Origin of the sequence: Halopiger aswanensis, from assembly GCF_003610195.1 — an archaeon.
GTDB lineage: Archaea > Halobacteriota > Halobacteria > Halobacteriales > Natrialbaceae > Halopiger > Halopiger aswanensis.
This window is the reverse complement of sequence record NZ_RAPO01000005.1, coordinates 1-114,221: the sequence shown is the minus strand read 5'-3', so window position 1 is coordinate 114,221 and position 114,221 is coordinate 1. Positions and strand designations below refer to the sequence as shown.

General features: G+C 58.7%; 108 protein-coding genes and 8 pseudogenes (1 of these 116 running past the window's edge). 66 read left to right on the top strand and 50 right to left on the bottom strand.

The window, feature by feature from the left end:
- Positions 1 to 268 carry the 5' end (the start) of a DUF2249 domain-containing protein gene (locus ATJ93_RS20960; protein ID WP_120246620.1) on the bottom strand. 815 nt of this gene lie to the left of the window's left edge, so the window shows 268 of its 1,083 coding nt (coding positions 1–268); its start codon is at positions 266 to 268; its stop codon lies beyond the left edge, outside the window.
- Positions 269 to 427: 159 nt separating this feature from the next.
- On the bottom strand, positions 428 to 1,792 hold the full coding sequence (locus ATJ93_RS20955; protein WP_120246619.1) for a glutamate-1-semialdehyde 2,1-aminomutase: 1,365 nt from the start codon (positions 1,790 to 1,792) through the stop codon (positions 428 to 430).
- Between the two features lie 283 nt (positions 1,793 to 2,075).
- On the opposite strand from ATJ93_RS20955, the gene ATJ93_RS20950 reads away from it, so the two are divergent.
- Positions 2,076 to 3,923 carry a multicopper oxidase family protein gene (locus tag ATJ93_RS20950; RefSeq protein ID WP_120246618.1) on the top strand — a complete coding sequence of 616 codons (1,848 nt, stop codon included), beginning with the start codon at positions 2,076 to 2,078 and terminating at the stop codon, positions 3,921 to 3,923.
- An 80-nt stretch (positions 3,924 to 4,003) separates the two neighbouring features.
- Here the strand turns inward: ATJ93_RS20950 and ATJ93_RS20945 are convergent, their stop codons facing one another.
- A complete protein-coding gene (locus ATJ93_RS20945) occupies positions 4,004 to 5,179 on the bottom strand; it encodes a trans-sulfuration enzyme family protein (protein ID WP_120246617.1) in 1,176 nt (391 codons plus the stop codon).
- Between the two features lie 205 nt (positions 5,180 to 5,384).
- On the opposite strand from ATJ93_RS20945, the gene glpD reads away from it, so the two are divergent.
- The 3 genes from glpD to ATJ93_RS20930 all read left to right on the top strand — a co-directional run bounded on the left by glpD (position 5,385) and on the right by ATJ93_RS20930 (position 9,351).
- Positions 5,385 to 7,010, top strand: a complete 1,626-nt coding sequence (gene glpD / locus ATJ93_RS20940) for a glycerol-3-phosphate dehydrogenase (RefSeq protein ID WP_120246616.1) — start codon at positions 5,385 to 5,387, stop codon at positions 7,008 to 7,010.
- A gap of 140 nt (positions 7,011 to 7,150) precedes the next feature.
- Positions 7,151 to 7,456 (top strand): cupin domain-containing protein, encoded by a 306-nt coding sequence (locus ATJ93_RS20935; protein ID WP_120246615.1) that lies wholly within the window; start codon positions 7,151 to 7,153, stop codon positions 7,454 to 7,456.
- Between the two features lie 101 nt (positions 7,457 to 7,557).
- A complete protein-coding gene (locus ATJ93_RS20930) occupies positions 7,558 to 9,351 on the top strand; it encodes a ribosome biogenesis/translation initiation ATPase RLI (protein WP_120246614.1) in 1,794 nt (597 codons plus the stop codon).
- Here ATJ93_RS20930 and ATJ93_RS20925 read toward each other — a convergent pair.
- Positions 9,339 to 9,689: a hypothetical protein gene (locus ATJ93_RS20925; RefSeq protein ID WP_120246613.1), complete on the bottom strand. Its 351-nt coding sequence runs from the start codon at positions 9,687 to 9,689 to the stop codon at positions 9,339 to 9,341. The genes ATJ93_RS20930 and ATJ93_RS20925 overlap by 13 nt on opposite strands.
- Positions 9,690 to 10,048: 359 nt before the next feature.
- On the opposite strand from ATJ93_RS20925, the gene ATJ93_RS20915 reads away from it, so the two are divergent.
- Positions 10,049 to 10,987, top strand: a complete 939-nt coding sequence (locus tag ATJ93_RS20915; protein ID WP_120246612.1) for a M78 family metallopeptidase domain-containing protein — start codon at positions 10,049 to 10,051, stop codon at positions 10,985 to 10,987.
- A 193-nt stretch (positions 10,988 to 11,180) separates the two neighbouring features.
- On the opposite strand, the pseudogene ATJ93_RS20910 reads toward ATJ93_RS20915, so the two are convergent.
- Positions 11,181 to 11,423: pseudogene (locus tag ATJ93_RS20910) on the bottom strand (hypothetical protein); the annotation flags it as partial.
- Positions 11,410 to 11,496 (bottom strand): annotated as a pseudogene (locus ATJ93_RS24700) (transcriptional regulator TrmB); the annotation flags it as partial. The pseudogenes ATJ93_RS20910 and ATJ93_RS24700, both read right to left, overlap by 14 nt.
- A 157-nt stretch (positions 11,497 to 11,653) precedes the next feature.
- Here ATJ93_RS24700 and ATJ93_RS20905 point away from each other — a divergent pair.
- Positions 11,654 to 11,977 (top strand): hypothetical protein, encoded by a 324-nt coding sequence (locus tag ATJ93_RS20905; RefSeq protein WP_120246611.1) that lies wholly within the window; start codon positions 11,654 to 11,656, stop codon positions 11,975 to 11,977.
- Between the two features lie 567 nt (positions 11,978 to 12,544).
- Positions 12,545 to 13,834: an orc1/cdc6 family replication initiation protein gene (locus ATJ93_RS20900; RefSeq protein WP_211334113.1), complete on the top strand. Its 1,290-nt coding sequence runs from the start codon at positions 12,545 to 12,547 to the stop codon at positions 13,832 to 13,834.
- A gap of 563 nt (positions 13,835 to 14,397) precedes the next feature.
- Here ATJ93_RS20900 and ATJ93_RS24605 read toward each other — a convergent pair.
- Positions 14,398 to 14,952: pseudogene (locus tag ATJ93_RS24605) on the bottom strand (DNA polymerase domain-containing protein); the annotation flags it as partial.
- Between the two features lie 211 nt (positions 14,953 to 15,163).
- Between ATJ93_RS24605 and ATJ93_RS23285 the strand changes: the two are divergent.
- The 4 genes from ATJ93_RS23285 to ATJ93_RS20880 all read left to right on the top strand — a co-directional run bounded on the left by ATJ93_RS23285 (position 15,164) and on the right by ATJ93_RS20880 (position 17,741).
- Complete coding sequence (locus ATJ93_RS23285) at positions 15,164 to 15,346, top strand: hypothetical protein (RefSeq protein ID WP_147376670.1); 183 nt, start codon at positions 15,164 to 15,166, stop codon at positions 15,344 to 15,346.
- A 119-nt stretch (positions 15,347 to 15,465) separates the two neighbouring features.
- Positions 15,466 to 15,840, top strand: a complete 375-nt coding sequence (locus ATJ93_RS20890) for a hypothetical protein (RefSeq protein WP_245977751.1) — start codon at positions 15,466 to 15,468, stop codon at positions 15,838 to 15,840.
- Positions 15,841 to 16,440: 600 nt separating this feature from the next.
- Entirely contained in the window at positions 16,441 to 17,322 is an 882-nt protein-coding gene (locus tag ATJ93_RS20885; protein WP_120246609.1) for a ParA family protein, read from the top strand.
- On the top strand, positions 17,319 to 17,741 hold the full coding sequence (locus ATJ93_RS20880) for a hypothetical protein (protein ID WP_120246608.1): 423 nt from the start codon (positions 17,319 to 17,321) through the stop codon (positions 17,739 to 17,741). Before ATJ93_RS20885 ends, ATJ93_RS20880 begins: the two co-directional genes overlap by 4 nt.
- Before the next feature lie 376 nt (positions 17,742 to 18,117).
- Here the strand turns inward: ATJ93_RS20880 and ATJ93_RS20875 are convergent, their stop codons facing one another.
- Positions 18,118 to 19,137, bottom strand: coding sequence for an NAD(P)/FAD-dependent oxidoreductase (locus tag ATJ93_RS20875; protein ID WP_120246607.1), 1,020 nt, complete (start codon positions 19,135 to 19,137; stop codon positions 18,118 to 18,120).
- A gap of 135 nt (positions 19,138 to 19,272) precedes the next feature.
- Between ATJ93_RS20875 and ATJ93_RS24695 the strand changes: the two are divergent.
- Positions 19,273 to 19,608, top strand: a pseudogene (locus ATJ93_RS24695) (hypothetical protein); the annotation flags it as partial.
- Between the two features lie 135 nt (positions 19,609 to 19,743).
- Positions 19,744 to 21,347: pseudogene (locus tag ATJ93_RS20870) on the top strand (sensor histidine kinase); the annotation flags it as partial.
- A gap of 150 nt (positions 21,348 to 21,497) precedes the next feature.
- Here the strand turns inward: ATJ93_RS20870 and ATJ93_RS20865 are convergent.
- From ATJ93_RS20865 to ATJ93_RS20855, 3 genes are all read right to left on the bottom strand, one after another.
- Positions 21,498 to 22,541, bottom strand: coding sequence for an NAD(P)/FAD-dependent oxidoreductase (locus tag ATJ93_RS20865; protein ID WP_120246606.1), 1,044 nt, complete (start codon positions 22,539 to 22,541; stop codon positions 21,498 to 21,500).
- Positions 22,538 to 22,897, bottom strand: coding sequence for a thioredoxin (gene trxA / locus ATJ93_RS20860; RefSeq protein ID WP_120246605.1), 360 nt, complete (start codon positions 22,895 to 22,897; stop codon positions 22,538 to 22,540). Before trxA (ATJ93_RS20860) ends, ATJ93_RS20865 begins: the two co-directional genes overlap by 4 nt.
- Before the next feature lie 221 nt (positions 22,898 to 23,118).
- Complete coding sequence (locus tag ATJ93_RS20855; RefSeq protein WP_120246604.1) at positions 23,119 to 23,781, bottom strand: class I SAM-dependent methyltransferase; 663 nt, start codon at positions 23,779 to 23,781, stop codon at positions 23,119 to 23,121.
- A 110-nt stretch (positions 23,782 to 23,891) separates the two neighbouring features.
- Here ATJ93_RS20855 and ATJ93_RS20850 point away from each other — a divergent pair, with 110 nt between their 5' ends.
- Positions 23,892 to 24,278: a DUF302 domain-containing protein gene (locus tag ATJ93_RS20850; RefSeq protein ID WP_120246603.1), complete on the top strand. Its 387-nt coding sequence runs from the start codon at positions 23,892 to 23,894 to the stop codon at positions 24,276 to 24,278.
- A gap of 136 nt (positions 24,279 to 24,414) precedes the next feature.
- Here ATJ93_RS20850 and ATJ93_RS20845 read toward each other — a convergent pair whose 3' ends face one another.
- The 4 genes from ATJ93_RS20845 to ATJ93_RS20830 all read right to left on the bottom strand — a co-directional run bounded on the left by ATJ93_RS20845 (position 24,415) and on the right by ATJ93_RS20830 (position 29,285).
- Entirely contained in the window at positions 24,415 to 25,311 is an 897-nt protein-coding gene (locus ATJ93_RS20845; RefSeq protein WP_120246602.1) for a sulfurtransferase, read from the bottom strand.
- A gap of 182 nt (positions 25,312 to 25,493) precedes the next feature.
- Positions 25,494 to 26,642: an MBL fold metallo-hydrolase gene (locus tag ATJ93_RS20840; RefSeq protein WP_120246601.1), complete on the bottom strand. Its 1,149-nt coding sequence runs from the start codon at positions 26,640 to 26,642 to the stop codon at positions 25,494 to 25,496.
- Positions 26,643 to 26,882: 240 nt separating this feature from the next.
- A complete protein-coding gene (locus ATJ93_RS20835; RefSeq protein WP_120246600.1) occupies positions 26,883 to 28,172 on the bottom strand; it encodes an MFS transporter in 1,290 nt (429 codons plus the stop codon).
- A gap of 3 nt (positions 28,173 to 28,175) precedes the next feature.
- Entirely contained in the window at positions 28,176 to 29,285 is a 1,110-nt protein-coding gene (locus ATJ93_RS20830) for an MBL fold metallo-hydrolase (protein ID WP_120246599.1), read from the bottom strand.
- A gap of 86 nt (positions 29,286 to 29,371) precedes the next feature.
- Between ATJ93_RS20830 and ATJ93_RS20825 the strand changes: the two genes are divergently transcribed.
- Positions 29,372 to 30,106 (top strand): helix-turn-helix domain-containing protein, encoded by a 735-nt coding sequence (locus tag ATJ93_RS20825; RefSeq protein WP_120246598.1) that lies wholly within the window; start codon positions 29,372 to 29,374, stop codon positions 30,104 to 30,106.
- Positions 30,107 to 30,371: 265 nt separating this feature from the next.
- Here the strand turns inward: ATJ93_RS20825 and ATJ93_RS20820 are convergent, their stop codons facing one another.
- Complete coding sequence (locus ATJ93_RS20820; RefSeq protein ID WP_120246597.1) at positions 30,372 to 32,234, bottom strand: bacterio-opsin activator domain-containing protein; 1,863 nt, start codon at positions 32,232 to 32,234, stop codon at positions 30,372 to 30,374.
- Positions 32,235 to 32,433: 199 nt separating this feature from the next.
- Here ATJ93_RS20820 and ATJ93_RS20815 point away from each other — a divergent pair, with 199 nt between their 5' ends.
- Complete coding sequence (locus ATJ93_RS20815) at positions 32,434 to 32,760, top strand: DUF7344 domain-containing protein (protein ID WP_120246596.1); 327 nt, start codon at positions 32,434 to 32,436, stop codon at positions 32,758 to 32,760.
- Between the two features lie 21 nt (positions 32,761 to 32,781).
- Here the strand turns inward: ATJ93_RS20815 and ATJ93_RS20810 are convergent, their stop codons facing one another.
- The 6 genes from ATJ93_RS20810 to ATJ93_RS20785 form a co-directional block, all read right to left on the bottom strand.
- Positions 32,782 to 33,915 (bottom strand): aminotransferase class V-fold PLP-dependent enzyme, encoded by a 1,134-nt coding sequence (locus tag ATJ93_RS20810; protein ID WP_120246595.1) that lies wholly within the window; start codon positions 33,913 to 33,915, stop codon positions 32,782 to 32,784.
- A 99-nt stretch (positions 33,916 to 34,014) separates the two neighbouring features.
- Positions 34,015 to 34,644, bottom strand: coding sequence for a class I SAM-dependent methyltransferase (locus ATJ93_RS20805; RefSeq protein ID WP_120246594.1), 630 nt, complete (start codon positions 34,642 to 34,644; stop codon positions 34,015 to 34,017).
- A gap of 7 nt (positions 34,645 to 34,651) precedes the next feature.
- On the bottom strand, positions 34,652 to 34,864 hold the full coding sequence (locus ATJ93_RS20800; RefSeq protein WP_120246593.1) for a YgaP family membrane protein: 213 nt from the start codon (positions 34,862 to 34,864) through the stop codon (positions 34,652 to 34,654).
- Between the two features lie 25 nt (positions 34,865 to 34,889).
- Positions 34,890 to 36,194, bottom strand: a complete 1,305-nt coding sequence (locus ATJ93_RS20795) for a M20 family metallopeptidase (protein ID WP_120246660.1) — start codon at positions 36,192 to 36,194, stop codon at positions 34,890 to 34,892.
- Between the two features lie 16 nt (positions 36,195 to 36,210).
- A complete protein-coding gene (locus tag ATJ93_RS20790; protein ID WP_120246592.1) occupies positions 36,211 to 37,557 on the bottom strand; it encodes an FAD-dependent oxidoreductase in 1,347 nt (448 codons plus the stop codon).
- 188 nt (positions 37,558 to 37,745) lie between these two features.
- The gene (locus ATJ93_RS20785; RefSeq protein ID WP_120246591.1) at positions 37,746 to 37,958 is read right to left on the bottom strand and encodes a hypothetical protein; all 213 of its coding nucleotides are present in this window, start codon (positions 37,956 to 37,958) and stop codon (positions 37,746 to 37,748) included.
- Positions 37,959 to 38,075: 117 nt separating this feature from the next.
- On the opposite strand from ATJ93_RS20785, the gene ATJ93_RS20780 reads away from it, so the two are divergent.
- The 3 genes from ATJ93_RS20780 (at position 38,076) to ATJ93_RS20770 (ending at position 40,866) form a co-directional block, all read left to right on the top strand.
- Positions 38,076 to 38,513, top strand: coding sequence for a DUF302 domain-containing protein (locus ATJ93_RS20780; RefSeq protein WP_013881942.1), 438 nt, complete (start codon positions 38,076 to 38,078; stop codon positions 38,511 to 38,513).
- A gap of 2 nt (positions 38,514 to 38,515) precedes the next feature.
- Entirely contained in the window at positions 38,516 to 39,076 is a 561-nt protein-coding gene (locus ATJ93_RS20775; RefSeq protein WP_120246590.1) for a class I SAM-dependent methyltransferase, read from the top strand.
- A gap of 134 nt (positions 39,077 to 39,210) precedes the next feature.
- Positions 39,211 to 40,866, top strand: coding sequence for a multicopper oxidase family protein (locus ATJ93_RS20770; RefSeq protein ID WP_120246589.1), 1,656 nt, complete (start codon positions 39,211 to 39,213; stop codon positions 40,864 to 40,866).
- 42 nt (positions 40,867 to 40,908) lie between these two features.
- Here the strand turns inward: ATJ93_RS20770 and ATJ93_RS20765 are convergent.
- From ATJ93_RS20765 to ATJ93_RS20755, 3 genes and pseudogenes are all read right to left on the bottom strand, one after another.
- Positions 40,909 to 41,450 (bottom strand): annotated as a pseudogene (locus ATJ93_RS20765) (DUF2243 domain-containing protein).
- Positions 41,451 to 41,606: 156 nt separating this feature from the next.
- A complete protein-coding gene (locus ATJ93_RS20760) occupies positions 41,607 to 42,332 on the bottom strand; it encodes a DsbA family protein (protein ID WP_013881946.1) in 726 nt (241 codons plus the stop codon).
- Between the two features lie 131 nt (positions 42,333 to 42,463).
- Positions 42,464 to 44,251, bottom strand: a complete 1,788-nt coding sequence (locus ATJ93_RS20755) for a bifunctional metallophosphatase/5'-nucleotidase (protein WP_120246588.1) — start codon at positions 44,249 to 44,251, stop codon at positions 42,464 to 42,466.
- A 386-nt stretch (positions 44,252 to 44,637) separates the two neighbouring features.
- On the opposite strand from ATJ93_RS20755, the gene ATJ93_RS20750 reads away from it, so the two are divergent.
- The 7 genes from ATJ93_RS20750 (at position 44,638) to ATJ93_RS20720 (ending at position 49,903) form a co-directional block, all read left to right on the top strand.
- Positions 44,638 to 46,464, top strand: a complete 1,827-nt coding sequence (locus ATJ93_RS20750; RefSeq protein ID WP_120246587.1) for a multicopper oxidase family protein — start codon at positions 44,638 to 44,640, stop codon at positions 46,462 to 46,464.
- A gap of 282 nt (positions 46,465 to 46,746) precedes the next feature.
- On the top strand, positions 46,747 to 47,295 hold the full coding sequence (locus ATJ93_RS20745) for a hypothetical protein (protein WP_120246586.1): 549 nt from the start codon (positions 46,747 to 46,749) through the stop codon (positions 47,293 to 47,295).
- A complete protein-coding gene (locus tag ATJ93_RS20740) occupies positions 47,292 to 47,801 on the top strand; it encodes a hypothetical protein (RefSeq protein WP_120246585.1) in 510 nt (169 codons plus the stop codon). The genes ATJ93_RS20745 and ATJ93_RS20740 overlap by 4 nt, the downstream gene beginning before the upstream one ends.
- Positions 47,802 to 47,892: 91 nt before the next feature.
- Positions 47,893 to 48,357, top strand: coding sequence for a response regulator (locus ATJ93_RS20735; RefSeq protein ID WP_120246584.1), 465 nt, complete (start codon positions 47,893 to 47,895; stop codon positions 48,355 to 48,357).
- Between the two features lie 96 nt (positions 48,358 to 48,453).
- On the top strand, positions 48,454 to 48,813 hold the full coding sequence (locus ATJ93_RS20730; RefSeq protein ID WP_049895717.1) for an ArsR/SmtB family transcription factor: 360 nt from the start codon (positions 48,454 to 48,456) through the stop codon (positions 48,811 to 48,813).
- Positions 48,813 to 49,076, top strand: coding sequence for a DUF7521 family protein (locus ATJ93_RS20725; protein ID WP_013881953.1), 264 nt, complete (start codon positions 48,813 to 48,815; stop codon positions 49,074 to 49,076). Before ATJ93_RS20730 ends, ATJ93_RS20725 begins: the two co-directional genes overlap by 1 nt.
- A 143-nt stretch (positions 49,077 to 49,219) precedes the next feature.
- A complete protein-coding gene (locus ATJ93_RS20720) occupies positions 49,220 to 49,903 on the top strand; it encodes an SCO family protein (RefSeq protein ID WP_120246583.1) in 684 nt (227 codons plus the stop codon).
- A gap of 47 nt (positions 49,904 to 49,950) precedes the next feature.
- On the opposite strand, the gene ATJ93_RS20715 is transcribed toward ATJ93_RS20720, so the two are convergent.
- On the bottom strand, positions 49,951 to 50,874 hold the full coding sequence (locus ATJ93_RS20715; protein WP_120246582.1) for a sulfite exporter TauE/SafE family protein: 924 nt from the start codon (positions 50,872 to 50,874) through the stop codon (positions 49,951 to 49,953).
- A gap of 472 nt (positions 50,875 to 51,346) precedes the next feature.
- Here ATJ93_RS20715 and ATJ93_RS20710 point away from each other — a divergent pair, with 472 nt between their 5' ends.
- On the top strand, positions 51,347 to 51,715 hold the full coding sequence (locus tag ATJ93_RS20710) for a thioredoxin family protein (RefSeq protein ID WP_120246659.1): 369 nt from the start codon (positions 51,347 to 51,349) through the stop codon (positions 51,713 to 51,715).
- An 80-nt stretch (positions 51,716 to 51,795) separates the two neighbouring features.
- Here the strand turns inward: ATJ93_RS20710 and ATJ93_RS20705 are convergent, their stop codons facing one another.
- Both ATJ93_RS20705 and ATJ93_RS20695 read right to left on the bottom strand, forming a co-directional pair.
- The gene (locus tag ATJ93_RS20705) at positions 51,796 to 53,262 is read right to left on the bottom strand and encodes a dihydrolipoyl dehydrogenase (protein ID WP_120246581.1); all 1,467 of its coding nucleotides are present in this window, start codon (positions 53,260 to 53,262) and stop codon (positions 51,796 to 51,798) included.
- A gap of 414 nt (positions 53,263 to 53,676) precedes the next feature.
- Positions 53,677 to 54,609: a ZIP family metal transporter gene (locus ATJ93_RS20695; protein ID WP_120246579.1), complete on the bottom strand. Its 933-nt coding sequence runs from the start codon at positions 54,607 to 54,609 to the stop codon at positions 53,677 to 53,679.
- 412 nt (positions 54,610 to 55,021) lie between these two features.
- Between ATJ93_RS20695 and ATJ93_RS23280 the strand changes: the two genes are divergently transcribed.
- Positions 55,022 to 55,378 (top strand): hypothetical protein, encoded by a 357-nt coding sequence (locus tag ATJ93_RS23280; RefSeq protein ID WP_147376669.1) that lies wholly within the window; start codon positions 55,022 to 55,024, stop codon positions 55,376 to 55,378.
- 500 nt (positions 55,379 to 55,878) lie between these two features.
- Here ATJ93_RS23280 and ATJ93_RS20690 read toward each other — a convergent pair whose 3' ends face one another.
- From ATJ93_RS20690 to ATJ93_RS23830, 3 genes are all read right to left on the bottom strand, one after another.
- Positions 55,879 to 56,283, bottom strand: a complete 405-nt coding sequence (locus tag ATJ93_RS20690; RefSeq protein WP_120246578.1) for a helix-turn-helix domain-containing protein — start codon at positions 56,281 to 56,283, stop codon at positions 55,879 to 55,881.
- A gap of 108 nt (positions 56,284 to 56,391) precedes the next feature.
- Positions 56,392 to 57,429 (bottom strand): sulfite exporter TauE/SafE family protein, encoded by a 1,038-nt coding sequence (locus tag ATJ93_RS20685; protein ID WP_120246577.1) that lies wholly within the window; start codon positions 57,427 to 57,429, stop codon positions 56,392 to 56,394.
- Positions 57,430 to 57,576, bottom strand: coding sequence for a DUF7512 family protein (locus tag ATJ93_RS23830; RefSeq protein ID WP_170155623.1), 147 nt, complete (start codon positions 57,574 to 57,576; stop codon positions 57,430 to 57,432).
- Positions 57,577 to 57,936: 360 nt separating this feature from the next.
- Between ATJ93_RS23830 and ATJ93_RS20680 the strand changes: the two genes are divergently transcribed.
- Positions 57,937 to 58,782, top strand: a complete 846-nt coding sequence (locus ATJ93_RS20680) for a universal stress protein (RefSeq protein WP_120246576.1) — start codon at positions 57,937 to 57,939, stop codon at positions 58,780 to 58,782.
- Between the two features lie 212 nt (positions 58,783 to 58,994).
- Positions 58,995 to 59,768: a sulfite exporter TauE/SafE family protein gene (locus tag ATJ93_RS20675; RefSeq protein ID WP_120246575.1), complete on the top strand. Its 774-nt coding sequence runs from the start codon at positions 58,995 to 58,997 to the stop codon at positions 59,766 to 59,768.
- A 76-nt stretch (positions 59,769 to 59,844) separates the two neighbouring features.
- Here ATJ93_RS20675 and ATJ93_RS20670 read toward each other — a convergent pair whose 3' ends face one another.
- The 4 genes from ATJ93_RS20670 to ATJ93_RS20655 are packed head-to-tail and all read right to left on the bottom strand — an operon-like array spanning position 59,845 to position 62,213.
- On the bottom strand, positions 59,845 to 60,474 hold the full coding sequence (locus tag ATJ93_RS20670) for a DUF1641 domain-containing protein (protein ID WP_120246574.1): 630 nt from the start codon (positions 60,472 to 60,474) through the stop codon (positions 59,845 to 59,847).
- On the bottom strand, positions 60,475 to 61,617 hold the full coding sequence (locus tag ATJ93_RS20665) for an NAD(P)/FAD-dependent oxidoreductase (RefSeq protein ID WP_120246573.1): 1,143 nt from the start codon (positions 61,615 to 61,617) through the stop codon (positions 60,475 to 60,477).
- 1 nt (position 61,618) lies between these two features.
- Positions 61,619 to 61,858, bottom strand: coding sequence for a sulfurtransferase TusA family protein (locus tag ATJ93_RS20660; protein WP_120246572.1), 240 nt, complete (start codon positions 61,856 to 61,858; stop codon positions 61,619 to 61,621).
- A 4-nt stretch (positions 61,859 to 61,862) separates the two neighbouring features.
- Positions 61,863 to 62,213, bottom strand: a complete 351-nt coding sequence (locus ATJ93_RS20655; protein WP_120246571.1) for an SHOCT domain-containing protein — start codon at positions 62,211 to 62,213, stop codon at positions 61,863 to 61,865.
- Between the two features lie 356 nt (positions 62,214 to 62,569).
- On the opposite strand from ATJ93_RS20655, the gene trxA (ATJ93_RS20650) reads away from it, so the two are divergent.
- The 3 genes from trxA (ATJ93_RS20650) (at position 62,570) to ATJ93_RS20640 (ending at position 64,963) form a co-directional block, all read left to right on the top strand.
- Positions 62,570 to 63,010: a thioredoxin gene (gene trxA / locus ATJ93_RS20650; protein ID WP_120246570.1), complete on the top strand. Its 441-nt coding sequence runs from the start codon at positions 62,570 to 62,572 to the stop codon at positions 63,008 to 63,010.
- A 111-nt stretch (positions 63,011 to 63,121) separates the two neighbouring features.
- Complete coding sequence (locus ATJ93_RS20645; protein WP_120246569.1) at positions 63,122 to 63,661, top strand: DUF1684 domain-containing protein; 540 nt, start codon at positions 63,122 to 63,124, stop codon at positions 63,659 to 63,661.
- Positions 63,662 to 63,808: 147 nt separating this feature from the next.
- On the top strand, positions 63,809 to 64,963 hold the full coding sequence (locus ATJ93_RS20640; protein ID WP_120246568.1) for a cobalamin-independent methionine synthase II family protein: 1,155 nt from the start codon (positions 63,809 to 63,811) through the stop codon (positions 64,961 to 64,963).
- Positions 64,964 to 65,020: 57 nt separating this feature from the next.
- Here the strand turns inward: ATJ93_RS20640 and ATJ93_RS20635 are convergent, their stop codons facing one another.
- The 5 genes from ATJ93_RS20635 to ATJ93_RS20620 form a co-directional block, all read right to left on the bottom strand.
- Entirely contained in the window at positions 65,021 to 68,092 is a 3,072-nt protein-coding gene (locus ATJ93_RS20635) for a PAS domain S-box protein (RefSeq protein WP_120246567.1), read from the bottom strand.
- Between the two features lie 154 nt (positions 68,093 to 68,246).
- Positions 68,247 to 68,810, bottom strand: a complete 564-nt coding sequence (locus ATJ93_RS24485) for a hypothetical protein (protein ID WP_342768878.1) — start codon at positions 68,808 to 68,810, stop codon at positions 68,247 to 68,249.
- A gap of 1,631 nt (positions 68,811 to 70,441) precedes the next feature.
- Positions 70,442 to 71,419 carry a deoxyhypusine synthase gene (locus ATJ93_RS20625; RefSeq protein ID WP_120246565.1) on the bottom strand — a complete coding sequence of 326 codons (978 nt, stop codon included), beginning with the start codon at positions 71,417 to 71,419 and terminating at the stop codon, positions 70,442 to 70,444.
- A 183-nt stretch (positions 71,420 to 71,602) separates the two neighbouring features.
- Entirely contained in the window at positions 71,603 to 71,737 is a 135-nt protein-coding gene (locus ATJ93_RS24395) for a hypothetical protein (RefSeq protein ID WP_281271590.1), read from the bottom strand.
- 638 nt (positions 71,738 to 72,375) lie between these two features.
- Positions 72,376 to 73,176 carry an IclR family transcriptional regulator gene (locus ATJ93_RS20620; protein WP_120246564.1) on the bottom strand — a complete coding sequence of 267 codons (801 nt, stop codon included), beginning with the start codon at positions 73,174 to 73,176 and terminating at the stop codon, positions 72,376 to 72,378.
- 609 nt (positions 73,177 to 73,785) lie between these two features.
- Here ATJ93_RS20620 and ATJ93_RS20610 point away from each other — a divergent pair.
- Positions 73,786 to 75,612, top strand: a complete 1,827-nt coding sequence (locus ATJ93_RS20610) for a multicopper oxidase family protein (RefSeq protein ID WP_120246563.1) — start codon at positions 73,786 to 73,788, stop codon at positions 75,610 to 75,612.
- A 155-nt stretch (positions 75,613 to 75,767) separates the two neighbouring features.
- Here ATJ93_RS20610 and ATJ93_RS20605 read toward each other — a convergent pair whose 3' ends face one another.
- A complete protein-coding gene (locus tag ATJ93_RS20605) occupies positions 75,768 to 77,735 on the bottom strand; it encodes an acetate--CoA ligase (RefSeq protein WP_120246562.1) in 1,968 nt (655 codons plus the stop codon).
- 385 nt (positions 77,736 to 78,120) lie between these two features.
- Between ATJ93_RS20605 and ATJ93_RS20600 the strand changes: the two genes are divergently transcribed.
- From ATJ93_RS20600 to ATJ93_RS24600, 7 genes are all read left to right on the top strand, one after another.
- A complete protein-coding gene (locus ATJ93_RS20600; protein WP_120246561.1) occupies positions 78,121 to 79,077 on the top strand; it encodes a transcription initiation factor IIB in 957 nt (318 codons plus the stop codon).
- A 60-nt stretch (positions 79,078 to 79,137) separates the two neighbouring features.
- On the top strand, positions 79,138 to 79,671 hold the full coding sequence (locus tag ATJ93_RS20595) for an Rrf2 family transcriptional regulator (protein WP_120246560.1): 534 nt from the start codon (positions 79,138 to 79,140) through the stop codon (positions 79,669 to 79,671).
- Positions 79,672 to 80,053: 382 nt separating this feature from the next.
- Entirely contained in the window at positions 80,054 to 80,824 is a 771-nt protein-coding gene (locus ATJ93_RS20590) for an AzlC family ABC transporter permease (RefSeq protein ID WP_120246559.1), read from the top strand.
- 1 nt (position 80,825) lies between these two features.
- On the top strand, positions 80,826 to 81,131 hold the full coding sequence (locus tag ATJ93_RS20585; protein ID WP_120246558.1) for an AzlD family protein: 306 nt from the start codon (positions 80,826 to 80,828) through the stop codon (positions 81,129 to 81,131).
- Between the two features lie 75 nt (positions 81,132 to 81,206).
- Positions 81,207 to 81,386: a hypothetical protein gene (locus tag ATJ93_RS23825; RefSeq protein ID WP_170155622.1), complete on the top strand. Its 180-nt coding sequence runs from the start codon at positions 81,207 to 81,209 to the stop codon at positions 81,384 to 81,386.
- 9 nt (positions 81,387 to 81,395) lie between these two features.
- Positions 81,396 to 82,130 carry a uroporphyrinogen-III synthase gene (locus ATJ93_RS20580; protein WP_120246557.1) on the top strand — a complete coding sequence of 245 codons (735 nt, stop codon included), beginning with the start codon at positions 81,396 to 81,398 and terminating at the stop codon, positions 82,128 to 82,130.
- Between the two features lie 281 nt (positions 82,131 to 82,411).
- On the top strand, positions 82,412 to 82,615 hold the full coding sequence (locus tag ATJ93_RS24600) for a DUF6544 family protein (RefSeq protein ID WP_394338803.1): 204 nt from the start codon (positions 82,412 to 82,414) through the stop codon (positions 82,613 to 82,615).
- Positions 82,616 to 82,712: 97 nt separating this feature from the next.
- Here the strand turns inward: ATJ93_RS24600 and ATJ93_RS20575 are convergent, their stop codons facing one another.
- Genes ATJ93_RS20575 through ATJ93_RS20560 form a run of 4 tightly spaced genes read right to left on the bottom strand, consistent with a single transcriptional unit; the run spans position 82,713 to position 86,105 of the window.
- Positions 82,713 to 83,885, bottom strand: coding sequence for an inorganic phosphate transporter (locus ATJ93_RS20575; RefSeq protein ID WP_120246556.1), 1,173 nt, complete (start codon positions 83,883 to 83,885; stop codon positions 82,713 to 82,715).
- Between the two features lie 45 nt (positions 83,886 to 83,930).
- A complete protein-coding gene (locus ATJ93_RS20570; RefSeq protein WP_342768877.1) occupies positions 83,931 to 84,392 on the bottom strand; it encodes a YeeE/YedE family protein in 462 nt (153 codons plus the stop codon).
- A gap of 1 nt (position 84,393) precedes the next feature.
- A complete protein-coding gene (locus tag ATJ93_RS20565) occupies positions 84,394 to 84,891 on the bottom strand; it encodes a YeeE/YedE family protein (RefSeq protein ID WP_120246657.1) in 498 nt (165 codons plus the stop codon).
- Between the two features lie 20 nt (positions 84,892 to 84,911).
- The gene (locus tag ATJ93_RS20560) at positions 84,912 to 86,105 is read right to left on the bottom strand and encodes an MBL fold metallo-hydrolase (protein WP_120246555.1); all 1,194 of its coding nucleotides are present in this window, start codon (positions 86,103 to 86,105) and stop codon (positions 84,912 to 84,914) included.
- Positions 86,106 to 86,348: 243 nt separating this feature from the next.
- Between ATJ93_RS20560 and ATJ93_RS20555 the strand changes: the two genes are divergently transcribed.
- Genes ATJ93_RS20555 through ATJ93_RS20545 form a run of 3 tightly spaced genes read left to right on the top strand, consistent with a single transcriptional unit; the run spans position 86,349 to position 87,433 of the window.
- The gene (locus tag ATJ93_RS20555) at positions 86,349 to 86,594 is read left to right on the top strand and encodes a sulfurtransferase TusA family protein (RefSeq protein ID WP_120246554.1); all 246 of its coding nucleotides are present in this window, start codon (positions 86,349 to 86,351) and stop codon (positions 86,592 to 86,594) included.
- A complete protein-coding gene (locus ATJ93_RS20550) occupies positions 86,594 to 87,184 on the top strand; it encodes a DsrE/DsrF/DrsH-like family protein (protein WP_120246553.1) in 591 nt (196 codons plus the stop codon). The genes ATJ93_RS20555 and ATJ93_RS20550 overlap by 1 nt, the downstream gene beginning before the upstream one ends.
- Positions 87,185 to 87,187: 3 nt before the next feature.
- Positions 87,188 to 87,433: a HalOD1 output domain-containing protein gene (locus ATJ93_RS20545; protein WP_120246552.1), complete on the top strand. Its 246-nt coding sequence runs from the start codon at positions 87,188 to 87,190 to the stop codon at positions 87,431 to 87,433.
- A 159-nt stretch (positions 87,434 to 87,592) separates the two neighbouring features.
- On the opposite strand, the gene ATJ93_RS20540 is transcribed toward ATJ93_RS20545, so the two are convergent.
- The 3 genes from ATJ93_RS20540 to ATJ93_RS20530 form a co-directional block, all read right to left on the bottom strand.
- Complete coding sequence (locus ATJ93_RS20540; RefSeq protein WP_120246655.1) at positions 87,593 to 88,018, bottom strand: EamA family transporter; 426 nt, start codon at positions 88,016 to 88,018, stop codon at positions 87,593 to 87,595.
- A gap of 578 nt (positions 88,019 to 88,596) precedes the next feature.
- On the bottom strand, positions 88,597 to 88,896 hold the full coding sequence (locus ATJ93_RS20535) for a HalOD1 output domain-containing protein (protein WP_120246551.1): 300 nt from the start codon (positions 88,894 to 88,896) through the stop codon (positions 88,597 to 88,599).
- A 112-nt stretch (positions 88,897 to 89,008) separates the two neighbouring features.
- Complete coding sequence (locus ATJ93_RS20530; protein WP_120246550.1) at positions 89,009 to 89,365, bottom strand: DUF7344 domain-containing protein; 357 nt, start codon at positions 89,363 to 89,365, stop codon at positions 89,009 to 89,011.
- 416 nt (positions 89,366 to 89,781) lie between these two features.
- On the opposite strand from ATJ93_RS20530, the gene ATJ93_RS20525 reads away from it, so the two are divergent.
- From ATJ93_RS20525 to ATJ93_RS20515, 3 genes are all read left to right on the top strand, one after another.
- Positions 89,782 to 90,873 carry a tyrosine-type recombinase/integrase gene (locus tag ATJ93_RS20525; RefSeq protein ID WP_120246549.1) on the top strand — a complete coding sequence of 364 codons (1,092 nt, stop codon included), beginning with the start codon at positions 89,782 to 89,784 and terminating at the stop codon, positions 90,871 to 90,873.
- A complete protein-coding gene (locus ATJ93_RS20520; RefSeq protein WP_147376668.1) occupies positions 90,866 to 91,411 on the top strand; it encodes a hypothetical protein in 546 nt (181 codons plus the stop codon). Before ATJ93_RS20525 ends, ATJ93_RS20520 begins: the two co-directional genes overlap by 8 nt.
- A gap of 328 nt (positions 91,412 to 91,739) precedes the next feature.
- Positions 91,740 to 92,603 carry a hypothetical protein gene (locus ATJ93_RS20515; RefSeq protein WP_120246547.1) on the top strand — a complete coding sequence of 288 codons (864 nt, stop codon included), beginning with the start codon at positions 91,740 to 91,742 and terminating at the stop codon, positions 92,601 to 92,603.
- 260 nt (positions 92,604 to 92,863) lie between these two features.
- Here ATJ93_RS20515 and ATJ93_RS20510 read toward each other — a convergent pair whose 3' ends face one another.
- The gene (locus ATJ93_RS20510) at positions 92,864 to 93,070 is read right to left on the bottom strand and encodes a helix-hairpin-helix domain-containing protein (RefSeq protein WP_120246546.1); all 207 of its coding nucleotides are present in this window, start codon (positions 93,068 to 93,070) and stop codon (positions 92,864 to 92,866) included.
- A gap of 533 nt (positions 93,071 to 93,603) precedes the next feature.
- On the opposite strand from ATJ93_RS20510, the gene ATJ93_RS23275 reads away from it, so the two are divergent.
- Positions 93,604 to 94,125: a hypothetical protein gene (locus ATJ93_RS23275; RefSeq protein ID WP_170155621.1), complete on the top strand. Its 522-nt coding sequence runs from the start codon at positions 93,604 to 93,606 to the stop codon at positions 94,123 to 94,125.
- Between the two features lie 268 nt (positions 94,126 to 94,393).
- Here the strand turns inward: ATJ93_RS23275 and ATJ93_RS23270 are convergent, their stop codons facing one another.
- Positions 94,394 to 94,963: a hypothetical protein gene (locus ATJ93_RS23270; RefSeq protein ID WP_147376666.1), complete on the bottom strand. Its 570-nt coding sequence runs from the start codon at positions 94,961 to 94,963 to the stop codon at positions 94,394 to 94,396.
- Positions 94,964 to 96,232: 1,269 nt separating this feature from the next.
- On the opposite strand from ATJ93_RS23270, the gene ATJ93_RS20495 reads away from it, so the two are divergent.
- The 18 genes and pseudogenes from ATJ93_RS20495 to ATJ93_RS24590 form a co-directional block, all read left to right on the top strand.
- Positions 96,233 to 96,772, top strand: coding sequence for a DUF7342 family protein (locus ATJ93_RS20495; protein ID WP_120246543.1), 540 nt, complete (start codon positions 96,233 to 96,235; stop codon positions 96,770 to 96,772).
- A 3-nt stretch (positions 96,773 to 96,775) separates the two neighbouring features.
- Complete coding sequence (locus ATJ93_RS20490; RefSeq protein ID WP_120246542.1) at positions 96,776 to 97,234, top strand: hypothetical protein; 459 nt, start codon at positions 96,776 to 96,778, stop codon at positions 97,232 to 97,234.
- A 12-nt stretch (positions 97,235 to 97,246) separates the two neighbouring features.
- Positions 97,247 to 97,553, top strand: a pseudogene (locus ATJ93_RS24595) (site-specific integrase); the annotation flags it as partial.
- A gap of 238 nt (positions 97,554 to 97,791) precedes the next feature.
- Complete coding sequence (locus ATJ93_RS20485; RefSeq protein WP_120246541.1) at positions 97,792 to 98,070, top strand: hypothetical protein; 279 nt, start codon at positions 97,792 to 97,794, stop codon at positions 98,068 to 98,070.
- A gap of 6 nt (positions 98,071 to 98,076) precedes the next feature.
- Positions 98,077 to 98,490 carry a hypothetical protein gene (locus ATJ93_RS20480; protein ID WP_010546890.1) on the top strand — a complete coding sequence of 138 codons (414 nt, stop codon included), beginning with the start codon at positions 98,077 to 98,079 and terminating at the stop codon, positions 98,488 to 98,490.
- 27 nt (positions 98,491 to 98,517) lie between these two features.
- Positions 98,518 to 100,251: a hypothetical protein gene (locus ATJ93_RS20475; RefSeq protein WP_211334112.1), complete on the top strand. Its 1,734-nt coding sequence runs from the start codon at positions 98,518 to 98,520 to the stop codon at positions 100,249 to 100,251.
- Entirely contained in the window at positions 100,248 to 101,108 is an 861-nt protein-coding gene (locus tag ATJ93_RS20470; RefSeq protein WP_120246539.1) for a hypothetical protein, read from the top strand. The genes ATJ93_RS20475 and ATJ93_RS20470 overlap by 4 nt, the downstream gene beginning before the upstream one ends.
- Before the next feature lie 2 nt (positions 101,109 to 101,110).
- On the top strand, positions 101,111 to 102,172 hold the full coding sequence (locus ATJ93_RS20465) for a hypothetical protein (RefSeq protein ID WP_120246538.1): 1,062 nt from the start codon (positions 101,111 to 101,113) through the stop codon (positions 102,170 to 102,172).
- 6 nt (positions 102,173 to 102,178) lie between these two features.
- The gene (locus ATJ93_RS20460) at positions 102,179 to 103,300 is read left to right on the top strand and encodes a hypothetical protein (RefSeq protein ID WP_120246537.1); all 1,122 of its coding nucleotides are present in this window, start codon (positions 102,179 to 102,181) and stop codon (positions 103,298 to 103,300) included.
- Complete coding sequence (locus ATJ93_RS20455; protein ID WP_211334111.1) at positions 103,284 to 105,524, top strand: VirB4 family type IV secretion system protein; 2,241 nt, start codon at positions 103,284 to 103,286, stop codon at positions 105,522 to 105,524. Before ATJ93_RS20460 ends, ATJ93_RS20455 begins: the two co-directional genes overlap by 17 nt.
- Positions 105,517 to 109,326: an ATP-binding protein gene (locus tag ATJ93_RS20450; RefSeq protein ID WP_120246536.1), complete on the top strand. Its 3,810-nt coding sequence runs from the start codon at positions 105,517 to 105,519 to the stop codon at positions 109,324 to 109,326. Before ATJ93_RS20455 ends, ATJ93_RS20450 begins: the two co-directional genes overlap by 8 nt.
- Entirely contained in the window at positions 109,323 to 110,207 is an 885-nt protein-coding gene (locus tag ATJ93_RS20445) for a bifunctional DNA primase/polymerase (protein ID WP_120246535.1), read from the top strand. Before ATJ93_RS20450 ends, ATJ93_RS20445 begins: the two co-directional genes overlap by 4 nt.
- On the top strand, positions 110,204 to 111,715 hold the full coding sequence (locus tag ATJ93_RS20440) for a primase-associated protein (protein ID WP_120246534.1): 1,512 nt from the start codon (positions 110,204 to 110,206) through the stop codon (positions 111,713 to 111,715). Before ATJ93_RS20445 ends, ATJ93_RS20440 begins: the two co-directional genes overlap by 4 nt.
- Positions 111,716 to 112,260: 545 nt before the next feature.
- Positions 112,261 to 112,698: a hypothetical protein gene (locus tag ATJ93_RS20435; RefSeq protein WP_120246533.1), complete on the top strand. Its 438-nt coding sequence runs from the start codon at positions 112,261 to 112,263 to the stop codon at positions 112,696 to 112,698.
- 218 nt (positions 112,699 to 112,916) lie between these two features.
- Complete coding sequence (locus ATJ93_RS20430; protein ID WP_120246532.1) at positions 112,917 to 113,207, top strand: hypothetical protein; 291 nt, start codon at positions 112,917 to 112,919, stop codon at positions 113,205 to 113,207.
- A complete protein-coding gene (locus tag ATJ93_RS20425; RefSeq protein ID WP_120246531.1) occupies positions 113,207 to 113,542 on the top strand; it encodes a DUF7558 family protein in 336 nt (111 codons plus the stop codon). The genes ATJ93_RS20430 and ATJ93_RS20425 overlap by 1 nt, the downstream gene beginning before the upstream one ends.
- A 92-nt stretch (positions 113,543 to 113,634) precedes the next feature.
- Positions 113,635 to 113,994, top strand: coding sequence for a MarR family transcriptional regulator (locus ATJ93_RS20420; protein WP_120246530.1), 360 nt, complete (start codon positions 113,635 to 113,637; stop codon positions 113,992 to 113,994).
- Positions 113,991 to 114,119, top strand: a pseudogene (locus ATJ93_RS24590) (PemK-like protein); the annotation flags it as partial. The gene ATJ93_RS20420 and the pseudogene ATJ93_RS24590, both read left to right, overlap by 4 nt.
- Between the last annotated feature and the right edge of the window lie 102 nt (positions 114,120 to 114,221).

The window sequence follows — 114,221 nt, the reverse complement described above, 5'->3', positions numbered from 1 at the left end:
TTAGATCCCGGACGTCGATCGTTCCAAACTCACCCTCGAGCGGCTCTCCCACCGTCAGCCGGAGTTCTCGCGGTTCTGCGTCCGGATGCTCGTACTCCCACTCGAGGGCGCGATCGTGTTCGATCTGATACCGAACGAGGTATGGATCGATATCCTCCTTGGCGACGATTGCGAAGACATCGCCGGTTTCTGCATCGGTCAACGTCTCAAAAAGTCGGGTCCGGTACTCGTCATTGGGCTGCCCTCGCAGGTTGAGCTCGGTCGTCATCGTCGTAGTGGATACTACTTGGCGGACGGGAAGCCCCCTGTGCCGAATATATTCGTAGCGTGAAGTTATTGGGTTCGGGGTCGTCGACAAGGTCTGTCCGAATCGATCTACAATCGGTGTCCGAACTAGACCGCGATGACAGCCACAACGGCCACGGTCTTAACCAACCTTCGTCGAGAGAACCTCCTGATACGCATCAAGTGTTCGTTCGATGTCGTCCTCGGTGTGAGCGTAGCTGACGAACTGACTCTCGAACTGGTTGGGCGTGAGCAATACGCCGCGATCGGCCAGCGCCGGCCAGAAGGTTCGCTTCCACCGATCGGTCTCGCCGGCGCGGACGTCGGCCCCGGTTTTCGGACACAGCTCGAAGCGCGGGCATTCCGGCCGCTGCTTGCAGCCCGCCCGGCAGTGACCGTCCATCGTGTCGGGTGCGTCTCGAGTGAACAGTATCTTGAACATTGAGTCGATACCGGTAACAGTGTATTCGGGGGTGTGTTCCTCGACGAGATCCTGTAGTCCGGACCGAAGTTGTCTCCCGAGTTCGTTGACGTGCGAATAAACGTCGTGCTCTCTCGCGAACCGAAGCGTCTCGAGGCCGGCGACCATCGTCACCGGGTGGCCGTTGAAGGTCCCTGATTCGAAGACATCGCCCGTTGGAGCGAACGCCTGCATGATTTCGGCGCGGCCGCCGATCGCACCGACTGGGAAACCACCGCCGATGATCTTCGCGAACGTCGTGAGGTCCGGTTCGATGCCGTATTTCCCCTGGGCGCACTGTAGCCCGCCGACCCGGAAGCCGGTGATCACCTCATCGAAGATGAGCAGCGATCCGTGTTCGTCACAGAGGTCCCTGAGGGTCTCGTGATAGCCTTCGACCGGGAGAACGATCCCGCAGTTGCCAAGCAACGGTTCGGTCAGGACGGCTGCGATCTCCGACCCGTGGCGCTCGAAGACATCGCGAATCACGTCCTCGTCGTTGAACGGTACTGGGATCGTCTCCGCGGCGAAAGCGTCCGGAACGCCCGCGCTGCCCGGCTTTCGGTCGTCGACGTTACCGTCGACGAGAAAGGACTCGTGGCCGCCGTGGTAGCCACTCTGCATGACGACGATCTTGTCTCGGCCCGTGTACCCGCGTGCAAGGCGTGCGGCCGCGGCGGTTGCTTCGGTCCCGGAGTTAACGAATCGGAGCCGTTCGACGCTCTCGACGTGGTCGATGATGAATTCTGCGAGTTCGACCTCGACGTCGGTCGGGACGCCGTACATCGGTCCATCGGCGACCGCCTCCGAAACCCCCTCGCGGACGGGTTCGGGGAGATCGTGACCGAACAAGAGCGGACCGTATCCCATAATGTAGTCGCAGTACCGATTTCCGTCAACGTCGACGAGTTCGGCTCCGTCGCCACGGTCGACGAACGATGGCGTCGGCCTCGGTTCGGCCCGTACCGGCGAGTTGACGCCACCGACGAGGGACTCAAGGGCGCGGTCGTAGAGTTTGTACGAGGAACTGTGACACTCTCTTACCATCGAATGAAGTTCACCGATAGCTACAGATTACAACTAGCTGAAGTAATTTATATATTCTGTTATGTAAAGATTTACTCTATCTATATTAAACTAGAATAAAATCCCGGGCAGGAAACAGTTCATCTGGTCTCGGCAGATTTCGAACCAGTGGTGATTGGAGCGATCCTCGGTTCCGATAGCGACCCAAGGACTACGTGAATGCATTGCCAAACATATTCCCTCGGTTCCCGCCAGATAAGAACGAGCGAGACCCGCTATTCGACGGGAATTCATATACCCATTTATGGACGAGCCGATCAGGTCACCCGAAACGGGTATCTCGCGCCGGAAGCTTCTTCTGGCAACCAGTGCGACGGGTATCTCCGCGTTCGCAGGCTGTTCCGCGGATTCCATACCGCCAAATTCCGAATCGGAAACCGGGAATTCGGGAACACCGGAGCCGACGACCGTGGCGGCCCACTCGTCGCCGGACCTCGAGAAGTGGGTCGACGAGGTGCCGCGTTCGGGGGTGGCGGAGCCGACCGGGACGAAAGACGGCCATCCCTATTACGAGATCGAAATGCGCGAGGTTGAGCAGCAACTCCACAGCGATCTGCCGGCGACGACCGTCTTGGGATACGATGGACAGTTCCCCGGTCCGACGATCGAGGCTGAACGGGGCGAGCCGATATACGTGCGGTGGCAGAACGACCTGCCGGACGAACACCTCCTGCCCGTTGATACGACGGTGCACGAGGAAATGATTCCGTACGATATTGACGGAATTCGAACCGTCACGCACCTCCACGGCGGAAACGTCGAAGCCGCGAGCGACGGCCACGCACAGGCGTGGTTCACTCGCGACTTCGCAGAAACGGGCCCGAAGTTCGAGCAAAAGGACTACTACTACGTCAACGATCAGCCACCGGCGACCCTGTGGTATCACGACCACGCAATCGGGATCACCCGGTTGAACGTCTACGCCGGACTCGCCGGCTTCTACCTTCTTCGAGACGACCACGAGCGGGAACTCGGACTGCCCGCCAGCGAATACGAGATTCCGCTTGTACTGCAGGATCGGAGCATCAATGAGGACGGGGCGCTATTCTACCCGTCGGCAGTATCCGGAGACCGAGGCGGGGACGATTCGTATCCTGAACCGAGTATCGTCCCCGAGTTCTACGGGGATATCCCGGTAGTCAACGGGAAAGCCTGGCCCCGGCTCTCCGTCGAGCCCAGACCGTACCGGTTCCGGCTACTAAATGGATCCAATAGTCGGTATTATACCCTCGAGTTGCGCGAGTACGACGAATCTGCGAGCGAGACGGGCGACGATGGCCCGTCGTTCGTTCAGATCGGGAACGACGGCGGTCTCCTCGCGAACCCCGTCGAGATCGATGGCCGCCTCGAACTCGGAGCAGGTCAGCGTGCCGATATCGTCGTCGATTTCTCCGACTACGCCGGCGAGACGTTGCTCCTCCACAACGACGCGCCGTCGCTGTATCGTGGCTCGCAGGAGCACAGCGAGGAGACGAAGCCGCTCTCCGAGATCATGCTCGTTGATGTCGAAAACTCGGACCCCGTCGAGGATGCCGGGGAGATACCCGATGAATTGACAGATGTGCCAGAACTGCCCGTCGACGCGGCCGACCAACACAGACACCTCACGCTGGTCCCAAGCAGCGACGAGTACGGGCGGATGAAACACCTCCTCGGGAATCAGGACCAACCGTTAGGATATGCACTTGACGATCCCGTTACCGAGAAGCCAGAACTTGGAACGACCGAAATCTGGAGCATCGCCAACAATACCGCGATGTCCCACCCGATGCATCTCCACCTCGTCCACTTCCAGGTGGTCGGCCGGGAGCCGATGAGCGACTACGACCCAGAGGCTGACGGCATCGACCCGAACGCGCTCGAGTCGCCCGAGCCGTACGAGCTGGGCTGGAACGACGTCGTCACCGTCGATCCAGCGGAGGTGGTGCACGTAATCGCCCACTTCGGAGAGTACGAGGGGCTGTTCAACGATCAGACGGGCGAGTACATGTGGCACTGCCACATGATCGAGCACGAAGATTACGACATGATGCGTCCGTTCGAGGTGTTACCGAACACCGCCGACGAGACGAGCGACGATACCGACGAATGACGGGACAACCAGTCTGACGCCTCCGCTGAAACGCGGTGGACGGTGGCGACGTCCCCACCAACAATCTAAACCGGTGACCGTCAGAGGTTTGCAAGCGCCTGCTCGAGGTCGGTACGGAGGTCATCGACAGACTCGATACCGACAGGAATCCGAACGAGCGACTCCGAGATCCCGGCCGCCTCCCGCTCGGCGTCGGAGAGGTACGACGCTGACATCGTCGCGGGATGGTCGACGAGCGATTCAGTACCGCCGAGGCTCACGGCGAGCGTGAACACATCGAGTTCCTCGAGGACAGCCCGCGTTTCGGCTTCCGATGCGTCGAGTTCGAACGAGACGATTCCGCCGAACCCGTCCATCTGTGCCTCGGCGAGGGCGTGTTGGGGGTGTAACTCGAGTCCCGGATAACGGACGCGACGGACGACTGGGTGATCGGCGAGGAATTCCGCGATACGGCGTGCATTCGCCTCGTGTCGGTCCATCCGAAGCGGAAGTGTCCGGAGACCGCGAAGCGTGAGATAACAGTCGAACGGCGACAGCGTCCCGCCGAGTTCGTACGCCCGGACGTGATCTATCGCGGTCTCGATCGCGTCGTCGTTCGTGAGGACGACGCCGCCCATCGAGTCGCTGTGACCGTTGATGTACTTCGTCGTACTGTGGACGACGACGTCGGCGCCGAACTCGAGCGGGCGCTGGAAGTACGGCGTCGAAAAGGTGTTATCGACGACAAACGTGGCGTCTTCGGCCGCAGCAATTTCGCCGATCGCAGCGAGGTCGCAGAGCCGTAACAGTGGATTCGTTGGGGACTCCATCCAGACGAGCGCGGTGTCGTCGGTGACGGCGTCGGCGACTGCATCGGTATCCGTCGCGTCCACGTACTCAACGGTCGCCCCGAGTGAATCGACGACCAGATCCTCGAAGAGGAGTCGCGTCCCGCCGTAGATCCCGTCGAACGCCACTACGCGGTCGCCGGGTTCGAGCACCGCGAGACACGTCGCCGCGATCGCCGCGGTGCCGGACGCACAGGCGGTCGCGTGCGCCGCGCCGGCGAGTTTCGCGAGTCGACTCTCGAGGACGTCTCGGGTCGGGTTCCCGAACCGGGTATACTTGTACCCATGGTCGGCGGTACCCGGGCGGTCCATCTCGTGTGTCGACGCGAGGTGGATCGGCGGGACGACGTCGCCGGTTACCGATGCGCCGGAACCGTCCTCGTCGAATCGGGTGACGAGGGTGTCGAATCCATAATCTTCCTCGGACATTTCGGTGGCGTTACGTCACACTACAGTCACAAGGATGGATCGGTCTCGAGTATTGCCTACTGATACCCACTGGTCGAACGACTCCCTTGAAAGGCATGACGCAGTACCGTCAGTGACAGCGAGTACCGTCCTCGAGAAAGGGATAAAGAAGGACCCCGATATCTTCCCCTCAACCCCTATCCGTCTGTACGGCTGAGCGTCGAGTATGAGTGACCGAGAAACAGGGTTCGGACAACGCCGGCCGGACCGGACTTCGATCGCCGGATCGTACGATCTCGTGATCGTCGGGGGCGGTATTGCCGGTGCCGGCGTCGCGCGAGACGCGGCCATGCGCGGCATCGATACCCTCCTCGTCGAACAGGCTGACTTCGGGTCCGGGACGACGGCCGGATCGACCAGGCTGGCCCATGGCGGACTCCGATACTTGGAGCAGTACGACTTCTCGCTCGTCTTTGAGAGCCTGCAGGAGCGGGAGACACTCGCCGAAATCGCGCCACACCTCGTCGATCCACTGACGTTCCTCATTCCCCAATACGACGAGAGCCGCCTCGCTCGGCTGAAGCTCCGCCTCGGGATGATTCTCTACGACGCCCTCTCCTACGGCAAGTCCATGCCGAATCACCGATATCTCTCGCCTGAGGCGCTTCAGGACCTCGAACCGGCGATCCCGACGGACGGACTTCAGGGCGGATTCGCCTACCACGACCGGCAGATCGAGTTCGTCGAACGACTCTGTCTCGAGAACGTCATTGACGCCGCGAACCACGGAGCGACGGTGCTGAACCACGCAGCGGTAACTGATCTGTGCGTCGAGAACGGATCGGTCGTGGGCGTCAGGATCGACGACGAACTTTCCGGGGAATCGATCGACGTCGAGGGCGACGCCATTATTAACGCGGCCGGTCCGTGGATCGACGATGTGCTCGGGGGCTACGCCGACGAACAGTTCGTCTACCCGGCCAAGGGGATCCACCTCGTCGTCCCGAAGCTGACTGACCACGCGCTGACGCTGCCGACGACTGACGACCGCATCGTCTTCGTCGTTCCGTGGAACGGCTTCTCGCTGGTCGGCACGACCGACACGGAGTTCGACGGGGATCCCGCCGACGCGGCTGCGACCGACGCCGACGTCGACTACCTGCTCAAGGAGGTCGGGCGGTACTTCCCCGACCTCTCGAAAGGCGACGTACTGTACTCCTACGCCGGCGTACGACCGCTCTATGATTCCGGCTCGACTGGCCGGGCGTCCGACGTCTCCCGAGAGCACCGCGTCATCGACCACAGGGACGATATCAGCGGACTCTTCTCGCTTGTCGGGGTCAAGATCACGCCGTACCGTCACGCCGCGGAGGAAGCGACCGATATGGTCGCCGAGTACCTCGGCGTCGAACGCTCCTGTCGGACTGCGACGGAGCCGCTTCCAGGCGGATGGGGGCACCGTTCAAGCGGCGGAAGCCTCCCGCAGTCGGTCGTCGAACACCTGCAGAAGCTGTACGGTTCTCGCGCCGATGTGGTCGTCGACCGAGCAGAACACGACGAGCGGCTCGCGGAGCCACTCTGTGAACACACGTACGACGTCCTCGCACAGGTGACCGTCGCGGTCGAGGAGGAGTACGCGCGGCGCCTGACGGATGTCGTGTTCCGCCGGTGTACCGTCGGGTACGAATCGTGTCAGGGTCTCGATGCCGTCGAGACGATCGCTGATCACATGGCCGAACTCCTCGAGTGGGACGACCGGCGGAAAGAGGCCGAACTTGAGTGGTACGAGCGCGTGCTCGAGCGTCGTACAGTCAACGCCGAACAGGGTGGACTGAAGCGATTCGATACTTGACATCCTCCTTCGCGTGAACGTGGAGTCACTTCCACGAGTGATGTCGCCACCTACTGGACGGGAACTTGAGTCGTATTAACACTGGAACAAATGTATTCGACACCTCGCTTTTGAGCGACAACCGCGTACGTGAATCACGTATGCCAACGATCCGATCCCTCTCAGAACTGGAGCAAACACCGCACGCGAACGTCTTCCCGACGTCGGAGCCAAAGACGATCCGACTGGAACTTAAGGCAGACGAGGCAGTCGATCGCCACTCGCACCCGGGCCGCGACATCGTCTTCTGTCTGCTCGAGGGCGAAATCGAACTGAAACTCGACGGTGACACCCACGAAGTCACCGCGGGTGACATCGCCCGCTTCGACGGCGATCAGGACATCGCACCCCGTGCTCTCGAGCCGAGTACGGCACTCATCGTGCTGGCTCAGCAGGAGTCCGCGTAGCTCTCTCGCGTGGGGCAAAACGAGTCGAGGGCGCGGCCTTCGGTCCCCTCGTCGGTCGCATGGAACACCAACTACAACGAGACGCGGCTTCCCACCATACCATGACAGATTCAAGCGACTTTCAGGAAGCGGAGTACGTCGCAATCATCGACCAGGACGAGGTGACCGACGAGGTCAGAGACATTGCGGTCAAGTACGACCCGCTCAACCGTTCGGGACGCGAAGGGTTCCACGTCACCGAGGACGGAGAGTTACACATCGACGACGCTCTCGTCATGGGCGAGCACAAGCTCATCGAGAAGAAGATCCCCAACGACGCGATCCGGATTGTACCGCTTCCCGCCGAAACCGGCCAACTCGTCCACCAGTACGGCGACAACGGGTTCCGGCTCTACGAACTACCGATGCCCGAAGACGGAACCGTAATCGGGCTGCTCGGACGTAACGGGATCGGAAAGAGTACGGCGCTGCGAATCCTCGCCGGGAAGACGGTTCCGAACTTCGGACACGAGGATAACCCTGACTGGGACCGGGCAATCGACGCATTTCGCGGTACAGTGCTCCAGACGCACCTCGAACAGCTCCGCGACGGTGAAGTGACGACGGCGACGAAGCGCCAACGAGTCGAGCGGCTTGCGGACGAAGCGGCTGCGGATGAGACGGTGCGAGAGCGGTTGGCCGCACACCCAAACGAAACCGATGACCTCGCGGCGGATCTCGACCTGACGCCGCTTCTCGATCGTCAGATCGAAACTCTCTCGGGCGGCGAGCGACAGCGCCTCGAGATCGCAACGACGTTGGCGACCGACGCCGACCTCTACCTGTTCGACGAACCTTCGTCGTTTTTAGACGTCGAGCGTCGATTGATGGTTGCCCGGACGATCCGCGACCGAATTACCGAAGCAAGTGCTTCGGCGGTAGTCGTCGAACACGACCTCGCAACCCTCGATCTTATCGCCGACGGAATTCACGTCACCTACGGAGAGCCTGGGAATTTCGGCGTCGTCTCTCAGCGACTCGGCTCACGTGAGGGCATCAACCAGTTCCTCGAGGGACAGCTCCGACAGGAGAACGTCCAAATTCGGAGGAAATCGATCACGTTCCCGGGGCCGCGCGAGCGGTCGATCCCCAAGACGGAGGTGGTCCTCGAATACCCGGACCTCAAGGTTGGCTTCGAGGAGTTTTCGCTGACCGTCGAGGCCGGTGCCATCCACGAGGGTGAGTCGATCGGAATCGTCGGGGCGAACGCCCTCGGAAAAACGACGTTCGCGAAGTTGCTCGCAGGGCAACTCGAGTCCGATATCGGGACCATTCCCGACCACGCAACCGTCTCGTACAAACCGCAGTACGTCGTCCCGGACGGCGACGAGACGGTCAGAGAACGGTTCATTCGGGTTACCGACATCCGGTCGCAGGCCTTCGAGACGCGGGTCGCGGAGCCGTTCGACCTCGAGGAACTGTTCGATCGCCCGCTCTCTGCGCTCTCCGGCGGCGAACTTCAGCGGGTTGCGGTCGCGCTGTGTCTCGCTCGGGAGGCGGATCTCTACCTCCTAGACGAGCCGTCGGCGTTTCTCGACGTCGACCGCCGTGTCGCAGTCGCTGACCAGCTCCGGCGGTTCGCCCGCCAGCGCGACCGACCGCTGCTCGTGATCGACCACGACCTCTTTTTGATCAGTCGAGTGTCGGATCGACTGGTCGTCTTCGACGGTGAATCCGGGACATACGGGGAGGCGACCTCGCCACAGCCCATGCGTACGGGGATGAACGACTTCCTTTCCTCGCTGGGCGTGACGTTCCGCCGCGACGAGCGAACAGACCGGCCTCGAGTCAACAAGCCTGGAAGCCAACTCGACCGAAAGCAAAAGCGCGACGGGGAGTACTATTACACCGTGTGAATTTCGTACCCCTCGTCGACTAACCCAGCCACGTCCGGCGCGTGTTCAGTCCCTTCGATCTCGAACCCCTCGGCTTCGACGGCCTCCGCGACGCCCTTGAACGAGGCGCAATGATCGCAGACGCCCGCGATGAGAGCACGGTCTTTCGCACGGGTGTAGGCGTCCAGCGCGGGCTGGGGCCGCTCCTCGAGACCGTCGAACCAGTACGTGGCTTCCCCGTCGAAGTACACATCAACGTTGTGGCCAGCGTCGTCGAGCTGTATGGCGTAGGTCAGCGGGTTGGCGAACTTGCCGGGATACTCCGGATGGGACAGGAGTATGAATGCATGTTTCGACATGACACTCTAGAGAACGTGCGCCGGGCAGGTACCATGCGCCCCCAAGATGTTCACCGGGTCAGTTATATAGCAGATGCCAGTTGTCGACTGCGCCTAACCGTTGTTACTCTCGAGCGCATCTACCGAGGGTAGAAACTGATCTAGCCTTCTGATGGGCCATCGGGTAGACCCGCCACCTCGCCAACCGATACTTCGAGTGACGTCGAGCAGTTTGACGAGTTCCTCGACTACCTTGTTTCGGTTGGCTTCGCTGACGAGACACGAACTCCGTAACCGTCGACGTGAGTTTTTTGTGCGCCCCAAAGGGGTGCAGCGCGTTCTGAACTGATGCACTCGCTGTGAACTCGAGTCGATGAATTATGATGAGAGCCAGTGACTCGTCGGTCTTGTTTGAGGAAACCGACACGCGACACGAGGAGATGAACAGTACCATCGAAGCATGGATCGATGACCTCGTCGACAGCGTCGACGATGCGCAGGCCAGCGCGGAGTTCCAGGAGTGGCTCGAGGTCCAGAGTCGCTTCCACGACTATTCCCATCGGAATACGCTCCTGATCAAACTCCAGTATCCCGACGCGACTCGCGTTGCGGGCTACCGAACGTGGCAGGAAGAGTTCGACCATCACGTCCAGGAAGGCGAACAGGCTATCTGGATCTGGGCACCGATCATCACCAAGCAGTGCCCGGAATGCGAGAATTCGCCCAGCTACCACGAGGACAGTGACTGCGACTACGACGAGACACCGCCTGAAGAGTGGTCAAGAGGGCTCGTCGGATTCAAGCCTGCTCCCGTATTCGACATCTCCCAAACCAAGGGGGAGCCACTTCCTGACCTCGAGACAGAAGCGACTGGGGACGCCGGCAATCTCGTTCCACAGCTGATCGACGCCGCTGACGAACTCGGCGTGACGGTTCGGATCCTTCCAGAGGAAGAGTGGGCCCACGGTGAGGCGAGGGGTGTCTGCAAGCAGCGCAGCCTCATTGATATGCAACCGCGCGTCGAGATTCGTGACCGAGAGAACAATGCCGATCTCGCCCGAACGCTGATCCATGAGTACGCCCATGCCTTGCTACACTTCGACGTCGACGACGAAACAGAACGGTCGAAACGCGAACTCGAGGCCGAGGCGGTCGCCTACGTCGTCGGGCGGTACTGCGGGCTCGACACCAGCGGGTCAGCGTTCTACCTCGCTGCGTGGGAGTCGGACGATCCCGAGGTCGTCCGCGAGCGCCTCGAACGGATTAGTCGAACGGCGGAGGAGCTCATCGACGTTCTCGAGGACGGATCCTCGTCCTAACTCAGTTAACCAACGAGGTGATGGGTTCCTTCCGATCTGTTGGTTAAGTTTTTCTGCGCCCGTTGAGGGGCCGAGGCACATCTTCGTCGATTGATGACTGACCGCTGTCTCACGACGGTCCTTGAGAAAGCCGAACACGTTGCGGAGCAGCACGACCAGGTCAGTTAACACAGGCAGTCGCGGTCCCCCGCCGTCACGGGAGGTCTTCTGTCACGTTGACGAGGTCCTCCTCGGTCTGCCAGCGATAGAGGCGTCCCTCCCGGTCGAATAGCTCGAAGACGCCGTCCTGCATCCAGTCGAAGGGATGTTCTTCGTCCTCGTGCTCCCGCCTGAGGACGTGGCTCTTCGCGAAGAACTCCGTCGTGCCGACGAGGAGCCCCTGTTCGACGAGGAAGTCACTCGGTTCTTTTTCGGCAACGCCGGCGAGGTAGGTCACTCTCGCTGTGGTCAAGCTTCGTCGCGAGCTTGGAGACCGTGTAACCGCGTTCGACGGCAGCGAGTACCTCGAGTTAGATCCTCCGGAGCACAGTGTAACATAGTACGAAACCTGTCTATAGGTCAGTTTCGAGTGGTGTTACAGATAGCAGAGACTGGATCACCACCACCGACTTAACCAACAAAATTATTGATCGGTGTCCCGTGTTGGTTAACACGAGGCAGTAGCTGATGTCCTACGAACCACCGACCCCGCCGACGGACATCCCGACGGATCTGGTCAACACCCTCAACGAGTCCACTCCCGAACGGCTCCAACATATTGCCCAATACGCCGAAGAGTTGGCTGAGTACAAAGAGCGCGAGACCCGCCTCGAGGAGGAGTCAGACGAGATCGACGTCGAGGAACGATCAGATGATCTCCCTGACGATGTTCCGGCGAAGGCTACGATCACGATCAAGGAAATCAACGACAACCGTTACTACTACTGGCAGTGGCGGGAGGGAAAGAAAATCCGATCCAAGTACAAAGGCCCTGTCAACTCGGACGATTAGAAGGACAGCTACTCTCGGTCCCCCCGTGTTCGAAGTGTAAACTAGTAGCTGGCCGGCAAAGCTTAGAACCCGATGGTCGTTTTCACATCGATGTCGGGGGGAGGGGTCACCCGATTACACTTCGATGGCGGGGTGTCGGCCGTACCGGTTACACTTCGATGAGGGGGAGAGAAAATTACTTATGTAAACTATATAATAAAATCGCAGGAAGGTGCGGAAATTCTCGTTACACATCGATGACGGGGAGACCCTCATTGGATATACTTCGGTGTCGGTTCCAACATGGGAATCAGAGATCAGCCGAATACCGAGTATAGATTGTCTAGACCGCATGGATAAACATCGAAGGAGGTGAATCTTTTTAACGCCTCGGCATACAGCAAGCGTATGGTCGGTAGTGATCAGGATGGGATGGACCAATCTACCCTCGAAGAAGGACCTCCTTCCAGAACTTCCTCGAGTGACGCAGAACACGTAGAAGCTGGTAGAGAAAATGGCGCAGAGGACGCGGTTTCCGGACAAGACCGAGGAGCGTCTAAAGGTAGTACTCAGCGATCGATTCGGGATATGCTGGACGACGAGGGGGAAACATCGGTTTTTGTCAACCGAGATCTCGTCGAGCCAGACACGATTATCGATGAGGAGCGAATCGTCGGCCGTGATGACCAACTCGAAGCTGTTGTCTCGTATCTGAAACCCACACTCCAAGGAAATCGTCCCCCGAATATGCTGCTCTACGGTCCTGCCGGAACGGGGAAATCACTCATCATCGGAGCGGTCACTCAACAGATCGTCGATCTCTGCCAATCCAAGGGCGAACGTTTCGGGGTTGTTGATATTAATTGCCAGCCGATCAACACTCTCGATCAAGCCGTCTTTGAACTCGTCCAAACCGTCGCAAACGACGTCGACGCAGAGGTCGGTGTCCCAGAAACCGGCGTGTCGACGAAGAAAAAATATCGACGCTTATACGAACTCATCAACGAGCACTACGACTCGGTTATTTTCATCCTGGACGAGATTGACCTCTTGGTTGGACGACGGGCAAACGACGAACCTGCCTACTCGAAACTGCTCTATCAGCTGTCGCGAGCGAGTAATACGAACGAAATCGAGGGGCAAGTATCGGTCGCGGCACTAACGAACGATCCCAAATTCATGGAAGATATCGATGGTCGTGCTGAGAGTTCGTTCAATCCCCGGGACGTCTACTTTCCAGATTATGACGCGAACCAGCTCCGTCAGATACTCGAGAACCGTCGCGATGCCTTCCGGCCTGATGCCTTGACTGACGACGTGATACCACTCGTATCGGCATTCGCAGCACAAAGCCACGGAGACGCACGAAAGGCGATCGACCTATTTCGCGGTGCTGGTGATCTCGCGGACGAACGTGGTGACGAGAAAGTCCGCGAAAAGCACGTCCGTGAGTCCCAAGAAGAAATCGACAAGGATCGCTCACTGAAGTTAATAGAGGGGTTGACAACCCAGAAAAAGATCTCCCTGTACGCGACCGCCTCCGTCGCCCACTTCTCCAATAGGTCTGGAAGTTCGGTTCCGAGTCCAGTCGGCTTCAAAGTTTATCAATGGGTTACCGACCAGATCGATGCTGACCAAATGACACGAGAGACCTACGTCAAGTACGTAAAAGAACTCTCCACGTATGGTCTCATCTCGACGGCTCGAAAGAGTCGAGGACGAGGTAGAGGAATGTATATGGAATTTACATTCACGAGTGATCCGGAAGCGATGATGAATCGGATCGTCGACGACACTCGTCTGGAAGCGATAGCTAACCAGGAAGACCTCCTTCAGTCAGTGGTCAGCGCTCAGCTAAGGGAGTTCCACAACCAGTAGGGCCACATCTTCGGAGGACTCTCTTGGAACACACCCCCCGTCATCGATGTGTAAACTCGAGTCCGGTTAGGAAGTGCCTCAATTTCCATTAGTAGCAGAATCGATATTGAGTCTGTACTGGAGACTACCTCTGTTGCCTTGAATGTAAAACTCTCTAAATATAGAACCCCCTCCCCCCGTCATCGAAGTGTAAATAGGCGATGTAGACCCATAGGGAAATATGAAGAGATGCAAATACCGATGTGAAAGTGGGATAAGAGTGCTAATTTCGCGGGGTTCAACGATTTCAAAGCCTGCCTAACCAATCACTCGGTTTGTCGAAGTGAACTACTCCATTCCTCGTGATTAGGTGTAGTACGGATGTGTTTCTCACCCCCTCCACATAAAACTTCGTCAGACAATAGACCATCTTAAGATAAGGTTGGATTCTGGCAACTGAGAATCTCTCCTGCGTATTTACAGCAGTTCTTTCTGTTGCTGCTATTTTCTTGCTCTAATCCCTCTCCTTCCGCAGGGTTTTACACATCGATGACGGGGGGAGGGAGTGGGTCTTCTTTTGCTGTTTATTCGTCGCTGGGCGTAGTGAAGACTGTCACGTCCATCTGTCGTGTCTCACTGAGTTCTTGACGGATCTTTCTTCGGTCCCAACCAAATGGTGATAGCACACTCTCAACAGTTCGGATCAGCTGTGTCTCGTAGTAGCCGTCGTAAGTCTTGATCTCCTTATGGGCGAGGGCAACCCGCTCTCGTGAGGTCTTTTCGTCGTCGACGACCACGTATTCGATATCCTGTCCTGGATGGACAGCGAGATCCTGATCACGAGCACGTTTGAGTGCCGCCACGTTCTGGGTGTTCTGCGTATATTCTTCGAGCAGTTTGGAGACTCGGTTCCGTTCGACGAGTTGATCCACCGCTACTTCCCCGAATGAAGTTTCTCGATTGCGGTCTCGAGACAGCTGAGAACCGCCTCTGGTATTAGGTTACGTCGAGTTTCTCGTGACACTCCCGTTGAGCATCCTCGATGCACGGCGGCGTCGATTGCTGTCGGGCTTCGATACCTCTGATTTAAACTCATCGTCACTGGCGACTTTTCTATAGTATTTTGAAACGGTCGCACTGACATCGTTCATCACCAAACTAGCCTCTTCGGGGGAGGATTCCACGAGAATCGATCTGTGAACAAGTCGGTGTTAACGGTCACCGTTGCACTCGACGACGGCGTGATCCTTGGAGTGTGAATGTAATGGCTGGCCCATCACTGCCTTGAGGATGGGTCCAGAACGCTTATTTGGTCCTGGTGCATTTCTATAACTAACTAGGTGAGCCAGTATGTCAGACGAATCTGCCCGCCGCCTTATGGAAGCTTCTCAATCTAGTATCTCATCCCATGAGGCATGGGAGGCCACTGAGGAACTCTCAGAGCAGACCGAGTGGAACATTGAAGAAATGCTTCCAGATCTATACGAACCAGAGTCTGTTAGTCAGCGGTATGCCGGTCAATTAGACGATTGAGCTTTTCCCTCGAATCTCGAGTCGATATCTACGACAGCAACGTTTGGGTCCACGGTTTAACACGGAAATCTGCCGACGCTGAAGCCCGAATTCAAGAGGTTATAGATAACGAGCGCTGTGTGCTTGTCACTCCGTACATTTACGAAGAGGTTGATCAAGCTATCCAGCGCGATTCTGATAATCAACAAGCAGCCGATGAGCTCCGGGATCGATTTGCGCAAATGATGTCGAACCCTTTTATTTCAGATCCGAACTACCAGGAGGTCAGTGACGTAGATCTCGGTGCAGTACGGTCAGATCCGACGGTACAAGCATTCGCTGAGGTCCTCGAGATTCAGGCCAAAGATGTCCCAATACTTCAGGCAGCCCAACAATGCTCGAATCCAAATCCAACAATATTCACGAACGACGAAGATTTCTATGAACTCTCTGAGCGAAGAGAGCGATACAATCTCGAACGGATTGAGTTTGAGTACGTTGAATATCCAAAGTAGATATCATTTGAATTTCTGTTCCCTGTACGATCTGCTTTAACCAACAGAATCAGGGTGTCTCACCAATTTGTTGGTTAACTTTTGCTGACTCCCGTGAAAACCATTCGGTCTAATTCTCGAGTTTGATGCTGGTGAGATCGCTAATAAGGTCAACCTCCTGCTCGAGATCGATCCTAATGAGGTCTCCCGACGATGAGGTGAGCCGTGCAGCACGCTATCGAGACCAAGCCAGAGGGATAACGCCGAGTAGCTCGTTTTGGTCGAAGATGTGTCCCTTATCGGTGAGTACATAGAGAGCGCTGGGGTGATCCGTGGAGACTTCTTTCTTGACGAAGTTGTGTTCCTCGAGGTATCAAAGTCTTGATCGACACTGCCCTTCTCGAGTCGGGCTTCCTTGCAGACCTCGCGAGCTTCGACTTCCTGATCTAAGACTCTAATCTAAGAACCCTATGACCACGATCTAAGAAACATATCTAAGACTCTAATCTAAGAGGCTTGGCTATGATATAGGTCTAAGAATCTTAGATAACTCTCTCAGATACCATACCTAGATAACTTGTGTGGCAAAGTTACTTATCGGTGAAATTCATCCATGAGAGTATGCTCTCGTATACGGTCTACAGCGAAGCAGGCGGCGTAGGAAAGTCCTCGCTGACGGCGAATCTGGCTGTCGCGCACGCTCGAGCCGGCCTTGACGTCCTGGTCGTTCCGCTGGATCCGCAGGACGGCGACCTCAGTCGACTGTTCGGCGTCGACGACGATCGCGCCAACAGTGACGCTGACAATATCGTGCGCCATATCGTCCGCAGTCCAAAGGGATCGCTCACAGACCTCGCCCGAACGGCGGAGGGTGTTGATATCGTCCCGGAACACAACATGCTCTCTGATCTCTCGAGCCACCTTCAGCGCGAGCAGCGGAAAGCGGAGGACTTGGGGGACTCATACAACATCTATGCCCAGCTGCAACGTGTCCTTCGCGATGCCAATATCGCCGAGGAGTACGACGTCTTAATCTGTGACCCGCCGGCTACCGAGTCCGACCACCTCTACAACGCGATCTACGCAACGCGCAACCTCGTGATCCCAGTTGAACCCTCCGCGAAGGGGCGAGCCTCAGTTGAGGGCCTTGAGCAACTCGCGACGAACTTCGGTGACCAGCTGAACATAGAGATTGGTGTGCTGGCCGCGGTGCCGAACGGGTTCAAGCATACGAACGACCAAGAAGAGTTGATCGACGAGATTGACCTCCCCACACCTGAGGTGATCGGCGACCGGACATCGATGATGGAGGGGTGCTGGAAACAGCAGTGTTCGGCCTTTGAGTACGTTCGTGAACATCGCGCACGTATCCGTGACCACGAAGTTGAGACGCTGGCGCAGTTCGACCAGATCGCTCGTTACCTCGAGAACCAGGTCGGTCTCGAGGCACCGAACCCTCCGGAGCCGGGTAGCTTGGAAGACGATGAGGTGATCGAGGCGTGACGGGCTTCAAGGAAGGCGCGAGCGGCGATAATCCGTTTGGTGCTGGCACCGAGGACGACAAGGCCGGAGAAGACGACGTTGACGAACTCGAGTCAATAGGCTCGTCAGTCGAAGTCGATCCGCAGCCCGATCCCGCGATCGAGCAGCAGGACGGTCGCGACGAGAGCGACTCGAACAGCAGTGGCCTCCCCTGGATCTACGAGCGCGATAGTATCACGGATGGTCGCGCGAAAACTGTGCAGTTACACTTGCAGGATACGACGCTCGATCGTCAGCGCCAAGCCAAGTCCGATATCGAAGGCGAGCTTGGCGAGTCGGTCAAGAAGGCCGATCTCCGAGAGGCAGCGCTGCTCGTCGGCCTCGAACGAATCGACGACGTCGCAGATCAACTTCGGGAGTGGGGTTACGACTTCGAGTAGCAATTAACTCAATATCGCTTGTATGTCCGAGTCTTACTCCCGATTGACGCGCTTCCGCGGGCGATCACTATCTGACCACGACGACGAATGGACGATTACGAACGTCACTCGCCGCACCACGAAACGTACAAGTGTGCTCCACTGGTTCGGTGATCTCACCCTGCAGACAGCCACTACTACGTGACGCTCGGGTATCTTTATTAGAAGTTTATCAAGCCCATGTAATTGCAGTCTTGTTGTTGGTTTAGGTAGTGGTCGAAGACGTGGTAGCCGTCGTCGGTAGAAGACCTGCTATCTGAAGTTGTGCGGATTTTCTATCTGGCTAGTTGGGTTGATGGGGGTCAGGAAGTTCTGAAGAGAGCCTTCTCGGACCACATCAGTTATATGTGTGGAATTCGACTTCCTGTTCAAGGAGTTCGTCTGGAATTCCGGGAACTTCGTCAGATCGGACTGGACCTTGTTCTTCGATAACGTCGAGATCTCGGGGGAAGTCCCGTAAGGCGAAATGCAACGAGATACCAGCCTTTGCTCCTTCACCCAGTGCAATGGGGAGTTGATTGTGGCCAGGCGTTAGGTCTCCAACTGCATAGACACGTTCAACCGACGTCTGACCGTGATCATCGACGACGACTGTTCCATCATCGTTGATATCACAGCCAAGATTGCGGGCTAGGCCGTTGTTGTACTCAGCACCGTACATCGCGAAGCCACCCTTATATTCCCGAACCGTACCGTCTTCAAATTCGAGGGCCGCTAACCAGCCGTCTTTGTCGTTTTGAATGCCAGTGATGTCCGTGTGAATAATGTCGATTGGATGATTTGAGAGCATCGTCGCTGTCTCATCGCTCCATTCGGGGTCATTACCGCGCGTGAGCAGATCGACATCGTCGGTGAAGTTAAGCATGATTCCGGCTACGTGTGCAGCGCTCTCCCCATAACCCATGACGTAGACGGGTTCGTCGACGAACATGTAGGCATCACAGTGCAAGCAGTAGTGGAGTCCACGACCGGTTCGCGGTAGTGGCGGCTCTGGACGGACATCGTTGAATCCCGTCGCTAGGACGACGTATTCTGCGCGGTAGTCAGCATTATTCCCGCAGAGATGGATTGACCCATCCTCATTGGTATCACAGGAGACAAGTAGATCATTGTGGATATCGCACCCGTACTCCCGAAGTTGGTCTCTACCGATTGAGAGAAATTCGCTACCAGATGTATCCTCCGTGACCCCTAGTAGGTTGTGAACATCTTGCATCATCGCTGCCCGACCACCGCCTCGGTCGACGACGGCCGTCCGATGTCCGAGTCGCGTCGTATACAGTGCCGCGGTCATTCCAGCTGGGCCGCCTCCGACGACGAGAACTTCGTAATCGTGAATGGTCGAATCAGTAGCCATCGTCTCCCTGTTCGACACCGACGCACAAAGTAGTGATTTGAAGTTGTCGTTATATTTTGTATAGGTTTGTGAATAATGTGGTATACACACATCTTAGGCACCAACTTGATAAGATCGAGTGAATAAATTTGTCTAATGGCTTGGTTCGAGCAATTCTTTTCTTTCCATAGAGGGAGAAAACTTCTCGTCGCTCTCGGTGGATTGTATATCGTACTGGGTATCGGTTACCCGTTTCTACCGGATATTGATACCCCGCTTGGCATCGATCTGATTATCACTCTCTTGGTTGTTGGATCTGGAGTTCTGCTCTTCTTTGTCGGCTATCGGCTTCCACAAACCGACATTCATCCTGAGACTTTTCCCGTCATTACGAAGTGGTGTGTCGGCGGGATCAGTTCGATGCTCGGTCTTATCGGCTTGATAGCGATGGTTGCGGGACTCCGAGATCCCATCCAGAATATCCTTATCCTCACTGCAATTGGGAGTACTGCGGGACTCGCTGCTGGGACGTACGATGCGCGAGCGAAAACGAGAACGCGAACGCTTGAACAGCGCAACCGTGAACTCAATCGGACGCAGGCGGAACTTGAGGAGACGGTTACCCAACTAGAGGAGTCCGAGCAACGATACCGAACCCTGACGGAAAACTTCCCAAATGGAGCGGTTGCACTTCTGAATACCGAGTTACGACACACGCTCGTCGCTGGACAGGGTTTCGATTCTCTCAATTTTAGTGCTAGTGATCTTCAAGGCGAACGAATACAGGACGTATATCCGGAGGAAATACTGAAAGAGATCGAGCCAAACTATCGTGCCGCTCTCGATGGCGAGCCGACCACATTTGAGCTAGCGGTTCAGGGGCGAATTTTCGAGTTCCGAACACACCCGTTGACTACTGACGAGGGCGAAATATACGCCATTTTGGCGATGTCACAGGACATCACTGAGCACAAGCAACACGAACGAAAACTCACGAAGCGGGCCCGTCAGCAACAAGCTATCGCCGACCTCGGACAACTCGCACTCGAAACCGCCGATCTCGACGAACTCATGAGCGACGCGGCTCGCCAAGTAACGAACGTACTCGGTATCGATTACTGCAAAATCCTTGATCTCCGCGAGGAACGTGAGGAACTTCTCCTACGCCAAGGTATTGGATGGCACAAGGGCCTTGTTGGGGAGGCGACAGTGTCTGCCGTCGAAGCTAATTCACAGGCCGCGTATACCCTGGAACACGCTCAACCGGTCGTCGTTGAGGACCTCGAGACAGATACCCGATTTAGCGGTCCCGACTTACTGACGGACCATGACGTTCGTAGCGGTATTAGTACTATTATCGGTCCGTTCGACGAACCGTGGGGAATTCTGGCTACGCACGATACTTCTCCCCAAACGTTCAGCGATGAAGATATCTCGTTCATCCAGAGTGTTGCCAACGTTATCGCAGAAGCGATCGAGCGTCGGCAGTATCAGACGGAACTCGAACGATTGATCGCAGATCTTGAGGAGTTGAATAAGCGGCTCGAGCAGTTCGCGTATGCCACCTCGCACGATCTGCAAGAACCCTTACGGATGGTATCGTCGTACCTCCAGCTCATCGAACGCCGATACGAGGACGACCTTGATGAAGAAGGACTCGAGTTCCTTGAGTTCGCTGTCAACGGGGCTGACCGGATGCGAGCAATGATCGACGGCTTGCTCAAGTATTCGCGGGTTGAAACGGAAGCAGATCCGTTAGAACCCGTCGATCTAGAGAGCGTGTTGGAAGACGTCTGTCAGGATCTGCAACCCATAATCGAGACCACTGACGCGACAATTACTGCAGAGTCGTTGCCCCGTGTCGAAGGGGACCCACATCAGTTGCGACAGGTGTTTCAGAACCTGCTTCGGAACGCTATCCAGTATAGCGGTCCCGACTCGCCGACCGTATCCGTCTCTGCCCAACGGGATAGCACCGACTGGATCGTGACTGTCCAAGACGAAGGAATTGGTATCGATCCCGAGGATCAAGACCGGATTTCGACATCTTCGAGCGAGTACACAGTCGTCACGAGAGCTCCGGTACCGGAATCGGTCTCGCACTTTGTCAACGGATTCTCGAACGGCACGGCGGTGAGATCTGGGTCGACTCCGAACTCGACAATGGATCCGCGTTTTCGTTTCGACTCCCTGCGGCTGGCGAAGCAAACAAGTCAGCTCCTCACCGCTGAAGCAGTGATCTTATTGATGGATTCTCATCCGCCGATACGTACGTATCAAATATTGCTCAAGACGCGTTACAGTGAACGCTATTTTTCGAGAACTTCTACGTCTACTGGACAGCTAGAGACAAGCTGATTCGATGCTAACGAGGGGTGCGACTATGGGGAAACCTCGAGCGTAGTTTCTTCCGTCCGCTCGAGCGTTTCAAGGTACGCCTCAGCGTCGAGTGCGGCCATGCTACCGGTTCCAGCGGCAGTGATCGCCTGTTGATAGTCCGGATCGGCGACGTCGCCGGCGGCGAAGACGCCCTCGACCGTCGTCTCGGTCGTCGCGCGGCCGGCGTCGTCGGTTCGAGTGTAGAGGTAGCCGCGCTCGTCGCGTTCGACGGCGGTCCCCTCGAGGAACTCCGTGTTCGGCGTGTGACCGATCGCGTAGAACACGCCGCCGACCTCGACGGTCTCCCGATCCACGTCGACGCCGTTCGCGGCTTTCTCGCTGGGGTAACCGTCGGGATGGGAGACGAGCGTCGCGCCGGTGACGCCCTCCTCCTGCGAGCCGCGGAGCGCCTCGAGTTCGGTGTTCCAGCGGAACTCGATATCCTCGTGATCGCGGGCGCGGTCGGCCATGATCTCGGAAGCGCGCAGTTCCTCGCGGCGGTGGACGATCGTCACGCTGTCGGCGAACTTCGCGAGGAAGAGCGCTTCTTCCATCGCCGAATCGCCGCCGCCAATCACGAGGACGTCGTCGCCGCGGTGGAACGCGCCGTCGCAGGTCGCACACGTCGAGAGACCGTAACCCATCAGTTCGTCTTCGTTCTCGGCGCCGACCCAGCGAGCGCTCGCGCCGCTCGCGACGATCAGCGCACGCGTTCGCAGCCGATCGCCGTTCGAGAGCTCGAGTTCGAACGGGCGTTCCTCGAGCGTCGCGTTTTCGACGGTGCCGTGAGTGAACTCGGCGCCGAAACGCTCGGCCTGGTCCTTGCCGTTTTGGATCAGCTCCATCCCGCCGACGCCCTCGGGAAAGCCGAGGTAGTTCTCGACGTCGGTCGTCAGCGTCAGCTGGCCGCCCGGTTCGGGCCCCTCGAGCACCAGCGGCTCGAGGTCGGCTCGCGCGGCGTAGACAGCCGCGGAAAGGCCAGCGATACCGGAGCCGATGATCACCACGTCACGAACGTCTGCGGTCGTATCAGTTTCCTCGTTCATTCAGTGTATCCCTCGATCAGGGTACGAAGTCGGTCTTCCGGCAGCGCGCCGGACTGCTGTTCGACCTGCTCGCCGTCCGCAAAGAGGACGAGCGTCGGCACGCCACGAACGCCGAACGACCCCGCAAGCTGCTGGTGTTCGTCGACGTCGACCTTGGCGATCACGGCCTCAGTCGTGTCCGCAAGCCGCTCGAGGACGGGGTTGAGCATCTGACAGGGGCCACACCAGTCAGCGTAGAAGTCCACGAGGACGACGTCGTGTGCCGCCGTGACCTCCTCGAGGTGACTCCTCCCGTCGATGTAGATCGGTTCGTTGAGCGATCCCGCCGAAACGTCGTCGCGTGCATCAGTTGCCATCACCACTACGTATGGGCTGACAGCGTTTAAAGGTTTTGTGTGTATTGGGCAATACCATACGGGTTCGATCGATCGTCATTACCGTTGCAGGCGTCATGAGATAACCGCAGGAATCCACATGTCCGCTATAATATCTCCTTGGGGTCTGAGAACGAGGGAGAGGACTCCTGCTCTATGTTCGAGGTTCCTGAGACAGTTTTGTACTATCTTCTAACAACCAATCATTCGACGGGATCGATCGATCGGTCCGCGGTCCTCACGTCGAAGCGCGCGAAATACCCAACTCGCGTTCCAACGCGCGCATCAAACGTCAGTCCCCGTTGCTCGATTCGGCGTCGCAACCCTTCAAATCCGACGAAGTGCGGGTCGGGGAGCGATTCGCCGACAATGAGTCGACCGTCTGGTTTCAGAACCCGCTCGAGTTCGTCGAGGGCTCGCTTCTGGTCGGGAATCTCGCCGAGGACTAAGACCAGATACGCGGCGTCGAACGTGTCGTCCGGGTACGGAAGCGATCGTGCGTCGCCGCGAATCGGTTCGACGTTCAGGGTTTCCTCTTGTTGCATTCGCGTTCCGAGGTGTTCGACCATCTCCGACTGGATGTCTACGGCGTGCAGTGTCCCTGACGATTCGATCGTCCGTGCGACCATCCCGGTGTAGTAGCCGGTTCCCGGTCCGACCTCGAGAAGACGCTCACCGGGCTGGGGCTCGAGTATGTCGCGCAGTCGGGAGCGAGTGATGACCGGACGCGGGAGGTCGATCACGTGGCGCTGAGCGTACGGGCACGGTGACGGGTTCGATCGCCACCGGAGGGCGTATGCGAATCCGGCGAGCAGTGTGAGTCCGAACAGAGCGGCGATCGCTCGTATGGTACGACGAGAAACCATAGTAATCTCTTCATCGTGGACGGACTACAGTCTTCCTCGAACTGACGCACGTACCGCGGGCTTGCTGTTGCTACCCCAACGACGACCGTTCTCGCAATCGGTCGTACAGTATGTCCTATACGCTCCGTACACAAGTCGACGGCGAGTTCGGCGACGTCGTCGAGAAAACGATCGACGCCCTCGAGGACGAGGGGTTCGGCGTGCTCTGCGATATCGACGTCCAGGAAACGCTGCAAAAGAAACTCGACGAGGACTTCCGACAGTACAGAATCCTGGGTGCGTGCAATCCGCAGTTAGCCCATCAGGGACTCGAGCACGATCTCGAACTCGGAACGTTGCTTCCGTGCAACGTCGTCGTCTATGACGATGACGACGGCGTGGTCGTCACTGCGGTCGATCCGCAGCGTTTGATTGGCATCGCTGACGACGACGAACTCGACCCGATCGGCGACGACGCGTACGAGCGCTTTGAACGGGTTCTCGAGTTACTATCTTGATTCAGCGAGAGAATCCCGCCCTTCCCGCAAGGACGAGTGTTGCATCCTTTGTCGGAACCGAGAACTGAGCAGGGCGAGCGTGAGTGACATCCTCCGCGCCGTACACGGTGCGGGGAATATCACGAATCCAATTGGACTACCCTTCAGTTGCCAACGTTGCGGGATCGTCAGTCTCTACCTCAACAGGGGAGCGAATGAGGTTCCCCCATTCGGTCCATGAACCGTCGTAATTCCGGACGTCCTCATATCCGAGGAGTTCGTGGAGTGTGAACCATGTAATCGACGAGCGCTCGCCGATTCGACAGTAGGTGATGACTTCGCTATCACCGGTGATACCGTAGTCTGCATAGAGCTCCTCCAATTCCGCTCGACTCTTGAATCGACTATTATCTTTGAGGTTCTCACTCCATGTAATGTTCTGAGCACTTGGAATGTGACCTGCCCGCTGGGCAGTTTCCCGACTTCCTTCTGGAGCAATTTTCTCACCGCGGTACTCCGCAGCGCTACGAACGTCTACAAGCGGGACGTCCACCTCTAGTGCGTCCTCAACGCCTTCCCGATAAATACGGATATTGTCGAATGGGCCGCTGACGTCGTACTCACGTTCGGGCAAATCAGGTTCATCGGTTGTCATTGGATAGTCGTTTTCTTCCCAGTAGACCCGTCCACCGTCCAGTAGATGGACGTCCTCGTGACCGTAGTACTTGAACTGCCAGTAGGTGTACGCGGCCCACTGATTCCACTCGTCGCCATAGAGGACGACTGTTGAGTCCTCTGTAATTCCTGCTTCTCCCATGATCTCCGCGAATTGATTCTTTTTCAGGATATCGCGCTGCGTCGAATCCTGGAGGTGTGTCCCCCAACCGAATCCGATCGCGTTCGGAATGTGTCCTTCGGCGTATGACTCCTCATATTCGATATCGGCCTCAACTAACCGATATTCTGGGTCGTCGTTTCCGAACTCGTCGAGGTGTTCTTCGAGCCAGTCTGGCGAAACGAGTGCGTCGGTCGCGTATTCACTGGTGTCAGCCATACGAGTTCGACTACACGGATAAGCTACTTAGAGCTGTTTCTAATAATTCCAAAATAGTACAATATTATGTGTTTCTATTGTACCGAAGTAGTACTCAGACCTAACAGTAGCTAGCGAACCCGAGTCAACGTTACCTCATAGTGTACTTTGGGCGGGATCCGAAGAAATGAACGTGCAGAGAATTAGGCCGCGCAGTTGTTCGGCCCTAACTCGAGTTCCGTCGCCTCGGACTCGTCCTCGGGCGGCTCCGAACCCGTGTTAATCTCGATCACGCGCTCGTAGTTCGGCGGCTTGTCGGGCGCGTTATCGACCAACCGGTCCACAAACTCGTCCTCGTCCAGTCCCAGCAGCTTGAGATCATCACGGAGATCACCCAGTTGAGCGCCGATCAGATTACCTGGCGAGCCGACTTCGTATCGGTTGTTCTCTGTGACTGACACATGTCCCGGGAGGATCTGCGTCTCGTCCGATAGCTCGAGGATAGTGTCGTGAATCGATTCATAGAGCAGTTCAGCTCCTCGTGCCGCATCTTCGTCACCGAATTGAAGTTCCGTCCGGCCGACGGACTCGACGAACAACGTGTCGCCGGTCAGGAGTGCCTCGCCGTCCACGAGGTAGTTGACCATCTCGGTCGTGTGCCCCGGCGTGTGTAGCGTTACGATCTCGATCTCGCCAAGTTCGATCGTCTCGCCGTCGGCGAGAGGTTCGTAGTCATACTCGACGCCCCGCTCGCTCGCGTGTTCTCCGAGATGGTAGGGAACGTCCAACTCCGCTGCCAGTTTCGATCCACCCGAGATGTGGTCAGCGTGGACGTGTGTGTCGAGGACGCGCTCGATTGTGAGGCCAGCCTCCTCGGCGACGATTTTGAACTGATCCGTCTGTCGCGTCGGATCGACGACGACGGCCGATTCGGCGCGCTTTGATCCGACGACGTAGCCGAGACAGCCCTTCGCCCGTCGCTGCAGTTGAAGAATGACGAGATCATCGTTTTCGGTCTCGACGGGAACGACTTCGTAGACCTTGCTCCAATCCTCCATGCCGCCTTTGACGACGGACACGTCATCGTAGCCATGCTGCTCGAGTTCGAAGCTGAACGGCGTCGAGGTCAGTCCCTTCCCACAGATCGCGACGATCGAATCACCGTCTCTCGCCGCTTCGACGCGCTCGAGTTCTTCGTCCGCGAACTCGTCACCCGGACCGAACGGGATGTTCTCTGCACCGTGAATCCGCCAGCCCTCGTAACTATCCTCGGGACGCGTATCGATGAGCGTGAACGACTCGTCTGCGTCAATTAACTCTGCGAGCCGTTCGGGTGAGATTTGGTTCACCATTGGAATTACCTCGCAATACTAGTTGGCCCGAGGCCGCCGATAGTTCTCATCCCTGCAAAGGCACGGCTAACAGTACTCGGTTTGACCGGCCTTAGAAAAGCTGATCTTGGTTGGAATTAGTCGTAGTTCTCAGTACATCATTTCTCCCCGTTCGATAGCTCGTAGGAACTAGGCGCAGTATAGGACCGCTATCTCGTCACGGCAGTGCATTTCTTAACGATGGTTGAGGAATCGCATAGTTCAGTCATCGGGAGCCGCACTGGTGGGCTGGTCTGAGGCTGGGACCGGCGGTTCGTGGGATCCGAACTCGGGGTGAGTCTCCTCCATCCACAGGTAGACGATGGTGCCAGAGAGGAACATCAGGACCGCGGTCATGTAGAACGCGGCCTCAAGGTTCACAATCTCCATCGAGATGCCGATCAGGATTGCACCGACTCCGTAGCCGGCGTCGCGCCACATCCTGTAGACGCCCATGCCAGCCGACCGCCATGTTGGATGGGCCGCGTCACTGGGGACCGTCATCAGGTTCGGGTAGAGTAGTGCCATGCCGAGTCCAGAGAACCCAGCGAGGATCGCCCACGGGAGGTAGCTGTCGACGAACACCATCCCAAGGACACCCGCTCCGGCGAGGAACATTCCGGCGACGACGGGCGGACGGCGACCGATGCGGTCGGCGAGGCCCCCGGTTCCGATCTGGAGGAAGTACATTGCGCTGTGGACGCCGACGACGACGCCGACAGTTTCGATCGCAAGTCCCTGGTTCGTGAGATACAGCGGGACGGCGATCCAGAACAGCGTGTCCACGAAGTTCTCGATGTGGCCGGCCTGGGCCGCCGCGAACAGCGTTCTGTCACCGTAAGTTGCTCGCTTCAGAACCTCGTCGAACGGGAGGTTCGCATCGTGGTGATCGTCATCGCCTTCCAGTTGGGCGAACTGGACTGTTTCTTTGATGAGAAAGATCGAGATGAGGAATGCCAGCACCACGACGGCTGCGAGGAAGTAGAACGGTTCCGGCCGAAGGCTGGTCTGGCCGGCGATGACGCCCGTAATCCACGCGCCTGCCGCGACGCCAGTGTAGCCGAACGCCTCGTCGATGCCGACGGCGAGCCCACGCTGATCGGGGCCCGCGAGATCGATCTTGGCGTTAATTGCCATGCTCCAAGTTAGCGCCTGGTTGATCCCCAGTAAGACGTTCCCGACGGTGATCCAACTCCAGCTCGGGGCGAAGATCAGAATTGCCGGGATCGGCAGGGCAGTGATCCAGCCAAGCACGAGCACCGGCTTGCGCCCGTACTCCTCGCCCCATTTGCCGGCATAGAGATTGAGCAGCGCTTTGACGAAGCCGAACGAGACGACGAACGAGCCGATGACAAAGAACGATTTGACGCCGAGTACGTCCTCGCCGAGGACGGGGACGACGGTCCGCTCTGAGCCGATGGTCAGTCCTGTCGCGAACACCAGCAGGACGTGCAGTGAGAACTGTCCGAGGTGTTCGCGGATGCCCTGTTTCAGTTCTGTTCCCTCGCTCATGGATTACTCGGCAGCACAGCGGTTGGGACCCAGTTCCAGTTCGGATAGCTCCTCGTCGGAAACGTCATCCTGTCCGACGTTTGCCCGCTTGACGCGTTCGAAGTTCGGCGGATGCTCCGGAATATCCGAAGCGAGCGTCTCGACGAACGCTTCGCGATCGCGCTCGAGGTCTTCGTTTCGCTTTCGGACCTCTGCGAGCGTCGCGGTCACCGGTGGTTCGGGCGATCCGGGATCGTGTGTTGGGAGGATGACCGCGTCGTCCGGGCGCTCCAGCAGGCGCTGGAGGCTCTCGTATAGCGTCGCGGCGTTCTCCTCAACGTCGGTGTCCTCAAGTCCAGCTTCGACGCCGAGTTCGACGCGGCCGACGCTCTCGTGGAAGAGCGTATCGCCCGTAAGCAGGGCTTCGCTCTCGAGATCGAACGAGACGCTGCCCTTGCTGTGCCCAGGCGTGTGAATCGCCTCAACGGCGACCGTTCCAATCTCGATCGTCATTCCATCCTCGATCGGGGTCACGTCGATCGCGAGTGCGTCCTTTGGGTGGAGGTAGTATGGAACGCCGTGGCGCTCAGCGAGTTCCGCAGCGCCGGAAACGTGGTCGGCATGGGCGTGCGTATCGAAGACAGCGACGAGTTCGGCGTCGTAGTCGTCGAGAATCCCCTCGTACTCTTCGAGGTAGTGTGAGGGATCGAATACGGCAGCATCACCGCCCGAAATCAAGATGTGAGAGAGACACCCTTTCCCCGGACGGGCGACTTGGACGAGCGTTCCGTCAAGGTCGGTCGGGACAGGCGCGCTCTGATGAACGCGACTCCACCCATTCATCCCGTCAGTCAGCGTCTTGGCGTCATAGCCCATCTCTCGCAGGAGGTCTGTCGCGGTCTGCGAGACGACTCCCGCAGCACAGACTGTAACGATCTCGCTGTCGTCCGGGAGATCCACAAGGGCCTCTTTCGCCATCTCTGGATCGTCGATCAGTTCGTCATAGACGTCAACGTTGATGCTGTCAGGAACGTGCCACTCCTCGTAGTCGTCTCGGTGCCGGATATCAAGCACAAGCACGTCCTCGTCGTCGCGTAACCGATCGCTGAGTTCTGTCGGACTGATTTCTGTCATCAAGTACCTGTACGAACGGTATCGGAATAGCGATGGTGCGGGACATGACCGGTACCATTAATCACTGAGAGAACGAACAGTGATGTGTGAGTCTGTACGAGGCGTCATTTCGGTTGAAACACGAATGCCCATACCGAGAGATTTCGGAACGTTACCCGGACCTCACGATACGTGAGTGGTACCTGAGCGACTGTCAGGTGCTCGAGATCACCTCGTCGGAGGCGCCGACCGACGAGTTACTGGCGGAGATTAAGACAATCGGAACAGTTCTCCACGAGTCGAGCGACGACTCGGGTCTCCACGTCGTCACCCAGTCCTGTCTCTGCTCGCTTGAGGGGTCGATCCTGGAGCGGTTCGAGGAACACGATTGCCTCTACCAGCCGCCAACGATTCACCGCCAGGGCTGGGAACACTACACGGTGATCGCGTTTGACGAATCCGACGTTCGAGACTTGTTCCAGGACCTCGAGGCAGATCGAGATATCGAACTGCTCGCTAAGACCGCTATCGCGGAGCAAAGGATTCCGCACAGTATGTTGGCACCGGTCGATCAACTGTTCGACGACCTCACCGACCGCCAGCTGGCAGCACTACAACTGGCGCTGGAAAACGGTTACTACGAACAGCCGAGACAGACATCGCTTCGGGAATTGGCGTCCCGGACGTCCGTCGCCCGCTCGACCTACGAGGAGCACCTCCGGAAGGCGGAGAACAAGCTCATGGCGAACGCCGGAACGTACCTGCGGCTGGTGACGTCGGGGACTGGGGCGGATCCGCTAGGTACAGGTCGAGCGGAAACACCCGAACAGCGGGCTGACTGATCGCTCGCTCGTCAAACGCATGGTTCCGACGGCTCGATTCACAGTCATCGACCCGATCCCGTTACGATGGATCAGTCGCCGTCACAACCCTGATGTCGAGTCGCCGTATCTCGCCGAGTACGCTCTCATCTGGGGTGCGCTCTTCTGGGTTTGTTCCGTCAGTATCGATGTGTTTAGACGTAAGGTACTACCGGGTCGTGCGGATGGATCGACGTGACAGAGAAGGGTGTGGCACACCAGACGTAACTACCGCACCTTCGCCGCGTTACTCCACCGGCCGGCCAGGGCTCGATAACAGCGAGTCGAACACCTTTCGCTGCGCCTTCCGGAGGTGCTGGTTGAACGTCGGCGGGGCGATTTCCAGCGATTCGGCGACGTCCTCGCCGGACGCGTCGCGCGGCCACTCGTAGTAGCCCGCATGATACGCCGCCTCGAGTGTCGCCCGCTGGCGGTCGGTGAGATCCGCCTCCAGCACATCGCGGACCCGTTCAGACGTGTCGATCCGGAGTTGGCGTTGCTTCAGCAACTCCACATCGGGGTATGCTTCTTGTACGGTATCGACGACCTGTCGAACATCTGCCCCCGGCGCCGCGTGAAGCGTCATCAGGTAGTCACCGTCCTCGATGACGGCTGTCTCGACGGAACCGCCGAGCGACGCAACCGTTGACAAGACCGGTGGCTCGGAGAGGCGAAGCTCAAATCCTCGCTCGTCGCCGCCAGTTCGATATGTCACACTCACCCAGTGTGGGAGCGCTTCGACGAGCGACTCGAGTCCGTCGATCCCGTTCGCAGTGACGCTCCCGTAGACGAGGTACTCGTCATCTTCGATGGGGACCACGTGATTGAGCGTGATGGTTCCGATTGTCGGTGTGTCAACGTTGAGTGTGCCGAAGACATCCCGGATTCGAAACTGGAGTTCGACGACGGTGTCGCTCATCAGGGCTCGCTTGCGTTCGGCGGCCGCGATGGCGTGACCGACGACCTCCCCCAGTTGACTAATCACGTCCCGTTCGCGACCCTCGAAGGCTCTGGGCCGCTCGGCGTAGACGTTCAACACGCCGTAGACGGTATCCTCATGGACGATCGGGATTGCGGCCGACGACCGGAAGCCGTATTCCTCGATGTGGCTCCGCCAGGGATCGTGTCTGTCGTCAACGCGGATGTCCTGCGTGGTCTGGATTTCGCGTTTCAGGATCGCCCTCCCGGTCGGGCCTTTGCTGCGTTCGTCGTCCGGATCGACGGAGATGGAGATACCGTCGAGGTAGCCGTCAACGCCGGCTTCGGTCCGTCCGACCACCGTCTGGGAGGTGACGTCGACGTCGCCGATCCAGGCGAAGAGGTACGACTCCGTCGCGGCAAGGTGCTCACAGACGACCCGCTCGATCTCTTCTCGAGTCGACCGTTGGGTAATTGTGTCGATAATCTCTCGAACGACATCGTTGAGGGTGTTGAGCGCCTCGAGTTGCTCGCGCTGTCGGCGGAGTCGCTCTGCCGTCTCGCGGCGCTCCGTCTCCCGCTGCTCGGTTGCGTCCCGTAGGACCGCCGCGAATCCCTCAAGGTTACCACTGCCGTCGCGGATCGCCTCGACGGTGACGGCTGCCCAGTCTGTCGAGCCGTCCCCTCGAACGCGCCACTGGTCCGTTTCGACCGCTCCCGTTTCCGCGACGGTCTCGAGCGTCGCCTCGGGACCGTCCGCCTGTCGGTCCGCTGCAGTGTAGAACGTCGAGATGTGCTCGCCCAGCGCGGCGCCGGCAGCGGAGTCCGTGATACGTTCGGCGCCCGCGTTCCAGGTGCGGACGCGGCCGTTCGAATCGAGCAGACAGATCGCGCACTGCTCGAGTTCACCAACGATCGACCCAGACCGGTCCTGAATCGGCCGAACTCCCGCGTCGGATGCAGAATCAGGTGTCTCGGCCGACGACCGCGGACGCCACCACACGCGGGCACTCGCGCCGACGCGTTTGGTCTCGAGTTCACCGTGCTCAACGAGTCGTTCAAGGCGCTCGTAGGTGCTCCGGCGACCGATCTCGAGGTCGTCAGCGAGCTCCGCGGTCGTCCGCGGCGTTCCCGAGCCGTCGAAGAGAGCGAGGGTCTCCCGAAGACTGTCGGTTAAGGATTGCCCGGCCATTAGAACGAGAGTGGGGCCGCACTGTTGTCAAGCCTCCGTCGGCGGAGGCCAGTCCGTGGGCCGCCAGTTCACTGCCGGTTCATGGCCGATAGGACGGCTCCGTACTGCAGCACGGGCGACCATCTCACCGTGTCGAGCCGAAGTAATTTTACTGTGTCCTTACGGACGACCGAATTCTGAGTAACGGATACGCTTCCAGATGAGTTCCCCTACACGCGAATCCGCCGGCGCGAACGAATCGACCGAGAGCGATTGGTGTCGGCTGCTCGGGAGCGACCGACGCAGAATGACGATCGATATCCTCTCAGGACAGGAGCCGCCCATCGAACTGACCGAACTCGCATCCGGAATTGCCGCCCGCGAACGCGGCGCCGACGCGGTCGATGACGAGACCGTCGCCCGCGTGGCGTGTTCGCTTCACCACGTTCACCTCCCGATGATCGATGCGTTCGGCGTGATCGAGTACGCGCCGGATACGAACCGTATCGGGTCGTGTCCGACCCGATTCGACGTTCGAATCGAATAATTTCTGCTTGACCGCTTTGTTCTACCACTCGCGCTCCAGCCCCTCGAGCAGTCGATCGACATCTCCGACGGTATTGACCGCGTGGACGGAGGCGCGAACAGCGTTCGGCCGCGGGAGCGCACGAAGGATGATCTCGTCGGCGGCGAGGCGTTCGACTGTCGCCGCTGGGTCGTCAACATCGATGGTCACCAGTCCCGACTCCGGCTCCGACGGACTCAGGAGTCGTCTGTCGGGAACGCCGTCAGCCACCCGTCCGGTCAGTCGGCGGATGCGGTTCTCGATCCGGTCGATCCCGACATCGCCGATCGCGTCGATTGCTTCCCGGAGCGCGACGTGCGGCGCTGGGTTCGCCGACCCGACTTCGAACCGGCGCGCACCGGCAGCGTACTCGAACGGCTCCGCCGTCGGCGTCTCGACGCTCCGGTAGCCGACCGTTCGTGGCTCGAGATCTTCGGCGACATCGCGGTCGACGTAGAGGAAGCCGCCGCCCCACAGCCCGAGGAGCCACTTGTGTCCGGCGGCGGCGACTGCATCGGCACCCCACTCTCGAACGTCCATCGGTAGCTGCCCGGGGACCTGCACGGCGTCGACGAGTGCGAACGCGTCGTGCTCGTGGGCGATCTCGACCAGGTCCGCCACCGGAAGCTGCGTCCCGTGAGTCCACGTGACCGCGCTGAAACAGGCGAGCCTGGCGTCCGCGACGGCCTCGGCGAACCGCTCGAGATCGATCCGTCCGTTCGCCGTCTCGACGACGCGAACATCGACGCCCTCCCGCTCGAGGCGCTGCCACGGGAGTGTGCCGGCTGGATGCTCAAGGTCCGTCCTGACGACGACGTCGCCGGGCTGCCAGTCGATCGCGTTCGCGACGGCGTTGATCCCGGCCGTCGTGCTCTCAGTGAGCGCGATTTCATCTGAATCGGCACCGACGAACGACGCGACTGCCTCTCGAGTGCGGTCGAAGGCTCGAAACGCCGTCTCGTAGGGGTGGTCCCTGATCGGCGACTCGTACTCGTGCTCGCGGACGAACTCGTCGGCGGCATCGACGACGTATCTCGGACTCGGTCCGTGAGCGCCGAAGTTGAGATAGGTACCCTCCTGTAGCGCGGGAACGTCCGCTCGGAGTTCGGTCGGCGTCATCGACGTACTCGGTTGCATACCTCTCCCTACGGAATCGGATAGTAATAATCTTGGGTTCACTATGAAATACTGTCCGGCGGCCGAACGCACATTTCGGTATCGGGCGACGGATACCAGTCACCGGCCCCCGGTTGTCGACTCACCTGCCGTCCGTTCGAATAGCATCCCGTAGTGATAGGGCGGAAGTTCGATCTGTTTTTCGAGGGTAAACGTCTCGCACTCTAGCACGGCGGCCGCTGCGTCGTCGGGCGACAACCGCAGGTCGGTCGGCGGCCCCCGCGGCTCGCCCGCGACGGTGGTCGTCTCGCGCGGCCGATCGTACCAGTTGACGACGACGAATCGCCCGCCTGGTCGGAGTGATTCTGCTGCCTCTTCGACGAACGCCCGTCTGTCATCGACGCCGTGGAACGTGTTCGCGACCAGGACGACGTCGACTCGCTCCGGGAGCAACTGAGACATCCGTCGCGCGTCGCCGTGAATGGGGACTACGTTCTCTATCTCTTGTCGTTCGGCGAGGTGGGTACACTCCTCGAGTAGAGATTCCTCAAGATCGAGCGCGTAGACTGGGTTGGGATTCGTGATCTGGGCCGCGGGGAGCGCGAAGTAGCCGTTCCCGCAGGCGACCTCCGCGACCGTCTGATCAGGGGTGACTCCCAGGCGGCTGAGTGTCGCCCCCGGCGTCGGCCACAGTCTTCCCCACCAGTCCCAATCGGGCTGTCCCGTGTTCTGGAATCGTTCTGTATCCATGGTTTGGTCACGCGGCAGCATCGAATCCCAGAATTCGGTACAGGAGGCAGGTTTGAGTCAGCGCCGTCCCGAGGAGGATGCCCCCAATCGACAGCGCGACGGCACTGAGCGTTGTTCCGACATCAAGCGCGCCGCTGAGCGCTGCAATGCCGACGGCAGCCAGTCCCGCACCGCCGACCGTGCGGGCGATCTGATCTTTCCATCCAATATTGTGCTCCATACCCACAAATAAGAACTATCGTGGGTTAAGCGTTTCCCGAATCCCACGCTGAGGCACGGGGATCGGACAGGTTCGTCTCGTCAACTGCAGACGTCCATACTTCGGGCAGACGCACGTACACCGTTGCGTTCCCGATGAGTGCATCGACGGTCGTGTACTCATCGACCGCGTGGACGGTATCCGTCCCGAGCGCGAACTCCACCGTCGAGATGCCGGCGTTACGAAGTCTCTTCGCGTCGCCACCGCCGGTCGCGCTCCGGCGGTACACCCGTTCGCTGGTCGTTGCTTCGGCGCTCGAGGCGACGGCCTCGACGAGCGGACTGTCGATCGGTTCGGCGGTGCCGACGCTCCATGAGACATCGGCAACCGTGATTCCTTCGCAGTCGACGACGCACTCCCGAATCTCTGAGAGGACGTCGGGTGTCCGGACGCCAGCGGTCAATCGAATATCGATCTCCGCCCAGGCGGACTGGGGGACGCTGTTGATCGCGTCCCCACCTTCGAGAACGCCGAGGTTGATCGTCGGCGTCTCGAACAGTTCACGGGCGGTCTCGGCACCCATCGTCGGCTCGTAGAACGCGATCGATTCGTCGACGATCGGCTCGAGTGTCGGTTCGAGTTCGAGCCGCCGCGTACCGAATCGTTCCCGCAGCATCCCGACCGCGTCGTAGAGCCGGTCGATGGCGTTCTCGCCGAGCACGGGCCGCGAGCCGTGTGCGGCCTCACCTGTCGCCTCGAGCGTCAGCCAGATGCTGCCCCGATCGGCGACCGTCACCGAGTGGCGGTCGCTCTCGCAGGTCGGCTCGCCGATGACGCAGGCGTCGGCGTCGAGTCGGTCGGCCTCGAGCAACGCGGGAAGCCCTGCCTCGCCGCCGACCTCCTCGTCGCTGACGAACGCGAACGCCAGGTCGACAGGCGGTTCGGTGTCGGTTTCGGCGAACGCGCGGATCGCGAACAGCATCGCGGCGATCGCACCCTTCATATCGGTCGCACCGCGCCCGTAGATTCGGTCGTCGACGCGCTCGCCGAGCGGATCGTACGACCACGTGTCGGCGTCGAAGGGTACCGTATCGAGGTGACCGTTGTACAGTAGCGTTCGATTGCTCGCGCCCGGCAGCGTCACGAGCAGGTTCGGCTTCGCCGGATCGACCGCGAAGCGCTCGACCTCGACCGGAAGCCCCGACAGGTACTCCTCGAGCAGCGAAACGATCTCGCGCGTATCGCCGGGCGGATTCGTCGTGTGGACCGCCAGCAACTCGAGCGTGAGGTCGATCAGGTCCGCGCGGTGGTCGGCGATGTAGGCCTCAAGCTCGCCGGAGTTGTCTGTCATCGTCGTCATCGGCTCGTCACTCGAGTTTTCCGTTGAGAACCTTCGCGGCCGTGAGGATCGGATCCCAGACGGGGCTGAAGGGCGGCGCGTACGCCAAGTCTGTGTTCTGCAGTTCGGAGACAGTCATTCCGCTCGTCAGCGCCGTCGCGACCGTGTCGATACGTTTTGTACCCTCGCGACCGACGACGGTGCCGCCGAGCAGCCTGCCGCTCTCGCGGTCGGCGACCAGCGTAACGGTGAGTTCCGCGCCGTCGGGGTAGTAGTGAGCGCGCGTCGACGCCGAAATCGTCACGGAAACGGGATCGAATCCAGCCTTGCGTGCCTGATCCTCGTCGACGATCCCTGTCCGAGCGGCCCCGAGGTCGAACGCCTTCACAATCGCAGTGCCGGCGGTGCCGCCGGTCGGCGTGGGATCGCCGGTGACGGTCTGTCCGATCGCCCGGCCCGCGCGGTTGGCGGTCAGCGCCAGCGGAACGTGATCCGGTTCGCCGGTCACGACGTTGGTTGCCTCGGCGCAGTCACCCGCCGCGTAGACGTGCCTGTCGTTCGTGCGCCCGTACTCGTCGGTCGCGATCGCGCCGGTCGGTCCGAGTTCGATGCCTGCGCGCTCGGCGAGGTCGGTGTTCGGCGCCACACCGACGCCGACGATCGCAACGTCCGCGGGGACAGTCTCGTCCTCTAGTTCGACGGTCCCGACCCGATCGTCGCCGCCGAATCCCGACACGGCGGTCTCGAGGTGTAGGTCGACGCCTTGTTCGCGGAGGTGGTCTTCGACGACTTCGGCGACGGCTTCGCCGAACGGCTGGAGGACGTGGGGCAGCATCTCGTAGAGGTGGACGTCGACGCCGCGGGTCGACAGCGCCTCGGCCATCTCGATGCCGACGTAGCCTCCGCCGACGATCGCGGCGGTCTCGGGGTCGCGCCCGGTGACGTAGTCCTCGATGGCGTCGGCCTCGTCCATGTCGTGGATGGTGAACACGCCCTCGTGGCCGAGCCCATCGAAGGGCGGTTCGATCGCGCTCGCCCCGGTCGCAATGAGCAGGTCGTCGTAAGGCTGTTCTTCGGTTCCCTTGCTCGTCTCGACTGTCACCGTCCTCGCCTCGCGGTCGATGTCGACAACTTCTGCGGCCGTACGTAGGTCGATGTCGCGTTCCTCCCGGAACTCCTCGGGCGTTACGGCCACGAGATCGTCCAGTTCGTCGACCTCACCTTTGACGTAATAAGGCATCCCGCAAGCGGCGTAGGAAACCCACTTGCCCTTCTCGAAGACGATCACGTCGCAGCTCGGATCCTCTCGTTTCGCCTTGCTCGCGGCGCTCATTCCCGCGGCGTCACCGCCGACGACGACGAACGTGTCGCTCATATGTTGACGTTAAGACGGCAACGACTAAAGTATTTCTAGAAATTCCCAATACTATGAAATCATAGTCCAGTTAGGGTTCCTTGGGTTGCTGGTTGCTAGCGGCCGTCACTTGAACTGGTTCCAGAATCGATGCGGCAGCCGTACGGAGTGATGAAGCAAGCAGTTACGGTTTCGGTCGACGAAGGTGGTTACGTATCACAGGACGAGCAGTCGGACCGTCGTCGGAACAGCAGCGCGACGGCACCAAGTACGACGAACACGACGAGCCCCTGTACGAGCCCAGCAACCAGCCCGACGGTGGTGGCACCGGTAACGGCAGCGGCGCCGGGTCCGACACAACAGAGGCTCGCCACCCCTGCGACGCCGAGAAGCGTCCGTCGGGAAGCAGCGTCCGAATCCATAGGTAAATCTCCGCAAGTAAGACGAATATGCGTTTGGTCGATTTTCCGAACCGGCGAAACGGCGACGTCGAAATTCGGAAACGACTTTCGTATTCGACCCAATACTCTACACGAACGATGCTTCCTATTGATCCCACACAGATAGACCCGGACGATATTGGCCAAACGCAGACCGTCCTCGAGATGGACCACGAGGAGGCGATTGAACACGTCCGCGAGGTGTTCACTGATGCCGGCTTCGGCGTTCCGGTCGAGTTTTCGCCCTCGGAACTGCTCAACGAAAAGGTCGATGCCGACCGCGACCCCTACTACGTCCTCGGCGCGTGTAACCCCGCGGTGGCCGACCGTGCACTCGAGGTCACCGACGGGAAACTCGGCGCGCTGTTCCCGTGTAACGTCGTCATCTGGGAGGAAGAGCCGGGTCGACAGCGCGTCTACCACGTCTCGATCATGCGGATCGCGCGACTCGTCGGGATGGCTCCTGACGACGAGGAGATGGCGGAGATCGTCGCCGAGACCGGCGAACTTGTCGATAAAGCCTTCGAGGAACTGTAACCATGGGATACCACACGTTCGATGCCGAGCGAGCGGACAAGTTAGAGGAAGCGGGACGGCGATACCGGTTCGTATCGGCCGAGGAACTGCTGTGGGCGCTGTCGCTCTCACCGGACGACACCGTTGCCGACCTCGGTAGCGGGACCGGCTTCTTCACCGACGACGTTGCGCCCCGTGCCGGCGCAGTCTATGCAGTCGACGTTCAGGAGGAGATGCACGAGTACTACCGGGAGAAGGGCGTCCCGGAGAACGTCGACCTCGTGACCAGCGACGTGAGTGACCTGCCGTTCGACGACGGCGACGTCGACGCCGCGTTCTCGACGATGACCTACCACGAGTTCGCGAGCGACGAGGCGATTGCCGAGATCCGGCGGGTCCTCGCTCCGGACGGCCGACTCGTGATCGTCGACTGGGCGGCGACCGGCTCCGGCGAGGATGGGCCGCCAGTCGACGAGCGCTATAGCGCCGACGAAGCGACAGAGGCCCTCCGCGATGCCGGATTCGCCATCGAGCACGAGGCCGTTCGCCCCGAGACGTTCCTGCTCATCGCAGCGCTCGAGTGAGCTCGCGTACGGCCTGTTCGAACGCGGTCGCGGTCTCCGGCAGGTCTCGAGATCACGTCTCTCGGACACGGGTCGAGATCTGCACGCACTGTCATGCCCCCTCCTTTTTCCTGGCAGTCGTGGGCGATTCTGTGATGGACGAGAACGATCGAACCGTCCCGCGACGGCAGGCACTGCGCGTCGGCGGCGCGACGCTGTTCGGGATCACGGGACTATCGAGCGGAATCGGATCGGCGACCGTCGAGCATCCTGCTCAGGAGGACGACGGCGGTACACAGGAAGAAACGCTGGTCGCCTCAAGCGGGGAAGTCGACGTCGGCGCGGACGAGAGCCTCGAGACGTGGCTGTACGCGGAGCAGTTCCCTGGGCCGGAGATCCGGGTGAGCGAGGGAGAGACGCTCCGCGTCTCGCTCGAGAACGGGTTGCCCGAGGGGACGACGGTCCACTGGCACGGCGTCCCCGTGCCGAACCCGATGGACGGCGTTCCGGACGTCACGCAAGAGCCCGTTTTGTCAGACGAGACGTTCGAGTACGAGTACGAGGCGTCGCCAGCGGGGACGTACGTCTACCACAGTCACGTCGGATTGCAACTGGACAGGGGGCTCTATGGCCCCCTGATCGTCGAGGAGGAGTCTCCGCATGTCGAGTACGATCGCGAGTACACGCTACAGTTCGACGATTATCTCCCGGAGGAGCCGGCGCTAGATTCGATCGAAGCTCCGCCGGGAGGCGGTGACGGGATGGGTCCCGCCGGTGAGGGTGGTGGTTCAGGCGACGGTCGTGGCCCCGGTGGCGACGGCAACGGAATGGGACCTGGCGGCGACGGCAACGGAATGGGACCTGGCGGCGACGGCAACGGAATGGGACCTGGTGGCGGACCGGGTAGAAACGGCGACGGCATGGGTCCCGGCGGTGGCGACGGTCAGGGAGGAGGTGACGGGATGGGCCCCGGTGGTGGACCAGGCGGAGATAGCGACGGTACGGGGCCCGGCAGTCAGATGATGAATCAGCGACCGCCGTACGAGGGACTGCTCGTTAACGGTCGCCTCCCCTCGGATCCGCCTGTCTTCGAGGTCGGAGAAGGCGAGCGTGTCCGACTGCGATTTATTAACCCGAGCAGCGCCACAACCTATCGCGTCGGCGTCGGCGGCCACTCGCTGACAATCACGCACGCCGACGGCCGACCGGTCGAACCCGTCGAGGTGGACTCGTTCATGATGAGCATGGGCGAGCGCTACGACGCGATCCTCGAGGCCGACTCCCCCGGCGAATGGGCCGTCGTTGGGGAACCCGTCGTCGGCGAGGAGGACCCCGCGGAGGCGAGGCTGCGCTACGCGGACGCGTCCGACGCCGGCTCTGCCGACCAGCCGCAGTTCGACGGCAACGAACTCGAGTACGGCGCCCTCCAGGCGCTCGAGCCGCTGGACGTAGACGGGGAGCCGGATCGGACGTTCGATTTTACCCTCTCAGGCGGGATGATGAGCGGTGCAGACTCGGATGCATGGACCATCGACGGCGAGACGTACCCAGACGCTGATTCCCTCGAGATCAGCGAGGGCGACCACGTCCGCGTGCGGATGGTAAACCGCAGTCCGGCGATCCACCCGATGCACCTCCACGGCCACTTCTTTCAGGTCGGCGACGCGGTCAAGGATACCGTCCTCGTCGAACCGCACGGCGATCAGGTGACGTTCGACTTCCGCGCGGACAACCCCGGCGACTGGCTCTTTCACTGCCACAACGTCTACCACCTCGAGCGGGGGATGGCTCGCGTGTTCGAATACGAGTGAGCGGGCCCGCCGGCGAGATCGAGAGTGTGATCCGGACCACGATCACGTCGGGCGGTCGTCCGTCGCGCGCTCGTCTCGATCGCCCTCAACTGACCGTCCGTCGAGCCGGATCACGGCGTACCCGCCGACGATGAAGACCGCGCCCGAGAGGAGGAAGACGACGTCCCAGAGGAGGACGCTCCCGGTCCCTCCGGCCAGACGTGGTGGATCCCGAGGAGCTGGTGGTTCACGAGCCCCTCGAGGAGGTTGAAGACGCCCCAGCCGATGATCGTTGACCCGAGGAGCGCTCGTCCCGACGGCGGAACGTCCGACCGTTGCCACGCGCGAAGTAGGAGGACGATCCCCGCGATCGTGAAGAGGTAGGTGCCGACGTGGAAGAGGCCGTCGGCGACCACGTTCAAGCGCAGGTCCGCGAGGACCGTCGGATCTGTCTGGGCCGACAGCATGTGGTGCCACTGAAGGAGCTGGTGGAGGACGATTCCGTCGAAGAACCCGCCCAGTCCGATCCCGAGGACGATACCCGCCCGAACGAGCGGTTTCACTCGCTCGTGTAACCCGAACCACGCGCTACCGTTGCTGGCCATATCTGATGTTCGTGGTTGTGAAAAAAGTGCACACTGCTGTCTGCTGCAAGCGCCGTCCGACGGGGCCGTCGCTGCCGACGATCGGGATCGTCGCTCCGTGCCGGTCCAGCAGACCATCTCATTCGCAGTCCGGGCAGCCTCGAGACACCCGTGCAGTTACGCGTCCTCGATCCGATCGATCGCCTCGTCGAACCGTTCCAGCGGCTGTGCGCCGACGAGCGAGCCGGCAGTTTCGGTTTCCGGATCAAAGACGACGAACGTCGGCGTCCCAGTCACGCCGATCGAACGTGCTCGGTCCACATCCGCGTTTATCTCACTCTCGAGTTCCGACCGTCGATCAGCGAGACATGGCTCGAGCGCGTCCGCGTCGACGCCGGAAACGGAGCGGGTGTACTTGAGGAGGTTCTCAGCGGACGCCCAGCCCGAATTCTTCTCGCCCTGCTGCTCGAAGACCGCCGCGTGCCAGTCCCAGTAGGCGGACGGCTCGTCGTCGCGGACCTGCTCCCAGACACACTTGCTCGCCACCGCGGCTGTCATCGAGTCCGCGCCGAAGTACGGAATCGTGATCACCACGACGCGAACGTCGCCGGTCTCGACGTACTTCCGAACGAGATCCGGAAACGTCTCTCGTTCGAATTGCTCGCAGAACGGACATTGGAAGTCAGTCCAGTAGTAGAGTTCGAGCGGCGCGTCGGGCGAGCCGACGATCGGCTTTCTGGCGAGATCGATACCCAGTGCGGACGTCTCATCGCTCGAATGGAGCGAGGGGGAAATGTCGTGTGCAGTCTCGTCGGATCCCGTGAGATAGTAGGCGCCGCCGGCGCCGACGGTTACGACTGAGCCGGCGAGGAAGGCACGGCGGGATGGTTGATCGAGCGACATCGGTTGTTGCTGGGATCGTTTCCGGCCCGCGTCCGTAACGGAACCGGCGATTTGCTGGGTCAGCAAATCGGTATCGATCCGTGAGGCGGTAGCGACGTCCGTGCTACACAGTCGCCGAGAACACGGTGTTGCTATCGAAACGGATTTCGACCAGCATCGGGGAAGCGAGTGATAGTGGGGATCAGTCGCGTTTCGCAGTACTTCTCACCGCCGGCATAATCGACTCCGGGTTGGACGTACGGGTAGGGGCCGTCGGCGGGCGTATTCTGGACGTGACCGCCGTCGTCAGGCGTCCGGACGAGTTCCGTCTCTCCGTACTTGATCGGCGAGTGATCCTCGAGGTAGTCGACGATGACGTCGACCGGAACGACGCCGTCCTCGACGCGGACGTCCCGGAAGGGGAAGCCGCAGTTCCCGAGATCCCGTTCGGGATCGCCGGGTCGGGTGAACGTCGCGATCGAGTAGCGCGCTTCGGGATCGACCGACTCCCCGTCGACGACGAGATCGACGAGCCGGCGCTCGCGTTTCGCAGTCGGATCGACGACCGCCTCCACGTTCGACGAGTAGTTCCGAACCCGGCCGTCCTCCTGCTCGTAGACGTACGGCGTAAAGTTGTCCTCGAGGAAGGCTTCCATGTGATTCAGCAGTTGCTGCCCGTACGCTTCGCCGCGGGCTACCGGTGCGGTCATCGGGAACGCTCGGTACAGGTGCTCGAGCGTGATTTCGCCCGCGGGAATCGCCGGTCCGTAGCGGAAGCCGTGAGTGACCGCCAGTTCGGTCCCGAAGTACTCCCGCAGTGCGTCGGCGAACAGGACGTTCCACCCGCTCTCGAGGAACGACTGGCGGTCGAGCGACGTTTCCGTTCGACCGACGACCGTATCCAGCGGCCGCTTAAGGGTGCCGTCTCCTCGATCGAAGCTGACGCCGTCGCCGAAGAACGGTGACCGAACGCGCTCGACCGTCCGTTCGGCCGCCGGATCGGGATCGGGCGTGTACTCGTGGTCTTCGGCGAGACAGTAGAGGACGTGGCGGAACGCAATGCCGTCATCGTCGATGCGGAGGTCTACGCGTCCCAGTCCGTCGCCGGTCCCCGACTCGACGACCAGCGTCTCCGTCTCGTCGATCAGAATCGGATCGTGGGTGTACTCGTGGGTGTGTGCGCTGAACAGGACGTCGATATCCTCGAGGTCTTTCGCCGCTTGCACTGCCCACTGGAGGCCGATCTCGGTGACCGCGAGAACGACGTCGGCGCCGTCGTCGCGCGCGTTTCGAGCGGCTTCCTCGAGCAGCGTAGGATGTTTCCCGAATCGGTACTTCCCCTCGTGGAACGCCGGCGCCATCCGATCGATGTAGACGTTCGTCATCCCGACGACGCCAATATCAAGGCCACCCACGCGCTCGACCATGTAGGGATCGAACAGTAACTCGTCGGCATCCGCTTCGTAGAGATTGTTCGCCAGTACCTGCGCCTCGAGTTCACCCATCAGTTCCTGGAGGCTGCCGTCCTCGGCGCCCTCGTTTCCGAAGTCCCAGTTTCCGGGGACATACACGTTGGGCTCGATGTGCGCGTTCACCGGCTCGAGCATGGCGCTGCCCTCCGTGTACGTCGTCTCGGCGCTCCCGTGGAACGTGTCGCCGCTCATCAGCGTGAGCGTCTCGTCGGCGGCCGAGCGAATCTCCTCGAGTTTCGCTGCCAGCAGCGCGATTCCGCCGCCGCGCCGGAGGATCCGATCATCGTCGCCGAAGTCGAAGTCGGGGTGCGATTCGGGATTGTCGTAGTAGACGTGGTGCTCGGGACCGAGCTGGCCGTGCAGGTCGCTGACGTGGAGACAGACGAGGTCGGCCCCTCCGTCTGGATCGGCTCTGTCCGATCCGTCGAGTCGCTTCCACGCACCGATGTACTCCGGATCGAGGTCCATGCTGATTCTACCGGGTCGTACGCGAGCGGGCGCTCAAGTCGTTACCCTGCATTATTCGCCCCGCCGTCGATCATCGCTTTTGAGTACGATTCTCGAGTAGCCGCTCGACATCGCCAATCGCGATAGCTGCGTCGGCGAAGCACAATACAGTACACGTGAACCGCCGAATTCCAAGCGTCAAAGAGATGCTACGACGGCTGGTAGCGATCGGCTAGTCGGTCGCCGTCGGTTTGCGAGCCGTTGAGCATTCGATCCACGACGGCCGGTCGACGATATTGATCTATCTTGCCGGCACGATAGGGGTCTGGTCGCAAACGTCTCGTCTCGGTTCCCATCCGGTAGGAATCGGCTGACCCCCTATTCGACGGGCGTTCATATGGTCGCCTGTGAACGAGCGTACTGAACTGGCCCGATCGAGTGTCTCGCGGCGAAAGCTCCTCCTGGCAGCCGGTGTTTCGGGAGTCTCGGCCCTCGCGGGCTGTGCGACGGATAACGCGCCGTCCGATACCGAGACGACGAGCGCGACGACCGTCGCCGCCCACTCGTCGCCGGACCTTGAAAAGTGGGTCGACGAGGTACCGCGTCCGGGCGTCGCGGAGCCGATCGGGACGAAGGACGGCCAGCCCTATTACGAGATCGAGATGAGCGAGGTCGAACAGGAACTCCACAGCGACCTCCCGCCGACCACCGTCTGGGGATACGGCGGGCAGTTCCCTGGCCCGACCATCGAAGCCGAACAGGGCGAGCCGATCTACGTGCGCTGGCAGAACGACTTACCGGACGAACACCTCCTCCCCGTCGATACGACGGTTCACGAGGAGATGATTCCGTATGACATCGACGGCGTGCGAACCGTCACGCACCTCCACGGCGGGAACGTCGAAGCCGGGAGCGACGGCCACGCGCAGGCGTGGTTCACTCGCGACTTCGCGAAGACAGGCCCCAGCTTCGCAAAAAAGGACTACTACTATGTCAACGATCAGCCGCCGGCGACTTTATGGTATCACGACCATGCGGTCGGTATCACGCGCTTGAACGTCTACGCCGGTCTTGCGGGGTTCTATCTCCTCCGGAACGACCGCGAGCGGAACCTCGGGCTGCCCGACGGCGAGTATGAGGTTCCGCTCGTGCTGCAGGACCGGAGCATCAACGAGGACGGGTCGTTGTTCTATCCGTCGGCCGTTTCGGAGGACCGAGGCGGTGACGATTCCTATCCCGAACCGAGCATTGTTCCGGAGTTCTACGGAGACGTACCGGTCGTCAACGGAAAGGCCTGGCCCCGGCTCTCCGTCGATCCGAGATCGTATCGGTTCCGGCTGCTCAACGGGTCCAACAGCCGCTACTACAACCTTAAGTTACTCGAGTACGACGAGTCGTCAGCCGAGACTGGCAGCGACGGCCCGTCGTTCGTCCAAATCGGGAACGACGGCGGTCTCCTCTCGGAACCGGTCGAACTCGACGACCGCCTCGAGATCGGTCCAGGACAGCGTGCCGACGTCGTCGTCGACTTCTCAGACTACGCAGGGGAGACGGTGCTTCTCCACAACGACGCGCCGTCGCTGTACCGCGGCTCTCTCAAGGACAGCGACGAGACGAAGCCGCTTCCGGAAATCATGCTCGTCGACGTCGCGGATTCGAAGACTGGCGAGGAGTTCGAGACGCTACCCGACGCGTTGACCGATGTCCCCGATCTGCCGATCGAGTCGGTCGATCGACACCGACACCTCACGCTGGCCCCGGGAAGCGACGAGTACGGACGGATGAAACACCTCCTCGGGAACCGGGATCAGCCGTTGGGGTACGCGCTCGACGACCCCGTCACCGAGGAACCGGAGCTCGGGACGACCGAAATCTGGAGCCTCGCCAACAACACCGCCATGTCTCACCCGATGCACCTTCACCTCGTCCACTTCCATGTACTGGGCCGGGAGCCGCTGAGCGACTACGATTCGGAGACGGACGGCGTCAATCCAGATTCGCTCGAGTCGCCCCAGCCGTACGAACTGGGCTGGAATGACGTGGTCACCGTCGACCCCGGGGAAGTAGTTCACGTCCTCGTCCACTTCGGAGAGTACGAGGGGCTGTTCAACGACCAGACGGGCGAGTACATGTGGCATTGCCACATGATCGAGCACGAAGATTATGACATGATGCGCCCGTTCCGGGTAGTCTCGAACGGTGACGACGATACTGAGGACGATACTGACGGCTGACGACGAGTATTGGTCCAGAAATAGACTACTCCAGGACGACGCTACGCGTCGGCGATTCGCTCGAGGTGGTATTCGTGTTTGTCCGTCCGCGATGGCTACGGGTCAGGCTTCGAGCATCTAGTCGCCGTCGAGACTGACTATCGTCTGTGTCACGTTCGGATCTCATCGACCGGAAGTGACCGTGCTGTCTTCGTCATTATCGCGTAGATATGCCGATCGCGTTTTGCTGAGCTAGCAAATCGGAGCCGGTGATTTGAGTCGTCCCCGCATCAATTCGACCGAATGTTTACTCGCGACTCGTTCAAGGGGTATCTGATGAACCTCTTTGAAGCGGCCTCGTACCCGTTCGAGACGTGGCGAGGGACGATCGGACTGGTGCTCGTGACGGTCGCCATATACGTCCTCCTGATCGTGAGTACGATGCCGGGATTCTCGCTCCAGATGCTTGGCGACGGTCTCCACTGGTTCGAGTACGTCGTCGTCTCGCTCACGGAGACGGTGTACCGCACCGACGGCTGGACCGGACTCGGAATCATTGTCCTCTACGCTCTGCTCTCCGGTGTCGCAGTCGTCAACGCCGCCGCTCAGCTCCGGTTCATCGGCCTCTCGAGTCTCACTGACCTCTCCGGGGTCGTTCCCGGGCTCCTCGCGTCGGGCTGTGCGAGTTGTGGCGCCGGTCTCCTCGGCTTCCTCGGGTTCGCCGGCGGCCTCGCAGCGCTGCCGTACGACGGCGCTTTGCTTCGCATCGGCGGCCTCGTGCTGTTGGTGTTCTTCCTCGGACGGATGGGGCATCCCGAACGATGTGCGATCGCAGCGGAGGGCGCGAAATGAAAGGGACCGAATTCGTCCGGCCGATCCTGGCCGATCGACGGGCGATGGCGTACGGGGTGGTTGCTGGAATAGGCGTGTTCCTGCTGTTCGGGCTCGTTACCGGCTTGATTCCGAACCCGCTGTACGTTCGGATGGTCCCGCGGACGCCAATTGATTACTTGTTCCTGTCGCTGACAGCGCTGCTGGCAGGCATCTACGTCGCACAGCGGTCGGCGACTGAGATCACTACTGCCGACGCCGATTCCCCAACCGCCGAGGATGTCGACGAGAGCGAGAATAACAGCGTGATCGGAGAGGACCGGTTGGCATTCGGGGGTCTCGTCGGCGGATTCTTGGCCGTCGGCTGTCCAATCTGTAATGTCGTCCTGCTCGCTCTGTTCAGTTCGTCCGCACTCATGACGTACTTCGATCCGTTGCGGCCGCTTCTCGGCGCTCTCTCGGTAACGTTGCTAGTGGGACTAATCTACGTCCGCCATAGCCGGTCGTGTCAGACCTGTCTCTCGTAATGTATGTTACTTAGATACCAATCGAGGCGATAACGCTATTGCCCACCGAACCCATCATTCCACAAAGTCCGTATACCGTGTATACCGCAGAATGATATCGAATCAACCACGTCCGCACCCGCTGCTTATCGATTCGAATCCTGATGACGCGCAGCTTTTTCTCGAGGCGCTCGAGGATCGGACGATCGCGAACGACATCACGACAGTGTCTAGCGGAGGCGAAGCGATCAATTTGCTGCGACAATGCGGAGAAGATCCTGACTGCGTTCGACCGAATCTCGTCGTCTTCGACATCGACCTCCCGGAGATGGACTGGCGAACGTTCCTCGCTCGATTCGATACTGAGACTGCGTGTACCGGAATCCCCGTACTCGTCTTTACTCACCGAACTGACGACGACGTAATCGAACAAGCGTACTCGTACAACGCGAACGCGTTCGTTGGAAAGCCGACCGATCGAGATGCGTTCGTGACCATCGTTCGAGCGATCGAGGCGTTCTGGTTCGACACCCTCTGGTTGCCGCCGAGAACCGAAGTGAACGAAGAGTCGCGGTAGGCGCGATGATCCAAGATCCGAATACAAGACGGTCGCGGTGATTTGCTGAGTCAGCAAATCGTGGCCTATTTGCCGGTGAACGACGGGATGTATCGTGTGCAACACGGAGGCGCTTCGGATTCGGCGGAAATCTTCCAGATCCTCGCGGACGAGTACGCCAGAAAGATACTTCTCGCCGCAGATAACGGGCCCAAGACCGCGAAAACGCTCAGCGAGGAGTGCGACGCGTCACTCACGACGATCTATCGTCGGGTATCGAGGCTGCAAGACTGCGGACTCGTTGAGGAGCACCACACTGTCGACGCTGACGGCTCCCACCGAAGCAAGTTCGAAACGTCACTCGAGGAACTTCACGTCGAGATTTCCGACGGGCAGCTCTCGCTGACGCTGGAGACGCGCGACGAACTCGCGGATAACTTTACGTCTCTCTGGAGCGATCTCCGGGGTGAGGACTGATGGAGACATCGTTCCTGCTCGCCAAGCTGATCACACTCGTCCTCAGCCTCGTGGTCGCGTACCTGGCGTACCACGGCTACCGTCGGAGCGGGCAGACGCCGATGCTGTACGTCTCTGGCGGGTTCGTCTTCATCGGCGCAGGGGCGATCTGCGAGGGACTCATCTACCACGTGTTCGGGACAACGATCGCGTCCGCCGCCCTCGTGCAGGCGGTCATCGTCTCGAGCGGGATGCTGCTCGTGCTCCTGTCGCTGACGAAGTGATCGAAGCGACGTCCGAACGGCCTATTCACCGACGTAGCGCACTCCAAAGACGGGTACCATCCGGCTGTATCGACGTCGGATACGATTTTCCGACTCACGGAATCGCCGCTTCGGATTTAGACGTGGCGCCAAAAGACTGATCTATGAACCGACGGTTGTATCTCCGGTCGATTGCTGCCTCGAGCGTTGCCGCCACTGCGGGCTGTTTGGACACTCTCTCCATCGCGGGCGACGGCGACATGATCCTTGAGCCGCCGGAACGCGACTTGAGCGAGGCAACGCATCCAAGCTACGGTGACGAATTTCCAACCGCGAGCGTCCCGGCTCCCCTGACCGGTGAGACCGTTTCGACCGATCAGTACGAGGGTGAGCGAGCGATGCTGGTGACGTTCTTCTACACGTCCTGTCCCGACGGCGTCTGTCCTGCGCTGATACTCCGGCTACGACGTGCGCAGGAAGTTGCGGCCGAGGAAGGATACAGTGACAGTGCTGCGTTCCTCGCGATGACGTTTGACCCCGAACGCGATACCGCGGACGTATTGCGAACGTACGCCGATCAGCAGGGAGTCGACCTCGAGGCAGGAAACTGGCACTTCCTGCGGCCCGAACGCTATGAAGACGCAAAATCGATCGTCGCCGACCAGTACGGACTCCCGCTCGAGAAGCGAGACGCCGAGAAGTACGACGACCTCGAGTACATGTTCCCGCACTTTGCCTACATTTTTCTCGTCAACGAGCGCGGACTTGTCGAACGCGCATATCCAGACGGGGCAACGATTGCAACGTCGAAGTTGGTCGACGACTTCGAGGCGGTAGCGACGTCGTAGCTGAAACCGGTACCAACGCGGACGGGAATTCGGCATCGATCGGCGTTCTAGAGGAACAGCGCCGGAACGGTGTTCCGGAAGATATTGAGCGAGATGACGAACAGGAGTCCGACGACGAACCGGTTGAACGTCCGCTCGTCGAACTCGAGGCGCCGGAGGTACGTCCCGAGCAGCAGACCGACGATGGTGACGACGGCGATCACCGAGCCGAGCCAGAGTCGGTAGGTCGTCAGGAGATCAGTGAACAGCGCCATCTGGACGATCCGAACCGTGAAGATCGTCCCGAGTACCATCGACAGGCCGCCGATGTATCGCTCAGTGTCCCGTTCGAAGGTGTGGAAGTACGCCGGGAGCAGTGGCCCAAGATTCGCGAACGCAAGCAAGAAACCTTGGAAGAATCCGGCGGTGCCGAGAGCAAACGGATGGTGTGCTTCCTCAACCGTGACGAAGTTCTGTGCGACTTGGAAGGCGACGTAGCCGAGGAGAATGAGACCGATCACGAACGCGACGACAGGGCCGGCGCTGAACGTCGCCAGCGCCGCGACACCGATGACCGTTCCAACGACGGCGAGCAACAGGAGCGCCCACTCCTCGCGAACGAACGCCCGTCCCGTTCCGGTTTCGGCGATCTGGAACATGTTGAGCATCCACGGCGGAATCGCTAGGACGACGACGGCGACCGTCGGATCGATCACGGACGCGACGATCGGTGTCATGATGAGCGAGTAGCCGAAACCGGTCATCCCTTTGACAGCGCCGGCGACGATCGCGACCAGGATGATCCCGGCGAGCAATCCGCCTGAGAGATCGGACTGAATACCGTCCCCGACGTTCTCGAACCCGGGGAAGAACGCCATCGAGGCGACGAGGACGGCCAGCGTCGCGACGACCATCGTCATCTCGCGGTAGCGGAACGCAAAGAGATTCGTGACGAACTGTTCGATGTCGACTGTGGATTCTGAGGCACTCATACTGGCTCGAAAGCGGAGGGAGACGACGTGACGTCGCCGTTTCAATTTCATTGACAGGGCGGATGTATTCCCTTATGTAAGTCGGCGAAAATCCTCCTGTCTTGGGACAGCGGTAAACACGAATTATTACGATTCAGGGTGTGTATCGCGGATAATATGGCATAGATCACAACATCGGAGCGTCACAGATAGCAGTAATAGTGTCCGGAATCATCCGGAGATCCGTGAGTGCTGTTTTCGTATCGTTTTTCCCTTCGATCGTGGTTATCGGCGGTTCGTCACCGGCATTACTAGTCAAAGTCACGGTACAGTTGACGGCCTTCATCGGTCAGTGCAGGCGTAACCCAAAACCGTGGTATACCTCTGTGAGAGTGCCCAGTATCCCGTCACCGTCATTGTCGATCGACGTGATTAGATAGTATTGTGTTTTCTACGCAAAACACTCATATGCGCTCGAACCGTATTGATGACGATGACCGAACCGACCGCTTCGGAGCCAACCGACGGCCAGTTACTGCGAAAACCCATAGCCTTGAATGACGCCGCCGAGTACGAGAGTCTACTCGAGGACCACGACCTCGTCCTCCTCGAGTTCGTCACGTCCGGTTGCGGCATCTGTGCGTCGATGGAGCCGGTGCTCGGGACTGTCGCACGTAGCGCGCCAGGCGCCGTGGCGACGGTGAACGCCGGCCTCGTTCCTGATCTTGCCGCCGAGTTCGGCGTTCAGAGTGTGCCGACGCTCGTCGTCTTGCGAGACGGCAAGGAAGTCGCTCGTTTCGATGATGGTTTTCAGCCCGCCGAATCGCTCGTGGACGCGCTCGAGGCGCACGCAGCCGAGTAACGCGCCCGTCCAGAGCCACATCCGCTGACCTCGGTCCGCCGCTTGCTCACTCCGATCGCGCCGCCGGACGGCTGCATTCCTCATTCGTGCCCGTGGTGATGGTCGTGGTCGTGCTCGTGTGCGCCCGCGCCGCGTCGAGTGAACCGTCCGGAGAATGCCCGATCGACTACTTCCGACAGCGCGGGATGGATATGCACTGATTCGCGGATGTCCCAGACGGTTCCCGTCCCTGCTTTCATCGCGACGACGACCTCCTCGATCAGGTTCGACGCCTCGGGGCCAACGATGTGACAGCCCAGAATTTTGCCGTTCGGCTCGACGAGGACCTTGACGAACCCTTCCGTCTTCATCGCCTTGCCACGGGCCGTGTCCTCGTATCGGTGAGTCGCGGTAGCGTACTCGTTGTCGGCGTCGCGGAGGTCTTGTTCGCGTGCCCCGACGCCCGCAACCTCCGGCGAGCCGAAGACGGCGAACGGCATCGCGGTGTAGTCGACCGCCTCGAGTTCGTCACCGAATAGGTTCCGAACGACGGTTCGAGCCTCGTGGTTCGCGTTGTGTTTCAGCAGGTGCTCGCCGACAATGTCGCCCAGCGCCCAGATCCCGTCGGCCGTCGTGCGCAGATACGCGTCGGTCTCGATGAATCCGCGCTCGTCGGTCTCGACGCCGGTCGCCTCGAGGTTCAGGCGGTCGGAATTCGGTCGTCGGCCTGCCGCGACGAGTATCGTGTCGCCGGTCACGGCCACGTCGTTGCGTCCGTCCGCATCGTCCCATGCCGGCGGATACGCTCGAGCTTCGATAGTCACCTCGTCGTCTCCTTGCGAGGCCGCAACGGCCTCGTACCCCGTGTAGACATCGAACCGATCGGCGTAGCGCTCGGTGAATGCGGCCGCGACGTCCTCGTCGGCCGTTGGAAGGAGTTGCGGGCGACGGCCCACGATCGACACGTCGCTGCCGAACGTCCCGAAGAAGTGTGCGAGTTCGGCCGCGATGTAGCCGCCGCCGACGATGACGAGGTGATCGGGTGGCGTCTCCAACTGGAGCGCCTCTCGGCTGGTGATGTAGTCGACGTCCTCAATTCCGTCGATTGGGGGGATCAACGGCCGTGTTCCCGCTGCCACGAGGACCGTATCGGCTCGCGCGCGCTTTCCGGCGTCGAGTCCGTCGACGATTTCGATCGTCCGGTCGTCTATGAACCGGCCTTCGCCCTCGAGTAGCGTGTGCTGACTCGAAGTTCGCAACCCATGGTGAATCGACTCGGCACTGCTCGAGACGTCCTCGTTCACCTCACGAACGATGTCGGCGAAGTCGACATCGGTCACGTCAGCGTTAATGCCGAATTCGTCGGCGCGTTCGACGGTCTCCATCACCTCGGCGTGGTACAGCAGTTTTTTCGACGGAATACAGCCACGGTTGAGACACGTGCCGCCGAGTGGCCCCTTCTCAACGACTGCAACGGACTGGCCGCGACTTGCGGCGGCGCTCGCTACGTCGAGTCCAGATCCTGAGCCGATTACGAGAAAGTCGAACTCCGCAGTGCTTTGATCCATGCACTGATCGACCACGGTTGAGGTCATTAAACACGTCCCCACCTTCCCGTTTACCTCCTTGCATCCGCCAGATTTGATTTGTAGATAATATCCTCATCACGCCAAACGGTAGTGTTTTCATGCGAGTCAAAAATGACCTCAATTCAGAATATAGCCGAGATTTGAATTTCGAAATTAGCAATATAGGATTTAAACATGCAGTTACTGATGGGTATGCCTGGGGTGAGGGAACTGACTGAAGAAAACAGAGGATTGGCTATCTGTGAACACTGCGGAGCAGCGTACGCAGTACGGATCCTTGAGGACGGGCAGATTCATCCGATTGGACGAGATACTTGTTCGTGCGGGAGCGATGACTTTCGGCTCCTTGAGTGAGCGTATCGTCGCTGCAGAACGCAGTACATGCGATACAGCTCACACGAGTAGGATGGGCAGCATCGCCACGACGCCGGCTCCGAATCCGACGAGGAGTTCGCGGTGACCGCGGTTCGGAAGATCCGCTCCGGTTTCTAGCGCTTCAGGGATGAACTCCGTCGCGACAAGGTAGACCATCGCGCCAGCAGCGAATCCGAAGCCAAAGGGCAGGAACGTCTCGGCCCACGAGACGAACACGAACGCGATCACCGCGCCGATGGGCTGGGGGAGACTCGAGAAGATCGCTGCGCCGACCATCCGCCAGTTAGACAGCCCCATCGACCGCATCGGGATGGCAATGGCGGTCCCCTCCGGAATATTGTGGATCGAAATGGCGATCGTCATAAATACTGCGAGCAGCGGGATCGAAACCCCGAGTATCGAGAGACCTCCTTCCAGTCCTAATTCGGCGAACGAGACGCCGACTGCGACGCCCTCGGGAAAGCTGTGGACCGTGAGGATGCCGAGAATGAGCACGAGTTTCTTCAGGTCGCCCTCGACGAATACTGTGGCCTCGAGCGGTGGGTCATTGGAACTGTGTCCGTGACTGATGCCATTCGCCCGTACTTCTGCAGGGTCGGACGCCTCTCCGTCGTACTCGTCTCCGTGGTGCTCGTCTCCGGAGTGGTGATTCGTCATACTGAGATCGACACTACCGAGGACTCGATCGGAAACTTCGACCAGCACGACACCCGCGAGTACTCCACCGAACAGTAGCGTCGGAAATCCGCTCGAGGCGTACGCGAGCCCTTCGTCGGCGAGTCCGAATACGGATACCGTCACCATGATCCCTGATGCGACGACCCACAGACCAACGTTCCATCGATCGCTAAAGTCGTCAACGAAGAAGAACGGGACTGCCCCCAGTCCCGTTGCGAGGGCGGTGACGAGGCCCGCGACGAATACGATGGTGAGATTTTCTGTCACTGCCATACACCACGTATGATAGCGACAGCAAAGTAAATTTTCAAAATAGGAAATTTATTTTGGGTAACCTAAAACATCGTGGGCGGCGGATCTCACGCTTGGTCGGACCAAATTTAGACGGTTTGACGTCGGCACGGACCAAAATCGGTAGTAGCCTTAGCATCTTGTTGGGAATCCGGTGCTGGATTTCCGCTGATCGGGCTCTGTTGAAACCCTTAGCCGATGACAGATGGTGCGTGCTGAATAGAGGGCGCAGGTCCCGCACGGAGGTAACTCAAGGACATTGGCAGTGAAGCCTTCGATATAGATAACGAGGTTTTCACTACCCCCTGTTGGATAGGAATGAATTTGATAGGTTAAATGACGTTATTGTCATCGACACTTTCACTTTAGTACAAGGAGACAAGATTAAGTTCGTATGGATGATGGCGATCCTGACGAAGGAAAATATCCTTCTGACAATCTTGATGATGTGTTAAGACCAATTGAGCATTTTAAGATCGAGAGGAATGAATTAGTGCCTCAGAAAGTGAATACGCTCAAAGGTCCGAAAGAGGAACTGGAGACAATCCACGATACTTTGATACCAAAATTAGAAAAAGCGAAAGAGAGGGACGAGGGCGGAGAATCATTGACCTATCTTACCCAACAGGAGAGAGTCCTGTTACTCGAATTCTTCACTGTATCTCATGCTGTGATAGAAAACCTATCTGTTGACATTCTTAAGCTCAAACTCCTGAAAGCAGACCATGCTTCAGAGAATTTTTCCGATTAGTTATTTGAGAGAAACCTGAGCCAGAAGCGGCGCCAAGAACTGCTATCGAAAGCTGGAGCAATTGATGACGGACTCAAGGGAGATATGAATCAGGTCAGAAAAGCCCGAAATGAGTTAGTCCATAACCGAGCAACTCGCTTAGCGGTTTCATCAGTAGATGATTGGACTGCCAACGCTGATAGAGCCTTGCGAACTGTTGAGCGTCTCTATGAAATCAAGTGGGATGGCGCAGTCTCGAACCTACAAGAATAAGCACTCGCTGTGCATGGATTTCCTGAATGGTGTGAAGTAGTAAATACGCAGACATACCAACGGCTGTTTCAGCCGATTCATCCTTGAACAAGTGCACATTCCGTGCTGAACTCACGCTCTGTATTCAGCACAGGTTCTGTAACCCATCACCGACTGAGGGTTTCAACAAGGCCGCTGGTCGAGAAATCAGAATACGACAGGGGCAATAAACATCGTATTGAACTGAAAGCGTTGCCGTTCGATTCCGTTTACTGGGCGGGGATCTCGGTGTCGGCCTCGGCGTGTTCGTACTTGTCCTCGAATTCCTGGATGAGTTGTCCCATTTTCGCGTACCAGTCGTTCAGCTTTCGCTGCATATCGTTCGCGATCTGGGTCGGGTCTGTGGGGTAGTAGACGTGGTAGTAGCCACCCTGATCGTAGTTGATCTGCTCTTTCTGGATAAAACCGCTCTTGAGCAACCGCTGGATCGATCGGTATGCGGTCGACCGCTCCCGGTCGACCTGTTCGGCAACTTCGTCGATCGTTAGCGCTTCTTCGCTTTCAACCATTACCCGGAAACAGTCCTTATCGAGTTGTTTGAGACCGTGGATGCACTCTAGCAGCCCTTCACACTCCATATCCTGCTGTAGTTGCTCTGCCATTGAGTTAGCCATTTTACTATCTCACGGTAGGGGCCGCACCGGTATAAGGGTTGTGTGGATATTGTGCAATCTCGATGAGCCGGAATTGCGCGGCTCAAGGAATGACGATAGGAGTTCGTCTCAGTCTGCGGACGCTGCGGCCGCGTTTGACTGCTTTCGCATCGTCGTGATCGTGCTGTAGATCACGGCGCCACTGACCAGCAACGCAGAGAGCATGATCAGCGCGAAGGCGACCGTCTCAAGCATGGGGATTCCAAGGGGGTCGGCGGCCTGCCGAAAGGCGACCGCAACCGAGCCGCCGAGGAGCATCAGTCCGAAGTAGATCTTGATGTCGTCTTCGTCGACGATGCCGGTCGCGGCCGAGCCGATTCGGGCGCCGAGCGCGCTCCCTGCAAGTAGCGGCGCGACGATTGAGAGGTCGACGCCACCCTTGAGCCCGTAGGTGAACGCGCCAAATCCGCCAGAGAAGACGATCTCGAAGAGGTCAGTCCCGACCGCGACGGGAACCGGGACGCCGATGAGGTAGACCATTGCGGGCATCTTGATGAACCCACCACCGACACCCAGGAAGCCCGACAGCAGGCCCGTGGCGAACGCGACGGCCAGTATCAACCAGAGCGAGACCTGGATCCCGCCGGCGACCGTCATCATCGGTGGGATGCGGTAGGACTGAATCCGCTTCGCGAGGGGTGGAATCGCGTCCGGGTCGAACTCCTCGTCGGACTCGTGGTGGCCGCCACTCGAATCGTCTTCGCCGTCGTTTGCGAGCGCGTTTCGGGTGACGAACAGACCAACCGCACCCAACAGGACGACATACGTGGCACCGATAGCACCGCTGGCGAGTCCCAGTTCCTCGAGGTAGTACACTACTCGACTACCCACCTCGATGCCGCTCGTCGTCCCGACGATCATCAATCCGCCGAGTTTGTAGTCGACCTGTCCGAGATCGCGGTGTTTGAGCGTCGCGATCATAGCCGTCCCAAAGACGAAGGCCATCCCACTCCCGACGGCGACGCTGGTGTCGTACCCCATTACGAGCAATGCGGGCGTGACGAGAAACGATCCGCCCATGCCGAAGAATCCGAACAGGATGCCGACCATGAAGCCGAAGCTCACGAACAGTGCGAGCATCGTCAGTGCGATTCCAAAGAGTTCCATCTATGCGTGCTTGATCCATTTGACCACTGGCGTTGCGACCCGCTCGAGCGCGCCGTATCCCACGTAGAGGACGATCGCCTCGAGGAGGACGGCGCCGACGAGCGCGGCGGCCTGTACTGCTGACGAATACGCTGCAAGGTCGATCATCGGTATCGACCTCCGACATTCGGTTGTGTGCGGATCATGGGTTTCTGCTCAGTATCGATTACCCGGAGGATGGGTATAACGCTTTTGGGACTGGCGCACAATATTACTGCAATCTATCCCACCGCTATCCAACGAGAATATTTTAGTAAGTTATGGAGATACGAGGGGTCGATCGGTTTCCACTCGACGCCGCTGTGGCGCGGCCGACAGGAGTGGCGCGCGACCCAACTGAAACACTATCTTATGTGATAGGTTGTCGGTTCGAGCACCGAATTGGTCGGACAGTTTATCTACGGCGAGCACATCGCAATGGTATTGCTTCACCCAAACAATATTATGCTAGCGACACCTACGAGAGGTATGAAAGCGATCTGTGCGACCGACCTCTCCGCCGCCAGCGAGGCGACGATCGAGAGCGAGACCTGCCTCGAATGTCTTGGACGAATCGGCGTCGAAGAGATTCACCTCGTGACCGTGATCCCGTCGAACGTCCATGCGGGCATGCCCGGAATGGACTTCGAGGAACGGCGCGAGCAGGCGTTGTCACGCTACCGCCGTGTCATCGAGGAGGCCGGCTTCGATGTCGAGGCCCACGTCGTCCGCGGCACGCCCCACCGGCGAATCAATGGGGTCGCGGAGGCGGTCGGGGCGAGCCTGACGGTGGTCGGTTCGCGCGGGAAGAGCCCGCTCGAGAACCGTATCATCGGCTCGACCGCGCGTAACCTCGCGCGGACGACGGTCGTGCCGCTGCTCGTCAACCGGATCGAGCGCGAGGCGGACGATCCGGCCGTCGTTCGCGAGTACCTGTTCCAGCGGATGCTGTACGCGACGGACTTCTCGGAGAACACCGAGCGGGCTTTCGAGACATTCTCGTACCTCCGGCACGCCACGCAGGAGGCGACGCTGGTCCACGTCGAGACGCCGAAGGATCCGTCGCTTCCGGACGACAGTGATCCCGAGGCACGACTCGCGGACCTGACCGCACAACTCGAGGACTGGGGTATCGAGACGCGAACCGAGGTCCGCAGCGGCGATCCGGCGGACGAGATCCTCGCCGCGGAAGCGGCGTACGAACCGACGACGATTCTGGTCGGTTCGCGCGGTCACAGCAGGCTGCGCCGCCTATTGCTCGGTAGCGTCTCTGAAGATATTGTCGCGCAGGCTGACGGAAACGTCATGCTCGTCCCACCGGATCGGACGGCCTAATATCCAGAGTGCATCGGTTGCATGGAGGCGGATGTTAAACACATTGACGGGCATCGCTAGGCATCGCCGGTCATTCACGCTCCCAAGATTCATCGGATTACGCGGTGTAATTCCAAAGGATGATCCTCGAGCGGTCCTCGCTTCGTCCTTCTCGAACGGCCGTACCGAGATAGACTCCACAGCAGAGAAAGCGAAATCGAATTGTGAAGGGTATGATTCCGATCCAAGCCGAACTTCTGGTTGTGCTCATCGTAATTTCTCTCGTGGCTGGGATCGGGTGCACGACGACCGGTGCGGGCGGGATATTCGTCACGATTTCACTCTACGTGTTTACGTCGCTGACGTCTACGGAAGTAGCGGGAACCGCTCACATCGTCTTCATCGCCGTCGGAATCGTCGGCACAGTTGGGTTCACGCGGTCGGGCGAACTGCTCGGTACCGACGGCCGGGTTTTAGCGGCGATACTCAGCGGCGCGAGTATTCTCGGATCCGTAACCGGATCGTATCTGAACCCGTTCATTTCCCGTCGATTGTTCAGCGTTCTTCTCGGTCTACTCACCGTCGTGATAGGAAGTGCCCTCCTGTACGGTCAAATTCGCGGGCTCCCGTCGATAGTTACCCTCGATGCACGCTCGACGGGTGGGCGGCTCGGGTTCGGTGCCGTGGGATTGCTTCTCGGGCTCTCCTCCGGGCTCGTAGGTATCGGCGGTCCGATAATCGCAGTGCCAGCGCTGGTGACGCTCGGGGTGCCGATGCTACTGGCGCTTGGCGTCGCACAAGTACAGGCAATCTTTATTTCGGGGTTTGCAGCCGGTGGCTATTTTCTGCAGGACGCCGTTTCCCCCTTCTTTGCGACGGTTACGACGGTACCGACCGTCGTCGGCGCTATCGGGGGATGGGTGCTCGCCCATCGTGTCGATCCGGACCACCTGGAACTGGTTTTGAGTGCGGTATTGGTCCCCGTCGGACTGTATCTGATCGTCTGACCGCTCCCGATCCGTTTCCGGTTCGAAATCCGTCGCGGCGTCGATGGGAACCGACACATCGTCGCTTCCCGCCGAGCTATCGCCGGGTCGTTCGCCCTAGAGCTTTCGCGAGCGAGAGCAGAAAGCCCATTCCCGCCTTGACGTCCGGATCACGCAGCGCTTTCGCGGCGCCGAGCGCACCGACCGGCTCGGTTGGCTCGGACCCGGCTTCGCCAACGGCCTCGAGCAGCGACTCGAGCGTCCGGGCTACGTCGTCGTCCGCTGCGGTGTCGGCGACTTCGCCGAGACGCGTCCCGGCCGCCGCGAGGTCGGTCACCATCCCGTCGTCCATCGCGTTCGATGCGAGCGCGAGCAGGTCCGTCATCGCCAATAGGTCGTCGAGCGTCCCCGACCGCTGCAGGTGAGCGAGGGTCTCGATCACGTTGGCCAACTCGTCGGCGTTCTCGCCGGTCGCCTCCCCGAGCTGCGCGACCTCCTCGGTCGCCAGCCCGTCGGCCGCAGCACCGAGATTCGTCGCCGTTCCGGCGAGTCCCTCGACCATCCGGTCGTCCATCGAGGCGGTCGCCAGGTCCGCCGTATCGAGCAGATCGTTGACGACGCCGACCCGCTCGAGGAATCGAGCGACCTCGTCGGGATTGTCGGCGACGAGGTCCTCGAGCGTCGCCGCGTCCTCGCCCGGTCCCGACGCTGGTTCGGATTCGGACATCTATAGCAACCCCCGTGCGGTGAGCCAGTAGGACTCGTTGTAGCCAAGCTTCGTCCAGTGGAGCGGTTTCGACGGTTCGCGGACGTAGGGCTCCTCGCCGTAAGTGAACTCGATGAACGTGGCCTCGTCCATGCCGGCCTCGAGGAAGCAGACCGTCTTTCCGTCGTAGATCGCCGTCGGCGTCTGCCCGCGGGCGCGGCTGGCGATCCGATCGGCGACGACGCCGGCCTCGTAGTGAGCGACGCTGCCGGCCTTGCTCGTCGGGACGTCCGCGACGTCACCGATCGCGTAGACGTCCTCGGCTGCCGTCGCCTCGAGCGTGTGTCTGTCGACGTCGACCCAGCCGTCCTCGCCCAGCCCCGCGTCGATCACGAGGTCGCTGCCCCGGTGGGGCGGGATGGCCACGAGCAGGTCGTACTCGAGTTCCGTCCCTTCGACGGTTTCGACGACTTCCGCGTCTGGATCGACCTCGTCGACGTTGAAGAACGTCTCGAGGGTGATGTCGCGCTCCTCGAACAGGTCGGTCGCCCAGTCGGCGACCGACTCGAGGCCGTGGGCGCGGTTAATTGGGTACGTGTAGGAGATCTCGACGTCCTCGCGACGACCCCGTTCGCGGAGCCAGTCGTCGACCATCAGCGGGAACTCGACGGGCGCCGCCGGGCACATGTGCGGGACGCCGACGACGCTCAGGACGAGGTGACCCTCGGTGAAGTCGGCCAGTTCGTCCCGGAGCCGCTCGGCGCCGTCGGGGCCGTAGAAGTGGTGGGCGCCCTCGGCGAGCCCGGGGACGGCTTCGGGCTCGAGGTTCGCACCGGTCGCAAGCACGAGCTGGTCGTAGCGCAGCGAGGTCGTCCGGTCGGCCAGCGAGAGCCGGTTCTGGTCCGTATCGACGTCGGTGACCTCGTCGATCGTCAGAGTGACGCGGCGGTCGACCAGTTCCTCGATCGGTCGTTTCGCGTCGTCGACCGTCTTCTTCCCGAAGGGTACGTACAGGAACGTCGGCTTGTAGACGTGGTTCGGGTCGGCCGTGATCAGCCGGACCTCGACGTTGCCGTCCGCGATCTCCGTCTGTAATTCGCTCGCGAGTCGGTTCGCGAGGACCGTTCCGCCCGTCCCGCCGCCGACGATGGCGATTCGATGCATCTCAGTTGACCTCCAGGTAGATACTCCAGTAGTCGTCGCGCTCCTCGATCTCGACTAGGTCGTGGCCGGCTTCCTCGAGCCACTCCGGAACGTCGGTCGTCGAGTTCCGTTCGGTGGTCTGGAGTTCGACCACGGTACCGGCGTCGAGGGTCTTCACCTTCCCGATGAGGTCCATCAGCGGGCCGGGACACGATGCGTCCTTCGAGTCGATCGTCACGTCCGGATCGTCTGTATCAGTCATTGGTCTACGATTGCAGGTTGCGTCGTCGTCGTTCGAACTCCTCGTCCGAGAACTCACCGCGGGCGTAGCGCTCGCGGAGTTCCTCGAGCGCTCGGTCGGGTCGGTCGGTGCGGTCGATTCGGTCACCTCTGTGCCGACTACCGGCCCAGACGATCAATAGGGCCAGCAGACCGAGCAGGACGATCGGCCAGAGGAACATCCAGCCGCCGAAGACTCCCCAACTGCCCATCCCTCCGCCGGCACCGCTGCCGTGGGGCTGCGCGGACGCCGTCGCGGTCGCGGCGACGAGGAGGACGGCGGCAAAGGCCGTCGTTCGGCTCGCATACCGTCCGATCGTTTCGTGTGGGTCCGTCATCGTTCGATCACACTCGAAGAATAGTATTGTATAGTAATGGCACTATCGGGAATCTAGCTGATTCAGGAATCGGCGATAGAGTTATAGGCGACGATCGCTCTCGGGAGGTGTATCGGACTCCAAATCGACTCGTAATGGATCCTCACCGAGCGATAGAACAGGGCACCTTTCCCCAACTAACAGCCGTGTTAGAAGGAATTGTATCTCCGACAGTCCGGAGGCCATCGGTACGACAGTTCGAGCAGCGATCGGTCAGTCACGTCGCCACGCCGGGGAGACCTCCGACCGTTCCGCCGACACAATATTGCTCATGGTACACAAAATCATTATAATCGTGGAGACCGTACCGTCGACCGATGAGCGAGTCCATCGACGACGAACGACAACGGATCCGCGAACGGAAGAAGCGAGAGTTGCAGGAACGCCTCGAGAACGGTGGGAGCCTCGACGCGGCCGACGCGGACGAGACGGGCGACGCGCCGGACGACCCGATCGCGATCACAGGTCAGGATCACCTTGACGAGGTCGTCGCGGAACACGACGTGGTCCTCGTGGACTGCTACGCCGACTGGTGTGGCCCCTGTCAGATGATGGAGCCGACGATCGAAGCGCTCGCCGCGGAGACCGACGCTGCGGTCGCGAAGGTCGACGTCGACCGACACCAGCGAATCGCCCAGCAACTGGGCGCCCGTGGGGTCCCTACGTTGGTACTCTACGCCGACGGCCAGCCGGTCGAACGCATGGTCGGTGCTCAGGACCGCGGGACGCTACAGGGCCTGATCGAGCAACACGCGTAAGGACGTACCTACCGAGACCACGGCAGTCGATACTGACCGTCTGAACAGCGTATCCGGTCCGACTCCGATATGAGGACCGGCGACGCGACCGCGACACACTGACATTCAGCCATGACCACCGATTGGCGGCACGCGATCGAAACGCAACGCGAGGAGAAAGACCGGTACTTCGGCGGCGATCCGCACTCGCCGATTCCGCCGGACGAGCGCGAGTCGTTCGACGGCCTCGAGTACTACCAGATCGGCGAGGAGTACCGGTTCGAACTACCGCTGCACGAGTGCGACGATCCCGAACGGGTCACCGTCGGAACGAGTACCGACGGCGAGCGAGAGTACCTTCGGTGGGGAAAGTTCCGCTTCACCGTCGACGGTGAGGACGTCGCGCTGCAGGCCTACAAGGCGGACCCCGACGACGAACGGCTCTGGGTCCCGTTCCGGGACGCGACCAGCGGCGACGAGACCTACGGCGCCGGTCGGTACCTCGACCTCGAGGACGACGCCCACCGGACGGACGACGGAAACTGGATCCTCGACTTCAACGAGGCGTACAATCCGACGTGCGCCTACTCGGACCGGTACGAGTGCCCGCTCCCGCCGACGGAAAACTGGCTCGAGGTCCCGATCGAGGCCGGCGAAAAGGCGTATCACTGACGACGGTTCCGGACTGATTCGGTACCCCGACGGAATTTCGCCGTTTTCGAACGACGGAGACGCTATCGATCCGTCGTGACCGTCGTCGATCGTGAGAATACCACCAGTTATATTGTCTGCTGGAACTATTACTCACAAGAGTACCCAATGACAACCACCGACGACCGAATCCGCACGACGCACATCGGGAGCCTCCCGCGCCCGCCGGCGCTTCTCGAGCTCCTCGAGGCGCGGCAGAACGACGAACCGGTCGACGAGGGCGAGTGGAACGAAACCGTCGCGGAGGCCACACGGGACGTCGTCGAGCGACAGGCTGAGGTCGGACTCGACGTCGTCAACAACGGCGAACAGTCGCGGGTCTCGTTCAATTGGTACGTCGCAGACCGGTTGAGCGGTATCGACGGGAAGCGCGAGCAGGATCTCTGGGCGGACCTCCAGGAGTTCCCCGAGTACGCCGAGGAGACGTTCAAGACGGACGTCATCGATCTCTCGATGCAGCCCGTCGTCGACGGCCCCGTCGAGTACACCGGCCACGAGGAGGCCGGAGACGAACTCGAGGAATTCAGTGACGCGCTCGCGGCCGTCGACGCCGACTTCGAGGGGACGTTCGTGACCTCGGCGTCGCCGAGTATCGTCGCGACCACGCACGTCAACGAGTACTACGACTCCTACGAGGAGTTCCTCTTCGCCGTCGCGGACGCGATGCAGGCGGAGTACGAACTGATCGCCGAGACCGGGATGACCCTCCAGATCGACGCGCCCGAACTGCTCACCATCGGCCAGACGGCGGCCTACGCGGACGAACCGCTCGAGGACGTCAAGGACGCGACGCGCCTCCACGTCGAGGCGCTTAACGAGGCCCTCGAGAACGTTCCGGCAGAGCAAGTCCGCCTGCACACCTGCTGGGGGAGCTACGAGGGCCCCCACCACCTCGACGCGGACCTGGCCGACCTCCTGCCGGAGATCTACGAGGCCGACATCACCGGACTGAGCGTCGAACAGGCCAACCCCCGCCACCAGCACGAGTACCGCGCGTTCGCCGAACAGCCGCTTCCCGACGGCTGGACGCTGATGCCCGGCGTCGTCGACGTCAAGACGAACATTATCGACCACCCGGAGACGATCGCCGACCGCCTTGAGCGCGTCGCGGACGCGGTCGACGAGTCGACGCCGATCGTCGCCGCGCCCGACTGCGGCTTCGGTACGCAGGCGGGTCTCGGCATGGTCCACCCCGAAATCGCGTGGGCCAAACTCGAGGCGCTCGTCGAGGGCGCCGAGATCGCGACCGAGCGCGTCTACTGACGGCCGCCTCTTGGGCCGCCGGGTGGAAGCCCGTCCGGTGAGCGGTCTGCTCGCGTCTCACTCGAGCGGAAGCGTGAGCGAGAACGTCGATCCCTCACCGGGTTCCGACTCGACCCAGATGCGGCCGCCGTGCCGTTCGACGATCCGTCGAGCGAGGGTCAGTCCCATCCCGGTTCCCTCGTGTTCCTCGTGCGTGTGCAAGCGCTGGAAGATCTCGAAGATCCGGTCCTGATCGTCGGGGTCGATTCCGATCCCCTCGTCTCGAACCGAGAGAACGCACTGCCGTCCACGCCGTTCGGTCCCGATATCGATTCGGGGCCGCTCGTCGCCGCTATACGTGATCGCGTTGGTGACGAGATTCTGAAGCACCCGTCGCAACTGGCTGGCGTCGCCGCGAACGGTCGGCAACGATTCCGCCGTAATCTCCGCGCCGGTCACCTCGATCCGGAGCTGCAGGTCGTCGAGGACCTCGTCGAGCAGTTCGTCGAGGTCGACCAGCTCAAACGACTCCCCTCGCGTATCGACCCGGGAGTACTCGAGCAGCCCGTCGATCATCTCCGTCATCCGTTCGGCGCCGTCGACCGCGAACTCGAGGAACTCCTCACCGTCCTGGTCCAGCTCGTCGCCGTAGCGACTCTCGAGCAGCTGCAAGTAACTCGAGACCATGCGCAGCGGTTCCTGCAGATCGTGGCTCGCCACGTAGGCGAACTGCTCTAAGCGCTCGTTCGACTCCTCGAGTTTCCGTTTGTACTCGTCGCGGTCGGTGACGTCGACCGCGACGAGCATCCCCGCGAACACGTCGCCGTCGTCGTCCCTGACGGGAACGATGTGGACGCTCCAGGTGCGATCGCGAAACGAGACGTCCGTTTCGGTCGATTCACCGTCGAAGACGGCCCGGAACGCCGGTTCGAGTTCGGTGACGAGTTCGTCGGAGTAGACGTCGTGGATCGTCTGTCCTTCGAGTTCGTCGGGGGGAAGATCAATCTCGTCGAGGATTTGCCCGTCCGCGAAGGTATACCGGAGTTCCTCGTCGAACATCGTGATCACGCCGTTCGGGAAGCTCTCGACCAGCGTCCGGTAGCGCCGTTCGCTCTCCTCGAGCCTGCGTTGATACGCGAGCCGCTCGGTGACGTCCCTGACGACGCCGATCCGGCGGTACGTCCCGGATTCGGCGACGTGGGTCGTCACCGCCGTCTCGGTGGGGACCGCCTCGCCGTCGGCCGTCTGGATCGTTGCCTCCAGTTTCGTCGCGCTCGACTCGTCGGCGACGTCTCGAGCGCGTTCGAGTACCTCGTCGTCGACGACGAGCGACTCGCGTGCGCCGAGCAGTTCCTCGCGGTCGTAGCCGGTCAGTTCGGCGAACGCCCGATTGACGACGGTGAATCGGCCCTCGTCGTCGACCGTGTAAACGCCGTCGTCGATCGCCTCGATGATCGTTCGATACTTCTCCAGTTTCCGCTCGCGTTCTTTCCGCGCCGTGACATCGGCGTCGATTCCGACGATGTGTTGGACCGTCCCGTCGTCGTCGGTGACCGGGACCGCCCGGGCGTGAATCCACCGCTGCTCGTCGTCCGGCCTGACGATCCGAAACTCCTCGTCGAACCGCGCGTCCGGCAGTGCGGTGTAGGCCTCACGAACCCGGTCCCGATCCGCCGAGTGGACGAGTTCGAGCCACGAGAGCCCGTCGTCGTACAGGTTTTCGCGGTCGTGTCCGAAGACGTCCTCGTAGGCTGGGTTCGCATAGACGTACTCCGCGGGGTCCGCGTCGGTCAACCAGATGACCTCCTCGAGGTGTTCGCTGAGCGTTCTGAATCGGCGTTCCTTCTCCCGAAGCGCCGCCTCCATCCGGTTGCGCTCGGTTACGTCCCGGACCACACCGATCCGCGTTTCGTCTCCGTCCTCGTCCAGAATAACGAATCGGTTCTCGACCGTCCGGGTCTCGTCCGGACCGGCGTTGATCGTTTCCTCGAACGTCGGTGGTTCCCCCTCGCTTCCGTCGCTCCACTGTTCGGCCTCGATGGAGGCGAACTCCTCGCCGAACACCGTCGAGGCGTGTCGCCCCTGCAGTTCCGCCCGCGAGAACGGGGTCAGGTCGGCGAACGAATCGTTGACCAGTTCGAACCGACGCTCCTCGTCGAGGACGTAAATGCCCTCGTGGGCCGTTTCGACGACCGTTTCGTACCGCTCGAGCTCTCGACTGCGCTCGAACCGATCGGAGATGTCCTCGATCGCGAAGACGACGCCGTCGATTTCGTCGTTGTCACCGTCGGAGAGCGGCGCGCCGCTGATCGAGAGCCACACCCGCTGACCGTCCGGACGCAAGATGCCGCGGACCTGATCGAAGAGCGGCTCGCCCGACTCGAGGATCCGGGAGAACGGCAACTCCGCCGACGAAAGGGAATGGCCGTCGGGACCGATCTCGTCCCACTCGGGATCGTCGAACCGCAACTCGTCGATCCTCTCTTTACTACGACCGAAGATTTCTTCGGCGCGATCGTTTGCGAAGCGGATCTCGCCGTCGGTATCGACGATCGTGATGCCGATCGGACTCGTTTCGACGATCTTGTCCTTGAGGGACGCCTCCGCGTCTCTGCGCCGGTTCGCTCGCTCCCGATCGACGACCGAACCGAGGACGTTCGCGACGCTCTGGACGAACGCCGCGTCCGAGTCGTCGACCGCGTCCGTCGTCGTGTAGATAGCGAGGACGCCCCACGGCCCCTCCGTCGAGCCGATACTGGCGCAGATGACGCTGCTGATCGTCTGGTCGGGGAGAAACGCCGGCCGGTCGAACCGATCGCTGGTTTCGAGGTCGACGGCGACGGGGTCGTTCGCCATCAGCGCCGTTCTGTGTGCGGTATTGCGACCGGATGCAGTCGTCTTCGTTCCGATGCGATCGTCGTCGATCCCGTCTCCGCCGCGGATCAGGAACCGATCGTCGCCCGGAGCCGATTCGAGAACGGTCGCGAACTCGGCCTCGAGTAGGTCGCCGACCGCCGCGGCGGTGCTGTCGATAAATTCGTTCGGATCGTCCGTCTCGAACGCCCGGCGACCGAGGTCCGCGACGAGTTCCTGCTGTCGGATGGCGGCGTCTGCCGTCGAGTTTTTATCCGAACGAGGAGAGGGAGTCATTGCCCGTGCTAGGAGAGCGAAGCAGTATAAGGCCACCTCCTCGAACGGGACGGGACCGTCACCGAACGACGAGCATCGACACGTAGCCGACCCGAACGCGAGTTGGAACCCCGCTCACTCCACGTTGTTCCGTTCGCTCCCTGAGGAAGGGGGCTTAGCGCCCTCTAGCAGCGAAAGCGAGCACCGATAAGGCAACGAGCGCGGCGACCGGTCCGAACCCGGACGTCCCATCGCTGTCGTTCCGCTCGCTTTCATTGGCTGCTGAGGCGGACGATTCGTTCGCGCCGCTGTCGTCCTCGTCATCTCGTTCCGTGTCCGGTTCGGTATCGTCGTTGTCGTTGCCGCCATCGTACCCCTCCGCTGCATCGAGCTGGAGCACGACGACGACTTGGCCGTGCAATCGTTCGTGCTTCTCACTCTGGTAGGTCCAGTTACCGCCGACCGCTTCGTACGATTCCGCGGTGGCTATCGGATCGACGTCAGTGTTCCAGTCGTCGTTCGGCTGTTCGACGTAGCCGACGAGTTCGACGTCGTCCGCGTGGTCACCCTCGATCTGTACCTCGCCGTAGTCGACGGTAGCCCCCTCCGGATGGCCGTGGAATTCGATACAGTGGGAGTCCATGTATCCGTCTCCCTGCGGGAGATCCGGACTCGTTCCGAACTGGTCGGCATCGAGCGGCCACTCGTAGTTATCGGTCAGCGGATACTCCACAGTCATCGGATCGGCATTGCTGTGCCACGAGAGCCGATCCCCAGTCGGAATCGTTACTGTCGTATTTGGAATACTCTCTCCGACGACTGGATCACCCGCCTCGTTGAGTACCGTAACACAAATTTTACCTGATCCGTCGCCGAGGTACGGGCTCCGATAGCCGTCGCGCGGGTTCGAGTAACTGATCCAATTCCCCTCCGAGTCGGCCGCTTCGTAGTACGGGTCACCCGGTTCCGGTGCCGGTTGTTCGTACGCCGGTTCGGAGACGTTGGTTTCGGGCGGGGCGACTACTGTGTTGGTGTCCAGTGATGTCCCTGCACTCGAGGCGTCACCGGTATCTCCACCGACAGCACCCGTGACGGGACCCACCACGAGGGCGGTTCCGAAGGCGACGAGGAACGCGATCGCGAGGACACTACGTGTGGATTGAGGGCGAATACCGGTCATGATTGTCAAAGAGTAGCCGCTCTCTCACTCCCACTACGAGGAGACGTGAGTGACTCCGTAGCGAACAGGCGCTCGCCGAGGCGACGGTCAGTGTCAGGCGCGGAGGGCAACGAGTTACGTATCGGTGCGAGGTTCCGATTACCACGAACTGATGACCGTCTCGATATCGTACTGATCATCTATTTGTCATTCAGAACGATCCCTGGATAATATACGCCGGCTACTCGAGGGTAGCCTGCACGTACCATTTCGAAGTACTACGTTAGGGGAGACGTACTACCCCGAAACCGGCTGCTTGAAGAGGGAATGATCGAAGATCGTGCCGACGGCACCATCGACCGGAGCACCTGCCGGCTAGGGGATCGTGCCGGTCGCTCGGCACAACACATGACACACCGCAAATCCGAAAGCTCTCGAGTACGAACTCGGAGATCGTATCGAAACGCACAGACCGACGTTCTCCGTGTTCGTTTGGAATTCACCTCCGTCACCGACGCTCGTAGCGTCCTTCAATGAGATTTATAGAGCGGGAAGCGACACCGCGCAGGTTGTTGCGATCGGATAGCCGCCGCCATCTACCCACTCATAACTTTCAAAAACTGTTTGTATATCTGGTGGTTCCGAATTAAACGGACGCATCGACCGTTCGCAACGGATTGCAGAAAGTCGACCTGTCTCCGGCGGCTGGAACCCGGCCGGATCACGTCGGACACGCTAAATCGAGATCTAGTCAGCGAGCAACGCTACTGGCTGTTCGCTGTTCTCGGTCCGAGTCGACCAAATCCTGCACGTTCGGATCAAACAGACGCAGAAATCTGCCAATATCTATGATTCTGTGCGATATCAAAAAGAAACTCGATGTCGAATACGTCGTGTTTCTCGCCACTGCAACGCCGTACTCCACGAGCGTGGCCGGTAATTCGATACGGTCTCCACGGAGATCGAAGTCCTATCTAACATCTATTTTGAATAATAAGACGGAAGTCCTTTCAGTTTGGATACTTACCGGATTCCGAACCCGTAACGGTCGAAGTACGGTTCGGAACTACGTATACTGCCGATCTCAGCCACGCTGAACAATACCCGTCGATCGATCGCGGTGGACTCCCAATCCAGATCGGCTCGAAATTCCGCCGTAGTACGGTCACACCGCCTCGAGTACGGACATTTGAACTGGCACGACTACGAGGCTATTGCTCCGTGAACGCACTCGCGACTAACAGCGGGAACACGAGGGTTGCTTCGGCTTCGACTTGCGTGTAGTTCGTTCGCTCGTCTTTGATCTTCCCCCACGACACTGCCTCGTTCGGCGGCGCTCCCGAAAGCGACCCGTCTCCTTCCATCCCCGTAGAAATGTAGACGACGTAGTCCGCACCGCCCCGGAACAGATTCGTCATGATCGCGTGATGTTTCGGAACGCCGCCACCGACGGCGATCAACCCCGTCGTCTCCGCGAGCAGGCCGTCTTCGATGAGCGAATCGTAGTCGTCCAGGATTTCGATCCCGACCTCCGAATCGTATCCTTGTCTGTAATAATAGAGGAAGTTCCCGACTTCGGCGTCCGTCAGCGCTGGACAGTAGACGGGGACATCGTTGTCCGCGGCCTGTTTCAGGACCGAATCCTCGTCGTCGAGCGTCTCCCCGAGCTCTCGTGCGAACGCCGTCGGCGTGCGCACCTTTTCGTCCGCGAAGAAGTCGTCGAAGAAGTCGTAGAGGTACTCCTCGAGCCACACGTACCGGTCGGACGGCACGAATATGTTCCCGAGACGGTTGATGCCGCGGTCGCGAAGCGTCGCCTCGTCAGCATCCCACTCGCCCATCTTGAACGGCTTTGCCGTTTTGATGACGTCCTCGGTGAGCGACCCAGACGTGGTGATGATCACGTCGACGTACCCTTCGCGGACAAGATACGCGACTACTTCACGCAGTCCCGAAGAGATGATGTTCGAGGTAAACGTGAGGTAGATCGTCGCCTCCGCCTCCTGCATTCGTTCGGCGATATCGACGGCCTCGGCAAGTTGTGTCGCCTGAAATCCTGTCGTCTCGTAGGACGCGATCAACTCGTGAAAGTCGAACTCCCCGCGGAAATCGTATCCACGGACATCTGCTGTCGATAGTTCATCGTCGCTTCCTGGAACTACGTGCTCGCGAGAGTCGTTTTCCTCCATACCGTTCCGTAGCGCCACGACTGATATGAATGGCTCGAGATTGGACAGCGAATTCCGGTGTCATCCGTGGCCGTTACTATCGACCGAATTGATCCATCGATTATGACGCTCTCGCAATGGCGTTTACGCCCATGTATCCGGTGTTGGGTCACCGTCTCGTCAGCTGGAATATCAGTCCACTTCCTATCCGATAGTGTTGCTCGTTATTATGAGAAGAACAATGCCCGCCCCAAACACCAGTGTGAGCCACAGGAAGAAGATAGTTGCAGCCTGTCGACCGGTGAGCTGGTCACCACTAAGGATGCCGTCGAGATCCATACGAGACGGTTCCCATCTAGGTAAGATAAATCGTTTGGTCCGGTGCTACCGCTCACACTGACGGGACTCACTCCACCTTCTCTTCTCACGATTCTCGAGCAGTATCGGTGTCGATATCCTATCGTCAAACGTCCTCGTTCCGTGATATCCGCTCGGCCGGTTATCGGAATCCGATTCGATACCGATGATCGTTCGCTCGTATTCGACCTGGTCACGCACCCATCTCGCTGGAACTCGAATAGTCGTAACAAGCGCTACTCATGATATCGGCCGTCCGAGGATCAAATCCAGATGGGACAGGAGTTCTAAAGGATTAACTTAAAAATCCGCTATAATAGGATCTCTGTCGGTCCGCGTCTCGTCCAAGTTCTGCCGTCCTGTATTACATTAGTATGGTTGTAATTTGGCTCCTCGATGCGGATAGTTTCCGGCTTTCGCCGCCACGGTACACGATGGAAAGTGAGCGACTAGTCCTCCGCGATGGAGCCCTCGAGGCATACGTTATATATAATAGTCCAGATATTCCGAACTCACCGTTCGTACGATCGAGCAATATCCGCTTCCCTTCCGCATCGTGGTACGGTTCGCTTGTTCCGGCGCCGAGTGGTCGCCTATCGGTTCTCGAGGGAGGAAATCGCTTAGCGGTAATCGTCCAAGTACGACTCCTCGATCTCGGCCTCGAGGTCGTCGACGTGTTCTGTCAGGATCTCCGGCAACTCGGTGGTGTACCGTTCATCCGTGAAACGATACTTCGGACCGATGATGGCGATTGCACCGAGAACACTCCCGTCAGGACCAGTCACACGTCGCCCGACTTCTCTGAGACCGTCGACGTACTCTTCGTCGGCGAACGCGACGCCTCGATCGCGAATCTGCTCAAGTTCCCGGATGAGTTCGTTCCGATCCGTGATGGTGTGTTCCGTCTGTCGAGGGAGTCCCCAGTCGTCCAGTACCGCCTCGACGCGCTCGTCGGGGAACTCAGCGAGAATTGCCTTGCCGGTGGCGACGCTGTGGAGATAGTAGTAGATCCCGGCGGAGGTTGGGGCATCGGAGATGTGTCGTTCTTTGGACGGGAACTGACTATCTGGATGAAACGATTCGTGGACGAGAATGCCGCGATTATCGTTTTCGACGACGAATTCGACCTCCTCGTCGATTCGGTCGGAAAGTTCTGTTACCGTCTGCTTCGCCAGTGTGTACGCCGTCTTGCGTGAGCGTGCATACTCGCCGTGGTTGAGGAATCGTAACCCGATGTGATATACCGCGCCCTCCTTCGTGAGATATCCTTCTTCGAGGAGGGTTCGGAGATGGAGGTGAACCGCACTTCTCGAGATCGCCAATTCGTCGGTCAGTTCCTCGAGTGTCGCACCGCCTAATTTCTGGATTGTATTGATAACCTCCAGTGATCGTTTCGTGGTTTTCGCCGTCTGTTTGGCCATGCCTCTTCGTACCGGTTAAATAGACATAAAGATTCGCTCTAATCGGATTATTAAGTACTACTATCGCTTCTATCAGCAATTCGTATGCAGTGTACGGTTAGCGGAGGTGCTCTCGTAGGATTCGATAGCGATACGATCCGTTATATCCTCTCGACCACTTCTCCAAGTATGGCCGACTCTCGCAGAATAACCCGAACAACTCTAGAGAGAACCGGTTGTCGATCTCGTCTTCGACACCCTCGTACAGCACTCGTGATTTTATGTAGGGTCCTCTCGTCGGGTGATCCAGACACTCAGTTTGTAGATACGCTCGCACTACGTTGTCGGTTTCCGCGATGTCGAACGTCTGTAACTGGGAAGGGACTTTGGTCATGGTGATCAAGGTGTCTCTAGCGGCTACCGGGGTGCGTATAGATAACTTAGTCCGGATGAACCATAATGATGTTGCTGTGGCCACATCGACTCCGGTTCGATGCACATCCTGTCCCCGTTTCGGGAACGAGGACGGTTGCAATAGGCTGCTTCCGGTGATGTACTCCCTTTGGATTCCAACTCAGTAGGAATCGGCTGACCCCGCATATACTGGGGCCCCATACGGTTACATGTCCTATGAATGATCGCGCTGGAGGACCTCGACCAGCGATATCGCGCCGTGAGCTCTGCATCGCAGCCGGTGGCACGGGTATCTCAGCTCTCGCAGGCTGTTCGACTGAGAATACAAATCCACCCCAAGCCAAGAACGCGACGACGATAACTGACCACTCGTCGCCAGACCTCGAGAAGTGGGTCGATGAGGTCCCCCGACCGGGTGTCGCGAAACCGTCCGGAACGAAGGACGGGCACCCCCGGTACGAGATAGCGATGCGCGAGGTCGAGCAGAAGCTACATCGCGACCTCCCAGCGACGACCGTCTGGGGCTACGACGGGCAGTTCCCAGGCCCAACGATCGAAGCCGAACAGGGCGAACCGATCTATGTCCGCTGGACGAACGACCTCCCGGACGAGCATCTCCTGCCCGAAGACACGACGATTCACAGCGACATCATTCCGTACGATACGCCGGGTGTACGGACCGTAACGCATCTCCACGGTGGAAACGTCGAGTCCGAGAGCGACGGTCACGCGCAGGCGTGGTTCACTCGAGACTTTCAGAGGACGGGCCCTGAGTTCGAGAAGAAAGACTACTACTACGTAAACGACCAGCCGCCGGCGACGCTGTGGTATCACGACCACTCGCTCGGTATTACGCGATTAAACGTCTATGCCGGGCTGGCGGGATTCTATCTCTTGCGGAGCGAACACGAACGGAGTCTCGGTCTTCCCGAGGACGAGTACGAGATTCCGCTTGTGCTACAGGATCGGAGTTTCGAGGAGGACGGATCGTTGTTCTATCCGACGGCCGTCTCGGACGAGCAAGGCGGCGGAGACGATTCGCACCCCGACCCGAGTATCGTTCCGCAGTTCTACGGCGATACGTCGGTTGTCAACGGGAAGGTCTGGCCTCGACTCTCCGTCAAACCTAAATCGTATCGATTTCGGCTCCTCAACGGCTCAAACAGCCGGTTTTATAGCCTCAAACTACTCCAGTACGATGAGTCGTCCGATGAGATCGGCGGCGACGGACCACCGTTTGTCCAGATAGGGAACGACGGGGGCCTCCTCTCTAGTCCGATCAAGCTCGACGACCGCCTCGAGCTCGGCGCGAGTCAGCGTGCCGATGTCGTCGTCGACTTCACCAAGTATGCTGGAGAGACGCTACTGCTCCACAACGACGCGCCCGCTCAGTACCGCGGTAAGATGAGTTCGTCCGATGACGACATCGTCCCGCTTCCCGAGATCATGCTTGTAGACGTGGGCGACGCGGGAGACACACGAGACGCCGATCAACTGCCAGACAATTTGACGCAGGTCCCTGAAATACCCGTGGAGTCAGTCGACAATGAGCGGTATCTCACGCTCAATGGCGGCGCAAATGACGACTACGGGCGACAGCTTCACTTGCTCGGAACCGCTCAGAAGCCGGATGGCCTCGAACTTGACGACCCGGTGACCGAGGAGCCCGCGCTCGGTGATACCGAGATCTGGAGTTTCGCCAACCGAAGCGCGATGTCCCATCCGATGCATCTCCACCTCGTGCATTTCCAGGTGCTGGGACGACAGCCGATCGGGGACTACGATCCGGCCGAAGACAAGATCAATCTGGACGCACTCGAGGAACCTGCACCGTATGAACACGGGTGGAACGACGTGGTCACTGTGAACCCCGCCGAAGTCGTCCACGTTGTTGTCCACTTTGGAGAGTACGACGGGGTATTCAACGATCAGACGGGCAGTTATATGTGGCATTGCCATATGATCGAGCACGAAGATCACGATATGATGCGCCCGCTCAAAGTTCGACCCCGTGCAGACGATGCTGACACTCGTACTGAATAGAACGCAAGACGTCGGCCCCGAATAGACGAAGGAGGCGATATGAACGTCTCTCACCAGCACCTCCAGAATCGAACCAGCCAACAGAGACTCGAGACCGCGAAGATACCCCGTTACCAGCGGACGAGACGGCGTAATCAGGAACACTCTCGTCCTGCTCACTCCTGATTCCAGATCGTCGTAAGCTCACCGACGACTTCCGGATTTCTGAGGGTGTCACTGTCCGTGGGCGGTCGGTCGTTGACAATGCGCTCGAGGAGTTTGTACATCGTCTTTCCGGAGTAGGTTTCGGGTAGTTCGGGTGTAAATACGACGCTCGCGGGTCGTGCGAACTCACCGATGTGTTCAACGACTGCATCCGCAACCGCGTCGCGAATGGCGGTCCGATCCTGCTGCCCTTGCTCGAGCGTCGCAAAGACGCAGAGCACGGTCTCACCGATGGTACGCTCAGCGACGGCAGCGGCTTCGGTAACGCCGTCAACGGTCGTTATTGCAGCCTCGAGTTCGGCCGTTCCGATGCGACGATTGCCGATCGTAATGACGTCGTCGTCGCGGCCGATGATCGTCACGTACCCGTTGTCGCCGACGATGGCACGGTCGCCGGTGAAGTACCGCCAGGAATCCGCCCGTGGATCCGAAAACGCCTGCCAGTATTCTGCGAGAATCCAATACCGGTCTCCCTCGAGCGGAACGAGCATCGACGGCCAGGGACGGTCAATCGTCAGATAGCCGGGTTCGCCCGGCGGGAGCTCGCGGCCGTCTTCGTCGACGATCTGGATTTCGATTCCAGGTAACGGAGGCCCGACTGAACCGGGCTTTAACTCGTCGATCCCAGGACGGACTGAGATGAGGACGCATCCAGTTTCAGTCTGCCACCACGTGTCGACGATTGGGCACCGTTCCTCGCCGACGTAGGTGTAGTACCACTCCCAGGTGTCCGGACCGATCGGATCACCGACGCTACCGAGCAGGCGCAACGACGAAAGGTCGTGGGACGAGGGAAACGACTCACCCCACTTCATGAACGTCCGGATAACTCCCGGCGTCGTATAGAAGACCTCCACACCGTTCCGTTCGATTACCTCCCACGGACGGTGGCGGTCCGAGTAGCGGAGACCTCCCTCGGCGAGGACGACCGTCGCACCCGAGAGCAGTGGCCCGTAGACGACGTAGGAGTGACCGGTAATCCATCCGGCATCGGCCGTACACCAGATCGTGGTCCCCGGCGCGAGATCGAATACGGTCTGGGCCGTCCACGCGACACCTGTGAGGTAGCCCCCGGTTGCGTGAGTCATCCGTCGCGGTTCGCCGGTCGTTCCTGACGTGTGGATGTGAAAGAGCGGGTCGGTTGCCTCCCGCGGAACTGGGGACACGTTCGCCCCGGCAAACGCCTCGACGAGATCGTCGTAGTCGTATTGGTTCCCACCGAGGTGCGTATCGTGACTAGAACCGAGTCGATCGACGACGATTGTCGGGAGCGATTCCTCGATCGATGCCAGTGCCGTATCGGCTTTCCGCTTCTGATCGATCACGGTCTCCTCGCGGAAGCTACCGTCGCATGTGACGAGCGCGCGTGAGTCGACACGTTGCATCCGTTCAGCGAGTGCGTTGGGGGCGAACCCCGAGAAAACGACGTTATGGAGCGCGCCGATACGAGCACAGGCGAGCATCGTGATCGGTAATTCGGGGAGTTTCGGCAGGTAGATCGTGACGACATCGTCCTCTTCGACGCCGAGCTCGCGGAGCGCGGCTGCGACAGCTGACACCTCGCGATAGAGATCGTAGTACGTATAGGTTCGACGCTCGCCACGCTTCCCTTCCCACCGCAATGCGACCTGATTCTTCCGCTCCTCGAGATGGCGATCGATGCAGTTTTCTGCGGCGTTCAAGCGCCCACCAACGAACCATCGGTAGAACGGCGCATTTTCCGTGTCGACGATGCACTCGTAAGGGTCGCTCCACTCAAGCAACGATGCGGCGGCGTCCCAGCACGCCGGCCACTCGCGATCGGAGGAGTCGGCCTCGGCTGGCTCCGTCGCAGTCCCGTCGCGACCGAACGCTTGTTGAGTCCGGCGGCGAACCGTTCGGTTCTTGGGAGATAGATATACCGGTCTCTCTTCGGTCATAGATTTGTTTCTTCGTTCCCCTTCCTCCTGTAGATTCTGTTTATTTTCTCTGTAGCACTGTGGTTTAAAAACCGGGGCAGGGAATACTAGCATAGTGGATCCGAATTGATCTCTGAGAACTAGTTACGGACAGCGGCTAAAAGTTGCCAGTACATGTTTGCCTCAAAGGCTTAACCCCGACACAGTGCAAGACGGGAGATAACTTCGTGGTCTCAGATCACCTGCTGGAGTTCTTCATAGGGACTCACTGCTGGTCCCACTGACGCGTTTGAGTATGTTATCAAGGAAGTAACAATCTAATTCTAGGTTTTGAATTATAGGAATGAATGGTGTGCCATCTCGAGATTCAAACTTTATGCTCCTGTATCTCCATTATTAAATAACAATGGTCTGGTCTGTTCGGCTCAAGGAGGATGAACATGAAACGAGGCAAACTGAATCTGACGAAACTATCGCTACATGTTCTGAGTGTGGATCAAGTAACGTAGTCCGACACTCGGATCAAGGTGAGCGAATTTGTGAAGAGTGCGGTCTAGTGATTGAGGAAGCAATGGTTGATTTGGGACCAGAGTGGCGTGCATTTACTCACAAAGAACGACAGGAGAAGTCGCGTGTCGGAGCCCCAACTACCCAGACAATGCATGACAAGGGGCTTACTACCCAGATCGACTGGAAAGATAAGGATGCATACGGCCGTTCGATTTCCTCGAAGAAGCGTTCGCAGATGAACCGGTTACGGAAATGGCAGAGCCGTATCCGGACGAAAGACGCCGGTGAGCGGAATCTCCAGTTCGCGCTCAGCGAGATTGATCGAATGGCCTCGGCACTGGGTGTCCCACGATCGGTTCGTGAGGTAACAAGTGTGATTTACCGGCGAGCGCTTCAGGAAGATCTCATTCGTGGACGATCAATAGAGGGCGTTGCTACAGCTGCACTGTATGCTGGCTGTCGGCAAGAAGGTATTCCGCGCTCATTAGAAGAGATCACAGAGGTTTCGCGTATCGAACGAATAGAGATAAGCCGCACCTACCGGTACATCTCGAACGAGCTCGGTCTTGAACTGCTCCCTATCGATCCGAAGCAGTACGTGCCTCGCTTTAGCTCAAAACTGGACCTCCCGCAGGAAGTCGAAGCTAAAGCCATTGAAATTATTGAAGAGACCGCTGATCCATTACTCTCTGGGAGAGGTCCATCAGGATTCGCTGCTGCCGCTATTTACGCTGCCGCCTTGCTTTGCAACGAGAAACGTACCCAGAAAGAAGTAGCCGATGTCGCCCAAGTCACCGAAGTTACAATTCGTAACCGGTATCAGGAGCAAATCGAGAGGCTTGGCATACAGTAATTGTACTTCCGAAGGTACTCACCCGCCGGGTTTAAGGCATACAATTACGAACAATTTACCATGTCGTCCATTGAGCTCACTCCGAGCCAGAAAAAGATTCTCCGCGCACTAACGAACCTCCACAAGGAGTCCGAGGGCGCCATCAAGGGCGAAGACATCGCCGAGCAAGTTGACCGGAACCCGGGAACAATACGCAACCAGATGCAGAGTCTCAAAGCGCTCCAACTGGTAGAAGGCGTTCCCGGCCCGAAAGGCGGCTACAAACCGACCGCTACAGCCTACCAAGCACTCGATATCCAGCAGTTGGACGACCCAGTCACTGTCACCTTCGAGCACGAGGGGGACCTGGTCGAGGACGTCGTTGTCGAGGAAATTAACCTCTCGAGCGTCCACCATCCCGAACTCTGTCGCGCGGAGATTCACCTACAGGGAACCATTAGTGATGTCGATGAGGACGACCCGATCACTGTCGGCCCAACCCCTCTCTCGAAGCTCGTCATTGATGGACGCGTCGACGGGAAAGATGATATGAACAACATTCTCATCCTCAGGATTAAAGACATGACTGCCCCAGTCGATAAACACGAGCATTGACCACACGCCTCGCCGTGTCCCGTTCTTTTCCCCATCAATATCCATTCCCTAAAACGAATTAAACTAATATGAGAAGTTCCGGCTATGTGGAATTCTCTCACCGTCATGCGGTTTGCTGAGAAGCTAAGTTTATATCGGATTCGTGTAATCTAGACGGAGGCATCACTCTTCCCGGTGTCAACGTTGAAGGATTCAACAGAGCCGATAGAGTGGATAAAGACAGACGATACGTTACGTCGTACATTTGCAGGACCACACGTCAGCGAGGCAGTCTAGAATCGGAAGCTAGTTGGCTGAACGGGAACTAGTTTGAAACCGGAGATCGCGATCTGATCTGCCTTTGTAGTCTCCTCAGATTGGCGATAGAACGCGAATCATCACGATGACAAGTAACAAGCAACCCAACACGGAAGAATCGGGAGTAGAATTGGTCCCGGACGAACCGGATGAGTTGGCGGACGACGCCGCCGACGAGGTGACGTTCAACTGGGACGGGATACGGACTGGATTTGTCACTTGCGTCCCGGTCGCGCTCGGCGTTGCCGGCTATGGAATCGCATTCGGCGTTCTCGCAGATCGTGCTGGACTGACCGTCGCGGAGACGGCGTTGATGAGCGCAACCGTCCTCGCCGGTGCGTCACAGATTATTGCCGTCGAATTATGGTCAGACCCTATTCCGGCGGCGACGATCGTGCTCGCGGTCTTCGCAGTAAATCTTCGGTATTCGTTGATGGGAGCGGCCCTGCGACCCTGGTTTCGACACCTGTCCGCGACACGGTCCTACCTCAGTCTGTTCTTCATGGCCGATGAGAACTGGGCGCTAACGATCCGCGATCTCACGTCTGGGAGTCGGCGCGGCGCGTTTCTACTCGGAAGTGGACTAGCGATGTGGGTGTTCTGGGTCGTTTCGTCAGTCGTGGGCGTCGCTGTCGGAGGCGTGATAGACGACCCTGCCATGTTCGGACTGGACTTTATCCTCGCCGCGACGTTTATCGCGCTCGCGGTTGAGCTGTGGGACGGGTCGTCAACGGTGGTCCCGTGGGCGGTAGCGTTGGTGACGGCACTAGTCACCGCCCAGGTACTGTCCGGGCAGTGGCATGTCATCGCAGGCGGCGGCGCGGCTGCTATCGTGGAGGTGATTCGCCGTGGCTGATATGTTCACACTCGACCCGGTCGTGGTCGCTGTCATCGCCGCCATGTCCGTTGTCACCTATCTCACGAAGGGTGGCGGACTGTGGTTGCTTACACACGTCGAGATTAGCGACCGAGTCGAGGCTAGTCTGGAGGTGCTGCCCGGTGCCATCATCGTCGCCGTTCTCGGTCCGGAACTGGCCAGTGGCGGTCCGCCAGAGTGGCTCGCTGGCGGTGTCGTCGCCGCCGTCGCGTGGAAGACCGAGAACATCCTGCTTGCGCTGGTCACCGGCGTCGGAGCCATCGTCATGTTTCGTGCCGCCCTGTGACGGAGGCCGTGCCGACGCACATCGAATCTCCTAGCGTTTGGGTACTAGATACAGCGTCAAATATGGCTAAAGCCTATGATAAAATCGGAAGTCGTAGCCGCGAACATCCGGGGTGCGAAGTTCCTCGTCACTCCCAGGGACGACCTGGTTGTGAGGGTCGTCGTTGTTCATACGATTGAATACCTTGACAAGGGGTTTGAAGAACTCGGAATCGACCGCGTGATTCTCGATACACCCAAGGCGGTCAGTGTTTGACTAGCTACTATGTCGAAGCCGAAGGTGGCTGCCCTCCGGCCTGATGATACTCGTATTGACGAGGCTGTCCAGTGTCTTCAATCACTGGGTGTCTCACCCGTCGCAGATCCGATGCTAACCATCTGTCCGACCGGGCAGCGGCCTCGTCAGGCGGAGTATTGTATCTTCACCAGTAAGACCGGGGTGGAACTCGCTGTGGAACATGGATGGCATCAAGACGGGGAAACGGTGTGTGCTGTCGGTCGTCAGACTGCGACCGCGTTGCAAAATCACGGATATTCAGTTGATGTGCTCCCCTCGACGTTCACTTCTGAAGGGCTCGTCAAGGAATTAGCAGGCGAAGTTGAGGGGAATACTGTCGAGATTGTACGAAGCGCACATGGAAGTGATGTCTTGATTCAAGGCTTGGAAGATGCTGGTGCAGCCGTTCACGAAACGCAGCTCTATCGCTTGAAGTGTCCGAGCACTGCAGGACAGTCTATCTCTCTCGCCGTGGACGGTGAGCTGGACGGGATACTATTCACCTCGCCAAAGACGGTTGACCACTTCTTCAAGATCGCTACCGAACGTGATGTTGTCGCTGCACTCCGATGCAGGCTAGAAGAGACAGTTGTTGGTGCAATCGGACCACCAACGGAGCGAGCTGTTCGCAAAAACGGGGGAACTGTCAACGTCATTCCGGATACAGTAGATTTTACACGACTTGCTGAGGCTACGGTGAATCACGTCCAAGGAAGACAATAATAAGCGGCTCTGTTGAACTACATAGAATTGGGATTCAGAAGTACCCTCTTCATCGCAGAGGAGTCGGTCGAACGGTTCAGGGTATCCTTGTTGCGGAGTTCAGAATATGGGATCTGTTGTGTAATTGAATGACGGACGAGACCGTATGAGTGACCTGATTACCGGACGCCGCATCGGAGTCGCATTAGCAGGCATCAGTGAGCTATTGGGAGTCGTCCGGTTCCGTGATGAGAGTGGCCCGGTCGTATTGAGAGTCACTTGCAATTGACCACGCCACTGGTATGACGTTCGATCTGGAGTCAGTTGCCGACCTCTCGTCGCCTGCATCCCGGTATCTCCGCCACGCTATCGCTCTAGGGACCCCGATCGCTCGTCGGGTGGCGATGACGATGGAGGGACAGTTCCGACTTGGAGGCAGTTGGCGACAATTTGAGGCGACGGAAGTGCTGGCAGCTCAATGGGATTCGTCTGAGAGCCCGCCCTGATGGGAGGAGCTTACTCCTTGATTTTCCGTAACCCGCTGCTCTAACTGCGATCTGGTAGAAACGGATGTTGTCTCAAGGGTGTCGAACGTATCTGCTTTCAACGTGCTAGAAGCAGCATCGAGCCGTAGCCGAGCCCGAACGCGAGCACGAACGAGCCGAGCCAGGCGGCCACGGTGTAGCCCAACTTTCGCGGACTGACGCCAGCGCTGCCGGCGACCGCGGCGCCGCTGCCAACGATGGCGCTGACGATGATCTCGTTGAACGAGACCGGCACTCCCAGTAGCACCGCCGTTTGTGCGATGAGAAACGAGGGGACGAGCGTCGAAATCGATCGGCGCGGCCCCAGCGACGCGTATTCCTGTGAGATCGACTTGATCATCCGCGGTGCGCTCGTCCACGAGCCGACGAGAATTCCGACACCGCCGCCGAACAGGACCGCGATCGGCGACACCGTCGGCAGGTCCTCGAGTAGCGGGAACAGCGGGCCGACGGCCAGCCCGACCTGACTCGCGCCAGCCGAGAACGCCACGAGTGCGCCTAGTGAGATCACGAATCGACGCAGACCACCAATCTGATCGCGACCGACGTCCCAGCGAACGACAGCCGCAGCGACGGCGCCACTACTGATCGAGATTGCGACTGTGGCGGCGGCGCCGTCGATGGGAACCAGCGTAGCCCCGGCGGCGGCGAGCGTTCCCCCGACTGACGAGCAAAACGAGAACTCGAGATTTGCGACTACGATACCAACGATGCCGGCGAGAATCGGGACGCTGACGTCTTCGGGGACGTCGGGCCGGGGAAGGATGCTGGCAAGCCCGTAAGCGATGCCGCCGCCCACGAACGGCGTGAGTACCCAGACTGCGCCGATTTCGGCGTACTTTCCCCAAGCGGGATCGCCGCCGAGCGCAAAGCCGACGCCGATGACCGACCCGGTTACGGTGAACGCGGTCGCGATCGGGTACCCAGTGTAGATCCCGATCGCCATCAGGCCAGCGCCGAGCAGCAACACGACGATAACCCCAGCAGTCGGGAGCGTGACACCCTCGACGAGACCCCGACCGACGGCTTCCGAGACGCTTGCACCCTGTGTCACTGCGCCGGCGAAGCCGAGGAGACCGACGAGAAACGCCGCCTTCATCGTCGAAATCGCGTTCGCCCCGACGGCCGGTGCAAATGGCGTTGCGCCGCTCGAGCCGGCGCCGATAACCCACGCCATAAACAGGCTTGCGACGGCGGCGGTGGCGAACAGCAGTATTGTGGTCAGTTCCATCGGTGTACAGAAAGCTGCGGATTCGGTCCCGAAATTCGAGCGGTGTTAGTCGGCACCTGCCGGGGCCGATTCGGCTGCGCTTCGCTTGCTACGCCAGACTCCCTGTAGGTACGCGCCGGCGAACATACCGACGAGCGCCCACAGGATGGTGACGTTCCCGATCCCGAGGCTGGCGTAAGCCGCACCAGGACAGATTCCCGACAGGCCCCAGCCAACGCCGAAGATCGCGCCGCCGATCAGGACGTTCCGGTCGAACGGCTTCAGCCGGCGTTCGTACCGATCGCCCGTCAGCGGTGCGCCGTCTCGGATCCGGGGCATCACGGCGAAGGCGATCCCGGAAACGATCGCCGCGCCGAACATGACGAACGGCAGGCCGAAGTCGTCGAACTGGAGGAAGTCCAGTACGACCTCCGGTCGGGCCATGTGGCTGTAGGCCAGTCCGAAACCGAAGATCAGGCCGCCGACGAGGATCAGCGGCATGAACAGCGGATGGCGATTCCGGGTCACGTTACGGACTCACCCCCATAGCCTGTACGAACTGCGCAGTCACGATCGCGACCGTCAGGAATGTGATCACGCCGACGATCGACGTTCTCGAGGCCGAGCCGACGCCGCAGACGCCGTGGCCCGACGTACAGCCCTTGCCGACGCGCGTCCCTATCCCGACGAGGACGCCACCGATCAAGAGCCGCCAGGGCTGGACATCGGTCGTCCACGTGCTACCCTGCCAGACGACGGCATAGACCGCCGCTCCCAAGATGATCCCGAGCGTGAAGACGACGCGCCAGTCTCGAGAGGCGCGGTACTGCTTGAACCGCGACTGATCCGAGACGTACGACAGCGTCGACTCGAGGAACGTACTCGCGCCCGCGGCGATTCCCGTCCCGAGATAGATGACGACCGCACCGAGGCCGACGAGCAGGCCCCCGATCGCGTATCGGGAGATGCCGTTGGGAAACGGCTCGGCGGGCACTACCTGACCCAGGGCGACGAGTTCGGCGAGCATTGCGATCTCGAGCACGGTGATTAGTCACCCGCCAGCGATTCCTGGCTGGCCGCGCAGTTGTTCGGGCCGAGCTCGAGTTCGAATGCCTCCTCGTCGTCGGCCTCCTGCTGGCCGAGGTTCGTCGGGATGATGTCCTCGTAGTTGGCCGGACGAGGCGGCATGTCCGAGAGGATCAGTTCGACGAACTCGTCTTCGTCCATCGTCAGGGCATCCATCTCTTCCGTGAGCTGGCTAATCGGTGCCGTGTAAGTGCCGTCGTCGGCGGGCTCAGCGGAGTCGCTGAAGTGCGCGCCGCCGATCAGCGTATCGTCGGGCAGAGTCAGCACGCGCTCCTGGAGCGACTCGTAGAGCTGTTTAGCAGCGTCTTCGGCACCCTCGTCACCCTCCTCCAAGTCGGGGCGAGCGACGCTCTCGACGAACAGGCCGTCACCGGTTGCCAGCAGCGAGTCGTCGATCAGGTACGACGTCATCCCGGAAGTGTGACCAGGCGTGTAGACCGTCTCGATCGTCGCATTGCCGACCTCAAACTCGTCGCCGTCTGCGGCTAGGGTTAGTTTGTCGGAGTAGGTGACGCCACGGTCGACCGACGCTTCGGGGATGACGCCTTCTACCCCTTTCTCGTCGAGTTCGCGGACGCCCGAGATGTGGTCGGCGTGAATGTGCGTGTCGATCGCGTACTTCAGGTCGGCGTCGAGTTCGTCGACGTCCTCGAGGTATCGATCAGTGAACGCGCGCAGCGGATCGATCACGGCCGCCTCGCCGCCGTCGACGACGAGGTAGCCGAGACAGCCGCTCGAGGGACGCTGGTACTGATAGAGCGTCCCGGCACCGGCGTAGCGCTCGACCTCGACACGCTCGTAAATGCGCGCCCAGCCGTTCATCCCCTCTTCTAAGTGGTCGATATCGTAGCCGCGCTCTTTCAGCGTCGCGGCGACGTACTCGCTCGAGCCACCCTTCGCACAGAGGGCCGTTATATCGCGGTCGTCGGGAATCTGTGCAAGAACGTCGTCGTCGATCTCGTCCTCGAGGAACTCGAAGTATGGGATATTGATCGTCTCGACGTTCTTACCGTCGATATGCCACTCTTCGAAGTCTGACTCCATACGGGTGTCGAGGAGCGTGACGTCCTCGCCTGCGTCGATGCTGGCCTTTAATTCGGTAGGAGTAACTGATTCGACTTCGACGTCCGGCATTGGGAGATCCATGTCGTCCATGTTGTACAGTACTCAGTATCGGCTGCTGGCACTTAAGGGTTTGTATAGTATTCCCCACAACCCACAATACAACACTCGGGAATAGAAAAGGACTACAGCTAGTATACGCGCATACACGCGTTACTAGTGGAATTAGGGCGCTATTCGAGTAAATCGGAATGTTGTATATTGCGCAATAACCGATGCTCTTTTATGGATGGGGACGATATTGTATGATAGCTCCAATACGGGGCACAAGAAACTATGAGTTCGGAATACCAGACCACCGAAACGCTGGACGTGAAAGGACAGTCGTGCCCGATGCCCATCGTGAAGACCAAGCAGGCGATTGACGATCTCGAGGAAGGCGACGTGCTCGAAGTCGTCGCGACGGACTCGGGCAGCATGAGCGATATCCGCGGGTGGGCCGAGGGTACCGATGGTGTCGAACTCCTTGACCAAGTCGAGGAGGACGATCTGTACACCCACTACGTGAAGAAGACCGAATAATGAGTACGGACAACCAATCGGCCTCCGTCGACGACGTCGATGTTGAAATCGATGCCGCCGAGTTACAGGCACTACGCGAGCGCGTCGACGAACTCGAGGAGTCTGTCGCTGATCTTGACGAGGGCGACGATCAGAAGAAAATGACGATCGTCGCCACGCAGGGCAGCTTCGACATGGCGTACCCGCCGCTGATCCTCGCGAGCACGGCGGCCGCCTTCGGCTGGGACGTCGTCGTCTTCCACACGTTCTGGGGGCTCGACATCCTTCACGAGGAGAAGTCGAAGGACCTCAAGCTGAGCGCCGTCGGCAACCCGAACATGCCGGTGCCGAACGCCGTCGCTGCACTACCGGGTATGGATACCATGGCCACGAAAATGATGCAGAAGAAAATCGACGAGAACGGGACCGCCACCATCGAGGAGTTGATCGATCTCTCCCTCGAGAGCGGCGTCGATCTGCAGGCCTGTCAGATGACGATAGAGCTGATGGATTACGACGAGGACGACTTCTACGACGGCGTTACGACCGGCGTCGGCGCAGCTACCGCGCTGCAACACATGGCTGAGTCCGACATCCAGCTCCTCGTCTGATCGATGAACGACACTCAGTCCGCGTTTACGAAGCCAAGCCTGCGCGTCCTTGAAGAGATTGCAGACGCGGAAGACGTCTCTCCGGCTGCCCTCGAACCGCCGCTTAACGAGGTCGTAGATCCTACTGCGCTTGATCGGTTGTTTGAACCGACTGCTACTGACGGCTCGACTCGAAGCGGACGCGTTTCGTTCAGGTATCGAGGATATGCTGTGACGGTCACCTCGAATGGTACCGTTGAATTGGAGTAACGAGGTTTCAGACCTCAATCCAAGAGTTCTCATCTATTATCGGCAACTAATCGAAATGAGCGCTAAGATAGAACCTCTCTCCTACAGAAATTGAATAGAGGTAGTCTATCTGAATATTTCGGTAGTACTATTCATTGCCTAATTATTACGTTGGCTGATCTATCGGGTAACTAGTACGACCCCGATAACTGCGAACGCGATCCCGACAAGTCTAGTTATCGTCACTTCGTCTCCGAGGACGACCATACCGATGATGGCTGCGATAACGAAGTACATTGCACCGAGCGTAGAGACGATTGTTGTTGATCCTCCGGAGAGGCCGACGTACATCGAAATCAGGCCGATTCCGGTGAACAATCCAGCCGTGCCAGCGAGCAGTCCTCCTCTCACAGTAATGGCTAGCGATGCGTCTGAAACGATGATGAATCCGAGTGCAAGGGGTCCCGCAACAAGATAGGAGATCGCGGCGGCCGTCCTTGGGTCGATGGACTCCGACGCAGCGTTACCTAAAACTACCCAGATCCCCCACGTTACCATTGTAATCGACCCAAAGAAAATAGCCGAATCTATCTCGGGGAGCCCCATCAGTGTGTAATCTACATTGCCACTGAAAAACGCCTCTCCCTTCATTAAATGTGGTCCTTAAATACCCCGCTATTGATTGCAGATATCAGTGAGTACACCATCATCTCGAATTACTCCAAGCCGCTTGTCCTCACCATGAATATCAAGCAGTAGGGATTCGTGAAGTTCACAAATTGGGGTGCAAGAGACAGTCGGTCAGTTTCAGCTGCCTGACTACGACCACCTAATCGTTGCGGAGGACGCCTTGAATATGCTCGACGGCTGGCTCGAGGACCCGAACGCTATCGCTACGGAGTACTGACTCGGTGGGTGAAAACGGAGTGTGGCCGCTGTTAGCTGAACAGTGCTGCGCCAAGGGCGGTGACCCCGACTGCGATGTACGTCGTTGCGTCTTGGACAGCATGGACCACTGTATTCCCTGTTTCAGAATTATGTCGGTCCATCTCGATCGTGTACTGAGTATCGAATTCACAGTCCAAGTATAACTGCACTAACTGGGCAACTGCGTTTCAATCCTCTTAATCATAACGAGGCTGAGCAAGAACAGCTTGCTCACTCCATAGCTGGCGATATGTCCTCTAACCACTACCGGGTGGGACGACTCGGATTCGATTGGACTCGGTCACGGATACATGGTAGTCCTCAATATCGAAGTGGACTTCGATGGGGCCAGCAGTATCGTGTGCTACAATCGAATCCAGTGCTTCGGGATCGATATGGTCGTGCAAGCGGGATTCGACCTCATCAGGGAAGTCCATCGGGTTGATGTTTTCAAGCGCACAGATAACATGGATGATACCGATACTCGGCGGGGTTTTGCTATCGAACGTGTGATCAATGATGTCGTCGTTCTCGGATTCGATGTGAGTGTAGCTCATCACGGACGGTACCTCGATAAGTGAGTTGAGGCTATTGGGTGCAAGTGCAAGCGCAGTCAGGTCTGGGGTCCGAGAAGCAGAGAGAGTAGTCCGTGCGGATCCGCCGGTATTACTATTCTAACTCGTGTTCGGCATCAATAAGGTCGAGCCATTTCTCCAGTCGGTCGTTCGTGTGGTATTGATACTCCTCGGCTGCATCGTCGTACGTGACGAGCCTTAGGCCACTGAGCTTTGGCGCGTGGACGTGATGGAGCGTGACTTCGATATGGTTGGGGTTGGGTGCTTTTCCCATCCGTTCCTGTTCTTGGTTGATGAGATGGTTGAGCACATCTTCTGCGTTAGCACGCTGGTCTGGCTGATTACGCAACCAGCGGAACAACGTGCGTCGATGGTGATGGCTGAGAGCATCCAAAATCGCGTCAAGTGAAAGCGATTCCCCGTTTGCGCCCGCCACCCCATTATTGGCCATAGTTAACACACAACCCACTAGTCTAAAAGCGTAGGGCCTTGACCCGAAGGCGGTAAAGACGGTCGAAACCTCAACGGGCTTTCTGTGTTTCGGAGGGGCTCTATCGACTGTTCACCTTTCTTGGACGATGGACATGAACACCGGGCGTATCAACGGGTCTGAGAAGCATTGTATCGGATATGTTCCTAATGTGGTGGTTTGTAGAAATCCATCCTCCGAATTTCTGAAACTAGTGGGCTCGCAGTTGATATAGCTATATGAAGTTTACTGCGACACTCTCAAACCCCGATTCGTTCGATTTCTGGATGCACATAGCCTGCAACTACGATCAAAGCAAGTCCAACAGTACACAGCACATTAGACCAATAATGTGCGGTGGAATTTTGAGGGTCGGCGCCCTTGGGTAAGCTACGTCGATGGAATCCAGCAATTCCGGGCCGTCACCCGGAGGCAAACCCCTCGAGACCGCCGCCGAGGAGTTCGTCGCCGAACGCGACGGCAACTACGCGTCGAATCTCGAGTACTGTCTCGACAAGTGGATCGACTGGACGCCCGACCACGTCCAGGCGCTCGAAGACGTCTCGACGCGAACGATGCGCAACTACGCCTCGCACCTCAAACGCCGGGTCCGGGCCGATGCAATCAGCGCCTCGACGGCGCGCACGTACTACAACTATGTCTCGGCGCTGTTGAACCGCGCCGTCGAAGTCGGCGACCTCGTAGAGAATCCCGCGGAGAAACGCGAAGCGAAGAAACTCCTCCCGAGCGAGACGACCAACAGCGGCGATCAACAGTTCTGGCAGCCCGAGCAGCGCCGGGCGATCGTGTCCTACGTCGATGAGCAGGCCCGCGCGGCGATCGATGACCCCGAGGCCAACCCGTTCGAGCCCGTCCGCAACCGGGCGCTGATTACGACACTCGCGTACACGGGCGTCCGCGGGGCTGAAGTCCTGGCCGACTACCGGGACGAACGCCGCAACGGCCTGCGGTGGCATAGCGTCGATCTCGAGGCCGGCGTGATGACCGTCCTTGGGAAAAGCCAAGACCGCGAGGAAACGGCCCTCCCGCAGCAGGCGGTCGCACCGCTCGAGCGCCTGCGGACGCTCGTCGACCCGCCCGCCGACGGGTGGCCGGTCTTTCCCTCCCGACACCCGCCGTCGCTGTATTCGGCGATCGAGGACGCTGGATACGACAAACCGGACGGCGACCCGTGGGGGTTCTGTCTCGAGCACGGTATCGAACCGCCGTCGATGAGCACCTCCGGCGCGCGAACGCTGTTGAAACGGCTCTCCGAGGAAGCCGACGTCCCTGGACTCGAGGACGATGAATATCTCACGTTGCACGGAGCCCGCCGTGGGGTCGGCGAGAAACTCTATCGTGAACGCGGGGCCGCCGCGGCACAACGGACGTTGCGCCACGCCGACCCGCAGACGACCTCGGAAATGTACTCGCACATCGAAGCGAGCGAGCTGGCCGAAGATAATACAGCCGTGTTCGATAATGAGTGATCGTATGCCTGTCTCAGATACCGTTTTAGGCGTCCTCGCCGGCGGATTATTTACTCTTGCTGGATACATCTCTGGTGGTCTGATTAACTACTACCGTACCCAAACAGAGGTCAAAGCGGAGGATCGGAGGTTACGGGCCGAACTCTCTATGGAACGGAAAGTAGAGGCGCTAACGAATCTCCACGCCGAGTTGGAAGAATGCCAAAGGGGATTAGTGGAGATTTTGGATAGAGTCCCATACGACGGTTTCGGCGAGAATGGAGAGATAGAAGAAGCAGATCAATTGATCGAAGAGTTTGAAATTGCTATGGATGAAGCGAGTATTTACCTCTCTGAAGAGCAGCACGAGACTGTTTTAGACTTCTTTGAAACACTCGGTGAGGTGAATAGTTCTATCAGTGGGTGGGCGTTTGAGACTGTGGAAATGAGGGGTGGTGATATGTACCACGAACGACGTATGAGCCTGATAGATGGCTATGAGGAGGTCAAAGAGATACTACAGGACGAGATACGTGAACCTATTGAGGAATTGGACTAATCGTCTTGAACCCGCTTAAGCACGTTATTGGCCCGCTGCTCCTAATATCAGCATCAACTTGAGCCGCTCACGATCTTTGGATTAGTCCGGTCTACATCTCCACGAGAATCACTCGTGAGTACACTATAACTAGATGGAACACTACCATCTAGCGGAAATGATTTGGAATAGTTGCGAAAAAATAGCACCTATTGTTCTGCCTTGGATACTTGATAAATTGGATGACGAAGATGAGTCTGAGACGGAAATCTATCTAGTGATTCGATGGGTCTGGACTACAACCTATCGGGTCGGTCAATTTATGTGTTCAACAGACTAGCGGCAAACTATGACTGATAATACCAATGAGGATAACGGTGTGGCTGAAATGGAGTTCCCGGAGCTTGAACCACCGACTCTATTAGATGACGGCAAGTTCGTCATCGCAGATAGTTGGGAAGAAACCGAATTTGAACAAGGTGTGTACGGCCCGGATCAAAAGGAAGGTGTTCAGGTGCGATTTGAGTCGGGATCTGAAACGATAGAGGTCATTCCGGTTGAATTCGAGCGGATGGGGAACAGCGAATTCGTCTGGGGGATCACTTCGGATATAAGAAGGGAGGTGAGCAGCCCTGAGATCGATGAAAAGCCAAATGTTGGTCCACGGACGGCGTTTGCAGTTTACCTCAGGTATGATACGTTCAGTTCGTGGGAATCTGAGTACTACACCATCACCAGTAGTGGTGATGATGCACTCGCAGTCGCTTGCTGGCTGACGAACGCGGACGTTGCAGAGAGTACGGGTGAGATGAGCAACATCGTCGATATTCACAATGGGGAGACAATGGACTATCACGACCGTTCGGACGAGGACCGACTCGAGGGCTCGTTTGCCGAAGACCCGGGTCGGTGTCTGATTAGCGGCACTACGACCCAGAGTCATGAAATCTCGATCCCGTTCTGTTACGCGCCGCTGCTTGAAGGCTACCCAACTACCTACCAAGATGTACCGGCGATTCCAGAAACAGTCGGCAGCTTCCGAGCAGCCGTCTCTCACTCGGAATGGACTGAACACGATCTTGATGAAGATGCGTTCAATTCACAGCTTGAGAGGGTTGCGGAAGGTGAGTATGCGCTTGATGAAACCGTGGTCGATCTGGTTGAGGGATTCCCAGCCGAAGATGTTTCACTGAGCCGGATTAGCGAAGAATAGATTCAAAGTACTGAGATCACCCATACAGATCTTGTCTCGTGTGCTCTGCACGTGTTTGCGATTCTCTCTGTGATCGAGATGGTCCGATCGCCGTGCCCGACTGTCGGTACTGGTCCCTAGTCCTCGGAATATACCTCGAGCGTCTCTGTAGCTGGATAATCCAGACACCCGAGAGATGGCCAGCAACACCGAAATCACACGTCTACGCAGTACAGCACGTCGTCTCACGAATCCGAGAGTATTTCGGATTTCGGGGTATGCTACTCCCGAACCCGCTCGAGAACGGCGTCGGCCCGTTGCTCACCGATATCCGGGACTGACTCGAGGCGTTCGCGGTCGCTTTCTCGCAGATCCTCGAGATCGTCGTACTCGCGGGCGATCGCCTTCGAGCGGGCCTCACTGATTCCGGAGACGTCTTCAACGACGACCCAGATCCATGCGTTTCGGTCGTCGAGAAGGATAGTCATATCCTGCTCTAATAGACCGACGACTGTCGCAGCATAGATCGCAACGATGTGGAGATATGAACGTCTTTTCTTCGACCTCACTATATATTTAAATGGGATCAGATAGAAATCAAAAATATTTACCCCTATTTAAATCTGCCAGCAGTTAGATATTTAAAGTTACAGAAGACACTACTGATCGCTATGGCGAATAGTAATAATGGCGATGCGAAGCAGAATCAATCTATCAAATCTGGATCCAAGACCCATCGTACTTTCTTAGCGAGTGCGGCTGGTGCTGCAGGCCCTACGACGCGGATAACGATAGTCTCTGGATTGCTGACGAGTACTATACGCATCCAAGAAGCAGTATTCGAGAAGATGTCTCGGCAACGTGGTTGCCGTATGCAGTGCACAATGACTCGGATGGGTTTACGTTGCAGTTGGGATACGATTTCACCTGGTACTCAAACGCCTATTCTTCGGAATTCGGTACGATTGAGTACAAAAAGGCCTTCAAGAACTATGATTCAACGGGCTCCGTGAATAATACGATGGGCGGTAACGTTTGGACTGAACTTGATGAACCTGAGCCTGATGGTGGAAATAATTACGGTATGACGCTTAGCTACAGTGATGCGATTGCAAACACTCACTCCCAAGTAACAAAGATGGAGCTCGAGTTTGACTTTAGCAATTCTGATATTTCTCCACCTGATGGTGGGGACAGACTAGAGTATGACTACTATTTCTGCACTCCCGACCATTCAATGGCTGATCTATCAGATATGCTTGGTATAGTCGATAGTACTTGGAGTTCAACAGTCGAAATCGCAGATCTCACAACTGGGGTTGACTTAGGAAAATTACAAAAATGGGCACGGATTTGGATGGCGGTGTCAGCAGGAGCAGTTGATGTACTAAGTGATGAGAACGATCTTGTTTCTGATGCCGCAATTAACGGTATTTCGGCATTTGAGGATCTTGTGAAGGATATAGACACTATTGATATTGAGGGTAAGGAAGGCCTTGAGGTTAGGGCTGGTGGGCTAGTTATTGCGATTAATCAGGACTAGGTAGTTCTTTCTTTGTATTTCGTTTTCGAGTACCCTATAAGGTCGTTCTCATCAACAAAGAAGAGATGAACGTTGGTGGGTCTGGGAAAATGGTGACCTCTACCGCTTCGGTCCTCAGTTCACTGAAACGATCAACGAACTTTGAGCCAGTCAAACAATCTGCTTACTAATCCCGTATTCAAGTACGAGTCGTCACGTTCTTACAGGGAGTTATTCCAGAGATGTGGTATGAAAGTAGCGTACAGTATAGAGAAGCAGCTGTTACTTGCTATTCCTCTTTCATGTATTCTTTATGGTTTTCATATGTTAAATTTTGGTTGTCTCCTGCCCCTACCATGTCACAATCGGTATGATAAATATGTAGATCATCGTCAGCTATTTCTACTCCAAGAGAGGTCTCTCCACCTATCTCGGATCCGTCTTCATGTGCGCACGTCAAAACAGACCAGTCAAATGTATCGACATTTTCGTCATATTCAGCTGTAACTATGTATTCGTTTTCTACCTTGGCGATATTTGGTATTTCAATTCCTGTTTTTGGAGGGATAGAGTACACATTCTCAACAAGAGTTTCTCCGTCGGATTTCTGCTCAACTGATAATTTTACGATAACTTCTTCCTCTTTTGTATTCTCTATAAATATCGGATCTTGCCTTGATTCGTCATAGGTATACGAGTTGTTACCATCTGTTTGGCTATCTGTATTGTCGTCTCTCTCATCGGAGTCCTCAGTAGGATCATGATTGTTATCAGAGGTTTCGGAAGGCGATCTCTCATTAAGACAGCCGGGGAGAGAGAAAGCAATACCAACACCCACAATGAACTTACGCCGTCTCATACTTATCCAAATTCAATGTACATGTAAATATTTTACCCAGATAAAATATCAAAAGGGGTTCGTCTTTAGCTAAGATCCATACCTCGATTGAGTAGCGAGAGCAAGTTGTAACACTTATCGTTGCTGGTGGATTTTCTGTGTCTACTTGACCAAACGTTCTAACAGCGGTGGCGACGATTAGCCTCGGTATTCGCGAGTTTCTGGTGGATGAACTGGTACGCGACCGAAAGTTTGTCGCCCAGCGTACCGGTAGAAACATGAAACGTTATTGCATAAACTAGAACGGAAAAAGCCCAAATAAATTCAGACAACACTGGTGGAAATTGGGAATATGGTCAAAGAGAAATAAAAGCTAGACCTGAAATAATCACAAAAAATTATGGGCGCATTCCCATCCATTTCTCCGAAGGAAAGAATGTTTAGATAAAATAGTTTATATATAAACTCTTATCTGTCCCGGACTCACCCTCACGAAGACAACATTGGGGACGACGTGGCCGAGGTCTCCGATATAATCGGAGGAAAATCTCTGAACAAACGCTCGACTGAAGGCATCGGAGAAGATTCTTGTAACCTCATGAATTTTTTCGCTCACGGGTTCCGCGGTCTCTACTCCATCATCGTAAATCCAGTCCGATCGTGAGTCCGGATGCCCGGTCTACGGATACCCATCGAGAGACAGGTAGCAGCGGAGGTCACGTATGAGTCTACTTGCCATGAGAACATTCGCTCGAGTGCAGGATTCGCCTTTTGTATCGTGCAGGTGTCATCGTCAGTTTCGCGCTCGCGATCGACGGTGACACCCTTCTTGAAGATCTGAAGATCAATTCGCTCTCGAAGGAAGTACATCACTGCTAGCTCTCGAGCCTTCTGTTTGACGACCTGTGCCGGTAAGTTCTCCTTCGAGCACTCGATACAGTTCTCAGTCAGTTTACGGCGCACGCTTTGTCATCACCCTTGAGACGCTCATAGCTCTTCTACCAGTCGCACCAAGATCATAGCAGCAATGCAGAATCTGTGGCTATTTAGACTCACGATAGCGATTGATCCGCATCTTATTCTCGACGTACGACCTGTTCGAATCGTAGACTGGGTCGTCGGGCAGCGGAGCATCCCCGTCGGGGACCGTCGTGACGTGAAACTCGGCCTCGCAAAGGATCGACCATACCGGATTCAGTCTGTGTGTGTCGATAGAATGGACGGAAGTAGCTATTCGATATAGAACGAACAGTCTCAATCTATATTAAGCTAGGACGCAAACAGTAGCCTATGACCGAAGACGAATCGAATTCCGAGAGCCTGATGGACCGCCAGACCACGGGTGAAGACCGTGTGCGAATGGTCGCACGGCAACTGTCGGAGCCACGGACGGCAAACTGGATCGCTTCTGAGGCGGGCTGGTCCCATGAGCCCACCAAGCGCGTCCTTGAACGGCTCGTCGACGACGGAATCCTCCACCGTGACGAGAGCGGGACCCACACCACGTACTATCCCGATTACCGTCGGCAGGCAATGCAGGAGGCGATGCGCCTTCGGGACAGCGGCCATACTGTCGAGGAACTCACGGACCGACTCGCCGATATGAAGGCACAAATCCGTGACTGGGAGGACGAGTTCGATGTCGAGTCACCGAATCAGCTTCGCGGAACACTCGCCGATGAGGCCCTTGACGCCGACGAGGAAGACCATCGGCGTGAAATCGCTCGTGAGTGGGAGCATCTCCAGCGCCGCATCAAAATCGTCGGGTTTGCAATCCGCGAGTGGGACTTCCTCGCTCCGAACACAGAGTCTGCCGAGGCTAGCAGCTAACGGATGTCGGTCCCGCATCCCGGTGGCGACCCAAACGCAAATCTCTACGTCCAACTGAAGCGGGATGTCCTTGATCGGGTGCCACAAATTACGGCGGTTGAGTATGTTCCCGACGATATCGAGGCCAAGCAGCTGCGGGCGAGTTTTGATCCAGCCCGCCTTGACCCACCTACAGGCCCTGATTCACCGGAATTGACCGTCAAGTGGTACCGGCAGAACCCTCACGATTGGTTCCGTATCAACTACACCGACCCGAACACCGGCTTTCACGCTGGGTGGCATCAGGATGAGGACCATCCTGACCTCGGACGGGCACATTTCCAGTACTCTGTCGGCGATGAGGAAGATCGCTGGGGAATCACGTTTGAACACGAAACTCCCTCCCTGATCCTCTGGGAGATCGTCGAAAATCTTCTCGAGGAGGTCCACCCGACCTACCAATACGTGAACGAGGAATCATAACCCTGAGGCGGCATCTGGAGACGCACTGGGCAGTCACTTACGAGTTCGTTTAAGCGGTCCATCCAGACAAAGGGAAAGGCCATGGCAGCGAGGGAAGGAACTATCGACGAAATGCGGCGTGCGAATTCGAACGGTTAACCGATGGGCTGCCGATGACCGCGGCGACGAGGACTGAACCACGCTCGTTCAGACGACGTCGACTGCGACCCCACCTTCGAGGACCTCGATGAACGAGTACTCCGAAAGTTGGGCTGAGCCTTGTCGGTGACGGGCACTCAAGCAAAACTCGGCACAAACCTATTATCGCTATATCTTTGCGTAATGTGTGAGTGCTGATATTGCTGAGATAGAGTAGAAAGGCTCTATTTTGAGGGTTTAACCAACACTTGGATACCATTACCCTAGGTGTTGGTTAAGATCTACTCGAGACGCTCTCGAACCACCTTCAGATATCTATTAGATAATATCAATACTAGAAATACAGAATATTTATCTATTACAAGATAATCAGTAAACATGTACCGGAACTCAGCCAATGCAGACCTATACCCGCATGCATGATAACGAGGTCAGTAACCGTCGAAGAGATTGATGACCTATATCTGATATGGAACGACCATATCAACGCCTCCGCTCTCTATCGCCGCGCCCTCCGTGAGGAAATGGAAGTCCGCGGTGTTGACCCCAATGAACTCCGCGATCTTCTAGAGCGGGCCCGTGAGCAGGGCTATACGCTTGAAGAGATCGCAGCGGATACGAACCGATTCGACGACCTCCAGTCGCTTGTTGAAGATCAGCAGAGCCGGCCAACGGCTGAAGACGCTACTGATGGTTAATCCGTTATGTCACAAGACAAGGCTCCTTCCGACCTTGAGCATCGCACCGGGTCTCCCCTGACCGGCAGAATCACTCGACAGGCAGTGCTCACGATCGTCTTCTTGGGTTTGTTCGCCGTCCAGTCGGTCACTGCGCAGAGTAACGCGGTCTGTAGCGCGGACAACCTTCCGAGCATGATTGAGGGATTCTTCCAACTCACCACCGCTCTAGGAATCGTTGGCCTCGCCATCGTCTGGCAGGCAGACTCCCTCATCGAGATGTTCACCCTCCATCCCGAGCAGAAGAAAGGCCTCAAGCGCCACAAGCGCTCAGCGATGAAGTCCGCGGTCGTCCTCGTCGTCCTTGGCCCGCTGTATACGGTCGCTGGGTCAATGATGAGTCTCCCGCTGGCGCAGTGCGTTGATCTCGTCCCCTGGTAAGCTGTCTACTGTCCCCGACGTGAGCCGATGAACCACCGAGTGCTCTCCGTACTCATGGCCGGATTGCTCGTGACGAGCATAGTCACGGGTATCGTCGCCGCTGACCCGCCGCAGCCAGGTACGGAGGAGAACGGACTCACCGAGAACGAGTCAGCGACACTCTGGTCGCGTGATTCAGATAACTACATCAGCCAGGAGGAGTACCGCCAGCGGTACGGCGAGAACCGCTCCGCCGTCCGCCAGGTTGCGAATGGGACCGACGTCACGTTCAAACGACCGCCGGCGACCGCAGCGACGTGGACTCGGAACGACTTCGAGGACCTCGACGCCGGCGGAGCAGACACGTCCGTGCATCCGTCGCACGCGGACCTCGAGGACGGTGTCTTCATTGATGATGCCCACGCTACGATCTTCGCGGTCCAGCCTTCTACTCGTGGACACCTCGAGTCCGGTGAAACCCCACTCTACATCGCGCCGAACGGGACCATGCGGGGATTCGTCGACTATCGAGTTCGGGTTCCGAACGGGAGTTCGTCCGGGAACACGACCATCGAGTGGTCGCTTACGGAGCACGAAATTGAGGAAGCCCGGCTGAAGAAAGACGGTGAGACCATCGCGACGGAGGATGGATCCCATACGCCAGCCCTCGACTACCAGATCGAGGATGACTGGAGCGCGAATCTCACGCTCGAAGCGGAGATCAGTGCCCGTCTGAAGAAGACCACTCGGTTCGACCAAGGCAACCGGACGGACGTCGACGTTACCTACCGGACGGAATCACGCAACGTCTCGGACGCGATCGACGTTGAGATCTACGACCTCTCGGCGTATCCCTACTACGCTGAGTACCCCAACGGCGATGCCGGCGTAGCGATCTTCCAGTCCCGCCCGTGGCAAGGCTATACCCTCACTGAGGATGGCGATGCCCGGGTCCGCGGTGTCTGGCGGTTCTACACCGCTCGGAACACCAACTGGGACACGCTCGTTCAGTCGAATCGGACGGATAGGACCACGGTCGAGTCTGACGCGATTCCCGTGTACGTCCACGCGTATCCCTCACGCATCGGTCCGCGTGCCGAACCGGTCCGAGACGGCCCCGAACTCGTCGATACATGGGGAACTGACCACCCGTCACCAGTCAGCACCATCGGGGATAACGTCAACATCGACATCGTCAACCAATCGTACACGACGACCTATGGCGTCGCCGTTCGGGCGGAGACCGTCGACCGCGAAGCGCTCCACGTCGCGGGGATCGTCCGTGGCGTGAACGCCTCGATCGCCGAACCGGACGGGGGCTCCGAGCGACAGCTCCGGCGTAGTAACCTCTCCGTGAAGGTCCTCGAGCAGAACCAGTCACAGGCGACACTCCGGATCGAACTGCAAGACAATCAGACCGGCGCCCCAATCACGCTCGACGATACCCGCCAGTATCCGATTCGTGGAACGACACGAAATGGATACATCACCGTCGCAGATCAGCGTGTCGAGACCAACGAATCGGGTGTAGCAATCGTGACGATCGACGAGCCGGGGATCTACACGGCCAACTACCATCCGGGTTCGTGGCTCGGCCATAATCCCGCGTACGTGACCGATTCCGCGACGGCCCGCTGGCATCCACTCGGAACCATTGAGGGCTGGTTCGCCCTCGTGTTCGAAGTTGGCTGGCAGCTCCTGCCGTTTTTCGTGATGTTCTACGCCGGTAAGCGACTCCTGCGGATGCTTGGCCCAGAAGACATTTTCCAACAAGAACTATGACGAAGCACAACCCACACCTCAGCAGACGTACCGCCCTCCGAACAGTTTCTGGAGCCGGTCTCGCGAGTATTGCTGGCTGTCTAAATACCAATGGGAACTCCGGAACGCCCAGCGATGGATCTCCCTCTTCAAACAGCCCAGGCCCTCTTCGGCGTGTCGTTGTTGATGGAACAACGCTTGTCGTCGAACTCTCGGAAGATGCTGACGTCGACCAAGTCAATCTAATCCAGCCAAATGGAGAACTGTTCGGCCAGCGTGATGTAGCTACAGGAGCACAGCAAGTCACGTTCGAGCTCGGAACGTCCTACGCCCCTGGTGAGCATCGTGTTATTGCGCTAGCGGGCGAAGAGACTGTAGAAGAGTCTCCTCTCTCTATTCAACCAAATCTTAGAATCGTGGAAATGGGGATCGGGAAGAATCAGCCTGAAATGATGTGGGATAACTCAGATGATAAAATCTCTAAAGAGGCTTTCGTATCTGTCGAAAACCAAGGTAGTGGCCCGGATGCGATAACGCAACTTCTCTTCATTGGCGATGTCCCCTATCCCTCAGATGAAGAGGGCACAAACTACGCCGACAACGATGATATAAGTGGCATATACGATCCCGAGAGGGACACGGAAGTCGAAGAGGTAGTCATAGAACCGGGAGAGCAGATTACATTGTACAGTTACCGTTCCCCGTTTGCCTTCGTTCGAGGAGAAGGGACCTCCTGTGAGAGCGAAGAACAAAACGGGGAGTTCGAGGTCATCTTGGAGACACAAGTCAGTTCTAACCAGCTGTCAGAAACATACAACATTCACTACTCTGCTTCAGGTGAGTTCGATAATTGTGAAATCACGTTCAGTGAGGGATAACGATGGTGGACCTCATTGATGTTGTCTTAGAAGGTTTCAAAGACGTTGTCGACTGGGTTACCGGCCTCTTCATGGAAGGGTTGAACAACGGTTATGAAACCCTCACTGAGGAGATGTTTGGGACACCTACACCAGAGACGGAGGGTGCGTTTGTCTTCGGTGCCCCAACTAACGGTCCTTGGCCAGCAATTCGTGATGCGTTGGTTGGTGGGGAGATCATGCTCATCTCACTACTTCTGCTGGTGATGTGTGTTCAAGGCCGACACACAATTCGAATATTCAATATCGGGAGCGCTTATGAAGCGAGACGAACGAAGAAAACTGCTTGGGTCGGTGCATTCCTCATCATCACTTGGTACTGGGTGAGTATTCTTGGCCTCTACATCGTTGACGGATTCACGATTGCGTTGATGCCGAGTTTGGGCTCTCTTGGTGATGCAATGTTGAATTTCCTCAAGGAGTCACTTACGAACCCAGGACTGGCATTCGTATTCGCAGTTATAGGGGGTCTCTCGATGTGGACGCTTGAAGCACTGTATTACATTCGAGAGGTTCTCCTTTATGTGTATGTCTATGGAATGCCGATAGCGTTCGCTCTCGCATACGGTAATATCCCGGTCCTTTCCGATATTGCGATGGGGTTTTCCAAACGATTTGTTCCGCTTGCAGTTCTTCCCCTTCCAGCAGCAGTCGTGTTCAAAGGATACGACCTTCTTTACTCAGAAGGCGCGCTTTCTCCAGATAGCGCATTTCTGAAGTACCTAGTCGCCGCTTCTCTCCCTCTAATTGCTCTCTATCTCACTTGGAAGACGTTCAAATTTGCAACCCCGCTGACGGCAAAAGTTCTCGGAGGGGCAACCAAGAGTGCAGCCCTCATCGGCGGTGTAGCTGCCGGTGCTTACGTCGGTAGCGCTGGCGTCGCGACAACCGCTGCCCGGTGGGGACCAAAAGCCGCTGCAGGTCACGCTATCGCCCAGAAGGCGGCCGCACGAGGGACGAACAGCGACGAAGACAGCGAGACGCCATCGTATCGGCGGACCGAGAACGACCCTGGAAGCTACTAGCAACCCATGTCAATAGATCAAGACGCGGCTGCACGGCGTATCATGGACCAGTTTGGCGAGGAAAGTCGTATCCCCTACCTCAATATCGAGGAGGGTGACGTGGGTGTCCTGATCGCCTTCCCGATCGTTGGTCTCTTCCTAGCTGGACTCACCGGGATCGAATCGCTCGCTCTCCCGTTCGTTGCCGGCGGATTCGGCTTCGGCGTGGCGATCGTCTATGTCTCTCCCGATCATCTGAATGCGTGGGCGTGGGCGAAGGATGTCTATCGATATCTGACGCGTCCCCAAGTAACGTTCAGTGCTCCAGAAGAGGCTGACAGTAGTACCAACGAAACGGAGCGGAACGAGGGTGGCCTCGCGAACTACACGCCGTTCAAGCCCGATGAACGGACGCAGGACCTCACAAACATCGAGCGGGCGTGGCCAGGCGCTGGTGCGATCCAACGCGCCGATGGGACGATGGAGGCGTTCATCGAAATCGACCCAGATAACATGGACTTCGCGATGTCCGACGACTGGGCAGAACTCCAGGAAGCTGGCGAGGAATTCGCCAACAAAGAACTCGACTCGAAGCTCAAACTCCACGCGACAACCCGGTCATTCCCGGTGGAACAGATTACCGAGAACATCGAAGACCGCCTGAACGACGAGGACGTCACGGAGAATCCGATCTTCAAAGAACTCCTCGAGGAGTATCGGGAGACGCGGCCGAAAGAGATGCGTGAACGGGGGATCCAGCAGGTTCGCTATTACATCGGCGTTCAGGTCACGCCGCTGGAGGTCTACGACCGCTTCCGCGACGAGGGAACCCCTGCCGAGAAGCTGACTCAGTTCCCCGTCATCGGCTTCCTGTTTAACCCGTTCGTTACTCGTCGCGAGAACCTCACCGACGTTGAGCGTCGCGCCCAGATGTTCGAGAAACTCGACAGCCGCGTCAACGATGTGCGGTCCGAATTCATTCAGCAGGCATCGGGGTGGTCGGCACGTCGGCTCAGCACGGTTGAGCTGTTCGTGATGAATATGGACTTCTGGAACGGCCGCGAACACGACTATGACGAGGCTGAACGGGTCGTTCGTGAACAACCAATTATCGGCCACTCGTGCCGGGAGGATGCCCACGATGGGTAACGTGATCCTCCAGACGAGCAGCGGTGCTGTCGCCGAGCTTGTGGAGTGGCTCTCGAACCCGACCTCAGCCGAAGGTACGGCCCTCTATGTCGGGCTCGTAGTCGTTCTCACCGTCGGTGGGAAACTTCTCTGGGACCGGTATACCGAGGACGATGAAAAAGAAGTCGAGTTCTCGGATCTGCTTGACGAAGAGACGCTGGAGGAAGGCGGGGCCGAACGTCGGTTACTCGACGACATCGCCGAGTCGCACAAGACGGTCACCGCCCCGGCCGCTATCGAGTGGGAAACACGAGCCGCACGTGTTGGCGAGCAGTGGACAACGACGCTGTACATCGCGGACTATCCTGACTATCCCAACGATGGCTATCTGAGCGATCTTTTCGAGATGACCGACGTTCAGTTCGATCTGACGGCCCACATCACCCCGAAGAATCAGGAGCGGGCACGGAACGAACTGCAGGACATCGCTGACGATCTCCAGGTTGACGCCGATCTCGAACAAAGCGTCCGGAGTGCCTATCTACAAGAGCGTGCCAACGAGGCCGCCGCGACGTACACGGCCGTCGAGAACGGTGCGAGCGTTTTCGATCAGGGGATGTTCATCACGGTACGAGCCGACGAGAAGGACGACCTCAGGGATGCCGTCCAGAAGGTCAAGAGTGCTCTCCGCGACGATCCGGCAAACCTCACGCCGAAGACGGCGATCTGTCGACAGGATCTCGCCCTTCAGTCCGCCGCGCCCATCGGTGACAACGAATTCGGCCGGACCTCGATTGCGCTCGGCGGCGCCGTCGGCGCGTTGCTGTCCTCGCCGCACAACGCGACGATCCTCGAGGAGGGCGGCGTCGAGTTCGGGATTCACAAGGACAACCAGAGCCCAGTGGTCATCGACCCGTTCGCGCGAGACAACGGCTACGCGATGTTCACCGTCGGCGACACGGGGTCGGGGAAGTCGTTCAGTTCGAAACAGAACTTCATCCGCTCCATCGAGCAGAGCAAGGACCGAATCGGCATCATCCTCGAGCCGCTGAACAACTGGGCCGGCGTCGCCGAAGCCCTCGACGCCAAACGCATCACAGTCGGCGGGACGCTCGGACTGAACCCCTTGGAGATTCGGGAGACGCCCGAGCACGTCCAGCGGGCAATGGGCGAGGACGCGAGCCCGTTCAACGAGAAGCTCGACGACGCGATGAGCTTCCTTACTAACTTCTTCGCGCTCCGCGGCATCTCGCTAGGTGACCGCCGGACGACGCTCGAACTCGGACTCAAGCGTGCGTACAAGCGCAACGGCATCACCGACGACATCTCGACACACAGCAACTCGAGTCCGACGATTCGGGACATGATGGATGTCTTCGAGGATATGGTCGACGAGCCCGAGGAGTTCGTCGTCCGATCCGACGAGGAAGCAAGGAAGATCAAGGAGGATGCGACGTGGCTTCTCGATCAGCTCCGCCCCTTCGAGGAAGGTGGCCGTCACGCCAATCTTGGCCAGGAATCCGATTTCGACATCCGGGACGAGAAAGTCATCTACCTCGATCTCGCCCAGCAGGAGGGCAGCGTCGACAGCAGCACGGCGCTGACAATGCAGCTGCTTATCTCACTGGTCTACGAGCGGGCGAAAGTTTCGGAGAAGGAGGTGGTGTTCTACATCGACGAGGCGCGGTACATCATGCAGGACGCCGCGAGTCTGGCGTTCCTCGAGACAGTCTTCCGCCACCACCGCCACCACGATCTCTCGATTCGCTTAGTTACCCAGACCGTCGACGAGTTCTTTGAGCACGCTGAGTCCGAGGCCATCCTCGATCAGTGTGCGGTCAAGCAGTTCCATCGCCTCGATGGGATGGATGAAGAATGGGCCAAGGAGTTCGGGCTGAACTATGCACAGATGCGGTTCGTTCAGGACGCTGTCCCTGGCAACGAGGACGCCGGCTTCTCCGAGGCACTCGTCGGTGTCGACGGCGAGTGGCGAGGTATCCAAGTCAAAGCGATGTCCAGGGAGAAACAGGTTATCGACTACGACCCAACTGCACAGATGCGGTCCTCGCTTCCGGGCGCTGGTGACGGCGCCGTCGACAGCGAGACACTGGAGTTCCAAGAGGAACTTGAAGAACGAGTAACGAGCGAGACGAACGAAACGAATAGAACGAATGGTACTGGCGACGAAGCAGACATCGTCGCAGCTGAACCAGAGAGAAGTTCCACGGAGGGGGACGATGACTGAATACCTACGCGTCACCCCGACCTCCGAGCAGCTCGATACGGAGAGTATCCCCCGTGTCCTCGACAGCCTTCACAAACTGACCACACCCGGATCGTCAGGTCTCGGGGCGAAGCTCAATCCACTCCATAGCGAGACACCGCCTCGGTTCGAGTTCCTCGCGATGAGCGATGGTCCCGATGAGCCGGTGGAGTTCTTCTACAGCGCCGATGCGCACCTCGATACCCTCAAGAAGCGGCTTCGCTCGATCTATCCAGCCACGTTCGATATCGAACGCGTCGACGTCGATGTCGCTGCCCGGCTCATTCAGCCCGTCGAGTTCACACCACAGGAATTCGTCGAACACTACGAGGCCGGGCGGCTGCAGTACGAGTTTGGCCCGGCAGAACAGTACGACATCGTCGACGAGGAATCAGTGGACTCCGAGTCAGCCGAAGCAGACCCCGTTGTCGACGGCGGTACGGCATCCACCAGAGTCCTTAATCATCACGTGACTGTCGGGGACTCAGCCCTCGAACTAGCGCCCCCCGATGCACTTCCAGACGACAAAGAAGAGCGACGGGCCATCGAGAAGCCGACGATGACACCGGCGGGAACGATTCTAGCTCGCCCGGCACAAGACGCTGTCTCGCCGCTCGGGGTTCGATGGTGTGGCTCTGCGTCGCGGAAGCAGGACTGGATGACATCGCTGACGCCGTTCACGGCAGAGGAAACGAACGGCGACCTCTCGGCTGTTGACCAACCGGGCGCAGCGCTCGCGTCGCTGATCGACCACCTGATGGAGGCGACAGCGCCGACCGCGTTCCAAGTCGTCTTCCAGCGGCGTGCCAACTGGCAGTCCGACGCGGAGGTGCGGAAAGAGGATCTCGTCGACGGCCGGGATACGTTCTTCCAGGAAGTCGTCGGGTCATTGCTCGAGGTCGAGGACCAGCGGAGCGACCAAGCCGACCGGCAGATCAGCGAGTCCGTCGAGAAACGGATCGAGTACATCGACGCGAAGAATGCCAAACGGTCGTTCACAGTCAATATCCGGGCCATTGGCGTCCCCACCGACGATACCCGTGATGACCTCGATGGCCGGATGGACTCGCTCCTCCCTGTGTTCGACCCGCTTGATGGACCGTTCTACGAAGTCGAGGGGCAACGCTTCCGGGATAGCGGCTTTCGTGAGAAAACGAAGGAGAAGAAGGCACGGGCGGCTCTCCAGCGCCTCCTCAACCGTGAACTGACGACGGGGCGTGGAAAGACACGGCCCGGGCTAGTCCTCTGTGGGACAGAACTCGCCAACTTCGTCCTCGTCCCCTCCTCTGAACAGCTGACAGTCGAAGGGATACGCGGGACTCGAGCCGAACAGCAGAGCCGGAATCCGTTGCCGTGTCCCAATCCAGACCTGATTCAGCAATTCCAAGAAGGGATGGCTATTGGCTACGCACTCGACGAGAACGGTGAGCCACGATCAGACCCAATCCGGATCCCACCAGACCTGTTGACGACACACTATGGCCGGTTCGCGTCGACTGGCGCCGGTAAGTCAAAGGCGATCATCAACGACGCTCTCTCGCTTCGGGAGACGACCGGCGGGCCTGTCGTTATCGTCGATCCAAAGGGCGATGGGATGTGTGAGAACTACTTGCGCTGCCACTATGACCAGTTCGGTGGCTTGGACGACGTCTATCAGTTCCGTGTCCCGGAGACCCTCCCCGCGTTCTCGTTTTTCGATATTCGCCCAGCACTGGAAGCTGGACGCAACCGGGAGGACGCGATTCAGGACAAGGTGGACCACTTCCACGACATCCTCCGGATGATTATGGGCCGAGAACAGTACGGCCAAGCATTCGTCGCCAACGAAATCCTCAGCTACCTGATTAAGGCACTCTTCGACGAGGAGTACGGAAGCGACGTCTTCGGACTGGATGACCTCTTCGCCGCAGCTCTCCAGATGCAACGAGAGCAAACTATCCCACCGGTCTCGGCGGACAACAGGAACGTCGAGGAGTCACTCACGCGGCATTTCGCGAAGGACGACCACCGGTTTCAGGTATCGATGGACGCCGTCGGAAACCGTCTAGACAAGCTCAGAGAAGACGCACACTTGCGGCGTATCTTCAGCCACGTCCCGAAACAAGACGATGACGGCGAGTACGTTGACAACCGCTTCGACTTCCGCGAGTTCCTCGACGAAGACGCCACGATTCTGTTTGACTTGGGCGATCTGCGTCCAGAAGGACAGCGGGCAATCACTCTCCTTCTGTTGAGTAATCTCTGGGACGCCGTCCAGGTGCGCCGGCGTGATGGAAAGACCGACTACGAGAACCTCACCAATCTCATCATCGAAGAGGCCGCCCCCGTGGCCTCGACAAAACTCGTCTCTGAGCAACTGCTTCCACAGGGACGGTCGTTCGGCCTGAGCATGGGGTTGGTGATGCAGTTCCCCGGCCAGGTTCGAAATCGAAACGAGCGCGCCTACGACGAGGTCCTCAACAACATCAAGACAAAGCTCATCGGGAACATCTCCATCGAGCGCGATCTCGCCGAGTCGTTGGCCCACGAAGACCTGAGTCCGACTGATCTTCGAAATCGAGTCAATACGCTCCCCAGCGGAGAGTGGATTGCTCAACTCCCGAGCCCATCGTTTGGGAAGACAGGGCCTGCTCCGTTCTCAGTGAAACCGCTCCCGATAGCAGCGGGCCATCCAGAAAGCGATGAGCCACTCTCTGTCGAACAGGAGGACCACTTCGAGACTGTGGCTCTTCCACGGCTGTCGGAACGTACACAGGCCCAGTACGGACTTGCTGAGACCCCACGCGAATCGGAGACAGCCGACGATGAGGGATGGGGGAGTAGATCGAACGCTGGACAGTCGACATCCACAGAGTCCGCTAACCCTGTGGAGTCGACACAGTCGTCGTTCATCCGACAGGCAGCTAGTGGTTCAGCAGCCGACGAAGAGAAGGAGAAAGACGCGGACACCATTGATCCGCTGTTTGGAAATATGGGGTCCGTAGAGTCAGAAGAGTCGGCCACAGAAGAGAAGACGAACGCCGTCGGCGAAAACGGATCGTCGCCAGTACAGGCAGATGGCGTAACCGTCTCCGATGATGAACTCCGACGGCGCGGGCTCACTCACGACGACATCCGGTTCTTGACTCGCGTCCTTGATGTGATGAACAGGGACGCACCGAATCACGGACTCTTGGATTCAATGAGTGCGTTCAAGGACGACTTTGATAACTTGGACGTACAGCGGCTCATCGACCAGAACCTACTGGAAGAAGGACGAGCCTGTAGTCGGAAGTACTACACCATCCTTCCGGCAGGGCGTGAACTGCTCGGCCAGAAGCTCAAAATCGGCCCTGATAAGGGAGATATCGGCGAGAAGACGCCGCACAAGGTCGGTGTGAAGCTGCTCGAACTATGGTTAGAAGCGCGCACCGACGTCGTGCAGGTCGAACCCTACTACGAATACGACGAGGAGACGGTGTTCGACGTCGCCGCCTTCGACGCTGACGGAGAACTCGTGTGGGTCGGTGAAGCGGAACTCCCGAGCAACAACAAACACGCGCCGGTCGACGACTACGACAAGCAGAGTACGGTGGACGCAAACGCTGTCTGGGCATTCAATAGACGCGAGACAGCCGTCGAGGTGTTGGATCGGCTCGCGGAAGCTGACCGGATAGAAAATACTGTAAGTGGGCGTGCAGCCCGTCGCTTTTCGGATATTCGGGAAGCCGTCGAATCGTTCGACGCAGAAGGGATGACGACGATTCGGAGCTTCAACAAGCTCGATGAGGAGTTCAATCCATGAGCTGGCGCCAAGCTACGCGCGAGGAGATTTACAGGTACTACACGGAAGAGTTCCCCTCGTACGTCGACGAACTCCCGTCGTTCATCACAGCACAGGGACCGAAACAGTACGCGCTCGCGTTTCGAGAATCCCACCCGGTACGGAAAGACGGAGTCCCGGATAAGGACTTCATCCGACGAGACACCTGGCAAACGAACACCTCCGGAGAGCGGACCTCAGCAGCATTCCACGACTTCGACGATATCCTCGAGTTCATCCGCAATCCAGCACGGAATGACCCACTCGGCCGGAGTGACTTCGCACTCGCAGATCCTGACCTGCTCGAGAAACCAGCTCCACGCCCTGATGCGGTCTACTACGCCCTTGATCACTGGGAACGGCCGTGGGTGCTTCTCATCGATATCGACGCGAAAACGATAGCCCGAGAGCGAGCAGCGCAAGCAGTGCCGGACGAGGACGTTACAGAGGACAGTGGGGAACTGCTCGATGCCGCAGGGATTCTCGAAGCAGACCCAGCAGGCTACCCATATTCTTTCGCGGATATCGAACGGGCCATTGAGTACGGTTTCGAGGTGCGAGATATCTTTGAGGACGATTTCAACGCCGAGGATACGATGGTAGTGTACAGCGGCCAGGGCGTTCACGTCTATCTCCTCGATACCGACCCTGCTCATCGATATGACGCCAAGAGTCGAGAAGTGCTGAACGACCTTCTGCAAGAAACCTACGAGATTCCCATCGATCCAGTGGTTACCGCTGACCGTCGTCGAGTCGTCCGGCTCCCCTACTCATTGCACGCTGACGTCTGCAGTATCGTCACGCCGATAGAGAGCTCGAGCTTCGACATTCGGTCTACAACACCGGAGGCCATCCAGTCATGAGTCAATCGACCCCTGTTGAGGACGAGCGTACCGCCTACCGCGTCGCGACGCTCCCGCTTGAATACAGCACAACACGCATCAACCAGCTGTTTACGCGGGGCTACAATCGCTACATCATCGACGGTGAAGACCAACCAGAAGACCTGTTGAACGACCTCGAGCGATTCGGGACTGCGGCGTTCAAAGAAGACGTCAGGGCCAATGCTGCAGAGGATCCCTTCGTCGACGAGCCGGGAACACTCGCTGTCCTCGCGACGTTGAGCGCGATCTGTGTCAAGGCACATTCGAAGTTCGAGCACGCCCCGCCGCGAAAAGTGCAGGTCCTCTACGATATTCGCGATCTCTACGTCAACAATCTCGCTTCCCTCCTTCGAGAATTCGGTGATGGGAGTCTCCAACAGGATATCGCAGAGGTACTGTACGCGAAAGATCCCGGAGAGGATGGTCCGCATCCCGGCCGCGTTTGTACAGGGATCAAGGAGATGGCGGAATTCGGTGGGGGGTTGTATCTCGAAATTCCGATGGCCGCGGCATCAAGGAAGTGCCTCGTTCACGTCGATACTGAGCCCGGAGAAGCCGGGGAACTGCTCACTCGCGTCAAGAACAACTGTCTCTACGTGCCCGTTGGCGATTTCGACACGAAGTATCGCGAGTACGCCAGACGTGCGTTCAAGAAGCTCCTGCGAGTTCAAGAGGAGAACCTCTCCGAAGACCAGCTGACGTGGCTAACGACGAATGAGTCGGCTATCACAGAACGCATCGACCGCTTCATCGAGACGGGGCACCACGACCGAATCTGGCGAGACTGGAACCCTGGTGAACGGACCATCCGTGTACTCCGGGACGCGATTCAAGCCGCTCCAGATGAGGTCGCCACGCTGGGGGATTTCCACTCGGCGAAGGAGCTGTTTGAAGCAGTTGAGGCGTACGACCCAGAAGCAGACTGGAAGCGAGACGTGTGTAATCGTATCTCGAGTCCGCGAAGTCTTGGGAACCTTCTCGCATCCCAGCGCGACCACCGGAGCTTGACCATTCGAGAGCACGGAAATACGAACCACTATCGGGTTCAGGAGTCTTCGCGTGGCGTCCAGCCTCTCGACGTCGAGACAATCGAGGACCTGTTCGAACTCCCCTGTATGGCAAATATGGCTGAGCGCCTCCACGAGAAGAAGCCAGTCCGAAAGGACCTGTACAACTTCGCCCGGATGGTAATGTGGCTGCCCCAGTATCAGGACAGCGACCTCGAGACCATTGTCACAGATCTCAAGGACGTCTTCTCGCGGTGGCCGTGGTACGATGAACAGGTCACCGACTACCAAATTCGCTACGAGTTCTCGAACACGATTGAAGGCGACACCCCGCTTCCGATGAACTGCGATAACGACGATATGCAGCGGTACTGCATCGGACAAGATGAGTGTCCATACTCAATTTGGGGGAGTCTCCCGTTCCCCGATGAGATGTACGATCAACTAAGTGAAACCGAGGGTAACAGAAACGAGTTCTAACGCAGACAGTCGATTGTAAGGTTCCATAGCATTCTTCAGAAGACGGGAGTGTAACGGATATTGTAATCTCGTCATGCACTTTTCAGGCCTTGTATCGCCCAATTTGAGCAAAAACGGATGGGTCAGTAAAATCGATCTCACCCAACCCATCATTTGTCGTCAGTCAGTTCTGCCAAGTCTCACCTATTAGGAGAATTAAATTCGTTTGAATTCGAGGGCCTCACCACCTCGTCAAGCACAATTCCGTCCAATCACAGTATCTTAGCACTCGTCGAGGACATCAGTAACGGCTGAGAACTGCCCGACGGGCCTCTTGCTAAATATACGCCCGTTTCAATGTTCTCTGCACCTCCAGAATTGTCCAAAGGAAGGCTAGGGTATAACGGTGCAGGCGCCGCTGGCTCTCTCAGGCCGAGGGGCCATCACAGGGGTAGCGGAACTACGGAAGTATCAGATGTAGCGCATAGGTTGACGAGGTGCGTTTTTGTGGTGTCTGTTGCCCCCGTGAGGGGGTGGCAGGGCGCATCACGTGCCCCCGATAGACGATGGCTTCGGAACGACGCAGCGAAATACGGGAAGCGCATCACGCAGGAACCACCCCCGACGGTCGGGCACTGTGGGCGGACCTCGAGGTGACGGTTCCGACCGACCGGGATCACGCGTCGGTCGTCGCCTTCGTGGAGTGTGCTCTCGTCGAACTCACGCACGAAACCGTGGGAGCCGTCTTCATCTCCCGGCAGGTCGGGCGGTCGACGCGGACGCAGTACGTCGCGGACGACGTCGGCGAACAGTTTCAGAAACGACGCTTCGACGACCGGCTGGGCTGGCACGAGACCACCGTCGCCCGACGAACCGTTCGCGACGAGCTCATCACTCAGCTCACGGGGTCGACCTCGACGTCAACGGAGCGGGCAGGTGAAGAAGCAGCCAGCGAGCCAGATACCTTCGTCGTGAAGCCAGTTCGAGAGCTCCGAACACCGTAGCGGCTAGACTTAACCAACATTCTCGGCCGATACCGAAACGGTGTTGGTTAACGCTGGGGCTGGATCCACTCCCTTGCCCCCACCTACCGCCCGACTCCTCGAGTGAGTGCATCCTGGCGGACGGGCGATCCGAGGAGGTACCGAATCTGTACGCCATGAGTTGCTTGTCGGCGCCAGAAGGCGTGCAGCGCTCGACAGCGTGCGCTGCGTGACCCATTATGGCTGGTCCCGATCCGCACGACGACACGAGTGCCGACTACGAACAGTTCGAGAAGGAACAGCTCGCCCAGGACCGAGACGCCGCCCGGGTTGACACGGCGGACGTCGACGACGCGACGGCCCAGCGCCTGGTCAATGACCTCATCGATGCGGACGTCGTCACTCCGGTTCCTGAAGACCAAGTTCTGGTTCACGAGCCGAGCGGTACCGCGTTCGACTCATCGACGCAGCTGGCCGTCTTCTACCGTGGCTGGACGGCCGGCCGCGACGCCGACGCGGAGGGCGAGTGATGCAGCAGACCCTCGTTGGCTGTGCGTTCTGCGACGCGCCGCCCGGTACCGAGACTGGCGAAGCGCACACCTGGGGACAGGACGAACGGGTCACCCACCCGATCTGCGTGGACTGCGCGATTCAGATGGAGACGGATCCCGACGAGCGCGATCACGTCGCCTGTGACGGCTGTGGGCTGGTCGTCGACACACTTGCGGCACTCACGCGATTCCGGGTCGAGCTCGGGCATCTGGAAGGCCCGTTGCAGCTGTGCGCCCGCTGTAGCCCGGGCGGGCTCGTGACGTACTGGACGCGCGACCTCGAAGAGCATCTCATTGTGATGCCAACAGAGTGAATGATCAGTACCAGAATGGGCCCTATTTGCGACCACATAACCCAGTAACAAACATCCAAACAGCTATGGACCCACGGTACCAACATCAATTCATGTCGAGCGGCGCCATCGATATCGAGGAGTTCGAGAATGCCGACGACGACGAATTCGAGGACCGAAACGACACCGAGCGAATCGTGCGATTTCTCGACGAGAACGACGACCGAGCATGGAAGGCGGCGACGATTGCAGACCAACTCGGACTGGATACCGATGCTGTCAGTGCGATCCTCTCACGACTGAAGGAACGAGACCTTGTGCGGCATAAGCGCCCGTACTGGGCAATTACAGATAACGAGGATCGGCTCCAAGCCGCTTACCGTCTTCACCAGCACCATCAGACTGCAGATGAGCAGTACGATGAGGAGGATCTTGAAGAGTTGAAAACCGACGAGATGGAGGAAGTGCGGTGACGGCGTTTGATGAATTAAAACGCGGCGACATTATCTGGGGAACTGATCCACTCTCGGACAAAGGTCGGCCACTGCTCGTTTTGGGAACTCCGCAATTTCCGAGAGTCTCTCTGTCAGCAATGACTAATGACACCAATTGAAGATAGATTGATGACTGTGTTTCCCCTTTACTTACGTGGGTCCCATGGATACTGATCGTCACAGGTCTTCTGTCGACGATTCTGAGG

Coding starts and splice junctions, on each gene's coding strand:
- ATJ93_RS20445 (WP_120246535.1), top strand. CDS start 109,323: ATGAGCTGGCGCCAAGCTACGCGCGAGGAGATTTACAGGTACTACACG.
- ATJ93_RS20430 (WP_120246532.1), top strand. CDS start 112,917: ATGGCTGGTCCCGATCCGCACGACGACACGAGTGCCGACTACGAACAG.
- ATJ93_RS24395 (WP_281271590.1), bottom strand. CDS start 71,737: ATGGATCTCGACGGCATCCTTAGTGGTGACCAGCTCACCGGTCGACAG.
- ATJ93_RS20865 (WP_120246606.1), bottom strand. CDS start 22,541: ATGAACGAGGAAACTGATACGACCGCAGACGTTCGTGACGTGGTGATC.
- ATJ93_RS20560 (WP_120246555.1), bottom strand. CDS start 86,105: ATGGACGACATGGATCTCCCAATGCCGGACGTCGAAGTCGAATCAGTT.
- glpD (WP_120246616.1), top strand. CDS start 5,385: ATGAGTGACCGAGAAACAGGGTTCGGACAACGCCGGCCGGACCGGACT.
- ATJ93_RS20480 (WP_010546890.1), top strand. CDS start 98,077: ATGTCACAAGACAAGGCTCCTTCCGACCTTGAGCATCGCACCGGGTCT.
- ATJ93_RS20425 (WP_120246531.1), top strand. CDS start 113,207: ATGCAGCAGACCCTCGTTGGCTGTGCGTTCTGCGACGCGCCGCCCGGT.
- ATJ93_RS20835 (WP_120246600.1), bottom strand. CDS start 28,172: ATGAGCGAGGGAACAGAACTGAAACAGGGCATCCGCGAACACCTCGGA.
- ATJ93_RS23270 (WP_147376666.1), bottom strand. CDS start 94,963: ATGAGACGGCGTAAGTTCATTGTGGGTGTTGGTATTGCTTTCTCTCTC.
- ATJ93_RS20955 (WP_120246619.1), bottom strand. CDS start 1,792: ATGGTAAGAGAGTGTCACAGTTCCTCGTACAAACTCTACGACCGCGCC.
- ATJ93_RS20930 (WP_120246614.1), top strand. CDS start 7,558: ATGACAGATTCAAGCGACTTTCAGGAAGCGGAGTACGTCGCAATCATC.
- ATJ93_RS20900 (WP_211334113.1), top strand. CDS start 12,545: ATGCTGGACGACGAGGGGGAAACATCGGTTTTTGTCAACCGAGATCTC.
- ATJ93_RS20845 (WP_120246602.1), bottom strand. CDS start 25,311: ATGGCTGACACCAGTGAATACGCGACCGACGCACTCGTTTCGCCAGAC.
- ATJ93_RS20555 (WP_120246554.1), top strand. CDS start 86,349: ATGAGTTCGGAATACCAGACCACCGAAACGCTGGACGTGAAAGGACAG.
- ATJ93_RS20665 (WP_120246573.1), bottom strand. CDS start 61,617: ATGCATCGAATCGCCATCGTCGGCGGCGGGACGGGCGGAACGGTCCTC.
- ATJ93_RS20595 (WP_120246560.1), top strand. CDS start 79,138: ATGTCGTCCATTGAGCTCACTCCGAGCCAGAAAAAGATTCTCCGCGCA.
- ATJ93_RS20925 (WP_120246613.1), bottom strand. CDS start 9,689: ATGTCGAAACATGCATTCATACTCCTGTCCCATCCGGAGTATCCCGGC.
- ATJ93_RS20580 (WP_120246557.1), top strand. CDS start 81,396: ATGTCGAAGCCGAAGGTGGCTGCCCTCCGGCCTGATGATACTCGTATT.
- ATJ93_RS20470 (WP_120246539.1), top strand. CDS start 100,248: ATGACGAAGCACAACCCACACCTCAGCAGACGTACCGCCCTCCGAACA.
- ATJ93_RS20635 (WP_120246567.1), bottom strand. CDS start 68,092: ATGACTCCCTCTCCTCGTTCGGATAAAAACTCGACGGCAGACGCCGCC.
- ATJ93_RS20675 (WP_120246575.1), top strand. CDS start 58,995: ATGATTCCGATCCAAGCCGAACTTCTGGTTGTGCTCATCGTAATTTCT.
- ATJ93_RS20695 (WP_120246579.1), bottom strand. CDS start 54,609: ATGGCAGTGACAGAAAATCTCACCATCGTATTCGTCGCGGGCCTCGTC.
- ATJ93_RS20800 (WP_120246593.1), bottom strand. CDS start 34,864: ATGGAGCACAATATTGGATGGAAAGATCAGATCGCCCGCACGGTCGGC.
- ATJ93_RS20620 (WP_120246564.1), bottom strand. CDS start 73,176: ATGGCCAAACAGACGGCGAAAACCACGAAACGATCACTGGAGGTTATC.
- ATJ93_RS20715 (WP_120246582.1), bottom strand. CDS start 50,874: ATGAGTGCCTCAGAATCCACAGTCGACATCGAACAGTTCGTCACGAAT.
- ATJ93_RS20875 (WP_120246607.1), bottom strand. CDS start 19,137: ATGGCTACTGATTCGACCATTCACGATTACGAAGTTCTCGTCGTCGGA.
- ATJ93_RS23285 (WP_147376670.1), top strand. CDS start 15,164: ATGTCAGACGAATCTGCCCGCCGCCTTATGGAAGCTTCTCAATCTAGT.
- ATJ93_RS20915 (WP_120246612.1), top strand. CDS start 10,049: ATGATGAGAGCCAGTGACTCGTCGGTCTTGTTTGAGGAAACCGACACG.
- ATJ93_RS20670 (WP_120246574.1), bottom strand. CDS start 60,474: ATGTCCGAATCCGAACCAGCGTCGGGACCGGGCGAGGACGCGGCGACG.
- ATJ93_RS20685 (WP_120246577.1), bottom strand. CDS start 57,429: ATGGAACTCTTTGGAATCGCACTGACGATGCTCGCACTGTTCGTGAGC.
- ATJ93_RS23280 (WP_147376669.1), top strand. CDS start 55,022: ATGGATGATGGCGATCCTGACGAAGGAAAATATCCTTCTGACAATCTT.
- ATJ93_RS20440 (WP_120246534.1), top strand. CDS start 110,204: ATGAGTCAATCGACCCCTGTTGAGGACGAGCGTACCGCCTACCGCGTC.
- ATJ93_RS20935 (WP_120246615.1), top strand. CDS start 7,151: ATGCCAACGATCCGATCCCTCTCAGAACTGGAGCAAACACCGCACGCG.
- trxA (WP_120246570.1), top strand. CDS start 62,570: ATGAGCGAGTCCATCGACGACGAACGACAACGGATCCGCGAACGGAAG.
- ATJ93_RS20575 (WP_120246556.1), bottom strand. CDS start 83,885: ATGGAACTGACCACAATACTGCTGTTCGCCACCGCCGCCGTCGCAAGC.
- ATJ93_RS20790 (WP_120246592.1), bottom strand. CDS start 37,557: ATGAGCGACACGTTCGTCGTCGTCGGCGGTGACGCCGCGGGAATGAGC.
- ATJ93_RS20820 (WP_120246597.1), bottom strand. CDS start 32,234: ATGGCCGGGCAATCCTTAACCGACAGTCTTCGGGAGACCCTCGCTCTC.
- ATJ93_RS20785 (WP_120246591.1), bottom strand. CDS start 37,958: ATGGATTCGGACGCTGCTTCCCGACGGACGCTTCTCGGCGTCGCAGGG.
- ATJ93_RS20815 (WP_120246596.1), top strand. CDS start 32,434: ATGAGTTCCCCTACACGCGAATCCGCCGGCGCGAACGAATCGACCGAG.
- ATJ93_RS20475 (WP_211334112.1), top strand. CDS start 98,518: ATGAACCACCGAGTGCTCTCCGTACTCATGGCCGGATTGCTCGTGACG.
- ATJ93_RS20655 (WP_120246571.1), bottom strand. CDS start 62,213: ATGACGGACCCACACGAAACGATCGGACGGTATGCGAGCCGAACGACG.
- ATJ93_RS20510 (WP_120246546.1), bottom strand. CDS start 93,070: ATGACTATCCTTCTCGACGACCGAAACGCATGGATCTGGGTCGTCGTT.
- ATJ93_RS20855 (WP_120246604.1), bottom strand. CDS start 23,781: ATGGTTTCTCGTCGTACCATACGAGCGATCGCCGCTCTGTTCGGACTC.
- ATJ93_RS20740 (WP_120246585.1), top strand. CDS start 47,292: ATGAAAGGGACCGAATTCGTCCGGCCGATCCTGGCCGATCGACGGGCG.
- ATJ93_RS23825 (WP_170155622.1), top strand. CDS start 81,207: ATGATAAAATCGGAAGTCGTAGCCGCGAACATCCGGGGTGCGAAGTTC.
- ATJ93_RS23275 (WP_170155621.1), top strand. CDS start 93,604: ATGGGCGGTAACGTTTGGACTGAACTTGATGAACCTGAGCCTGATGGT.
- ATJ93_RS20585 (WP_120246558.1), top strand. CDS start 80,826: ATGTTCACACTCGACCCGGTCGTGGTCGCTGTCATCGCCGCCATGTCC.
- ATJ93_RS20610 (WP_120246563.1), top strand. CDS start 73,786: ATGAATGATCGCGCTGGAGGACCTCGACCAGCGATATCGCGCCGTGAG.
- ATJ93_RS20680 (WP_120246576.1), top strand. CDS start 57,937: ATGAAAGCGATCTGTGCGACCGACCTCTCCGCCGCCAGCGAGGCGACG.
- ATJ93_RS20455 (WP_211334111.1), top strand. CDS start 103,284: ATGCCCACGATGGGTAACGTGATCCTCCAGACGAGCAGCGGTGCTGTC.
- ATJ93_RS20515 (WP_120246547.1), top strand. CDS start 91,740: ATGACTGATAATACCAATGAGGATAACGGTGTGGCTGAAATGGAGTTC.
- ATJ93_RS20945 (WP_120246617.1), bottom strand. CDS start 5,179: ATGTCCGAGGAAGATTATGGATTCGACACCCTCGTCACCCGATTCGAC.
- ATJ93_RS20645 (WP_120246569.1), top strand. CDS start 63,122: ATGACCACCGATTGGCGGCACGCGATCGAAACGCAACGCGAGGAGAAA.
- ATJ93_RS20755 (WP_120246588.1), bottom strand. CDS start 44,251: ATGGACCTCGATCCGGAGTACATCGGTGCGTGGAAGCGACTCGACGGA.
- ATJ93_RS20780 (WP_013881942.1), top strand. CDS start 38,076: ATGCTTCCTATTGATCCCACACAGATAGACCCGGACGATATTGGCCAA.
- ATJ93_RS20625 (WP_120246565.1), bottom strand. CDS start 71,419: ATGGAGGAAAACGACTCTCGCGAGCACGTAGTTCCAGGAAGCGACGAT.
- ATJ93_RS20850 (WP_120246603.1), top strand. CDS start 23,892: ATGTCCTATACGCTCCGTACACAAGTCGACGGCGAGTTCGGCGACGTC.
- ATJ93_RS20530 (WP_120246550.1), bottom strand. CDS start 89,365: ATGGCCAATAATGGGGTGGCGGGCGCAAACGGGGAATCGCTTTCACTT.
- ATJ93_RS20950 (WP_120246618.1), top strand. CDS start 2,076: ATGGACGAGCCGATCAGGTCACCCGAAACGGGTATCTCGCGCCGGAAG.
- ATJ93_RS20565 (WP_120246657.1), bottom strand. CDS start 84,891: ATGCTCGCCGAACTCGTCGCCCTGGGTCAGGTAGTGCCCGCCGAGCCG.
- ATJ93_RS20735 (WP_120246584.1), top strand. CDS start 47,893: ATGATATCGAATCAACCACGTCCGCACCCGCTGCTTATCGATTCGAAT.
- ATJ93_RS23830 (WP_170155623.1), bottom strand. CDS start 57,576: ATGATCGACCTTGCAGCGTATTCGTCAGCAGTACAGGCCGCCGCGCTC.
- ATJ93_RS20760 (WP_013881946.1), bottom strand. CDS start 42,332: ATGTCGCTCGATCAACCATCCCGCCGTGCCTTCCTCGCCGGCTCAGTC.
- ATJ93_RS20710 (WP_120246659.1), top strand. CDS start 51,347: ATGACCGAACCGACCGCTTCGGAGCCAACCGACGGCCAGTTACTGCGA.
- ATJ93_RS20840 (WP_120246601.1), bottom strand. CDS start 26,642: ATGGTGAACCAAATCTCACCCGAACGGCTCGCAGAGTTAATTGACGCA.
- ATJ93_RS20810 (WP_120246595.1), bottom strand. CDS start 33,915: ATGCAACCGAGTACGTCGATGACGCCGACCGAACTCCGAGCGGACGTT.
- ATJ93_RS24600 (WP_394338803.1), top strand. CDS start 82,412: ATGACGTTCGATCTGGAGTCAGTTGCCGACCTCTCGTCGCCTGCATCC.
- ATJ93_RS20460 (WP_120246537.1), top strand. CDS start 102,179: ATGTCAATAGATCAAGACGCGGCTGCACGGCGTATCATGGACCAGTTT.
- ATJ93_RS20490 (WP_120246542.1), top strand. CDS start 96,776: ATGTCGGTCCCGCATCCCGGTGGCGACCCAAACGCAAATCTCTACGTC.
- ATJ93_RS20905 (WP_120246611.1), top strand. CDS start 11,654: ATGTCCTACGAACCACCGACCCCGCCGACGGACATCCCGACGGATCTG.
- ATJ93_RS20550 (WP_120246553.1), top strand. CDS start 86,594: ATGAGTACGGACAACCAATCGGCCTCCGTCGACGACGTCGATGTTGAA.
- ATJ93_RS20690 (WP_120246578.1), bottom strand. CDS start 56,283: ATGGCTAACTCAATGGCAGAGCAACTACAGCAGGATATGGAGTGTGAA.
- ATJ93_RS20720 (WP_120246583.1), top strand. CDS start 49,220: ATGAACCGACGGTTGTATCTCCGGTCGATTGCTGCCTCGAGCGTTGCC.
- ATJ93_RS20705 (WP_120246581.1), bottom strand. CDS start 53,262: ATGGATCAAAGCACTGCGGAGTTCGACTTTCTCGTAATCGGCTCAGGA.
- ATJ93_RS20600 (WP_120246561.1), top strand. CDS start 78,121: ATGGTCTGGTCTGTTCGGCTCAAGGAGGATGAACATGAAACGAGGCAA.
- ATJ93_RS20725 (WP_013881953.1), top strand. CDS start 48,813: ATGGAGACATCGTTCCTGCTCGCCAAGCTGATCACACTCGTCCTCAGC.
- ATJ93_RS20495 (WP_120246543.1), top strand. CDS start 96,233: ATGACCGAAGACGAATCGAATTCCGAGAGCCTGATGGACCGCCAGACC.
- ATJ93_RS20525 (WP_120246549.1), top strand. CDS start 89,782: ATGGAATCCAGCAATTCCGGGCCGTCACCCGGAGGCAAACCCCTCGAG.
- ATJ93_RS20830 (WP_120246599.1), bottom strand. CDS start 29,285: ATGACAGAAATCAGTCCGACAGAACTCAGCGATCGGTTACGCGACGAC.
- ATJ93_RS20545 (WP_120246552.1), top strand. CDS start 87,188: ATGAACGACACTCAGTCCGCGTTTACGAAGCCAAGCCTGCGCGTCCTT.
- ATJ93_RS20640 (WP_120246568.1), top strand. CDS start 63,809: ATGACAACCACCGACGACCGAATCCGCACGACGCACATCGGGAGCCTC.
- ATJ93_RS20605 (WP_120246562.1), bottom strand. CDS start 77,735: ATGACCGAAGAGAGACCGGTATATCTATCTCCCAAGAACCGAACGGTT.
- ATJ93_RS20770 (WP_120246589.1), top strand. CDS start 39,211: ATGGACGAGAACGATCGAACCGTCCCGCGACGGCAGGCACTGCGCGTC.
- ATJ93_RS20590 (WP_120246559.1), top strand. CDS start 80,054: ATGACAAGTAACAAGCAACCCAACACGGAAGAATCGGGAGTAGAATTG.
- ATJ93_RS20485 (WP_120246541.1), top strand. CDS start 97,792: ATGATAACGAGGTCAGTAACCGTCGAAGAGATTGATGACCTATATCTG.
- ATJ93_RS20520 (WP_147376668.1), top strand. CDS start 90,866: ATGAGTGATCGTATGCCTGTCTCAGATACCGTTTTAGGCGTCCTCGCC.
- ATJ93_RS20450 (WP_120246536.1), top strand. CDS start 105,517: ATGACTGAATACCTACGCGTCACCCCGACCTCCGAGCAGCTCGATACG.
- ATJ93_RS20420 (WP_120246530.1), top strand. CDS start 113,635: ATGTCGAGCGGCGCCATCGATATCGAGGAGTTCGAGAATGCCGACGAC.
- ATJ93_RS20435 (WP_120246533.1), top strand. CDS start 112,261: ATGGCTTCGGAACGACGCAGCGAAATACGGGAAGCGCATCACGCAGGA.
- ATJ93_RS20540 (WP_120246655.1), bottom strand. CDS start 88,018: ATGGGGCTCCCCGAGATAGATTCGGCTATTTTCTTTGGGTCGATTACA.
- trxA (WP_120246605.1), bottom strand. CDS start 22,897: ATGGCAACTGATGCACGCGACGACGTTTCGGCGGGATCGCTCAACGAA.
- ATJ93_RS24485 (WP_342768878.1), bottom strand. CDS start 68,810: ATGACTGTGGAGTATCCGCTGACCGATAACTACGAGTGGCCGCTCGAT.
- ATJ93_RS20745 (WP_120246586.1), top strand. CDS start 46,747: ATGTTTACTCGCGACTCGTTCAAGGGGTATCTGATGAACCTCTTTGAA.
- ATJ93_RS20660 (WP_120246572.1), bottom strand. CDS start 61,858: ATGACTGATACAGACGATCCGGACGTGACGATCGACTCGAAGGACGCA.
- ATJ93_RS20795 (WP_120246660.1), bottom strand. CDS start 36,194: ATGACAGACAACTCCGGCGAGCTTGAGGCCTACATCGCCGACCACCGC.
- ATJ93_RS20465 (WP_120246538.1), top strand. CDS start 101,111: ATGGTGGACCTCATTGATGTTGTCTTAGAAGGTTTCAAAGACGTTGTC.
- ATJ93_RS20885 (WP_120246609.1), top strand. CDS start 16,441: ATGCTCTCGTATACGGTCTACAGCGAAGCAGGCGGCGTAGGAAAGTCC.
- ATJ93_RS20535 (WP_120246551.1), bottom strand. CDS start 88,896: ATGAGCTACACTCACATCGAATCCGAGAACGACGACATCATTGATCAC.
- ATJ93_RS20805 (WP_120246594.1), bottom strand. CDS start 34,644: ATGGATACAGAACGATTCCAGAACACGGGACAGCCCGATTGGGACTGG.
- ATJ93_RS20775 (WP_120246590.1), top strand. CDS start 38,516: ATGGGATACCACACGTTCGATGCCGAGCGAGCGGACAAGTTAGAGGAA.